Here is a 103,531-nt window from a genome sequence, read left to right on the forward strand (position 1 = left end):
TTGTCCGCGCTGCTGTACCACATGGTAGCCGGTATTCGCCATCTGATTATGGATATGGGCATTGGTGAAACGCTGGAAGGCGGCAAGCTGGGCTCCAAAATCGTCATCGCCATCTCCGCGGTGCTGATCGTTCTTGCGGGGGTGTGGGTATGGTAACCAACGTCACTAACTTCTCTCGGTCGGGTCTGTACGACTGGATGGCCCAGCGGGTTTCCGCTGTGGTTCTCGCGGCTTACTTCATCTTCCTGCTGGGCTACCTGGTAGCCAATCCGGGTCTGGGCTTTGCCGACTGGCATGGTCTGTTCTCCCAAAACTGGATGCGCATCTTCAGCCTGCTGGCCATCGTTGCCCTGAGTGCACACGCGTGGGTCGGTATGTGGACCATCTCCACTGACTACCTGACGCCGATGGCGCTGGGCAAGTCGGCCACCGCTGTGCGTTTCCTTTTCCAGGCAGTCTGCGGCATCGCCATGTTCGCGTTCTTTGTCTGGGGTGTGCAGATTCTTTGGGGTATCTGATCCATGGCTAACATTCCTACTCTTTCCTTCGACGCCATCATCATCGGTGGTGGCGGCGCCGGCATGCGCGCCGCACTGCAGCTGTCCCAGTCGGGACACAAGACTGCCGTGGTGACCAAGGTCTTCCCGACCCGTTCGCACACCGTATCTGCTCAGGGTGGCATCACCTGCGCCATCGCTTCGGCCGACCCGAACGACGACTGGCGCTGGCACATGTACGACACCGTCAAGGGCTCCGACTACATCGGTGACCAGGACGCGATCGAATACATGTGCTCCGTAGGCCCGGAAGCCGTGTTCGAGCTCGAGCACATGGGTCTGCCGTTCTCCCGTACCGAACAGGGTCGCATCTACCAGCGTCCATTCGGCGGTCAGTCCAAGGGGCCGGATAACCCAACTCAGGCCGCGCGTACCTGTGCTGCAGCCGACCGTACTGGTCACGCCCTGCTGCACACCCTGTACCAGGCCAACCTGAAGAACGGCACCACCTTCCTCAACGAGTGGTTCGCGGTCGATCTGGTGAAGAACCAGGACGGCGCCATCGTCGGCATCATCGCCATCTGCATCGAAACCGGCGAGACGGCCTACATCCGTTCCAAGGCCACCGTGCTGGCCACCGGCGGCGCCGGTCGCATCTACGCGTCCACCACCAACGCCCTGATCAACACCGGTGACGGCGTGGGCATGGCTCTGCGTGCCGGCGTGCCGGTGCAGGACATCGAGATGTGGCAGTTCCACCCGACCGGCATCGCCGGTGCCGGCGTGCTGGTGACCGAAGGTTGCCGTGGCGAGGGTGGCTACCTGATCAACAAGCACGGCGAGCGTTTCATGGAGCGTTATGCGCCGAACGCCAAGGACCTGGCCGGTCGCGACGTGGTCGCCCGTTCCATGGTCAAGGAAATCATCGCCGGCAACGGCTGTGGTCCGGATGGCGATCACGTGCTGCTGAAGCTCGACCACCTGGGTGAGGAAGTGCTGCACAGCCGCCTGCCGGGTATCTGCGAACTGTCCAAGACCTTCGCGCACGTCGATCCGGTGACTGCTCCGGTTCCGGTAGTGCCGACCTGCCACTACATGATGGGCGGCGTGGCCACCAACATCCATGGTCAGGCCATCACCCAGGATGCCAACGGCAACGACAAGATCATCGACGGCCTGTTCGCGGTCGGCGAAGTGGCTTGCGTATCCGTACACGGCGCCAACCGTCTGGGCGGCAACTCGCTGCTCGACCTGGTGGTGTTCGGTCGTGCTGCTGGCCTGCACCTGGAAAAAGCCCTCAAGGAAGGCATCGAGCACCGCGGTGCCACCGAGTCCGACCTCGAGGCTTCGCTCAAGCGTCTGGCGGGTGTCAACCAGCGTACCACTGGCGAAGACGTGGCTCCGCTGCGTAAAGAGCTGCAGAACTGCATGCAGAACTACTTCGGTGTATTCCGTACCGGCGAATACATGCAGAAGGGTATTGCCCAACTGGCCGACCTGCGGGAACGCATCGCGAACGTCAAGATCGCGGACAAGAGCCAGGCTTTCAACACTGCGCGTACCGAAGCGCTGGAACTGCAAAACCTCCTCGAAGTGGCCGAAGCCACTGCGATCGCTGCCGAGGCTCGCAAAGAGTCCCGCGGCGCGCATGCCCGCGAAGACTTCGAGGATCGCGACGACGAGAACTGGCTGTGCCACTCCCTGTACTTCCCGGGTGAGAAGCGCGTGACCAAGCGTGGTGTCAATTTCTCGCCGAAGACCGTTCCGGCCTTTGAACCCAAGGTTCGTACTTATTAAGGGTGATCGCCATGTTGCAAGTGAGTGTTTATCGCTATAACCCGGAGAAAGACGCTGCTCCGTTCATGCAGGACTTCCAGGTCAATACCGATGGCAAGGACCTGATGGTGCTGGACGTGCTGGCGCTGATCAAGGAGCAGGACGTGACCTTCTCCTACCGTCGTTCCTGCCGCGAAGGCGTGTGCGGTTCCGACGGCATGAACATCAGCGGCAAGAACGGCCTGGCCTGCATCACCCCGCTGTCCGCGGTGGTGAAGAACGGTAAGCTGGTGGTTCGCCCGCTGCCCGGCCTGCCGGTCATTCGTGACCTGGTGGTCGATATGAGCATCTTCTACAAGCAGTACGAGAAGGTGCAGCCGTTCCTGCAGAACGATACTCCGGCCCCGGCCATCGAGCGTCTGCAATCCCCGGAACAGCGCGAGAAGCTGGACGGTCTGTACGAGTGCATCCTGTGCGCCTGCTGCTCGACCTCCTGCCCGTCGTTCTGGTGGAACCCCGACAAGTTCCTCGGTCCGGCTGCCCTGCTGCAGGCCTATCGCTTCCTGGCCGACAGCCGTGACACCAAGACCGAAGAGCGTTTGGCCTCGCTGGACGATCCGTTCAGTGTGTTCCGTTGCCGCGGGATCATGAACTGCGTGAACGTTTGCCCGAAGGGTCTCAACCCGACCAAGGCAATCGGCCACGTACGTAACATGCTGCTGCAAAGCGCTACCTGATGATCCGCCACTGGCGGTGATTCAACGAAGTCAGCACGGGGTGGCGGATGACCGCTGCTCCGTGCTGCTGCAGAACCAACCGTGGCTCACAAAGCTGCGGTTTTTTGATCAAAAAACGACCAGCAGGGGCAACCGGGCTGGAACCCGGACCATCTGCGGGATCCGTAGTGGCTTTACCGAAGTCGCTGCTTTGGACTTTCGAGCCATCCTGCGGTCTCCGCGCCAGGTGGTGTCCCCTTACCGAGGGTGACCTAGCATGCATGAAAGCGTAATGCAGCGGATGTGGAACAGTGCCCACCTGTCCGGTGGAAACGCTGCCTACGTCGAAGAACTCTACGAGCTCTTCCTGCACGATCCCAACGCTGTGCCCGAAGAGTGGCGCACCTACTTCCAGAAGTTGCCGGCCGACGGCAGCCAGTCTCCCGACGTTTCCCATGCCACGGTCCGCGATCACTTCGTGCTGCTGGCCAAGAACCAGCGCCGCGCCCAGCCGGTATCCGCCGCTGCGGTGAGCAGCGAGCATGAGAAGAAGCAGGTCGAAGTGCTGCGTCTGATTCAGGCCTTCCGCATGCGTGGCCATCAGGCATCCCAGCTGGACCCGCTGGGTCTGTGGGAGCGCAAGGCGCCGGCCGATCTGTCGATCCATCACTACGGACTGACCGACGCCGATCTGGATACCGTCTACCATACCGGCGAGCTGTTCATCGGCAAGCAGGAAGCGACCCTGCGCGAAATCCGCGATGCCCTGCAGAGCACCTACTGCGGTACCATCGGTGCGGAGTTCACCCACATCGTCGATTCCGAGCAGCGCAAGTGGTTCCAGCAGCGTCTGGAAAGCGTGCGCGGCCGTCCGCAGTTCTCCGCCGAAGCCAAGAGCCACCTGCTCGAGCGCCTGACGGCTGCCGAAGGGCTGGAGAAGTACCTGGGCACCAAGTTCCCGGGCACCAAGCGCTTCGGTCTGGAGGGTGGCGAGAGCATGATCCCGATGGTCGACGAGATCATCCAGCGCTCCGGCTCCTACGGCGCCAAGGAAGTCGTCATCGGCATGGCCCACCGCGGCCGTCTCAACCTGCTGGTCAACGCCTTGGGCAAGAACCCGCGCGACCTCTTCGACGAGTTCGAAGGCAAGAAGGTCGACGGCCTCAGCTCCGGTGACGTGAAGTACCACCAGGGCTTCTCCTCCAACGTCATGACCCCGGGTGGCGAAGTGCACCTGGCGATGTCGTTCAACCCGTCGCACCTGGAGATCGTCTCCCCGGTGGTCGAGGGCTCCGTGCGTGCCCGTCAGGACCGTCGCGGCGATGTCACGGGTGAGAAGGTGGTGCCGGTTTCGATCCACGGTGACGCGGCGTTCGCCGGTCAGGGCGTGGTGATGGAAACCTTCCAGATGTCGCAGATCCGCGGCTTCAAGACCGGTGGCACGATCCACATCGTGATCAACAACCAGGTCGGTTTCACCATCAGCAACACCGAAGACTCGCGCTCCACCGAGTACTGCACCGATCCGGCGAAGATGATTCAGGCGCCGATCCTGCACGTCAACGGCGATGATCCGGAAGCGGTGCTGTTCGTCACCCAGCTGGCCGTCGACTATCGCATGCAGTTCAAGCGTGACGTGGTCATCGACCTGGTCTGCTACCGCCGTCGCGGTCACAACGAGGCCGACGAGCCGAGCGGCACCCAGCCGCTGATGTACCAGAAGATCGCCAAGCAGCGCACCACCCGCGAGCTGTATGCCGATGCGCTGGTGCAGTCCGGCACCCTGAGCGCCGAACAGGTCCAGGCCCGTGTCGACGATTACCGCACCGCGCTGGACAACGGCCTGCACGTGGTCAAGAGCCTGGTCAAGGAGCCGAACCCGGAACTGTTCGTCGACTGGCGTCCGTATCTGGGCCATGCCTGGACCGCGCGTCACGACACCAGCTTCGACCTGAAGACCCTGCAGGAGCTGAACCAGAAGCTGCTGCAGATTCCGGAAGGTTTCGTGGTCCAGCGTCAGGTCGCCAAGATCCTCGAGGATCGCGGCCGCATGGGTGCCGGCGCCATGCCGATCAACTGGGGCTTCGCCGAGACCCTGGCCTACGCCACTCTGCTGGTCGAAGGCCATCCGGTGCGCATCACCGGCCAGGACGTCGGTCGCGGTACCTTCTCGCACCGTCATGCCGCGCTGCACAGCCAGAAGGATGCCAGCCGCTACATCGCGCTGCAGCACCTGTATGAAGGTCAGCCCAAGTTCGACCTATACGACTCCTTCCTCTCCGAGGAAGCGGTACTGGCCTTCGAATACGGCTACGCCACTACCACGCCGAACGCGCTGGTGATCTGGGAAGCCCAGTTCGGCGACTTCGCCAACGGTGCCCAGGTGGTGATCGACCAGTTCATCACCAGCGGCGAGCACAAGTGGGGCCGCCTGTGCGGCCTGACCATGCTGTTGCCGCACGGCTACGAAGGCCAGGGTCCGGAGCACTCCTCCGCCCGCCTGGAGCGTTACCTGCAGCTGTGCGCCGAACAGAACATCCAGGTCTGCGTGCCGACCACCCCGGCTCAGGTCTACCACATGCTGCGCCGCCAGGTAATCCGTCCGCTGCGCAAGCCGCTGGTGGCCCTGACTCCGAAGTCGCTGCTGCGCCACAAGCTGGCCATCTCGACCCTGGAAGATCTGGCCCAAGGCTCGTTCCACCCGGTCCTGCCGGAAGTCGACAGTCTGGACCCGAAGAAGGTCGAGCGTCTGGTCCTGTGCAGCGGCAAGGTCTACTACGACCTGCTGGACAAGCGTCGCGCCGAGGGTCGCGAGGACACCGCCATCGTCCGTATCGAACAGCTCTATCCGTTCCCGGAAGAGGAGCTGGCCGAGGTCATGGCGCCCTACAAGAACCTCAAGCACGTGGTCTGGTGCCAGGAAGAGCCGATGAACCAGGGCGCCTGGTACTGCAGCCAGCATCACATGCGTCGCGTCATCAGCGCCCACAAGAAGACTCTCGGCCTGGCCTACGCCGGTCGCGATGCTTCCGCAGCGCCGGCTTGTGGCTACGCCTCGATGCATGCCGAACAGCAGGAAAAACTGCTGCAGGACGCTTTCACCGTTTAATGCCTTCACCAGTGCGCTGCCGGACCCCGGGTCCGGCAGTTGCACGTTTGAAGAACCCGAATCAATAGGAACCGCAGATAATGGCTATCGAGATCAAAGCCCCGACTTTCCCGGAATCCGTCGCTGACGGTACCGTCGCCACCTGGCACAAGCAGCCGGGCGACGCCGTCAAGCGTGACGAGCTGATTGTCGACATCGAAACCGACAAAGTGGTCATGGAAGTTCTGGCCGAAGCCGATGGCGTTCTCGCCGAAATCGTCAAGAACGAGGGTGACACCGTGCTCAGCGGCGAGCTGCTCGGCAAGCTGACCGAGGGGGGCGCCGCTGCTGCCGCTCCGGCTCCGGCCGCTGCTGCCCCGGCTGCCGCTGCCGCCGCTCCGGCTGCCGCCGGTGCCGAGCCGATCCTGTCCCCGGCCGCGCGCAAGATCGCTGCCGAGAATGACCTGGACCGCAACACCATTCCGGGCACCGGCAAGGGTGGTCGCGTGACCAAGGAAGACGCCGTCGCTGCCGTCGACGCCAAGAAGGCCGCTCCGGCCGCTCCGGCTGTCAAGCCGGCCGCTCCGGCCGCCGACGCGCCGATCTTCGCCGCTGGCGATCGCGTCGAGAAGCGCGTGCCGATGACCCGCCTGCGCGCCAAGATCGCCGAGCGTCTGGTCGAGGCCCAGTCTTCCATGGCCATGCTGACGACCTACAACGAAGTCAACATGAAGCCGGTCATGGACCTGCGCGCCAAGTACAAGGACCTGTTCGAGAAGAAGCACAATGGCGTGCGTCTGGGCTTCATGTCCTTCTTCGTCAAGGCCGCCACCGAGGCGCTGAAGCGCTTCCCGGGCGTCAACGCCTCGATCGACGGCGGCGACATCGTCTACCACGGCTACTCGGACGTCGGCGTGGCCGTGTCCAGCGACCGCGGCCTGGTGGTTCCGGTCCTGCGCAACGCCGAGCTGATGAGCCTGGCCGAGATCGAAGGCACCATCGCCAACTACGGCCGCAAGGCCAAGGACGGCAAGCTGACCATCGAAGAGATGACCGGCGGCACCTTCACCATCTCCAACGGCGGCGTGTTCGGCTCCCTGCTGTCCAGCCCGATCGTCAACCCGCCGCAGACCGCCATCCTCGGCATGCACAAGATCCAGGACCGCCCGATGGCCGTCAACGGTCAGGTGGTGATCCTGCCGATGATGTACCTGGCGCTGTCCTACGACCACCGTCTGATCGACGGCAAGGAAGCAGTGAGCTTCCTGGTGGCCATCAAGGATCTGCTGGAAGATCCGGCTCGCCTGCTGCTGGACGTCTGATCCCGCACATCTCCCACGGCGTCCCCTGACAGAGGGGGCGCCCGGTTTATCCCAAAAGGATCGAGAGTTATGACTCAGAAATTCGACGTAGTGGTGATTGGCGGCGGCCCGGGTGGCTACGTGGCAGCCATTCGCGCGGCCCAGCTCGGCCTGAAGACTGCCTGCATCGAGAAGTACAAGGGCAAGGATGGCAAGGTCGCCCTCGGCGGTACCTGCCTGAACGTCGGCTGCATCCCGTCCAAGGCGCTGCTGGACAGCTCCTGGAAGTACCACGAAGCCAAGGAGAGCTTCGGCATCCATGGCATCGCGGTCAAGGGCGTGAGCATGGACGTGCCGGCGATGATCGACCGCAAGGCGACCATCGTGAAGAACCTGACCGGCGGCATCGCCGGCCTGTTCAAGGCTAACGGCGTGACCCTGGTCGAAGGCCACGGCAAGCTGCTGGCCGGCAAGCAGGTGGAAGTCACCGCCGAGGACGGTTCGGTCCAGGTGCTGGAAGCCACCCACGTGATCATCGCGTCCGGCTCCAAGCCGATCGACATTCCGCCGGCTCCGGCTGACCACGACATCATCGTCGACTCCACCGGCGCCCTGGAATTCCAGAGCGTACCGAAGAAGCTGGGCGTGATCGGCGCTGGCGTCATCGGTCTGGAGCTGGGCTCGGTATGGGCCCGTCTGGGTGCCGAAGTGACCGTGCTCGAAGCCCAGGACAAGTTCCTCTCCGCCGTCGACGAGCAGATCGCCAAGGAAGCCCTCAAGCTACTGAGCAAGCAGGGTCTGGACATCCGTCTGAATGCCCGCGTGACCGGTTCGGAAGTGAAGAAAAAGCAGGTGACCGTGCACTTCACCGACGCTGCCGGCGAGCAGCAGCTGACCTTCGACAAGCTGATCGTCGCGGTCGGTCGTCGCCCGGTCACCCAGGACGTGCTGGCTGCCGACAGCGGCGTGACCCTGGACGAACGCGGCTTCATCTATGTCGACGACCAGTGCGCCACCAGCGTGCCGGGCGTGTATGCCATCGGTGACGTGGTGCGCGGCCCAATGCTGGCCCACAAGGCCTCGGAAGAGGGCGTGATGGTTGCCGAGCGCATCGCCGGCCACAAGGCGCAGATGAACTACGACCTGATCCCGTCGGTCATCTACACCCATCCGGAAATCGCCTCGGTCGGCAAGACCGAGCAGCAGCTGAAGGCCGAAGGCGTTGCCATCAACGTCGGCACCTTCCCGTTCGCCGCCAGCGGCCGTGCCATGGCTGCCAACGATACCCACGGTCTGGTCAAGGTCATCGCCGATGCCAACACCGACCGCGTGCTGGGCGTGCACGTGATCGGCCCGGCCGCGGCCGAGCTGGTCCAGCAGGGCGCCATCGGCATGGAATTCGGCACCAGCGCCGAAGACCTGGGCATGATGGTGTTCTCGCACCCGACCCTGTCGGAGACGCTGCACGAAGCTGCCCTGGCAGTGAATGGCCACGCCATCCACATCGCCAACCGCAAGAAGCGCTAACCCGCGCCTGTTGCATGGATGAGGCCTGGCTTCATCCGTGCAGCCCCCAGCGGCCCTGGTCGAGGGAGTCTTGGACTTCCCGCGACCGGGGCCGTTGTTGTTTCAGTCATTGGCTGTGCTGAATACCAGTCGCAACGATATGCCGATCGCGACTTGACTGGCTGCCCAAACAGGCTACCACTGCAGGCTTTTCCCGATTAAGATCCGTGGTGCCAATACTTACAACTAAAGTGGTATGGAAACATGAATCTTCACGAATATCAGGGTAAGCAGTTGTTTGCCGAGTATGGGTTGCCGGTCTCCTTGGGTTACGCGGTCGATACTCCGAAAGAAGCAGCCGAGGCCTGCGACAAGATTGGCGGCAGTGCCTGGGTGGTCAAGGCCCAGGTGCATGCTGGCGGTCGTGGCAAGGCGGGCGGCGTCAAGCTGGTTCGTAGCAAGGAAGAAGCCAAGGCCTTTGCCCAACAGTGGCTCGATCAGCGTCTGGTGACCTACCAGACCGACGCCAATGGGCAACCGGTCAGCAAGATTCTGGTCGAGTCCTGCACCGATATTGCCAAGGAGCTGTATCTGGGTGCGGTGGTCGACCGTTCCACCCGGCGCATCGTGTTCATGGCCTCCACCGAGGGCGGCGTGGACATCGAGAAGGTCGCCCACGAAACTCCCGAGAAGATCCTCAAGACCACCATCGACCCGCTGGTCGGTGCCCAGCCGTTCCAAGGTCGTGAGCTGGCCTTCAAGCTCGGCCTCAAGGGCGACCAGATCAAGCAGTTCGCACAGATCTTCGTCGGCCTGGCCAAGCTGTTCCAGGACTACGACCTGGCCCTGCTCGAGGTCAACCCGCTGGTGATCAAGGCCGATGGCAACCTGCACTGCCTGGATGCCAAGCTCAACATCGACGGCAACGCCCTGTACCGCCAGCCGAAGCTGCGCGAGATGCAGGACCCGTCGCAAGACGACCCGCGCGAGGCCCATGCGGCCAAGTGGGAACTCAACTACGTGGCGCTGGATGGCAACATCGGTTGCATGGTCAACGGCGCGGGCCTGGCCATGGGCACCATGGACATCGTCAACCTGCACGGTGGCAAGCCGGCCAACTTCCTCGACGTCGGCGGTGGCGCGACCAAGGAGCGGGTGGTCGAGGCGTTCAAGATCATCCTCTCCGACAGCAACGTGAAGGCGGTGCTGATCAACATCTTCGGCGGCATCGTGCGCTGCGACATGATCGCCGAAGGCGTCATCGGTGCCGTTCGTGAGGTGGGCGTGCAGGTGCCGGTGGTCGTGCGCCTGGAAGGCAACAACGCCGAGCTGGGTGCCGAAGTGCTGGCGGCCAGCGGTCTGAACATCATCGCGGCAACCAGTCTGACCGACGCCGCGCAGCAGGTCGTCAAGGCCGCGGAGGGCAAGTAATGAGCATCCTGATCGACAAGGACACCAAGGTCATCTGCCAGGGCTTCACCGGCAGTCAGGGTACCTTCCATTCGGAGCAGGCCCTGGAATATGGCGCCCAGATGGTCGGCGGCGTGACTCCCGGCAAGGGCGGTACCACCCATCTCGGTCTGCCGGTGTTCGACACCGTAAAGGATGCCGTGGCCGCCACCGGCGCCACCGCGTCGGTGATCTATGTGCCGGCGCCGTTCTGCAAGGATTCGATCCTCGAGGCGGCCTTCAGTGGTATCCAGCTGATCATCTGCATCACCGAGGGCATCCCGACCCTGGACATGCTCGAGGTGAAGGTCAAGTGCGACGAGCTGGGCGTGCGCCTGATCGGGCCGAATTGCCCGGGCGTGATTACCCCGGGGCAGTGCAAGATCGGTATCATGCCCGGCCACATTCACCTGCCCGGCAAGGTCGGCATCGTGTCGCGTTCCGGCACCCTGACCTATGAGGCAGTGAAGCAGACCACCGACGCCGGCTTCGGCCAGTCCACCTGCGTGGGCATTGGTGGTGACCCGATCCCGGGTTCGAGCTTCATTGATATCCTGAAACTGTTCGAACAGGACCCGCAGACCGAAGCCATCGTGATGATCGGCGAGATCGGCGGCAGTGCCGAGGAAGAGGCGGCGGCCTTCATCAAGGCCAACGTGACCAAGCCGGTGGTGTCCTACATCGCCGGCGTGACCGCGCCGCCCGGCAAGCGCATGGGCCACGCCGGCGCGATCATTTCCGGTGGCAAGGGCACTGCGGACGAGAAGTTCGCCGCGCTGCAGGATGCCGGGGTTAAGACCGTGCGCTCGCTGGCCGATATCGGCAAGGCTCTGGCCGAGGCGACTGGCTGGTCCATGAAATAAGCTCCGGTGGAGCAGGCTTGACGGAAGGAGCCACCTGCGGGTGGCTCTTTTCGTTTCGACTGTCGCCGGATTTCGACTCCACTGTCTGGTTGTATGCATGAATCATTTGAGAACCGTCGATGTCCTCGGTCTGGGCTTCATGACCTTCGCGCTGTTTCTCGGTGCGGGTAACATCATCTTCCCACCGAGCGTCGGCCTGGCGGCCGGTGAGGCGGTGTGGAGCGCAGCGTTGGGCTTCCTGCTCACCGGCGTCGGTCTGCCCCTGCTCACCGTGGTGGCCCTGGCTCGGGTAGGCGGCGGCATGGCGCAGCTGACTGCGCCGTTGGGGCGGCGCGCCGGCCTGCTGTTTGCCGTGACGGTCTACCTGGCCATCGGTCCGCTGTTCGCCACGCCGCGTACGGCGGTGGTGTCGTTCGAGATGGGCATCGCACCGCTGCTCGGCAATACCGGCCCGCTGCTGGCCCTGTACACCCTGGCGTACTTCGCCCTCGTGCTGTTTCTCGCTCTCAACCCCGGACGCCTGCTCGAGCGCGTTGGCAAGCTGATCACTCCGGTGCTGATCGTCGGCCTGCTGGTGCTGGGGGGCGCCGCGATTTTTGCTCCGGCCGGTGAGCTTGGCGCCACCGCGGCGGACTATCAGGCCGCGCCGCTGATGCAGGGTTTCCTGCAGGGTTACCTGACCATGGATACCCTGGGCGCACTGGTGTTCGGTATCGTCATCGCCACGGCCATCCGTGACCATGGCGTGAACATGGCGCATCGAGTCACCCGCTACTCGATCCTCGCCGCGCTGATCGCCGCGATCGGTCTGGCGCTGGTCTACCTGGCGCTGTTCCGCCTCGGCGCCACCAGCCATGGCATCGCCGGCGAGGCGCAGAACGGGGTGCAGATTCTCACCGCCTATGTGCAGCACACCTTTGGCACCCCGGGCAGCCTGCTGCTGGCGCTGGTGATCACCCTGGCCTGCCTGACCACGGCGGTGGGTCTGGTCACCGCCTGTGGCGAATTCTTCAGCAGCCAGTTCCCGGTGTCCTATCGCATGGTAGTGATTCTGGTCAGCCTGTTCAGCCTGCTGGTGGCCAACCTCGGCCTGACCCAGTTGATCGGCTTCTCGGTGCCGGTGCTGGTCGGCCTGTATCCGCTGGCCATCGTGCTGGTGCTGCTGAGCCTGGCCGATCACCTGTGGCTGCACGCACCGCGGGTGTTCCGCCCGGTGCTGGCGGTGACCCTGGTGTTCGGCGTGTTCGCCGGGCTGGCCACGGCCGGGCTGACTGCTCTGGTGCCGGCCTGGCTCGAGCATCTGCCGCTGGCCGAGCACAGCCTCGGCTGGCTGCTGCCGGTGGTCGTGACCCTGCTGATGGCGGTGGTCTACGATCGTCTGCGCGGCCGTCCGCAGGTCTTCGCGTAATCTGCTTGGCAGCCCCGGCGCGGCGTCGGGGCTGCGTATGAAAGTCGTCGGGATCCTACAAGGAGTTGTCATGCCATTCGACGAGCAGTACCTGCCCCATGTGCTCGCGCTCAGCTGGTTCGTCCTCTGCTGGCTGGGCTACACCCGCTACGCGATCTGGAAGGGCAAGGACACCCCCTGCCTGGCCAGCGTGCTGCACCTGTACCGCGAGGACTGGATGCGCCGCCTGCTGATGCGCGACAACCGCATCGCCGATGCCAACGTGATCGGCAATCTGGAGCGCAACGCCTCGTTCTTCGCCTCCAGCACCCTGATCATCCTCGCCGGTATCCTCACCGTGCTGGGCTCCACCGAGCGCGCGGTGTCGGTACTGGCCGGACTGCCCTTCGTGCAGGAGGTCAGTCGCGAGATGTCCGAGATCAAGGTAATCAGCGTGGCGCTGGTGTTCATCTACTCCTTCTTCACCTTCAGCTGGTGCATGCGCCAGTACAACTTTTCCGCGATGCTGGTCGGTGCTGCGCCGATGATTTCCGAGCGCAATGTCACCGAGCAGGAGCGCAAGGCCTATGCCGAGCGCACGGCGCGGGTGATCTCGATGGCTGCCAACCAGTTCAACCTGGGGCTGCGCTCCTACTATTTCGGCCTGGCGACCCTGGCTTGGTTCATCAATCCCTGGTTCTACATGCTGGCCACCGCCGGGGTGGTGGTGGTGCTGTATCGCCGTGAGTTCCATTCGGATGTTCTTGAGGTGATGGTCTACAGTCCCACCCCGCTGGGCGAGCCGTCGAAGGAGAAAGGGGAGTAAGTGGGGGGAGGGCATGCGGACCACTGCCCGCTGGCGGGTAAAAAAACCGCCCTGCCCAGCAGCGCAGGTTGCGTGCCGGGCAGGGCGGGTTCGGTTGCTGGTGAACCTACTGTTTCTGCTCTTCCATGGTCTCTCCCGCGGCCTTGCCGGCGTCCTGGGGTTGCTCGGCCGCTTTCTCTTCCATGGCTTCACCGGCCGGCTTGGTGGTGTCGCTCATAGGTTGCGTAGCGGGGGCGGCGGGGGCTGGGGGGGCTTTTTCTTCAGGCTTGTCACCGCAGGCCGCCAGGCCGAGAGTGGCCGCGAGCAGCAGGGCGTAAGTCAGCGGTTTTTGCATGTTGGCGCTCCTTGGGAATATCCATCCGGAGATGGGTTCAATAACCGAGTATAGGTAATGCAATCGTAGGGCCTCGTCGGTGGCCGTATTTTTTCCGGCCGTTTACCGAGACCGCTGCACAGGCCGATTCGCATCGGCCCAATCTTCCAAGTTGGAAGGGGAAAGTGCTGGAAAGTTCCGTGGACTCCGCGTTTTGGGAGTGTGCAACTTGGGCTGCCGGCAGGCTGCAGGTATCATCGGTCGCCTGCAAGGATGACTCGGCAACGGTGCTCCCATGTGGAAATGAGACCGAGCCTGCCCGGTCTTGCGCCGGTGCGATCCCCTTGGTCGTATTTACTCCCTCACAACCTGCGGAATTCTGTCGGATGGATGCTCTGCTGATCGTCGGTGGCCTGCTGCTGATCCTGTTCGGTCTGCTCTGGCTGGTGGCCCGGGCCTTCGCCACCAGCCTGTTGTGGGGCTGTGCCAGCCTGTTGCCGCCGCTGACCCTGCTGTTCATCGTGAGCCAGTGGCGACGCGCCCGCAGCGCGGTGATGCTGATGGGGCTGGGCAGCATTCCCCTGGTGGTCGGCCTGACCATGCTCGCCAGCCATGATGCCGACCGTCTCGCCGCCATCATCAGCCTGCGCTGGCTGGAGGAGGAGCCCCGGGTCGCCAGCGGGCTGGATATCCGTCTGCGTGCCGAGTTCAACGGCACAGACTTTGCTCCCCAGTCGGGCGAGTTGATCGACGGCACGTTGGTGTTGCGCGAGGGTGACGACTTCTTTGCCCGCCGCGAGCTGAGCATCCGTCTGCCGGCATACACCGGTGGCGATCTGCGCCTCGACGTGCTGCCGGAAGACCGCGGTGACCTGCCGGAGATCGAACTCAGCTGGCTGCTCCCCGATCAGGAGCTGCCCGAGGCGCGGCGGATCGCCAGTGGCTACACCCTGCACCTCGATCTCAAGGCCGTGCCGCCGAACCGCTTGCGCGGCGACTTCCATCTGGTCCTGCCGCCCAGCTACCGGACTTCGCTGAGCGGCGATGTGGAGCTGTACAGCAGTCGCCTGCGCTATCGGGATGGGCGGGTCGATACCCGCTACAACTCCCAGGAAACCGTCGCCTGGGTGATTGCCGATTATCTGCAGCGCAGCAGCCGTCGCCACGATGTCCGGTTGCAGCCGTTGCCGCTGCTCGACCTGAGCGCCGAGCGGCTCGATCTCGAGGTCGAGGCGCGTGTTGACGGCGTACCGCGGCGGACCCGTCTCAGCCTGAGCCGCAGCGAGATGCACGGCTGGCGGGTCGATGGTGACCGGGCGGCCCCCCTGCCTCCGCTTAGCGAAGAAGAGCTGCGGCGTACCGCGCCGGTGCCGACCACCATCGTCCGCGGCGATGCGCGGCCGCTGGATCGGCGCATTGGCTTCTCCCTGGAGCGTCTGCTGGACGCGCCGAGCCGTTTTCTGGGCGCGCGCGTGCAGGTGCTCACCGAGCGCGGCCGCAGCGCCGAGGGGCGCTTTGCCGGCCTCAACGAGGAGGGGCGCCTGGTGATCCAGCACTCGCTGGGCGGGCAGGGCGAGGCCAGCTTCCTCCTGCGTCCGAGCGAGGTGGCGCAGATCGAGTTGTTGGAGCCCTGATCACCCGCTGCGCCGGATCTTCTGCCAAACCCTTGAAATTCCGGCTGAAGTCTCCATATCCATGACGTTCGCCGCCAAGCGGCTTTGTCATTGTGGAGTTCGCATTCATGAGCGTGGAGACTCGCAAAGAGACCCTGGGTTTTCAGACTGAAGTGAAGCAACTGCTTCAGCTGATGATCCATTCCCTGTATTCGAACAAGGAGATCTTCCTGCGCGAGCTGATCTCTAACGCCTCGGACGCTGCCGACAAGCTGCGCTTCGAGGCGCTGGCCCGTCCCGAGCTGCTCGAGGGCGGCGACCCGCTGAAGATCCGCGTCAGCTTCGACCAGGACGCGCGCACCGTTACTCTCGAAGACAACGGCATCGGCATGAGCCGCGACGAGGTCATCAGCCATCTCGGCACCATCGCCAAGTCCGGCACCGCCGACTTCCTGCAGAACCTCTCCGGTGATCAGAAGAAGGATTCCCAGCTGATCGGCCAGTTCGGCGTCGGCTTCTACTCCGCGTTCATCGTCGCCGACCAGGTCGACGTCTACACTCGTCGCGCCGGCGCCTCGGCCAGCGAGGGCGTGCACTGGAGTTCGAAGGGCGAGGGCGAGTTCGACATCGCCGATATCGACAAGCCCGAGCGCGGTACCCGCATCGTCCTGCATCTCAAGGCCGAAGAGGCGGAGTTCGCCGACGGCTGGCGCCTGCGCAATATCGTCAAGAAATACTCCGACCACATTGGCCTGCCGATCGAACTGCCCAAGCAGCAGTTCGGTGAACAAGAGCAGGCTGCCGAGGTAGAGTGGGAGGTCGTCAACCGCGCCAGCGCGCTGTGGACCTGTCCGCGCAGCGAGATCAAGGACGAGGAATACCAGGAGTTCTACAAGCACGTCGCCCACGACTTCGAGAATCCCTTGGCCTGGAGCCACAACAAGGTCGAGGGCAAGCTTGAGTACACCTCGCTGCTCTACGTGCCGGGGCGTGCACCTTTCGATCTGTACCACCGCGAGGCGCCCAAGGGCCTCAAGCTCTACGTGCAGCGCGTGTTCATCATGGATCAGGCCGACCAGTTCCTGCCGCTGTACCTGCGCTTCATCAAGGGCGTGGTCGATTCCAACGATCTGTCGCTGAACGTATCCCGCGAAATCCTGCAGTCGGGGCCGGTGATCGACTCGATGAAGTCGGCGCTGACCAAGCGCGTGCTGGACATGCTGGAAAAGCTGGCCAAGAACGAGCCTGAACAGTACAAGGCGTTCTGGAAGGCGTTTGGCCAGGTGCTCAAGGAAGGTCCGGCGGAAGACTTCGCCAACAAGGAGAAGATCGCTGGGCTGTTGCGCTTTGCCTCCACCGGCGACGCCAGCGGCGAGCAGAGCGTGGCCCTGGCCGACTATGTCGGTCGCATGCAGGAAGGCCAGGACAAGGTCTACTTCCTCACCGGCGAGAGCTACGCCCAGGTGAAGAACAGCCCGCACCTGGAGATGTTCCGCAAGAAGGGCATCGAAGTGCTGCTGCTCACCGACCGCATCGACGAGTGGCTGATGAGCCACCTCACCGAGTTCGACGGCAAGCAACTGGTCGATATTGCCCGCGGCGACCTGGATCTGGGCAAGCTGGACTCGGAGGAGGATCGCAAGGCTCAGGAGGAGGTGGCCAAGAGCAAGCAAGGGCTGCTCGAGCGCCTCAAGGGTGCGCTGGGCGAGCAGGTCGCCGAGGTGCGCGTGTCCCATCGTCTGACCGAGTCGCCGGCCATTCTGGCCATCGGCGAGCAGGATCTGGGCCTGCAGATGCGCCAGATCCTCGAGGCCAGCGGGCAGAAGGTGCCGGAAGCCAAGCCGATCTTCGAGATCAACCCGCAGCACCCGCTGATCGAGAAGCTGGATGCCGAGGCCGACGAGGAGCGCTTCGCCGATCTGTCGCACATCCTCTTCGACCAGGCCGCGCTGGCCGCTGGCGACAGCCTCAAGGATCCGGCTGCCTACGTGCAGCGCCTGAACAAGCTGCTGGTGGAACTGTCCGCCTGATCGACTGACAGTCGCTTCGCCGAGAATGCCGTTCCCCCCGCGAGGGGGAGCGGCATTGTTGTTTCTGACGCCGGCGTTGGCTCGGGGCTGGTGGGCGGTGCCGGCAGTCCTGCGAGTGTCATTGGTTCGTCATGGAAAAGTCATAGGCTCGCGCCATCTCAACGAGGAGCGCGATATATGCAGTTGTTCAGGATGGCGGGTGTGCTGGCGGCACTGGGGCTGGCTTCCGGTCTGGCCGTGGCCGAGGTGCGGGTCGAGGGGCCGGTCGAGTACGGCGTTTTCGCGACCCCGCTGCGCGACGTGCAGCCGGGCGAGCGGGTGCTGCTGCGCAGCAACCAGCAGGTGCACACGACCACCACGATTCCCGCCCGGCTCGGTACCAAGTTCGGCCTGCGCCTGACCCTGAGCGACAAGCGGGTCGACGATACCCCGCTGACCCTGTTGTACCTCACGCCGGGGGTGGTCACGCCGGACGGCCAGCGTCACGATCGCTTCGAGGTGGTGCAGAAACTGGCCCCCGGTGCGCTGCAGGACGTGATGGCTTTCGAGTTCACCGAGCACCACGAGGTGGTGCCTGGCGAGTGGCACTTCCTGGTGTTCCAGGGTGACCGCAAGCTGGCCGAGCAGCGCTTCGACGTGCGCTGATCGATGCCCGAAACGACAAGGCCCGAAGCGCTGTGCTGCGGGCCTTGTCGTTTCTGCTGCCGGGGTCAGGCCAGCGAGCTTTCCAGACGGGTGCCGTTGACCAGGTTGTCGGCCAGCGGACAGCGCCGCTCGATTTCCGCCAGCACCGCCTGCTTCTCCTCGCGACTAAGGTCGGCGTCGATCTCTACCTTCACCCGCAGCGCCTGGAAACCTGGGCGCACGTCATCGCGGCGACCGAGCAGGCCGTCCGGGTCGTAGTCGGCCTCGATCTCGAACTGCATACCGCGCAGCTCGAACTTGCGCTGGTGGGCGATGAAGCGGCCGATGGTGCCGAAACAGCCGGCCACCGCGGCGAGGATGATTTCCAGCGGGGTCGGGCCGAGATCCTGTCCTGCGGCGTTCTTCGGCTGGTCCATGCGGATCACGTGGTTGCCGGACTCCACGGTTATGGCGAAGGCATGGTCGAGGCTGCCGCTGGCGCGAATGGTCTTCAGAGTCATGTCACTGGTCCTTGCTGGGGATGGTGGCGGATGCCGGTTGGCGTCTGGGCGCCAGTACGTATCCGCCACCACTCTATACCCGGTGGGGTATCTGGGGCGAGAAGGCATGATATGTTCTGACGGGCAGAAACGACAACGGCACCCGAAGGTGCCGTTGTGCGTGGAGCGGGAGCGACTTACTTGCCGGTCCAGCGCTTGAGAACCAGCGTGGCGTTGGTGCCGCCGAAGCCGAAGCTGTTGCTCATCACCGTGTTCAGGGTGACATTCTCACGGGTCTGGGTGACGATCGGCAGATCGGCCACTTCCGGGTCCACTTCCTCGATGTTGGCCGAGCCGGCGATGAAGTTGCCTTCCATCATCAGCAGGGTGTAGATCGCTTCCTGCACGCCGGCGGCGCCCAGCGAGTGGCCGGACAGGCTCTTGGTCGAGCTGATGGCCGGAGCCTTGTCGCCGAACACGGTGCGCACGGCACGGGCTTCCGCCACGTCGCCGACCGGGGTCGAGGTGCCGTGGGTGTTGAGGTAGTCGATCGGGGTGTCGACGGTGGCCAGCGCCTGCTGCATGCAGCGTATCGCGCCTTCGCCGCTCGGGGCGACCATGTCGTAGCCGTCGGAGGTGGCGCCGTAGCCGACGATTTCGGCGTAGATCTTGGCGCCGCGCTTGAGTGCGTGCTCCAGTTCTTCGACCACCACCATGCCGCCGCCGCCGGCGATGACGAAGCCGTCACGCTTGGCGTCATAGGCGCGCGAGGCCTTTTCCGGGGTGTCGTTGTACTGGGTGGACAGGGCGCCCATGGCATCGAACAGGAAGCTCTGACTCCAGTGCTCCTCTTCACCGCCGCCGGCGAAGACCACATCCTGCTTGCCCATCTGGATCTGCTCCATGGCGTTGCCGATGCAATGGGCACTGGTGGCGCAGGCGGAGGAGATTGAGTAGTTGACGCCCTTGATCTTGAACGGGGTGGCCAGGCAGGCGGACACGGTGCTGCCCATGGTACGCGGCACGCGGTACGGGCCGACGCGCTTGACACCCTTCTCGCGCAGGATGTCCATGGCTTCCATCTGGTTGAAGGTGGAAGCGCCACCGGAGCCGGCGATCAGGCCGACGCGGGGGTTGGAGATCTCTTCCTCGCTCAGGCCGGCATCCTTGATCGCCTGCTGCATGGACAGGTAGGCGAAGGCGGCGGCATCACCCATGAAGCGGTAGACCTTGCGGTCGATCAGCGCTTCGAGGTCGAGGTCGACGGAGCCGGAAACCTGGCTGCGCAGCCCCATGTCGGCATAGGACTGATTGAAGCGGATACCTGGGCGGCTGGCGCGCAGGCTGGCGGAAACGGTCTCTTTGTCATTGCCCAGGCAGGACACGATGCCCATCCCGGTGATCACGACGCGGCGCATGCGGGTAACCCTTAGAAGCTGTCAGTGGAAGTGAACAGGCCGACGCGCAGGCCTTCGGCACTGTAGATCTCGCGGCCATCCACGCTCACGGTGCCGTCGGCAATGGCCAGGATCAGCGAGCGGGTGATGGTGCGCTTGATATGGATGTTGTAGGTGACTTTCTTGGCAGTCGGCAAGACCTGACCGAAGAATTTCACTTCGCCCGAGCCCAGGGCGCGGCCGCGGCCGGGGTTGCCCTGCCAGCCGAGGTAGAAGCCGACCAGCTGCCACATGGCATCCAGGCCCAGGCAGCCGGGCATCACCGGGTCGCCCTCGAAGTGGCAGGCGAAGAACCACAGGTCCGGGTTGATGTCGAGCTCGGCAACGATTTCGCCCTTGCCATACTTGCCGCCGGTCTCGCTGATGTGCGCGATGCGATCGATCATCAGCATGTTGGGGGCGGGCAGTTGCGCATTACCCGGGCCGAACAGTTCACCGCGACTGCAGCGCAGCAGTTCTTCCCGAGTGAAGGCGTTTTGTTTTGTCATGCGAGCTCCTCGACGATCCCTGTACCACAGGGGGCAGATCTTTCTGGCCGCGCTCCTCCGGTGGAGGCGTGGCTATGGTCTGGCTATAGACTATGGCCAGTTGATGAAAGTCACAGCCGGAGTCTGGTCATTCTGCGACGAATGGTGCTGTCCAATACTGTGCGGGGTGCAAGCGTGCCGTATTTCAGTGTTTTTCGCCACCCGTCTATGGTCGGTTCTGCACCCAGCGCTGCAGGATGGCGCGCAGATCGGAGCGCTTGAACGGCTTGGCCAGATAGTCGTTCATGCCGGCGGCGAGACAGGTCTCGCGGTCGCCCTGCAGGGCGTTGGCGGTCAGGGCGATGATTGGCGTGTGCCGGTTGGGCCCCTCATGGCTGCGGATCTGCTGGGTGACACTGTAGCCGTCGAGATCGGGCAGGCGACAGTCCATGAGAATCGCCGCGTAGGGCTGCATGTCCGCGGCCTGCGTGGCCTTCCGGCCGGTGCTGACCAGGTCGACGTTGAAGCCCAGGCTGCGCAGGATGGCCTCGATCACCGTCTGGTTGACCGGGTTGTCCTCGACCAGCAGCACCGACTGGCCGCCGCCTTGTTCCAGCTCGCCATCCAACAGGGCCTGCTCGCCCGACAGGCGGTGGCGCCAGGGCAGGGGCAGCTCGAGGGTGAAGGTCGAGCCGTGGCCAAGGGTGCTTTCGGCGTGCAGTCCGCCGCCCATGCGCTCGGCCAGGGTGCGGGCAATCGACAGGCCCAGGCCGGTGCCGCCGTAGCGTCGCGATGTGGAGGTATCGGCCTGTTCGAAGGCATCGAACATGTGCTGCAGGCGCTCGGTGGCAATGCCGATGCCGGTGTCCTTCACGGCGATGGTCAGCCAGAGCATCTGCTGCTGGTCGAGCATCTGCCAGCGCGTGGTGACGGTGATGCGGCCTTCCTCGGTGAACTTCAGCGCGTTGCCGATCAGGTTGACCAGCACCTGGCGCAGGCGCGTGGGGTCGCCGCGCACCTCTATGTTGTCCAGGCCCGGCTGCAGGTCCATGAGCAGCTGCAGTCCACGCTGCTGGGCGCTGGGGCGGAATACCTGGACCGAGCTGGCGATCAGCTCGGGCAGCCTGAACGGGATGTTTTCCAGCTCCAGCGAGCCGCGTTCGATGCGCGAGAAATCGAGGATGTCGTTGATCACCTTGAGCAGGTGTTCGGTCGATTCGGTGGCCAGGGCGGTGTATTCGCTCTGTTCGCTGTTCTGCTCGGTGGTTTCCAGCAGCTGCAGCATGCCCAGTACGCCGTTCATCGGCGTGCGCAGTTCGTGGCTCATCATCGCCAGGAAGTCCGACTTGGCCCGGTTGGCCTTCTCGGCCTCTTCGCGGGCACCGACCAGTTGGGCGATGCTGCGCTGCTGTTCGGTCTGCGCCTGCTCCAGGGCGGCGGCCAGATGGTTGATGTGGCGTGCCAGGTCGCCGATTTCGCCGCCGTCGGTTTCCGGCAGTTTGGTGTGGTAGTCACCGCCCTGGATCGCCTCCACCGCGCGGCCCATGGCGTCGATTGGCTGGATCAGACTGCGCGCCAGTCGATAGGCGAGCAACAGGGTGAGCGTCAGCGCCAGCAATGCCAGCACACTGGCACGCAGCAGGATCTGCTGCTGGCGCTGGCGGAAGGCTTCGTCGGTCATGCCGACCACCACCCGGCCCAGCTGGTCTGCGTTGCTGTCGCCTTGCGGCAGGGGGGGGCTGAGCAGGAAGGGGTCGTCGAGCCTGATCTGCTGGCGGACAATCGCCGCCTGATACACCTCGATGCGGGTATCGCGGCGCCCCAGGGCCTGCTCGACATAGGCGAGCACCTGGTCCTCGCGGTCGCGCACCTCGATGAAGCGCACGTGCGGGGTGTGCAGGCTGGCCTGCAGCAGGCTGTCGAGGATCGGTGCATTGCCGGAGATCACCCCGTACTCGGCGGCCGGGGCCAGCTGGTCGGCAATCAGCTGGCCGGTCTGGGTCAGCTCGGCGTGCAGGTCCTGCAGGCGGGTGTAGGTGAAGTACCCGGTGAGCAGCAGGGTCAGCAGCAGCGCCGGGCCGAGGCTGATGGCCAGGGTCCGGGTGCGGATGTTGCTGTGTCGCCAGCGCAGCATCATTGGTCGCTCTCCCAATCCTGCAGGCGCTGGGCCTGGTCATGGTCGTCGCTCAGCTCGATCCCCAGTGAGCGGGCGACCTGCGCATTGCTGAGGACCTTGAAGTTGTCCGGGTAGGCCTCGCGAGGCCACTGCCCGGGGGGCAGCGCAAGCAGCCGGTCGAGGTCGTCCAGCCAGTCCTGCTGATCGCTGTAGCTGCTGCTCAGGCTGCCGGCGCGGATGAAGGCGGCCGTCGGGCCGATCAGCGCCAGCTTGCGGCTGTAGCTGGCGAGCAGCACGCCCTTGATGCTGCGTGGGTTGTACAGTGCTGGATCGTCAACACCGAGCAGCACGTCGCTCTCGTCGAGCAGACGATTGAGCGGGCGGCTGTCGCCGTTGTCCGGCCAGTACCAGGCACTGATGGCCAGTCCCTGGGCAGCAGCCTGGTGGCGCAGTTCGTTGACCAGGAAGCGGCTGTCGTCGCTGTAGAGCAGGCCGACCCGACGTGCCTGCGGCAGCAGTTGGCGCACCAGGCGCAGCTGCCGCGCGGGCGCGGGGTCGCTCCACAGCAGAGTCAGCAGGGCGGGGCGCTGGTCACCCAGGCGCTTGTGAGCCTGCACCCGGCTGATCTGCATGACCAGGGTTGGCGGTCCGCCGGGGTCGCTCAGACGCCAGTCGAGGGCGGTGGCACCGAGCAGGATCAGCCGGCTGTCGCTGGGCATGGCCGAGGGCGTGCTCAGCTGGCTCGGGTGCATGAACTGCACATGATCATCCGGACGGCGCGCGGCGAGATCGCTCACGAAGCGCTGCAGGGCAGGCGTGTCATGGCTGCTCGCGATGATGATCTCGGCTGCCGGCGCCAGTGGCGCGGTGGCCAGCAGGCAGAGCAGCGCGAGCGTTTTGAAGAGTCTCATCCTTGAGATGCTCGGCATGATTCAGAGTTCGAGTCCGGCGGAGATCCAGAACACGCGGCGCTCGTCGTAGTTGTTGTTCGGCCAGCCGAGGGGTTCGTCGTCGAGGCGCTGCTGCAGCACACCGGCCAGCTCCAGCTGGCCGCTGCCGAGGCGCAGGCGCTTGGCCAGGCGCAGGTCGACGCGTTCGAAACGGTATTGGTTGAGACTGTCGGCGCCATAGTAGAACAGTGAGCTGGACCAGTCATGTCCCCAGTCGCGCAGCCAGCCGGCCGAACCACTGTGGCGCGGCGTGAGACGACGATCGATGCGGTGGGTGGCGTCGAACTCGATATAGGCATAGCCCAGACGCAGCCGATCCTGCAGGCCGAGCCGCCAGTCCAGTTCACCCTCGGCGCCCTTCAGGTGCAGGCGGTTGTCGTTGCTGGGCATGAAGTCGTACACCTTGAGCGGCTCGCTGATCAGATTGTCGATCTCATCGTAGAACAGCTTGAGGTCGAGGCTCAGGCCGAGGTCGGCAAAGCGGCCGTTGTAGCCCAGTTCGCGCGAGCGCATGCGTTCCTGCTCGAGATTGCCGGGGCCATGGGCGCTGGCGAAATAGCGCGCCTGGCTCTGGCCCAGGGCGGCCGGATGGAGGTCGCGGACCGGGTACTGCCAGTCGGCATGGTTCTCGAACATGTCTGGCGAGCGCACCGCCTCGGAGTACACGACGCGCAGGCCGTGGGCCGGGGTGATCAGGTAGTTGAGGGCGAGGCGTGGCGACAGCGACGGGCTGGTCGCGTTGTCGTCCTCGAGCATGGCCCCGCCCTGCAGCAGCCAGTGCGAGTCGATATGCCATTCGAACTGGCTGAACAGGCTCCAGGTATCCCGGCTGCGCCGGCCGTCGAGGTAGACATCCGAGTCGGCGCGGTCATGCTGGTAGCGCAGGCCGCTGACCAGGCGCAGGTTGTCGGACAGGCTGAGGGTGTCCTGGATTTCGAGGTCGAAGCGGCTCTCGCGCACGTCCTCGTTGATCAGGCCGCAGCTGTGGGCCAGCGTGCCCTGGCTTGGGTTGAGGGTGGCGAAGGCCTGTTGCAGGACCCGGGTGGCCAGGGCGACCTGTTCGCTCGTGCCGGCAGGTGGCATGAAGTTGCCCGTTTGCAGGTTCTGGCCCAGTTGCTCGACGTACTGTGGCGACAGCGCCCACAACTGCCCCAGCTCCGGGCTGAAGGCCAGTTGACCTTCGCAGGCCCGCCACTGGCGCAGGCGCTCCCACTGCTGCAGGTTGCCCTGCACGTACAGGCTGTGGCTCGGGTCGAGATCGAGGTTCCAGCGCAGGCTGCCGGCATAGTCGCGGGCGCGCACATCCGAGTCACCATCCTGCTCCCACGGCTGGGCGGCGATCGGGAAGACCGGCTGGTAGTGGTTGTCGATCTGGTTGCTGCCTTCCTTGAGGGCCAGCTGCCAGTCCAGCGACTGGCTGGCATCCAGCTCCTGGCTGACGCGCAGGTTGAGGCGGCTGAGCCGCTGGCCGTCGCGAAAATCGCTGCCGTCCGCCTTGTGGTCGAAGCCGTCGTCCTGCTGCCCCGACAGCGACAGGCGCAGGTCGCCGCCTTGCCAGCCATGGCCATGGCTGGCGTACCAGTCGCTGATCCCGCGCTCGCCCTGGGTCGCCTTCAGGCGCGTGCCATGGCTGTCGCGCGGGGCGCGAGTGAGGATGTTGATCACCGCCATCAGCGCATTGGCGCCATAGCTGACCGTATTGGGGCCGCGGAATACCTCGATGCGCTCGATGTCCTCGATGGCCACCGGAATGTCGTTCCAGTCGACTTGGGCGAAGCCGGCACGGTACACCGAGCGGCCATCGACCAGCACCTGCAGGCGGCGGGCCTGGTTGGCGCTGCTGCCGTGGTAGTTGACGGTTGTGCTGTTGCCATTCTGCGGCACCACCAGCATGCCGGGCACCAGACGCAGCAGTTCGGGCAGGCTGCGCGCACCGCTCGCGCGGATCAGCGCGCTGTCGAGCACGCTGACGCTGCCCGGGACTGCCGCCGGGGCCTGCTGCAGGCGGGTAGCGGTGAGGACCTCGGGCAGCGTCGAGGGGGCCAGGAACAGATCCTCGGCGAGGGCTGCTCCGGTGGTCAGGGCGCCCAGCAAGGGCGCCAGCGATATGCGCAGGGGGACAGCCACTGCCGCACTCCCGATTCGGTTGGGGGCGGCATGTTAACCGAGGCGAGGCCGTTTGCCAGCGTGCAGGTGTCACACCGCACTGGTCGACCGGCGGTCGCTCCGTATAATGCAGCGATTGCCGCCTGGCGGCCCGACATGGATTGATCATGACTGAGCAGCAACCCATAGCCGTGCTCGGCGGCGGCAGCTTCGGTACCGCGCTGGCCAACCTGCTGGCGGAAAACGGCCAGCGCGTCCTCCTGTGGATGCGCGATCCGGCGCAGGCTGCGGCGATTCGCGAGAAGCGTGAGAACCCGCGCTATCTCAAGGGCATCAAGGTGCATGCGGCGGTCGAGCCGGTCACCGAGCTGGCCGCCACCCTGCAGGCCTGCGCGCTGGTGTTTGTCGTGCTGCCGTCCTCGGCGCTGCGCAGCGCGCTGCAGCCGGTGGCCGATCTGCTGGTGGGCAAGCTGCTGGTCAGCACCACCAAGGGCATCGAGGCCGACACCTTCAAGCTGATGAGCCAGATCCTCGAGGAGATCGCCCCGCAGGCGCGCATCGGCGTGCTCTCCGGGCCGAACCTGGCCCGCGAAATCGCCGAGCACGCGCTGACCGCCACGGTGGTCGCCAGCGAGGACGAGGAACTCTGCCAGCGCGTGCAGCAGGCCCTGCACGGGCGCACCTTCCGCGTCTACGCCAGTCGCGACCGTTTCGGCGTCGAGCTGGGCGGCGCGCTGAAGAATGTCTACGCGATCATGTCCGGCATGGCGGCGGCGCTGGGCATGGGCGAGAACACCAAGAGCATGCTGATCACCCGCGCGCTGGCCGAGATGACCCGTTTTGCGGTGACCCTGGGCGCCAACCCGATGACCTTCCTCGGCCTCGCCGGGGTCGGCGACCTGATCGTCACCTGTTCCTCGCCCAAGAGCCGCAACTATCAGGTCGGCTACGCTCTGGGGCAGGGGCTGAGCCTGGAGGCGGCGGTCGAACGCCTTGGCGAGGTAGCCGAGGGGGTCAATACCATCCGCGTGCTCAAGGCGCGTGCCGAGCAGCTCGGCGTGTACATGCCGCTGGTCGCCGGCCTCCACGCCATATTGTTCGAGGGTCGCAGTCTGCAGCAGGTCATCGGCCAGCTGATGTCCGGCGAGCCGAAGACCGACGTCGATTTCATTTCCGCCAACGGTTTCTGAAGGAGAGCGCTACATGTCCGATGTCAAACAGAGTCGCGAAGGTCTGATCCTGCGGGTGCTGTGGATGATCCTGTTCGCACTGGTCTGGCAGGTGGCCGAGCTGGTGCTGCTGGCGCTGGTGCTGGTGCAGCTGGTCTACCGCCTGACCAGTGGTCGACCCCATGTGGGGGCGATGAACTTCGGCGACAGCCTGAGCCAGTACGTGGCGCAGATCGGTCGCTTCGGCTGCTTCCACAGCGACGAGAAGCCCTGGCCGTTCGCCGACTGGCCGACGCCGCGCGAGCCGCAGGGCGAGGGTGCCGAAGCCGTGCGGGCCGCCGCCTGGAGCGCGGCAGCTGCCCCGGCGGCGGCTGCCGCGCCAAGCGCCGCCCCGGTGCAGGACGCCGCTGCTGCCGAGCCAGCCCCGGCCGCGGTCAGCGCGCCCGTGGCGAGCGAAACGACGGTCGAGCCCGCCGCGCAAGACGATTCCGCGGAGAAAGGCAAAGACGAGACTGGTCCGGACGCCACGGCGGAGCCCAAGGCATGAGGCTGTGGCTACTGCGTCACGGCCAGGCCGGCCCCTATGTGCCGACCGGCGATCACCTGCGCGAGCTGACCGAGCGGGGGCGGCGCGAGGCGTTGCATGCCGCCGGGCATCTGCTCGGCGAGCCGCTGGACGCCATCCTGGTCAGCCCCTATGTGCGTGCGCAGCAGACCGCCGAGCTGGTGCACGAAGCGCTGGCGCGGGTGCCGGCGCTGTTCACCAGCGACGGCATCACCCCCGACGATGATCCGCGCGAGGCCCTGCGGCTGCTGGCCGAGCGCCGTGAGCAGAATCTGCTGCTGGTCACGCACCAGCCGCTGGTTGGCGCGCTGGCCGGGCTGCTGGTCTATGGCCACCTGCAACAGCCGCTGCCGTTCAATACCGCGAGTCTGGCGCTGCTCGAGGGCGAGATGCCGCTGGCCGGGCTGATGAATCTGCTCGCCGTGCATCACCCGCCGAGCCACTGCTGAGTAGCCAATGAGCGTCCATATCGAAGAAATCCGCCTGAATCTGCCGCACATCGAGCTGGCGGCGCACCTCTACGGCCCCGAGGACGGCCAGCCGGTGCTGGCCCTGCACGGCTGGCTGGACAACGCCATGAGCTTTGCCCGTCTCGCGCCGCAGCTCGACGGCCTGCGCATCGTCGCCCTCGACCTGGCCGGACACGGCCATTCGGGACACCGTCCCCCCGGCGCCAACTACCCGCTGTGGGACTATGCGCTGGATGCGCTGCTGGTGGCCGAGCAGCTCGGCTGGCAGCGCTTTTCCCTGCTCGGCCATTCCCTGGGCGCGAGTGTCGCGATGCTGCTGGCAGCGGCACTGCCCGAGCGCGTCGAGCGTCTGGCGCTGATCGACGGCCTGTTGCCGTTGACCCACGAGCCGGAGCAGGCGCCGCAGCAGCTGGGCGAGGCGCTCAAGGCCCAGCTGGCCCTGCCCGGCAAGCGCAAGCCGGTGTATGCCAGCGTCGAGCGTGCCGTGGAGGCCCGCCTGCACGGTGGCTATCCGCTCAGCCGCGAGGCGGCCGAACTGCTCGCCAGTCGTGGCCTGATGCCGCAGGCCGGCGGCTACACCTGGCGCAGCGATCCGCGGCTGACCCTGCCATCGCCGCTGCGCATGAGCCGCGCCCACGTCGAGGCCTGTGTCCGTGCTCTGCGCTGCCCGGTCAGTCTGGTGCTGGCCGAGGAGGGCATCCCGGTGCGCCACCCGCAGTCGATGGCACTGATCGAAGACCTGCCGATCACCCTGCATCGCCTGCCTGGTGGCCACCATTTGCACCTGGATGACGAAGCCGGCGCGAGTGCCGTAGCAGACTGTTTCAAACCCCTGTTCGCTGCGCCTTGACTTGCACCGGGCAAGTGCCGAGGCTGGATGCCATTGCACGGGAGAATGCGCATGATCGAGCTGTACAGCACTGCGACCGCCGCGGGTCGGCAGATTTCCAGACTACTCGGTATGGCTGGCCAGGACGGCGCGCGGTGCGCCGGGCGCCCGCAGCAGGCGATCCCGACCCGATGAGGACCAGCATGCGAGGAGCGCTGGGAGCGCTCGCCCTGATGGCCGCGCCGGCCTGGGCCGATGTGCCGGGCAGCAGCGATTTGGAGATCCTGCCGCGGTTTGCCCGCGCCGAGATCGTCGACTATCGGCTGGAGGAAAGCGTCGAGCGACTCTACCCGCAGAGTGCGCTGCGCCGTATCAGCGGCCGTCTGCGCGTGGATGGCGAGATCGATGTGGTCGGGCGTCTGAGCGCGCTGACCTACGAACTGCCGCGCGGGCACGGCAGTAGCGAGGCCTTCGCCCAGGCCCGCGCGGCACTGCTGGCGCAGGGTGCGCGGCCGCTGCACTGGTGCGAGGGGCGCGAATGCGGGGCCAGCAGCCTGTGGGCCAACAATGTGTTCGGCAATGCGCGCCTGTACGGGCCTGACGAGCAGCAGGCCTACCTGCTCCTGCAACTGGCCGCCCCGCGCCAGGACAGCCTGCTGGCGCTCTACGCGATCACCCGCGGCACGCGGCGGGCCTACCTGCACGTCGAGTTGCTGGAGGCCGGCACGCCCCAGGGCGAGCACCTGCCCAATGCCGAGACCCTGCTGCGCCAGCTCAAGGAGGCGGGCGCGCTGGATCTGGCACAGTTGCCGGCCGAGCCGGCCGATCCCTGGCTGGCGCTGCTGGCGCGGGCACTGCGTCTGGATACCGGCGTACGCCTGCTGCTCAGCGGCGAGGCGGCACCGACGTGGCGCGAGGCGCTGATCGAGCGTGGCACCCGCGCCACCCGCCTGGAAAGTACCGCGAGCGAGAGGCCCGGGTTGCGGGTGGAGTGGCTGCATTGATGCGAGGCAGGCTGCTGATGGCTGTTTCGACCCCGCCGGCTGTGCTCGGCGTTCTCAAGCAAGGGATGGCCCGATGATCGAGCATGACCGCCTGCTGGTGCAGATCCTCATGCTGGCGCTGCTCGCCGCCTGCCTGTGGGTGCTGGCGCCGTTCTGGTCGGCGTTGTTCTGGGCGGCGGTGCTGGCCTTTGCCAGCTGGCCGCTGATGCGTGGTCTGACCCACCTGTTGCGCGGGCGCACGAATGTTTCCGCCGGCATCCTGACCCTGGGCTGGATGCTGCTGGTGGCGGTGCCGCTGATCTGGCTGGGCTTCAACCTGGCCGACCATATCCGCTCCGCCATGGCCCTGCTCAAGGACCTGCAGGTGGAGGGCCTGCCTGAGCCGCCAACCTGGCTGGCTGGGGTGCCGCTGTTCGGTGGGCAGCTGGCGGATCTGTGGAATGCCCTCGATGTGCGGGGAGCCGCGCTATTCGCCGGGCTGAAGCCCTACATGGGCGAGGTCGGCAACTGGTTGCTGGCGCGCACTGCGCAGATTGGCGGCGGCGTGCTGGAGCTGGTGCTGAGTCTGGTGCTGGTGTTCTTCTTCTATCGCGATGGCCCGCAGATGGCCGAATATGCGCGCAGCCTGCTGGAGCGTCTGCTGGGAGGGCGCGCCGACCACTATCTGGAGCTGGTCGCCGGGACCGTGCAGCGGGTGGTCAACGGAGTGATCGGTACGGCAGCGGCGCAGGCGGTGCTGGCGCTGATCGGTCTGTTGATCGCCGGCGTGCCGGGCGCGCTGGTGCTGGGCATTCTTACCTTTGCCCTCAGCCTAATCCCCATGGGGCCGCCACTGGTCTGGGGGCCGGCCGCCGCCTGGCTGTTCTGGCAGGGCGACTATGGCATGGGCGTGTTTCTCACCCTCTGGGGGCTGGTGGTCATCAGTGGGGTGGACAACGTGCTCAAGCCCTACCTGATCAGTCGCGGCGGCAACCTGCCGTTGGTGGTGGTGCTGCTTGGCGTGTTCGGCGGCATCCTGGCCTTCGGCTTCATGGGTCTGTTTCTCGGTCCGACCCTGCTGGCGCTCGCCTACAGCCTGATCGGCGACTGGATCGCCGGCCAGCCGCACACCCGACATCAGCCGCCCGCCGCCTGATCAGCGCCCCTGAGGGTGCTCGCGTTCATAGCGCTCCAGCGAGTCGCTGGCGATCAGCCGGCCCAGGGCGATCAGCTCGGGGGCCTTGTAGAACTCGAAGAAACGGCAGACCCGCTTGGGCACGTTGACCAGGATATCCGGTGGATAGCCGGCCATCTTGTACTGCCCCAGCGAGTTCTGCATCACGTCGATGCTCTGGTTGATCAGCTCCAGCAGGCTGTCCGGGGCCCCGTTTTCCACGACATGGATATGGCTGGCCTTGGCCGCGGCGACGCCGTGGGTGGAGCCACCCTCCGTCAGCCCCTCCGTGCCGAGCAGCAGGGCGGGCAGGTCCGCCTCGCCGCGACGGAAAAACGGCAGTCGGGCGCCCAGTGCGCCAATCGAGCCCATCATCTGGTCGAGGCGGTTTTTCAGCGCGGCGGGGCGTTCGATCACCGGCAGTTCGTACTGCACCTGGTTGGTGGCGTTGACGTTGACCGCGACGATCAGGTCGCAGCGGCTGGAGACCACCGGCACGATCGGGATCGGGTTGAGCAGGCCGCCATCGACCAGCACCCGCGAGCCCTGTACCACCGGGGTGAACAGGCTGGGAATGGCCGCCGAGGCGCGCATGGCCTGATGCAGGCAGCCTTCCTGGAACCAGACCTCCTGCTGGTTGGTCAGGTCGGTAGCCACGGCCGTGTAGGGGATCGGCAGGTCCTCGATGTTGATTTCGCCGAGAAAGGCGCGAATCCGCCCGAAGATCCGTTCGCCGCGAATCGCCCCCAGCGAGAAGCTGACGTCGAGCAGACGCAGCACGTCCAGATAGTCCAGGGTTTCCACCCAGCGCCGGTACACCGGCAGCTTGCCGGCGGCATAGATGCCACCGATAACTGCGCCCATCGAGCTGCCGGCGATGCAGGCGATCTCGTAGCCGCGCGCCTCCAGTTCCTCGATCACGCCGATATGTGCATAGCCCCGTGCTCCGCCGGAGCCGAGCACCAGTGCGACACGCTTGCCCATGATGATTCCCCCATCTTCTGCAGGACCGGTGCAGCCACGGTGCCACTCGACACCGCGCAGCTCATTGCCGGTCTCTTGTTTTTCAGTATGGCCCCGATCTCGATGGCAGGTCTTGCTCTGTGGTGTTTGGTAGAATCGCCGCCATCGCGAATGACCCCCGGAGTGTCTGCATGACCGTCCCCTCGAGCGAACCGATCCGCCTCACCCAGTACAGCCACGGCGCCGGCTGTGGCTGCAAGATTTCCCCCAAGGTACTGGAGGTGATCCTCGCCGGCAGTGGCGCACAGAACCTCGACCCCAAGCTGTGGGTCGGCAATGCCTCGCGCGACGACGCGGCAGTCTATGCCATCGACGAGGAGCGCGGCGTGGTTTCCACCACCGACTTCTTCATGCCGATCGTCGACGATCCCTTCGATTTCGGCCGCATCGCCGCCACCAACGCCATCAGCGACATCTACGCCATGGGCGGCGACCCGCTGATGGCCATCGCCATCCTCGGCTGGCCGGTCAACGTGCTGGCGCCGGAAGTCGCCCGCGAAGTGATCCGCGGCGGTCGCTCGGTGTGCGACGAGGCGGGCATCCCGCTGGCCGGTGGGCATTCCATCGACGCTCCCGAGCCGATCTTCGGCCTGGCGGTGACCGGCATCGTCGACAAGCGCTTCATGAAACGCAACGACACCGCCACGCAAGGCTGCAAGCTGTACCTGTCCAAGCCGCTGGGCATCGGCATCCTCACCACCGCCGAGAAGAAGGGCAAGCTGCGCGCCGAGGACGTGGGTGTGGCCCGCGACTGGATGTGCACGCTCAACAAGCCGGGAGCCCGCTTCGGCAAGCTGGCCGCGGTCAAGGCGATGACCGACGTCACCGGCTTCGGCCTGCTCGGCCACCTGGTGGAGATGGCCGACGGCAGCGGCCTGACCGCGCGCATCGACTACTCTGCGGTGCCGCGCATCGCCGGCGTCGACTACTACCTCGACCAAGGCTGCGTGCCCGGCGGCACCCTGCGCAATTTCGACAGCTATGGCGACAGCATCGCGCCGCTGCCGGAAGCGCAGAAGCTGCTGCTCTGCGATCCGCAGACCAGCGGTGGCCTGCTGGTCGCGGTGGAGCCGGCTGGCGAGGCCGAGTTCCTCGCCCTGGCCGCCGAGCTGGGTCTTGCGCTGGCGCCGATCGGCGAACTGGTGGCCCGACAGAACCACGCGGTAGAGGTGCTCTGATGCGTGCCAACAGTGCCCACTACCGCGACATCTTTCTCGACGACCTGCCGCTGATGGACGTGCGCGCCCCGGTGGAATACACCAAGGGTGCCTTCCCGCACACGGTCAACCTGCCGCTGATGAACGACAGCGAGCGGCAGAAGGTCGGTACCTGCTACAAGCAGCACGGCCAGGACGCCGCCATCGAGCTGGGTCACCAGCTGGTGACCGGCCCGCTCAAGGCCGAGCGCATCGAAGCCTGGGCGACCTTCGCTCGCGCCAACCCCAACGGCTACCTGTACTGCTTCCGCGGCGGCCTGCGCTCGCAGATCACCCAGCAGTGGCTGAAGGAAGAGGCCGGCATCGAGTATCCGCGGGTGATCGGCGGCTACAAGGCGCTGCGCAACTTCCTCATCGACACCACAGAGGCGGCGGTCACTGAGTGCGACTTCGTCATCGTTGGCGGCCTCACCGGCACCGGCAAGACCGAGGTGCTGGCGCAACTGGACAATCCCCTCGATCTGGAAGGCCTCGCCAACCATCGCGGCTCCAGCTTCGGCAAGCACGCCACGCCGCAGCCGGGACAGATCGACTTCGAGAACCTGCTGGCCATTGACCTGCTGAAGAAGCGCGCCGCCGGCATCCAGCAGTTCGTCCTCGAGGACGAGAGCCGCCTGATCGGCAGCTGCTCGCTGCCGCTGCCGTTGCACCAGGGCATGCAGCAGTACCCGCTGGTATGGCTGGAAGACAGTCTGGAAGGCCGCATCGAGCGCATCCTCGGCGACTACGTGATCGACCTCTCCGCCGAGTTCATCGCCCTCCACGGCGCGGACCGGGGCTTGGCCGCCTTCGCCGAGCGCCTGCAGCAGAGCCTCAGGAACATCATCAAGCGCCTGGGCGGCGAGCGCTACCAGCGTCTGGCCGCGATCATGGACGAGGCGCTGGCCGAGCAGCAGCGCAGTGGCGCGGTCGACCTGCACCGCGGCTGGATCGAGGGCCTGCTCGGCGAGTACTACGATCCGATGTACGCCTACCAGCGCGAGAGCAAGGCGGCGCGCATCGAGTTCAGCGGCGACCAGCGGGCGGTGGTGGAGTATCTGCGCCAGCGGGCGGCCAATCGTCGCTGAGGTGCGTGCCCGGCCCTGCGCCTGGCTTCCGGGCCGTCGACTAGACTTGCTGGAATTCCCGCATAAGGAGCATCAACGATGAAGACCTGGATCGTGCTGCCGGTGCTGGCGCTGGGCCTGACCCTGGCCGGCTGCGCCGGCAAGACGCAGAACCGCGACGGCTGCGCCTATCAGCTGGATGCGGCGTGGCAGGAGTTGGATCTCGCCAAGGCCGAAGGCTTTGCCGGTACGGTCAGCTACTCCAAGGCCCTGTCGCTGATCACTGCAGCCAAGACCCAGCAGCAGTTCGAGGCCTACGATGGCTGCGTGAAAAAGGCCGAGCGGGCGCGCTACTACATCCGCGAGTCGCGCGCCGGGCGCTGAGGCCGCAGCGGGCTCAGCAGTTGGTGGCCGGGGTGCAGCGGTCGGACCCGGCCGCCGCCAAGTCGCTCTTCAGCTGCTCGTAGCCGCCGGCGTCGACGACTTGGGTGTAGCCCAGCTCGAGCAGCGTCTGCCGGGCGATCTCCGAGCGGCGGCCACTGCGGCAGTAGAGCACGATGGGCGTGTCCTTGGCGGGAGCGACGCTGGCGATGACGTCGCCAATGCGGTAGTGGGGGATCAGCTGGGCGCCTTGCAGGTGGCCGGCGGCGAACTCATCGCTGCTGCGCACGTCGATCAGGACATGCGAGCCGCTCTGGATCGCCGCGAGGATTTGCGGAGGGGTTTCCGCCTGACAGGCAGTCAGCGGCAGGATCAGGCCCAGGGCAAGTAGCAGACGGCGCATCCCAACACTCCTCAAGACATCTTTTCATACCCTAACAGAGCCGGCTATGGCCGTCGCTGCGGCGCAGTGGCGCGTGCCTGCCGTCAGTCGGCGAGCACCTTGCGCCCGGCCATATGGCGCAGGTAAGCCAGCAGGTGGTCCAGCTGCGCCTCGCTCAATGCGGACTCGCTGAAGCCCGGCATGCGCGCCTGCGGCCAGTGGCGCAGGGCCTGCGGATCGCGGATGTAGCGGCGCAGCAGGTCGGCGCGCAAATACTCGGTGGGGTTGTAGGGCAGGTTGAGATCCGGGCCGAAGGCCGCATCGCCCTGCTTGTTCAGGCGGTGGCAGGCCAGGCAGTGCTTCTGGAACTGGGCGAAGCCGAGGTTGACCGGATCGTCCGCCGCCAGCGCCGGGTCCGGGCGCAGGGCGGGAAAGCGCTCGGCCACCGACGCCAGCACGCGCAGGCGCACCATGCGAAACGGCCACTGCTCGGGGCCGATCTGCTCCGCTTCGGGATGGGTCCACACCAGATAGAAGGGGCCGGCGCTCCTGCCGGCCTTGCTCAGCGGCGGCCAGGGCGCCGCCGGGTCTTCCACCGCCAGCCAGGCGCGGGAGCCCGGCGCGTCGAGCAGGGTGGCGGCCGGCAGCTCGGCGGCAAAACCATCGTCGGCCACCGCCTGCAGGTGATCGTCCGGCTTCACTCCCGGCAGCAGTTCGGCCAGCGGCAGGGCGCGGTAGCGCATGGCGCGCTTGTAGGACACGTCGGCGGGAATCTCCAGCGCGCGGCTGGCCGGATGGGCGAGCAGTTCGGCGCTGCTGTAGCGACGGCTGCCGTCGGCCAGTTCCACCAGCAGTTCGGCGGCGCCGGCCAGCGGCGAGAGCAGGGCGAGCAGAAGCGGCAGGGCGCGCATGGGCAGGTGTTCCGGGTGGAGGCTGGGCGCGAAACCTTAGCAAAGTTGGCAGGGCGCGTCCCGGCCGCGTAGCATCGCCATCTTTGTCGCAAGGAAAGGTCATGCTGGCCGAGTTGTTCGCCGTGATGGCGCCGGTGCTGATTGTCGCCGGTATCGGATACGCCTGGGCACGCTCAGGGCAGCCCTATCCCACCGATTTCGTCGCCCGCCTGGTCCTGAATGTCGGTACCCCCTGCCTGGTGCTGTCCACGCTCAGCCGTACCGAGGTCGATGCCCAAGCCTTCGGCCAGATGGCGCTGGCCTGTGTACTGGTGTCGGCGCTGATGGGCCTGATCGGCGTCGTCCTGAGTCGGGCCATGGATCAGGACTGGAAGGTGCTGGTGCCGGCCTACCTGTTCCCCAACACCGGCAACATGGGCCTGCCGATCAGCCTGTACGCCTTCGGCGAAGCCGGGCTGGCGCTGGCGGTGGCCTTCTTCCTGATGCTCTCGGTCGGCCATTTCACCCTCGGCATGATCCTCTCCGGCGCCGAGCGCTCCTGGCGCAAGCTGCTGGTCAACCCGATCATTCTCAGCCTGTGTGCGGCGCTGGCGGTGATGCTGCTGGATCTGGAGCTGCCGCGCTGGCTGGCCAATACCGTCAACCTGCTGGGCGGGGTGAGCATTCCGCTGATGCTGATCACCCTCGGCGTGTCGCTGGCGAGCATCCGTGTGCGGCACATCGGCCAGGGCGTGCTGCTCGGCGCGTTGCGGATCTTCTGCGGGGCGGGGGTGGGCTGGCTGATCGGGCTGGCGCTGGATCTGCAGCCGCTAGCGCATGGGGTGCTGGTGATGCAGTCTGCGATGCCGGTAGCTGTGTTCAACTACCTGTTCGCCGTGCGCGCCAATCGCTCGCCGGAGGCGGTGGCGAGTCTGGTGCTGTGTTCGACGTTGCTGTCCTTCGTCTTTCTGCCGCTGCTGCTGGTTTGGTGGCTGCCAGCCTGACGCGGGGTGGCCGGGGAGGCTTCAGCCGACCAGGCGAGTCAGGTTGGGCAACAGCAGGAGCAGGGTTACGGCAACGACGGCCAGCGTGGCCTGCCGCCATTTGGAGGTGAACTTGATCATTGTCCGGGCCTTTTATTGTTGTTGGCCTGTTTAAGGGGCTGTCTGGCAGCAAACTACCTGCAATTCGCGCAAGTGCAGAGTGGATTCAATATTGAACACTCTACAATTCGTATCGTTACAAAGTTAGATGTTTTCGCCGCAAAAAGTTTCCTGAGCACGAAGCTCCGCTCTAGCCCAGTGGCGGCAATCCCCAGCCAAGGCTCATTGCAGAGCCTTGGCATGCGGCTCGAGCGACGCACGATGCGCCTTGACCATTCGTCGGATGCTTGCCTGCAGGGCTTGAGCAGGTGGCAGCCAGCATGCCCATGACCTCGGAGGACCGTTGCTTCCGGGTGGCGCTGCTGACGCATCTGCGAGCATTAAGGATAGCACAGGCGGCACCGTCAGTTTTTTGACCGGTGCGCAAACCTGTGCAGGGGGTGTCTGTGAGGGGGCTGACAGCGGCGGGGCTCGATCGTGGCTCGGCAAGCGTTTATGGCTAGCGCAGGCCCGCCGCGGCCAGCAGCGCCGGGATCACCTGTTCGTTCGCGCCGACCCCCGTATTCGCCAGCCGTGCCGCGGCCACCGCGCCGATCACCAGGATCGCCGGGCTTTTCAGCGCGAAGGCGGCGGCATCCTGCTGCATGGCGGCGAGGCTGCTGCGGCACTCGCGTTGCTGGGGCAGGGAGGCGTTCTCGATCATCGCCACCGGCGTGTCGCTGCGCATGCCGCCGGCCAGCAGGCCGTCGCGGATGTCGGCCAGCTTGGCGACGCCCATGTAGACCACCAGGGTGGTGCCGCTCTGCGCCAGCGCCGGCCAGTTCAGGCTGCTGTCGTCCTGGGTGTGGGCGGTGACCAGGGTCACGCCGCGGGCCACGCCGCGCAGGGTCAGCGGGATGCCACACTGGGTGGCGCCGGCCAGCCCGGCGGTGATGCCGTTGACGATCTCGGTGGCGACGCCGCGCTCGGCCAGCCAGTCGGCTTCCTCGCTGCCGCGGCCGAAGATGCACGGATCGCCGCCCTTCAGGCGCGCCACGCACTTGCCCTGGCGGGCGTAGCGCAGCATCAGGCGGTGGATGAACTCCTGCGGCGTGGAGCGGCAGCCGCCGCGCTTGCCGACGCCGATCACCCGCGCCTGCGGGCAGTGTTCGAGCACCGCCGGGTTGACCAGGTCGTCGATCATCACCACCTCGGCCTCGCCCAGGGCACGCACGGCCTTGAGGGTCAGCAGTTCCGGATCGCCCGGGCCAGCACCGATCAGCCAGACTTTTGCGCTCATGTTCACCACCTCTTGTAGGGGCGAATTCATTCGCCCGATGCTGCGTTGATCAAGGCGAATGAATTCGCCCCTACAGGTTTATGCGCTGACCAGCAGCCGCTTGATTTCCGGCACGCAGGAGCCGCAACTGGTGCCGCACTTGAGTTCCTGCTTGAGGCCGTCGAGGTCGAGGCCGCGCTCGATGCCGGCGCGGATCGCGGTATCGCTGACGTTCATGCAGCTGCACACCGTCTTGCTCTTGCAGCCACCGGCGTTGCCCGGCGGCGTGCTCAGCGGGGCGAGCAGCCAGCGGCGCAGCTCGACGTCGGCCTTGCCCTCGCTCCACAGCGCCTTGAGCCAGTCGCGGGCGGCGGTTTCGCCGGCCAGGCGGATGGCGACGATGCGCCCGTCCTCGATGCGTACGCGCTTGCCGACCGTGCGCCGCGGGTCGTCGTAGGCCAGTACCGGACCTTGGTCGAGTCGCAGCAAGGCGTCGATCCGGCCGAACAGCTCGGCTTCCGGCGCCACGGCGCAGGCGGCCTTGATCAGCAGCGCCGGGCGCTCGCGGCCGGTGAGGGTCAGGCTGGCGTAGGCGAACGACTCGAACAGCGGGCGCAGGGCCTCGAAGCGCTCCTGCACCTCGCCCTCGACCAGGGCGAACAGCTGCCAGGGCAGCTCGACCTTGTCCACCTCGACGCCGGCGTGCTTGAGTTCCGGCTGCTTGGACAGCGGATCGAACGCCGGCAGGGTCAGCACGTTGGTGCCCAGGCCCTTGAGGAAGCGGTCGCCCCAGTGCATCGGCAGGAAAGCCTGGCCGGGACGGATGCTGTCGTCGGCCTGCACCGGCAGGATCAGGCTGCCGCGGCGGCTGCGCAGCTTGACCAGATCACCACTGGCCAGGCGCCGGCGCTGCAGTTCGTCCGGGTGCAGGCTGAGCGTGGCCTCCTCGACGTGGCCGAACAGCTGCGCAGCGGTGCCGGTGCGGCTCATACCGTGCCACTGGTCGCGCAGGCGACCGGTGTTGAGGGTCAGCGAATAGCGCGCCTCGCGCTTTTCCTGGGCGGCGCGGTACGGATCGGCGACGAACTGTGCGCGGCCGCTGGCGGTGGGGAACACGCCATCGCCGTACAGGCGCGGCGTGCCGCTGACGGCACCGGCGGGGAACGGCCATTGCTGCGGGCCGAGGTCGTCGAGCAGGGCGTGGCTGATCCCGGACAGGTCCAGGTCGCGGCCGGCGGTGAGCTGCTTGTACTCCTCGAACAGCGCGGCCGGGTCGCTGAAGTCGAACAGGCTGGGCAGGCCGGGGCGCAGGTGGGGTTCCAGGCGGCGGGCGAAGTCGCAGACGATCGCCCAGTCCGGCCGCGCCTCTGCGGGCGCTGGCACGGCGCGGCGCACATGGCTGATGCGCCGCTCGGAGTTGGTCACCGAACCCTCCTTCTCGCCCCAGCTGGCAGCGGGCAGCAGCAGGTCGGCGTAGCGGCAGGTCTCGGTGGTGAAGAAGGCTTCCTGCACCACCACGAACGGGCAGGCAGCCAGGGCCTCGTGAATGCGGGTCTGGTCGGGCATCGACTGCGCCGGGTTGGTACAGGCGATCCACAGCGCCTTGATCTTGCCGACCCTTACGGCCTCGAACAGTTCGACGGCCGACAGGCCGGGCTGCTCGGGCAGGCGGTCGACGCCCCAGTAGCCGGCGACCTCGGCGCGATGCGCGGCATTGCCGGCCTCGCGGTGGCCGGGCAGCAGGTTGCTCAGGCTGCCGGTCTCGCGTCCGCCCATGGCATTGGGCTGGCCGGTGAGGGAGAAGGGACCGGCGCCGACGCGGCCGATCTGTCCGGTGGCCAGGTGCAGGTTGATCAGTGCGCTGTTCTTGGCGCTGCCGGCGCTGGACTGGTTGAGACCCATGCACCAGAGGGACAGGAAAGAGGGCGCCTTGCCGATCAGCTCGGCGCACCGCAGCAGGTCGTCGACGCTGATACCGCAGATGTCGGCAACCGCTGCCGGGGTGTAGTCGCGCACCAGCTTCTTCAGCGCGTCGAAGCCCTCGGTGTGGGCGTCGATGAAGGCGCGGTCGATCCAGCCTTCCCAGAGCAGGATGTGCAGGAGACCGTGGAACAGTGCCACGTCGGTGCCCGGCAGGATCGCCAGGTGCAGGTCGGCCAGCTCGCAGGTGTCGGTGCGCCGCGGGTCGACCACGATCACCTTCATCTCCGGGCGCTGGGCCTTGGCCGCTTCCAGGCGACGGAACAGCACTGGGTGGGCGTAGGCCATGTTGCTACCGGCGATCAGCAGGCAGTCGCTCTGCTCGATGTCCTCGTAGGAGCAGGGCGGGGAGTCGGCGCCCAGGCTGCGCTTGTAGCCGACCACCGCCGAGGACATGCACAGCCGCGAGTTGCTGTCGATGTTGTTGGTGCCGACCAGCGCGCGCGCCAGCTTGTTGAAGGCGTAGTAGTCCTCAGTCAGCAGCTGGCCGGAGATGTAGAAGGCCACGCTGTCCGGGCCGTGCTCGCGGATGGTTTCGGCGAACACGTTGGCGGCGTGGTCCAGCGCGCTGTCCCAGTCGGCGCGCGCGCGGGCCAGACCCTTGCCCAGGCGCAGCTCCGGGTACAGCGCGCGGGCCGCCAGGTCGCCGGTCAGGTGCAGGGTCGAGCCCTTGCTGCACAGGCGGCCGAAGTTGGCCGGATGCGCCGGGTCGCCCTGCACGCCGGTGATGTGCTCGCCGTCGTGCTCGATCAGCACGCCGCAGCCGACGCCGCAGTAGCAGCAGGTGGAGGCGGTGGTCTGGGTGGGCCGAGTCATGGCAGTCGCTCCGTGTGATGCAGGTTGCGGGAGCCGGCAGGTGGCTCCCGCAGGGTCAGGCGCATTCGCCGATGGTCGTCAGGGCCAGCAGCACCCGGCCGTTCTCGACCTTGACCGGGTACTTGTGCGTGCAGCCGACGTCCGGCTCCAGCGCCTCACCGCTCTCCAGGTCGATCTGCCAGTTGTGCAGCGGGCAGGCCACGCGCTTGCCGTAGATCAGCCCCTGGGACAGCGGGCCGCCCTTGTGCGGGCAGCGGTCGTCGAGGGCGAACACTTCATCGACGGAGGTCCTGAACAGGGCGATGTCGCCCTTGGGGCCGGCGACGACGCGCGCGCCGAGCACGTTGATCTCTTCCAGAGCGCAGATATCCAGCCAGTTCATCGGGTGGTCTCCTCAAGGACGACGGGGATGCGCTCGAATTCCTTGCGCAGCGCCGGGGTGGCGCTCTGCTGCTGCCATGGGTCCTGCTCGAAGGACAGCGAGAACAGCAGCCGCGCATGCAGCGCCTGGCGCCTGCCGGCGTCCTCCAGCACCGCCTTCTTGATGTGCTCCAGGCCGACGCGGTGCAGGTAGTGCACGGTGCGCTCCAGGTAGAACGCCTCTTCGCGGTACAGCTGCAGGAAGGACAGGCTGTACTCCATGACCTCCTCGGCGGTCTTGAGCTTGACGAAGAACTCGCCGGCCTCGGTCTTGATCCCGCCGTTGCCGCCGATGTACAGCTCCCAGCCCGAATCCACGCCGATGATGCCGACGTCCTTGATCCCCGACTCGGCGCAGTTGCGCGGGCAACCGGAGACCGCCAGCTTGACCTTGTGCGGCGACCACATGTTGAACAGCGCGTGCTCCAGGTCGATGCCCATCTGCGTCGAGTTCTGCGTGCCGAAGCGGCAGAACTCGCTGCCGACGCAGGTCTTCACGGTACGGATGGACTTGCCGTAGGCGTGGCCGCAGGGCATGTCCAGATCCTGCCAGACGCCCGGCAGGTCTTCCTTCTTGATGCCCAGCAGGTCGATGCGCTGGCCGCCGGTGACCTTGACCATCGGCACGTTGTACTTGTCGGCCACGTCGGCGATGCGCCGCAGCTCGGCGGCGTTGGTCACCCCGCCCCACATGCGCGGTACTACCGAGTAGGTGCCGTCCTTCTGGATGTTGGCGTGGGCGCGCTCGTTGATCAGGCGCGACTGCACGTCGTCTTTGGCCTCGCCCGGCCAGGTGGAAATCAGGTAGTAGTTCAGCGCCGGGCGGCAGGTGGCGCAGCCGTTGGGGGTGCGCCATTCCATGAAGGCCATGGCCTCGGCCATCGAGGTCAGGTGCTGCTCGCGGATCGCCTTGCGCACCTGGCCGTGGTTGTAGTCGCTGCAGCCGCAGATGGCTTTCTCGCTCTTCGGCTTGACGTCAGCCGCGCCGCCGACGGTGCTGATCAGGATCTGCTCGACCAGCCCGGTGCAGGAGCCGCAGGAACTGGCGGCCTTGGTGTGCTTCTTCACCTCGTCGACGCTGAACAGGCCGTTCTCCTGGATGGCCTTGACGATGGTGCCCTTGCACACGCCGTTGCAGCCGCACACTTCCATGTCGTCGGGCATGTTCGCGGTGCTGTGCTGGCCCTGGTGGCCGACGTCGCCGATGGTGTTCTCGCCGAACATCAGGTGGTCGCGGATCTCGCTGATGTTGGCGCGCTCGCGAACCTGGCGGAAATACCAGCCGCCGTCGGCGGTGTCGCCGTACAGGCAGGCGCCGACGAGGATGTCGTCCTTGACCACCAGCTTCTTGTACACGCCACCGATCGGGTCGGAGAGGGTGATGGTCTCGGTGCCTTCCTCGCCCATGAAGTCGCCGGCGGAGAACAGGTCGATGCCGGTCACCTTGAGCTTGGTCGAGGTCACCGAGCCCTTGTACATGCCGATGCCGAACTGGGCCAGATGGTTGGCGCACACCTTGGCCTGCTCGAACAGCGGGGCGACCAGACCGTAGGCGATGCCGCGGTGGCTGGCGCACTCGCCGACGGCGTAGATGCGCGGATCGAAGGTCTGCAGGGTGTCGCTGACCAGGATGCCGCGGTTGCAGGCCAGGCCCGCGCGCTCGGCCAGTTCGGTGTTGGGACGGATGCCGGCGGCCATCACCACCAGGTCGGCGGGGATCACGTCGCCATCCTTGAACTGCGCGGCACAGACCCGGCCTTCGCCGTTGTCGAGCAGCGCGGCGGTGTGGGTGTTGAGGCGGAACTGGATGCCGCGCGTTTCCAGGGCGCTCTGCAGCAGCTGGCCGGCGGTCTGGTCCAGCTGGCGGTCGAGCAGCCAGGAGCCGATGTGCACCACGGTGACGTCCATGCCGCGCAGCTTGAGGCCGTTGGCCGCCTCCAGGCCGAGCAGGCCGCCACCGATCACCAGCGCGTGGCGGTGGGTCTTGGCGGTTTCCATCATCATCTCGGTGTCGGCGATGTCGCGATAGCCGATCACCCCGGCGAGGTCGTTGCCGGGGACCGGCAGGATGAACGGGTTGGAGCCGGTGGCGAGGAGCAGGCGGTCATAGGCGACCTCGCTGCCGTCGGCGGCGATCACCTTGCGGTTGCGGCGGTCGATGTCGACCACCTTGCAGCCGATGCGCAGGTCGATGCCGTTGGCCTTGTACCAGTCGAGGTCGTTGAGCACGATCTCCTCGAAGGTCTGTTCGCCGGCCAGCACCGGGGAGAGCAGGATGCGGTTGTAGTTGGGATGCGGCTCGGCGCCGAACACGGTGATGTCGTACATGTCCGGCGCGAGCTTGAGCAGCTCCTCCAGGGTGCGTACCCCGGCCATGCCATTGCCGACCATCACCAGTTTGAGCTTGTTCATGGTTTATCTCCCGTCGCGCAAACCGCCCCGCGAAAAATAAAAAAGGCGCCCTGCCGTTGCCAGCAGGACGCCTTTGTCCGATCCCGAATCGCTCGGGAAGCGCCTCCCTCGCCGTTGAGGGTTGCGCTCGATGAATTGTGCGAAGTTCTAATGCAGGTGCTGTGCCAACTTGCTGGAGGTGGCGGTTTGGCCGGGTTTTCGGGAGTTGCCGAGCGCTCCCGTCAGGCTTTTCGGCACCGCTTCGAGGCGGATTGCCTCGTTATGGTGCGCGCGCTGGCGCCGCTCGAGAGAGTCGTGCGCCAGGCGTGGCTGGTGGCGGTAGCTTCAGCACGCTTCGCGCTGCGCTTCCCGCAAGCCATGGAAGCTGGCGAACGTCTCGACAGGCTGGCGCTCGCTCTGCAGCCAGTTCTCCGGCGCCTCGTTGTCGCCATGGCCGAGGGCGATGCCGCACACGAGGATCTCATCGTCGCCCAGCGGCAGATGGCGGCGCACCACGTCGTGGAAGGGGGCAAACGCGGCCTGGGCGCAGGTATGCAGCTGCTGGCCGCGCGCGGCGATCAGGATGTTCTGGATGAACATGCCGACATCCAGGTAGCTGCCGGTGTTGAGGCGTCGGTCGAGGGTCACCAGCAGGCCGACCGGCGCATCGAAGAACTGGTAGTTGCGCAGCATCTGCTGCTCGCGCCGCTGATGGTCGTCGCGCTCGATGCCGAGCTGCTCGTAGAGGGCGAAGCCGTTGCGGCGGCGGCGTTCCCGGTAGGGCTCGACCCATTGGGTGGGGTAGTAGGTGTATTCGGCCTGGTGGCGCTCCGGCTCTTCGCGCGCCGCTTGCAGGATGTCGCGGCACAGCGCCTCGCGGATCTCGCCGCCGACCACGTAGACACGCCAGGGCTGGATGTTGTTGCCGCTGGGCGCCCGGGAGGCGACCTTGAGGATGTGGCGGACCACCTCCGGGGATACTCCCGTGGGCAGGAAGCGGCGTACCGACTTGCGGGACTGGATGGCGTGATCGACGTGCATGCGGATGTTCCTCGTTATGGATGACTTGGCCCGGCTGCGCTCATGCGGGTGAGAGGAGACGGCCTGGCCGGTGGGCCAGGCCGCGGCGGATCACCAGATCTTCAGGGTGTAGTTGACGATCACGCGGTTCTCGTCGAGGTCGGTAGTGTGGCTGCCGCGATAGGCGACGTTGCGCAGGCGCAGGCCGACGTTCTTCAGCGGTCCGCTCTGGATCACATAGCCGAGGTCGATGTCGCGTTCCCACTCCTTCGCTTCGTTGCCGCGGATCTCGAAGTTGTCGCCGCTGACGTAGCGGGTCATCAGGGTCAGGCCTGGGACGCCGAGGGCGGCGAAGTCGTAGTCGTAGCGGACCTGCCAGGAGTCTTCCTTGGCGCGCAGGAAGTGGTGGAAGGTCACGGTGTTCAGCGCCCAGGGGTCGGTGCCGCCGCCGATGAACGGCATGCCGGTGTCGCCGCTCTGGTCCTGGTAGGCGACGCCCAGGGCATGGCCCTTGAGGGCGAGGGTAAACATGCCGCCGAGGTTGCGGTTGTCGACCGTGGTGTTGCCTTCCTCGCTGCTGTCGAAGTAGCGGATGTCGGACTTGAAGGTCAGGCCCTCGGCCAGCGGCTGGCTGTACAGCAGGTTGCCGTAGTGCTGGTTGTAGTTGTCCTCCAGCTCGGCATAGAAGTAGGTGGCGGTCAGGTTGGCCAGCGGCGCGAAGCCGGCGCCGGCGTAGTTGAAACGATCGCTCTTCACGCCGCCGCGGGAGCCGTCGGCGAACATGGTCATGTCCTGGTAGTCGGTCGAGTCGCGCAGGCGGGTGCTGCGGAACTGGCCGGCGGTCAGGGTCAGCTTGTCGATGTCCTTGGAGACCAGTTGCGCGCCCTCGAAGGTCTGCGGCAGCAAGCGGGTGTCGTTGCGATAGGCCACCGGCAGCAGCGGCTCGTGGGTGCCGACGGTGAGCACGCTCTGGGCGAGCCTGGCCTTGGCGGTCAGGCCGAGAAAGCTGAACTCGTCGGCCACTTCGCCGTCGCGCTGCACCAGCAGGGCGCCGGTACGGCTGGTGCCGCCGCCGGAGTCCAGCTTGATGCCGAGCAGGCCGAGGGCGTCGACGCCGACGCCCACCGTGCCCTCGGTGAAGCCCGAGTTGTAGCGCAGCATGAAGCCCTGGCCCCATTCCTCGGCCTTGTTCTGGGTCACGCCCTTGTCGTCCTCGCGAAAGTCGCGGTTCATGTAGAAGTTGCGTGCGCTGAGGCTCAGCTGGCTGTCTTCGACGAAGGCGGCCTGAGCGGCGACGGGCAGCAGACAGCCGCACAGCGACAGCAGGGGGAGGGTATGGAAGCCCGGAAGTGGCTTTTTGGACATGCTGATTACCTTTCCTTGTTGTTGTTTGGGATTTTCAACGCAGGTTGCGACGGACGAACTTCTGCACGTAGCCGACCAGGCCGTCGCGGAACAGCAGGACGCAGAGCACGAAGATCGTGCCGAGGATCGTCCCCATCCAGCTGCCGAGGACGCTGCCGCCGAGCACGTGGTGCAGCCAGACCACCAGGCTGGAGCCGACCACCGGGCCGAGCAGGGTGCCGACGCCGCCGAGCAGGGTCATGAGGATCACCTCGCCGGACATGTGCCAGTGCGCATCGGTCAGCGAGGCGAACTGGAACACCACGGTCTTGGTCGCGCCGGCCAGGCCGGCGATGCCGGCGGAGATGACGAAGGCCAGCAGCTTGTAGGCGGCGACGTTGTAGCCGAGCGAGATGGCGCGCGGTTCGTTCTCGCGGATGGCGTAGAGCACCTGACCGAACGGCGAGTTGACCGTGCGGCGGATCAGCAGGTAGCCGGACAGGCAGATCGCCAGCACGAAGTAGTACATCGCCAGGTCGTTCTTCAGATCGATCAGGCCCAGCAGCTTGCCGCGAGGCACCCCGTGCATGCCGTTCTCGCCGCCGGTGAAGGGCGCCTGCAGGTAGATGAAGAAGGTCATCTGCGCCAGCGCCAGGGTGATCATCGCGAAGTAGATTCCCTGGCGGCGGATCGCCAGCAGGCCGAACAGCAGGCCGAGCAGGGTGGCGGCCGCGGTGCCACCGAGGATGCCCAGTTCCGGCGTCAGGCCGCTGTAGCGGGTCAGCAGGAAGCCGGTGATGTAGCCGCCGGTGCCGAGGAACGCGGCGTGGCCGAAGGACAGCAGGCCGACGTAGCCGAGCAGCAGGTTGAAGGCGCAGGCGAACAGGGCGAAGCAGAGGATCTTCATCAGGAAGATCGGGTAGGCGACGAAGGGCGCCACCAGGGCGATGGCCAGCAGGGCCAGGCCCAGCTGCAGCTGCCGGCGCTGCCGGGAAGCCTGCAGGGTATCCGGATAGAGGGTCGAGGTCGTCATGGTCAGGCTCCCTTGCCGAACAGGCCGTTGGGTTTGAGCAGCAGCACCATCACCATCACCGCGAAGATCACGGTGGTGGCGGCCTGCGGATAGATCACCTTGGTCAGCCCCTCGATCAGGCCCATGGCCAGCCCGGTGACCACCGCGCCGACGATCGAGCCCATGCCGCCGATCACCACCACGGCGAACACCACGATCAGCAGGTTGGCGCCCATGGTGGGTGACACGCTGTACAGCGGCGCGGCCAGCACGCCGGCGAAGGCGGCCAGCGCCGCGCCGAAGCCGTAGGTCAGGGTGATCAGGAAGGGGATGTTGATGCCGAAGCCCTGCATCAGTTGCGGGTTCTCGGTGCCGGCGCGCAGGTAGGCGCCCAGGCGGGTCTTCTCGATGACGAACCAGGCGGCGAGGCAGACCGCCAGGGCCGCGACTATCACCCAGGCGCGGTACAGCGGCAGGTGCATGAAGCCGAGGTTGACCGCGCCGCGGAACACTTCCGGGGTCGGGTAGGCGTTGCCCGAGCTGCCATAGAGGTTGGTGAACAGGTTCTGCATGATCAGCGCCAGGCCGAAGGTCAGCAGCAGGCTGTACAGGTGATTCTGGTTGGCGATCGGGCGCAGCAGAAAGCGCTCCAGCAAGCAGCCGGACAGGCCGACCAGCACCGGTACCAGGATCAGCGCGGCCCAGTAGTCGATGCCGAAGTGGCGCGACAGCAGCAGGGCGACGAAGGCGCCGAGCATGTACTGCGCGCCATGGGCGAAGTTGATCACCTTGAGCAGCCCGAAGATGATCGCCAGGCCCAGGCTCAGCAGCGCGTAGAAGGCGCCGTTGATCAGGCCCAGCATCAGCTGGCCGAGCAGCGCCGCGGTGGGTATGTCGAATAGCGTCATAGCGTGTTCTCCGTCCTGCAGGGAGGCGCGGATGACGGCGCGCGGGCCGTCATCCGGGTGAGGTCACGTGGAGGTCAGGACTTGCCGGCCAGCTTGGTGTCGACCAGCTTGCACTTGCTTTCCGAGAGCGGACGGAAGGCCTCGTCGCCGGGGATGCTGCGCACGATCTTGTACAGATCCCATTCGCCGGTGGACTCGGCCGGGGTCTTCACCTGCACCAGCGACATGTCGTAGACCATGCGGCCGTCCTCGCGGATGCGGCCGTTGTTGGTGAACATGTCGTTCACCGGGGTCGCCAGCATCTGCTTGCGCACGACCTGCGCCTCGTCGCTGCCGGTGTCCTTGATCGCCTGCAGGTAGTGGCGGGTGCTGGAGTAGATGCCCGCCTGGACCATGGTCGGCATGCGCTTGGTGCGCTCGAAGAAGCGCTTGGCCCAGGCGCGGCTCTCCTCGTCCTGGTCCCAGTACCAGCCGGTGGTCAGCTGCATGCCCTGGGTGGCCTCGAGGCCGAGGGCGTGCACGTCGCTGATGAACACCATCAGGCCGGCCAGGCGCTGACCCGAGTCGGTCAGGCCGAACTGCTTGGCGGTGGTGATGGCGTTGACCGTGTCGGAGGCGGCGTTGGCCAGGCCGATGACCTTGGCGCCCGAGCTCTGCGCCTGCAGGATGTAGGACGAGAAGTCGCTGGAGGCCAGCGGGTGACGGGCCTTGCTCACCACCTTGCCGCCGGCGGCGAGCACGGTGCGTTCGACGTCGGCCTCCATGGCGTGACCGAAGGCATAGTCGGCGGCGAGGATCGACCAGCTGTCGCCACCTTCCTTGACGATGGCCTTGGCGGTGCCGTTGGCCATGGCGTAGGTGTCGTACACCCAGTGGACGTGGTTGGGCGTGCAGTATTCGTTGGTGATCGCCGAGGACGCCGAGATCGACACCAGGCCGAAGCGGTTGGTGTCTTCGAGGATGCGCGTCACGGCGATGGTCACCGCCGAGGAGACCAGGCCGGCGACCACGTCGACCTTGCCCTGGTCGATCCACTCGCGGGTGGTGTTGGCGCCGACATCCGGGCTGTTGCGGTCGTCGGCGCTGCGCACCACGATCTTCGCGCCGTTGACCTGCCCACCGAAGTCCTCGACGGCCATGTTCAGCGCCTCCAGGCCGCCCGGGCCGCCGAGGTCGCGGTAGGCGCCGGACATGTCGGCCAGATAGCCGATGCGAATTTCCTTGTCGCTGATCTCGGCGTGGGCGCCTGCGGCGGTGATCATGGCCAGTGCGGCAACCAGGGGTTTTATTGTTGTTTTCACCAGCAATTCCTCGTTTTGGTGGTTTTTCAGGCGCAGAAAGCCTCTGGCCTGAGGTTTCAGGCCGATTGCTACGGACGGTTATCGCGGTTGTGGCAACCGGGCCGGAATCTTGGCTGTGCGCTAGACGCCCAGTTGCCGATGCAGCAGATCCATCTTGCCGGGCAGCTCTGCCGCGCTGATCTCCTCGGCGATGCGGCCGTGCTCGATCAGGTAGTGGCGGTCGGCCAGCGGCGCGGCGAAGCGGAAGTTCTGCTCCACCAGGATGATGGTCAGCCCCCGCTCCTTGAGCTTGACCAGCACCTCGGCCAGCTTCTGCACGATCACCGGGGCCAGGCCCTCGGTGATCTCGTCGAGCAGCAGCAGGTTGGCGCCGGTGCGCAGGATGCGGCCCATCGCCAGCATCTGCTGTTCGCCGCCGGACAACCGGGTGCCCTGGCTACGGCGGCGCTCGTAGAGGTTGGGGAACATCGCGTAGATCTCGTCGAGGCTCATGCCGCCGCTGCGCACCGTGGGCGGCAGCAGCAGGTTCTCCTCGACGTCGAGGCTGGCGAAGATGCCGCGCTCCTCCGGGCAGTAGCCGGCGCCCAGGCGCGGGATGCGGAAGGCGGGCAGGCGGGTGGTTTCCCGGCCGTTGACCATGATCGAGCCGGTGCGCCGGCCGACCATGCCCATGATCGACTTGAGGATGGTGCTGCGCCCGGCGCCGTTGCGGCCGAGCAGGGTGACCAGTTCGCCGCGGTTCACCTTCATGTCGATGCCATGGAGGATGTGCGATTCGCCGTAGAAGGCGTGCACGTTGTCCAGACGCAGCTGTTCGATCGGCGTGGCGTGCAACTCAGACATGCGCGGCCTCCTTGCCCATGTAGGCTTCGCGGACCTGCGGATTGGCGGACACCGCCGGGTAGTCGCCCTCGGCCAGCACCTTGCCGCGGGCCAGCACGGTGATGCGGTCGCACAGGCTGCTGACCACCTGCAGGTTGTGCTCGACCATCAGCACGGTGCGGCCGACCGCCGCCTTGCGGATCAGCTCGACCACCCGCTCGACGTCTTCGTGGCCCATGCCCTGGGTCGGCTCGTCGAGCAGCATCACCTGCGGGTCCAGGGCCAGGGTGGTGGCTAGCTCCAGGGCGCGCTTGCGGCCGTAGGGCAGTTCGACGGTCTTGCGCGTGGCGAAGCCCTGCAGGTCGACTTCTTCCAACAACTGCATGGCGCGCTGGTTGAGCCGGTCGAGGCTGCTGGCCGGCTTCCAGAAGTGGAACGAGGTGCCCAGCGGACGCTGCAGCGCCACGCGCACGTTCTCCAGCACGCTCATGTGGCCGAACACGGCCGAGATCTGGAACGAGCGCACCAGTCCCTGGCAGGCGATCTGGTTGGGCGCCAGCGTGCCGATGGCCTTGCCCCGGTAGAGCACTTCGCCGCGGGTGGCCGGCAAAAAGCGGGTCAGCAGATTGAAGAAGGTGGACTTGCCGGCGCCATTGGGGCCGATCAGGGCATGGATATGCCCCTGCTGCACCTGGAGATCGACCGAGTCCACGGCGGTGAAGCCATTGAACTCCTTGGTCAAACCCCGGGTTTCGAGGACGACATTGCTCATCGGATACCTTTCCTGCCAGGTGTTGATTGTTGTTGTTCATCCGGCACCGCGCCTGAGGCGCGGGTAACGCTGCGGCCGGGGCCGCGTACGCAGGTGAGGATCCGTGGTGCGTCCTGCGTACCGAGCTATTGCAACTGCTGTTCCTGTTCCTGTTCGTGGCCCTCCAGCGGCTCCAGTTGCACCTTGGCCAGGTCGGCCTGCAGCTTGTTGAGAAAGTGCAGCAGGCTCACGCTGTCGTCGAAACCCATGCCGCTCAGGGCCTGCTGGTAGAACGCGTAGATCCGCGGCTGCAGGGTTTCCCAGTAGGCCTGGCCCTGTTCAGTCAACTGCACCAGACGGGCGCGGCCGTCGTCCGGGTGTGGCACGCGGAGCACGTGGTTGTCGCGCTCCATGCGCTTGAGCACGCCATCCAGACTCTGCCGGCTGACCACCAGGTACTCGGTCAACTGGTTGAACGAGATGCCCTGCTCGTAGCCCGGGCGGGACAGGGCGCCGAGCACCGCCCACTGCACGGTGCTGATGCCCATCTCGTTCTGCACCTGGCGCTGCAGGATGTTCCCCGTCTGGAACAGGCGGAAGAACAGTCTGTTCGCCACACCCTTGGATGCGTTGTCGGTCATTTCGATTCCTTTTGTCCCGGTAAGCCTGGTTTGGCCGCGGTGGCTCCAGACATGCCGGGGCAGTCGGGAGTCACTTGGGTACGTATTCGCGGGCGATGATATTTTTCATGATCTGCGCGGTGCCGTCACCGATCTGCAGGCCGAGCACGTCGCGCAGGCGCTGGGCGAACGGCAGGTCCTCGCCGTAGCCGGTGTGGCCATGGGCCAGCAGGCACTGGTTGATGGTGTCATAGGCCAGCTTCGGCCCCCACCACTTGTTCATGGCGGCTTCGGGGTTGTGCGGCATGCCGTTGTCCTTCAGCCACAGCGCGTAGTAGCACTGCAGGCGCGCCGCCTGGACGAAGGTCTGGAACTCGGCCAGCGGGTGGGTCAGGCCCTGGAAGGCGGCCAGCGGCTGGCCGAAGGCCTGGCGCTCGGTGAGCCACTGCCAGGTTTCGTCCAGCGACTGCTGGGCCAGAGCCAGGCACTGCAGGCCGATCAGCGCGCGGCTGTAGTCGAAGCCCTGCATGACCTGCTTGAAGCCCTTGCCCTCATCGCCGAGGCGATGGCTGGCCGGCACCTCGACGTTGTCGAAGAAGATCGAGCCACGGCCGATGGCGCGCTGGCCGGCGTCCTCGAAACGGGTGGTGCTGATGCCTTTGCTGTTCATCGGTACGAGGAAGGCGCTGATGCCGTTGGCGCGCGACTCCTGGGTGCCGGTACGGGCGAACACCACCGCCACGTCGGCCTGGTCGGCCATGGAGATCGAGGTCTTCTCGCCGTTGAGCACGTAGACGTCACCGCGGCGCTCGGCCTTCAGGCGCAGGCTAGCGGCGTCGGAACCGCCGCTCGGCTCGGTGAGGGCGATGCACACCACCTTGCGCCCGGCGGTGATTTCGGCGAGCCACTCTCGGGCCAGCTCAGGCTGGGCGTGCTGGGCGATGATCTGCCCGTTGAGCGAAGTCAGCAGCGGGATGTAGCCGACGTTGAAGTCGCCCCTGGAAATCTCTTCGATGATGATGCCGGCGGTGACGCAGTCCAGACCGCTGCCGCCGAATTCTTCCGGCAGTTCGCCGCCGAGCAGGCCCATCTCACCCATCTGCTGGATGACGGCGCGCTCGATGTTGCCTTCGCGGTCGCGCTGGCGATAGCCGGGGGCGAGCACGTCGGCGCTGAAGCGGGCAACGCTTTCCCGGATGGCGTTTTGTTGTTCGTTGAATCCGAAATTCATGATTCTCTCCGAGCCTGGTCTGGGGTCTGCGCCGGCAGCGCGAGGGCTGCCGGCGCCAGGGCGTTAGCGGTAGAACTTGCGGAAGTCCGGCTTGCGCTTTTCCTTGAACGCGGCGGTGCCTTCCTTGGCCTCGTCGGTGTCGTAGTACAGGCTCAGGGCCTGCATGCCGAGACCGCCGATGCCGGCGATGTTCTCGCTGTCGGCATTGAACGAGCGCTTGGCGATCGACAGGGCGGTCGGGCTCTTCTCGAGAATCTCGTCACACCACTTCTGCACTTCGGCATCCAGCTCCTCGTGCGGCACCACGGCGTTGACCAGGCCCCAGTCCAGCGCTTGCTGGGCGCTGTACTTGCGGCACATGTACCAGACCTCGCGGGCGCGTTTCTCGCCGATCACGCGGGCCAGGTAGGCGGTGCCGAAGCCCGGGTCGACCGAACCGACCTTCGGGCCGACCTGGCCGAAGATGGCTTTGTCGGAGGCGATGGACAGGTCGCAGACAACGTGCAGCACGTGACCGCCGCCGATGGCGAAACCGTTGACGCGGGCGATCACCGGCTTGGGTACGGCGCGGATCAGGCTCTGCAGTTCCTCGACCGGCAGGCCGATCAGGCCGCGGCCGTCGTACTGGCCGGCGTGTGCGCCCTGGTCGCCACCGGTGCAGAACGCCTTGTCGCCGGCGCCGGTGAATACGATGACGCCGATGGCCTTGTTCCAGCCGGCGCGGTTGAAGGCGTCGATCAGCTCCAGGCAGGTCTGGCCGCGAAAGGCGTTGTAGCGCTCCGGGCGGTTGATGGTGATGGTGGCGACGCCATCGACTTCGGTGTACAGAATGTCTTCGTAGTTCATGGGTGAATTCTCCTGGTTAGCCGGCCATGGTCAGGCCGCCGGACACGCTGATGACCTGTCCGGTGATGAAGTTGGCGTCGTCGCTGGCGAGCAGGGCGATGATCCCCGGGTAGTCTTCCGGCTGGCCGAGGCGGCGCATCGGCACGGCGTTCTTGAAGGCTTCCAGCAGTTTTTCCGGGTTGTTCGAGGTGTCCGCCACCGCCTTGAGCAACGCGGTGTCGGTCGGACCCGGGCAGACCACGTTGAAGTTGACGTTCTTGGTCGCCAGCTCGCGCGCCAGGGTCTTGGAGAGGCCGACCAGGCCGGCCTTGCAGGCGGCGTACACGGCTTCGCCGGAGGAGCCGACGCGGGCGGCGTCGGAGGCGACGTTGATCACCTTGCCACCACCGGCGGCGAGCATCTTCGGCAGGACCACGTGGTGCATGTTCAGTGCGCCGGTCAGGTTGATGGCGATCAGCTGTTCCCACATGGCCGGCTCGGTCTTGAGGAACGGCATGAAGCGGTCGAAGCCGGCGTTGTTGACCAGCACGGTGGGCACGCCCAGCTCTGCCTCGATGGCCGCCACGGTGCTGACGATGGCCGCGTAGTCGGTGATGTCCGCCGCATAGGCGCGGGCCTTGCCACCGGCCTCGACGATCAGGTCGACGGTGGTTTGCGCGGCGCCGGCGTCGCGGTCGAGCACCGCCACCAGGCTGCCTTCCTCGGCAAAGCGCTGGCAGACCGCGCGGCCGATGCCGCCGCCGCCGCCGGTGACAATTACGGTTTTTCCATTCAGACCTTTCATCGCTTGTCTCTCTTTTGTCGGATGATTGCGCACGCTGGGGCGGGGCTCAGGCATGGCTCGCCTGACCCTGGAAGATGTCCCTGGCCATGTCCCGCAGCTTGAATTTCTGGATCTTGCCGGACGGGGTGCGCGGCAGCGCCGCCAGCACCTCGAGGTATTCGGGCAGGTACTGGCGGGTGAATTTCTGCTCCACCAGGTAGTCGGTCACGTCCTTCAGGGTCAGCGTGGCGCTGCTGTCGTGCAGGGTGACGTAGGCGCACAGGCGTTCGCCGAGGCGCTCATCGGGCGCGCCGACCAGGGCGACGGCCTGGATCGCCGGGTGCTTGTAGAGGGTGTTCTCGATGTCGGCGATCGGCAGGTTCTCGCCGCCGCGGATCACTACGTCCTTGCTGCGCCCGGTGATGCGGATGTAGCCGGTCGCGTCCTTGCGGGCGATGTCGCCGGTGGCGAACCAGCCCTCGTTATCCAGCTGGTACATGTCCGGCTGGCGGAAGTAGCCGACGCACTGGCTGGCGCCGCGCACCAGCAGGTCGCCTTCCTCGCCGGCGGGCTGTTCGTGGCCCTCGCCGTCGACGATCTTCACCTGCATGTAGGGCAGGGCCACGCCGTCGGAGTGCACCGCGGTGGTCTGCGGGTCCTCGGGGCGGGTGGTGGTCACCGCGCCGTTCTCGGTCATGCCCCAGGCCGAGATGACCTTGGTGCCTTGCATCACGCTGGCGGCCTTTTCCACCAGGGCGCCGGGAATCGGCGCGCCGGCGGAGATGAAGGTCTTCAGCGAGGCCTGCTGCTCGCGTTCATCGCGGGCGATGTCCACCAGGTCGGCGAGGAAGGGCGTCGAGCCCAGGGTCAGGGTGCAGCCTTCCTCGGCGACTACCCTTGCGGCGAACGCCGGCTCCCAGACGTCCTGCAGGATGGCGGTGGCGCCCAGGTAGACCGGCAGCATCAGGCCATAGAGGAAGCCGAGCTGGTGGGCCAGCGGTGAGGGCATCAGGATGATGTCGGTTGCGGACAGGCCCTGGCGCTCGCTGAACGGCCGGATGTTGCTCAGCAGGGTGTTGGAGGTGTGCATCACCCCCTTGGGCTTGCCGGTGGTGCCGGAGGTGTACAGCAGTTGCACAACCTCGTCGGCGCTCGGCCGGCGTTCGGCGAACAGCCTGGCGGTGTCGACTTCCTCTTCCCAGGCGCGCTGCAGCAGCACCTGCTCGAAGGACTGCTCGTCGTCGCTGTCGATCACCAGCACGTGCTTGAGGTCCGGCAGCTCGCTGCGCAGGCCCTGCAGCATGGCTTGGTGGTCGAAGTGGCGGAAGATTTTGGGGACCACCACTACCTTGCTCTGGGCGTGGGCGAGCATGTACTGCATCTCGTGCTCGCGGAAGATCGGCATCAGTGGGTTGCACACCGCGCCGATGCGCACGCAGGCCAGGAACAGCGCGCTCATCTGCCACCAGTTGGGCAGCTGGCAGGACACCACGTCGCCTTTCTCGACCCCCAGCGCCGCCAGGCCGGCGGCCATGCGGGTGATGCGCCGGTCCAGCTCGCTGTAGCTCATGGCGCTACGGTCGCCGGCATGCACCCGGTAACCCACCAGGGCAGTCTTCTGCGGTGTTTTTGTGACCGCCATCTCCAAGTAATCCGTAATGATCATGTCATTCCAGGCGCCGCATGCGTACATCTCGGTACGCCGCCCTTCGTGCATGTTTGTTGTTATTTTCATGCATATCCTCACTTTAAAGAGGTTTTCGGTTTTGTTACGGCTTGCCACTGCGTTCCAGCTGGTTTCCAAGATAGGCCAGGCAATTTTGATATGTCAACATGTTGTCTTTATTTTTCGGTGGGACTATTCTCGGGTCACGGCTCGGAAATGACGGCGAGCCGAGAGTCAAGCGCGAAACCTTGCCGGTCGGTGTGATCAGGCACGACAAGAACAAGAAGCTGACCCGGACCTGATGGGCTCGGGAGCTGCAGAGGAGCAGGTCATGGAGTTCGATAACATCCAGATAGAGGTCCAGGGGGCGGTCGGTCTGATCCGCCTGCATCGGCCAGAGGTCTACAACGCGCTGAACGGCGCGCTGATGCGCGAGCTGGGTGCCGCCTTGCGTCTTTTCGAGCGTGAAACGGACATTCGCTGCATGGTCATCACCGGCAGCGACAAGGCCTTCGCCGCGGGTGCGGACATCTCCGAGCTGCAGTTCAAGACCTTCTCCGACGTCTATCTGGAGAACTTCGTGACCGCCAGCTGGGAGGAGGTGACCCGCTGCCGCAAGCCGGTGATCGCTGCGGTGGCTGGGTTGGCGCTGGGCGGTGGCTGCGAGCTGGCGATGATGTGCGACTTCATCATCGCCGCCGACAACGCCCGCTTCGGCCAGCCGGAGGTCAAGGTCGGCACCATGCCGGGCGCCGGTGGCACCCAGCGGCTGACCCGCGCCATCGGCAAGGCCAAGGCCATGGACATGTGCCTGACCGGACGCACCCTGGATGCCCAGGAAGCGTTGAGCTACGGCCTGGTCAGCCGGGTGGTGCCGTTGGACCGGCTGCTGGACGAGGCACTGACCGCCGCCGCGCAGATCGCCAGCTACTCCGGCATGGCGGTGCGCCTGAACAAGGAGGCGGTCGACCGCGCCTTCGAGACCACCCTCGCCGAGGGCGTGGAGTTCGAGCGTCGCCTGATGCACGCCAGCTTCGGTTCCGAGGACCAGAAGGAAGGCATGCAGGCCTTCGTGCAGAAGCGCAAGCCGCTGTGGCGGCACCGCTGAGCCGCACGCTGCACCGACTCCGCCGCACAACAACAAGAACGCAGGCCCACGAGCCTGCAGGAGCTGAACAATGCCATCCCCAGTGCAGTTCTCCCGCCAGGGCGCCATCGCCCTGATCACGGTCGACAATCCCCCGGTCAACGCCCTCGGCCACGCCCTGCGCGCCGCCCTGCTGGAGGCCTTCCGCGCGGCCGAAACCGACGACGCGGTGCAGGCTGTGGTGCTCTGCTGCGCCGGCCGCACCTTCATCGCCGGGGCGGACATCCGCGAGTTCGGCCAGACCCCGCAGGCGCCACTGCTACCGGAGCTGGTCGAGGCCATCGAGGCGTGCAGCAAGCCCAGCGTCGCCGCGATCCACGGCTCGGCCCTCGGCGGCGGGCTGGAAGTGGCCATGGCCTGCCACTACCGCATCGCCCGCGACGACGCGGCCATCGGTCTGCCGGAAGTCCGGCTCGGACTGATCCCCGGCGCCGGCGGCACCCAGCGCCTGCCGCGCCTGGTCGGCGTGGCCCGCGCCCTGCGCATGATCACCAGCGGCGCGGCCATCGGCACCGCCGAGGCGCTGGCCTGCGGGCTGGTCGACGACTGGTTCGAAGGTGAGGCGCAGGCCGCCGGGCTGGCCTTCGCCGCGCGCCTGCTGGCCGAGCAGCGCGGACCGCGGCGCAGCGGCGAGCGCCGCGACCAGCTGCAGGCCGACGACGTTGCGGGGCTGTTCGCCGCCAAGCGCGCCGAGGTGGAGCAGCAGATGCCCGGATCGTTCGCGGCGCAGCGCGCCATCGCCGCCATCAAGGCCGCCACCCGGCTGCCGCTGGCCGAGGGCCTCAAGCGCGAGCGCGCGCTGTTCGAGGAGTGCCTGCAGTCGCCGCAGCGCGCCGCGCTGGTGGAAGCCTTCTTTGCCGAGCGCGCCGCGCGCAAGGCTCAATCGGCCGCCTGATCCCAGTCACCGCGGGCGGCCCCGCCGCCATCAATCGAGGAGTCTCCATGGACATCAACTACAGCGCGGAAGAACTCGCCTTCCGCGACCAGGTGCGCGAGTTCCTGCGCGCCGAACTGCCCGCGGACATCGCCGAGCGGGTGCGCCTCGGCAAGCACCTGAGCAAGAACGACCACCAGCGCTGGCAGCGCATCCTCAATACCCGCGGCTGGTATGCCGCCAACTGGCCGGTGGAGTTCGGTGGCACCGGCTGGAGCGTGGTGCACAAGCACATCTTCGAGGAGGAGTGCGCCGCCTTCGGTGCGCCGCGGCTGATCTCCTTCGGCGTCAACATGGTCGCCCCGGTGATCATCAAGTTCGGCAGCGCCGAGCAAAAGGCCTACTACCTGCCGCGCATCCTCGACGGCAGCGACTGGTGGTGCCAGGGCTACTCCGAGCCGGGCGCCGGTTCCGACCTGTCCTCACTGAAGACCCGCGGGGTGCGCGAGGGCGACCACTACGTGGTCAACGGCCAGAAGACCTGGACAACCCTCGGCCAGCACGCCAACAAGATCTTCTGCCTGGTGCGCACCGACCCGCAGGCCCAGCAGCAGCGCGGCATTTCCTTCCTGCTGATCGACATGGCCACGCCCGGCATCAGCGTGCGGCCGATCATCACCCTCGATGGCGAGCACGAGGTCAACGAGGTGTTCTTCGACAACGTGCGGGTGCCGGTGGCCAACCTGGTCGGCGAGGCGAACCAGGGCTGGACCTGCGCCAAGTACCTGCTCAGCCACGAACGCACCGGCCAGGCCGGCATCGGCATCTCCAAGGCCGCGCTGGCCCACCTCAAGCAGGTCGCCGCCCGCGAGGGGCGCCTCGACGACCCGCTGCTGCGCGCGCAGATCGCCGAGGTGGAGATGCAGCTGATGGCCATCGAGGTCAGCACCCTACGCATCCTCGCCGCTGCCCAGGCCGGCGGTGTGCCGGGCGCGGAAAGCTCGATCCTCAAGATCAAGGGCTCGGAAATCCGCCAGGCGATCAGCCACCTGCTGCGCAAGGTCATCGGCCCCTGCGCGCTGCCGTTCCTCGAGGACGAGCTGGATCCGGCGTTTGCCGGTGCGCCGCTGCACGCCGACTACGCCGCCGGCCCGGCCAGCCAGTACTTAAACCTGCGCAAGCTGTCGATCTACGGCGGCTCCAACGAAATCCAGAAGAACATCATCGCCAAGATGATCCTCGATCTGTAGGAGAGCACCCCATGGACTTCAAATTGACCGAAGAGCAGCAGATGCTGCAGGACACCGTGGCCCGTCTGGTGCGCGACAGCTACGGCTTCGAGCAGCGCGAGCATTTCTACCGCAGCGAGCCCGGATTCAGCCGCGAGTTCTGGCAGCAGTTGGGCGAGCTGGGCCTCTGCGGCATGCCCTTCAGCGAGGCCCACGGCGGCTTCGGCGGCAGCGGCGTGGACAACATGCTGATCATGACCGAGCTGGGCCGCGGCCTGTGCCTGGAGCCCTACCTGCAGTCGCAGATCCACGCCGGCGGCCTGCTCCAGCAGCTGGGCAGCGTCGAGCAGCTCGAACGGCTGCTGCCGGTGTTGATCAGCGGCGAGCTGCAGCTGGCGGTCGCCCTAGAGGAGCGGCAGAGCCACTACCAGCTACTCGACGTGCAGACCCGCGCCGAGCGGGTCGACGGTGGCTGGGAGCTGAGCGGGCGCAAGGTGGTGGTGATCGGCGGGCACAGCGCCGGGATGCTGCTGGTCTCGGCGCGTACGCGCGGCGAAGCGCGCGACGAGCAGGGCATCTCGCTGTTTCTGGTCGATCCCCAGGCCGAGGGACTGAGCCGCAAGGTCTACCCGACCATCGACGGCCCTAAGGCCTGTGACCTGTTCCTCGAGCGCGTGCTGGTACGCGATACCGATCTGCTCGGCGAGCCGGGCCAGGCGCTGGCGGCGCTGCGCTACCAGCAGGGCCGCGCCATCGCCGCCCAGTGCGCCGAGGCCATCGGCAGCATGCAGGAGGCCTGCCAGCTGACCCTCGACTACCTGAAGACCCGCCAGCAGTTCGGCAAGCCGATCGGCAAGTTCCAGGCCCTGCAGCACCGCATGGTCGACATGCGTACCGAACTGGAACTGGCCACTTCCATGGCCATCCTCGCCGCCTGCGTGGCAGACCAGGCCGACAGCCTGGAGCGCAGCCGGCGCCTGGCCGCCGCCAAGTTCATCGTCACCCGCGCCGCGCGCTTCATCGCCGAGCAGGCGATCCAGCTGCACGGCGGCATCGGCATGACCTGGGAATACAACCTGGCCCACCACGCCAAGCGCCTGGTAATGCTCAGCCACCAGCTGGGCGATGACGACCATCACCTGAGTGCCTACGCCGAGCTGCTGCACAGCGCCTGAATTCCACCCAAGACCCGAGGACAACAAGATGAAGATACTGGTCGCGGTAAAAAGAGTGGTCGACTACAACGTCAAGGTCCGCGTCAAGGCGGACGGCTCCGGCGTCGACCTCGCCAACGTCAAGATGGCGATGAACCCCTTCTGCGAGATCGCCGTGGAAGAAGCGGTGCGCCTCAAGGAGAAGGGCATCGCCAGCGAGGTGGTGGTGGTCAGCATCGGCAGCAGTGCTGCCCAGGAACAGCTGCGCACCGCGCTGGCCCTCGGCGCCGACCGCGCCGTGCTGGTGGAAAGCAATGACGAGCTGGGCCCGCTGGCCGTCGCCAAGTTGCTCAAGGCCGTGGTGGATAAAGAGCAGCCGCAGCTGGTGATCCTCGGTAAGCAGGCCATCGACAGCGACAACAACCAGACCGGGCAGATGCTCGCCGCGCTCTGCGGCTTCGCCCAGGGCACCTTCGCCTCCAGGGTGGAGGTCGCCGGCGATCAGCTCAACGTCACCCGCGAGATCGACGGCGGCCTGCAGACCGTCGCGCTCAAGCTGCCCGCCATCGTCACCACCGACCTGCGCCTCAACGAGCCGCGCTACGCATCCTTGCCCAACATCATGAAGGCCAAGAAGAAGCCGCTCGATGTGGTCACTCCCGATGCGCTGGGCGTGTCCACCGCCTCCACGGTGAAGGTGCTCAAGGTCGAGGCGCCGGCCGCACGCAGCGCCGGGATCAAGGTTGGCTCGGTCGCCGAGCTGGTGGAAAAACTCAAGAACGAAGCGAAGGTGATCTGATGGCCATCCTGGTACTCGCAGAGCACAACAACGCCGCCCTGGCCGCGGCGACCCTGAACACTGTGTCCGCTGCCCAGCAGATTGGTGGTGATATCCATGTGCTGGTCGCCGGTGCTGGTTGCGCCGCGGTGGCCACCGCCGCCGCCCAGGTCGCCGGCGTGGCCAAGGTACTGGTTGCCGACCACGCCGCCTATGCCAACCAGCTGCCGGAAAATCTCGCGCTGCTGATTGCCGAGCTGGGCAAGAATTACAGCCACGTGCTGGCCGCCGCCACCACCAACGGCAAGAACGTCCTGCCGCGCGTGGCCGCGCTGCTCGACGTCGATCAGATCTCCGAGATCGTCAAGGTTATCGACGCCGACACCTTCCAGCGGCCGATCTATGCCGGCAACGCCATCGCCACCGTGCAGTCCAGCGCGGCGGTCAAGGTGATCAGCGTGCGCGGCACCGGCTTCGACGCCGTGGCCGCCAGCGGTGGCTCGGCCAGCATCGAGGCCATCGCCAGCGTCACTGATGCCGGCATCTCCGCCTTCGTCGGCGAGGAAGTCGCCAAGTCCGAACGTCCCGAGCTGACTTCCGCCAAGGTCATCGTCTCCGGCGGCCGCGGCATGCAGAACGGTGACAACTTCCAGCTGCTCTACGGCGTTGCCGACAAGCTCGGCGCCGCCGTCGGTGCCTCGCGCGCGGCGGTGGATGCCGGTTTCGTGCCCAACGACATGCAGGTCGGCCAGACCGGCAAGATCGTCGCGCCGCAGCTGTACATCGCCGTGGGCATCTCCGGTGCCATCCAGCACCTGGCCGGCATGAAGGACTCCAAGGTGATCGTGGCGATCAACAAGGACGAGGAGGCGCCGATCTTCCAGGTGGCCGACTACGGTCTGGTTGGCGACCTGTTTGAGGCGGTGCCGGAGCTGGAAGCCCAGCTCTGAGCCGACACGATCTGACCGCCCGGCCGGGCGGTCATCCAGCCCAGATGAAGGAGGCAGGATGTTCAAACGAATAGGCGTGATCGGCAGTGGCGCGATGGGCCGCGGCATTGCCCAGCTGTTTGCCACGGCGGGCGTCGAGGTGCTGCTGCATGACAGCCGCAGCGAGGCCATCGACCAGGCTCTGGCCTACAACCGCGACACGCTGGAGCGTGCGGCGGCCAAGGGCAAGCTGAGCCCCGAGCAGCTCGACGCGACCCTGGCGCGCATGCGCCCGGCCGAGACGCTGGCGGCGCTGGCCGACTGCGACCTGCTGATCGAGGCCATCGTGGAAAACCTCGAGGCCAAGCAGGCATTGTTCCGGGCCCTGGAAGAGCTGGTCGCCGTCGATGCGGTGCTGGCCACCAATACCTCGTCGCTGTCGGTGACCCGCATCGCCAGCGGCTGCCGGCACCCCGAGCGGGTCGCCGGCTTCCACTTCTTCAACCCGGTGCCGCTGATGAAGATCGTCGAGGTGGTGCGCGGCGAGCGCACCGCCCCGGCGGTGATCCAGCGTCTGGCGGCACTGGCCGAGCAGGCCGGGCACTTCCCGGCGACCACCCCGGACACCCCCGGCTTCCTGGTCAACCACGCCGGGCGCGCCTACGGCACCGAGGCGCTGCGCATCCTCGCCGAGGGTGTGGCCTCGCCGGTGCAGATCGACCGCATCCTGCGCGACAGCCTGGGCTTTCGCATGGGGCCGTTCGAGCTGCTCGACCTGATCGGCCTGGACGTGACCCAGGCGGTGATGGAGTCGGTCTACCAGCAGTTCTACCAGGACCCACGCTACACGCCGTCCTATCTGGTGGCGCCGCGTCTGGCCGCCGGCCTGCTCGGGCGCAAGAGCGGCGAGGGCTTCTATCGCTACGTCGATGGGCAGGCCCAGCACGAGGCCGAACCGGCCCCGGCGCCGGTGGCCATCGAGCGGCCGTTCTGGCTGGACAGCCGCGATAGCGCGGTGCGCGAGCAGGTCGCCGCGGTACTGGCCGCCGCCGGCGCGGTGCTGGAGGAGGGCAGCCCGCCCTCGGCGCAAGCCATCTGCCTGGTCACCCCGCTGGGCGAGGATGCCAGCAGCTGCATCGCCCGCCAGCAGTTGCCGGTGGCGCGCAGCCTGGCGCTGGAAACCCTGGCCGGCTTCGCCAAACGCCGCGTGCTGATGCGCCAGCCAGGACTCGATGCCCAGGTGCTGGCCCAGGCCCGCCAGGCGCTGGGCGCCGATGGCGTACCGGTGGAGGTGATCAACGACTCGCCGGGCTTCGTCGCCCAGCGTGTGCTGGCCGGGATCGTCAACCTCGGCTGCGAGATCGCTCAGCGGCGCATCGCCAGTCCGGCGGTGCTCGACCGCGCAGTGCAGCTGGCGCTGGGCTATCCGCACGGTCCGCTGGGCTTTGGCGAGCTGTTCGGCGCGGTGCGCGTCGAGCAGATCCTCCACGAGCTGCACGAGCAGTACCAGGAGCCGCGCTACCGGGTCAGCCCGTGGCTGCGCCGCCGCGTGCAGCTTGGCCTGCCGCTCACCACCCCGGAAGATTAGGAGCACTCGGCATGACTGCCTATATCTACGACGGCCTGCGCTCGCCCTTCGGCCGCTACGCCGGCGCCCTGGCCTCGGTGCGACCGGACGACCTGCTGGCCGGCGTGGTCCGCGCCCTGGTGGCACGCAACCCGTTCGCCGCCGAGGTCTACGAGGACATCGTCGCCGGCTGCACCAACCAGGCCGGCGAGGACGCGCGCAACGTGGCGCGCCATGTGGGCCTGCTGACCGGCCTGCCATCGTCGGTGGGCGGGATCACCGTCAACCGCCTGTGCGGCTCGGGACTGGCCGCCGTGATGGATGCCGCGCGCGCCGTGCGCGCCGGCGAGGGCGAGCTGTTCGTCGCCGGCGGCGTGGAAAGCATGAGCCGCGCGCCGTTCGTGCTGGCCAAGAGCGAAAGCCCGTTTGCCCGCGAGCTGCGCGCCTTCGACAGCACCATCGGCGCACGTTTTTCCAATCCGCGGGTGGAGGCGCAGTTCGGCGCTGACTCCATGCCGGAAACCGCCGACAACGTGGCGCGAGCCCTGAACATCAGCCGCGAGCAGGCCGACCGTTACGCGGCGCGCAGCCAGCAGCTGTACGCCGCGGCCGCCGAGGCCGGCTTCTACGAGGGCGAGATCCTGCCCATCGAGGTGGCGCAGGGCCGCCGGCAGCCGCCGAAGGTGGTTGCGAGTGACGAGCATCCGCGCCCGGAAAGCACCTTCGAAGCCCTGTCGCGGCTCAGCCCGCTGTTCGCCGAGGGCGTGGTCACCGCCGGCAATGCCTCCGGGGTCAACGACGGCGCCGCGGCGCTGCTGATCGGCTCGCAGGCCATCGGCGAGCGCTTCGGCTGCAAGCCGCGCGCGCGCATCCTCGCCGGCGCCATCGCCGGAGTGGAGCCGCGCCTGATGGGCCTCGGCCCGGTGCCGGCGATCGGCAAGGTGCTTGCGCGCAGCGGCCTGAGCCTGGCCGACATGGACGTCATCGAGATCAACGAGGCCTTCGCCGCCCAGGTGCTGGGTTGCACCCATGAGCTGGGGCTGGCCTGGGACGACCCGCGCCTCAACCCCAACGGCGGCGCCATCGCCCTCGGCCACCCGCTGGGAGCCTCCGGCGCACGCCTGGCGCTGACCGCGCTGCGCCAGCTGGAGCGCACCGGCGGACGCCATGCGCTGGTCAGCCTGTGCATCGGCCTGGGCCAGGGGATTGCCTGCGTCATCGAGCGGCTCGATTGAATCCATACCCATAACAAGACCTATACCGAGGAATACCGACATGGCCAACAAGGCAAGCTTCAACTGGGAAGACCCGCTGCTGCTCGACCAGCAACTCAGCGAAGAAGAGCGCATGGTGCAGGACAGCGCCCGCAAGTTCGCCGCCGACCGCCTGGCGCCGCGGGTGCTGGAAGCCTTCCGTAACGAATACACCGACCCGGCGATCTTCCGCGAGATGGGCGAGACCGGCCTGCTCGGCGCGACTATCCCGGTCGAGTACGGTGGCAGCGGCCTCAACTACGTGTGCTATGGGCTGATCGCTCGCGAGGTCGAGCGCATCGACTCCGGTTACCGCTCGATGCTGAGCGTGCAGTCCTCGCTGGTAATGGTGCCGATCAACGAGTTCGGCAGCGAGGCGCAGAAGCAGAAGTACCTGCCCAGGCTGGCCAGCGGCGAGTGGATCGGCTGCTTCGGCCTGACCGAGCCCAACCACGGCTCCGACCCGGGCTCGATGATCACCCGCGCCAAGAAGGTCGACGGCGGCTACCGGTTGACCGGCAGCAAGATGTGGATCACCAACAGCCCGATCGCCGACGTGTTCGTGGTGTGGGCCAAGGACGACGCCGGCGACATCCGCGGCTTCGTGCTGGAGAAGGGCTGGGCCGGCCTGAGCGCCCCGGCGATCCACGGCAAGGTCGGCCTGCGCGCCTCGATCACCGGCGAGATCGTCATGGACAACGTGTTCGTCCCCGAGGAGAACATGTTCCCCGAGGTGCGCGGCCTCAAGGGTCCGTTCACCTGCCTGAACTCGGCGCGCTACGGCATCGCCTGGGGCGCGCTGGGCGCCGCCGAGGCCTGCTGGCACACCGCCCGTCAGTACACCCTGGACCGCCAGCAGTTCGGCCGCCCGCTGGCCGCCAACCAGCTGATCCAGAAGAAGCTGGCCGACATGCAGACCGAGATCACCCTGGCCCTGCAGGGCTGCCTGCGCCTGGGCCGGATGAAGGACGAGGGCATCGCGGCGGTGGAGATCACCTCGATCATGAAGCGCAACAGCTGTGGCAAGTCGCTGGACATCGCCCGCCTGGCCCGCGACATGCTCGGCGGCAACGGCATCAGCGACGAGTTCGGTGTGGCGCGCCATCTGGTCAACCTCGAGGTGGTCAACACCTACGAGGGCACCCACGACGTACATGCGCTGATCCTCGGTCGCGCACAGACCGGCATCCAAGCCTTCTACTGAGTGCCACAGGGCAGGGGGCCGGGTCACCCGCCGGCTCCCGCCTTTTTGCCCATGCACGGGGCTGGTCGGCGAGGGCCGAAGTACGGCACAGTCGCAGGCCGACAAGAACAATCAGGAGCGTTCCCCATGCATGCTGTCGAGTGGCTCGACCTGCCCCACGCCCGTCTCGAATACCTGCAGATCCCGGCCCGCGAGGCGCAGCGCTCGACGCTGGTGCTGCTGCACGAGGCCTTGGGCGGTGTTGCCCACTGGAAGGATTTTCCCCGCCAACTGGCCGAACATACCGGCTGCGCGGTACTGGCTTACAGCCGGCAGGGCCACGGCCGTTCCAGCCCGACGCCTCAGCCGCGGCCTCTCGACTACCTGAGCGCCGGCTGCCCCGACGAGCTGGGTGCGCTGCTCGAAGCCCTCGACCTGCACGACGTGGTGCTGGTCGGCCACAGCGACGGCGCCTCCATCGCCCTGGCCTACGCCGCGCGCAACGACCTGCGGGTGCGCGGCGTAGTCGCCATGGCGCCGCACGTGATCGTCGAGGACGAGACCCTGGCCGGCATCCGCGCAGCCGACGCCCATTTTCGCAGCAGCGACCTGCTCGAGCGCCTGCGCGCCTTCCATGGCGCCAACCTCGAGGGCGTCTTCCACGGCTGGGTGGACACCTGGCAGCATCCCGACTTCGCCGCCTGGAACCTCGACCGCGAGCTGGCACAGATCCGCGTGCCGGTGCTGGCCTTCCAGGGCGAGGGCGACCAGTACGCCACCGCCGAGCAGCTGGCGCGCATCGCCCGCCTGGTTCCGGCGCCGTGCCGCACGCTGCTGCTCGACGACTGCCGGCACATCCCGCACCGCGAGGCGGGCGAGGCGACCCTGCGGCTGATCGGGGAGTTTCTCGCCTGATCGAGACTCGACCATTCGCCGCCGCGTTCGACTGTCGGGGCAGGGCATTTTGGCTTGGCGCGCGCTGAAGCCGGCGGTCGAGTGCGGCGGTTGCGGCGTGGCGACTATCCGGCAAGAAGCCCCGGATCGCAGCACGATCCGGGGCTTCTTGCTTGCTCGGCGGCCGGACTGGCCCCATGCAGAGGACCGCCCGGCGACAGCTTACGGATCAAATCACTTGAGCGGGATTTCCATGCCGTCGTGGCCGACCACGATCTCGCCGTCGTAGGTCTTGGCTACGGCGCTGCGCCAGTGTTCGGCGGTCAGGGTCGGGTCGTCGGCGGGGACGAAGTGGCTGAGCACCACTTTCTTGACCTTGGCATCGGTGGCCATGCGTCCGACGTCTTCGGCGGTCACGTGGTGGGAGATGATCGCCTTGGCCAGCGTGGAGCCGGTACCGATGCGCTCGGCCAGACGCTGCACGCCTTCGACGTGGACCACTTCGCTGATGAACACGTCGGCGTCGGAGGCGAACTTGGCCAGGTCCGCCGAGTAGTTGGTGTCGCCGGAGAGCACGATGTTCTTGCCGCCGACCTCGAACTTGAAGGCGAAGGCCTGGCCCTTGTCGAACGGCGGGTGCGGCACGGAAATGGCGCTGACCTTCATGTTCTCGTCCTGGTAGACCAGGCCTTCCTTGATGGTCTGGGTGGTGACCAGAGGACGCGGGTCGGGCTTGCCTTCATCGGCGATGCGCAGGTCGATGTCCACCTCGAAGGTCTTCCAGGCGTGATCGGTCATTTCCTGAATGCCTTGCGGGCCGAACACCTTCACCGGGGTCTTCAGGCCGCTATTCCAGCCGTTCATCAGCACTGACGGGTAGTCGAGTACGTGGTCGCTGTGCAGGTGGGTAATGAAGATACCTTTGATGTTGCGCAGCGGGATGCCGGCATCCACCAGACGCAGGCTGGCGCCGTAACCGGCGTCAAGCAGGTAGGCGTCGTTGTTCACCATCAGCACGGTGGACTGCGGCAGGCTCTTGGTTTGCAGTAATGACGGGCCGCCCTTGGTGCCGAGCAGCAGCAGGCGCACGCTGGGCTGGTCGCCCTCGGCAGCCCAGGCGGCGTTGGTGCACAGGGAGAGGCCGATGGCAGCGGTGAGTAGGGATTTACGCAAGGTTTTGGTGAGCTTCATGGACTTGCCTTTTTATAGTTTTTGGTGAGTTTGTTGCGCTGGCCGCAAGGCCAGGGTTGCCCGGTCGTTACAGTGACGCTGGGCGATCCGGCAACCGTCGGGAAGCGATGATGACGGTCTGGCCGGTGGCAGCAAGGGTGCGAACTGGAAAGCTCTCTGGGGCCTTCCATGCTTGCTACGATCAATTTGATAACATATTAATCATCAGGTGCGCAATTTTTTACCGTGTTCCGCCTGGACTGTTTGCCGAGGCGGTCGTGCCCATTATTGAGCTGTTCAGCGCGATGACGGGCAGTGCTACCTAGTCGAGAGGAGGTTCAGCGAGACGATCGCGCACGCCTGTGGCATCGAGCGCGGGTCTGTTGCCGGCAGGCTGCTGGTCTATCACCTGGAAGAAGTCGCGCTGGTGGGTCAGCGGCATGCTGCCCCGGGCGTGGCGACCTTGCAGCAGATCGAGCAGTTGCTGGTCCAGCGCGAGTTAATCCCGTGCGTCTAGCGGGCGGTAGCTCATGCAGGCTGCTGATGTGTGCCAGCGGCTGGTGCTACCGGAATGCTGTCGGGAATGGACCGTGATCAAGGCACGAGCAGCACCAACAGCCCCAGGTTGACCAGCAGCGACACCAGTGCCAGCCCACGCCAGAACTTCAGCGGCTCGCGCTCCAGTAGCGGGCGGGCCGGCAGGTCCTGGGCGCGGCGTTCGCCCTGGTCGAGGGCCAGCAGCCATTCCTCGGTGGTCTCGAAGCGCTGCGCCGGGTTGTTGGCCAGCGCCTTCTGCAGGATCTCGTCGAGCCAGGCCGGCAGGTCCGGCCGATAGCGGCTGGCCGGCGTCGGCGCGCGGTTCGGCGGCTGCTGGAAGGCCTCGACCTCGCCGTAGGGGTAGTGGCCGGTCAGCAGGCGATAGAGGGTGACCCCGGCGCCGAACAGGTCCTGGCGCTCGTCCGGCGGCTGGCCGGCGAAGGCCTCCGGGGCGATGTAGCTGGGCGTGCCCGGCAGGCTGTGGGCCTCGTCCTCGGACAGGCCGGGGCAGTAGGCCAGGCCGAAATCGAGCAGGCGCAGCTCGCCGTCGGCGCCGACCAGCAGGTTCTCAGGCTTGATGTCGCGGTGCAGGATGTTGCGCCGGTGCAGCTGGCCCAGCGCGCGCAGCAGGCTGCGCGCCAGCGCCAGCCAGTCGGCCAGCGGCAGCGGACCCTGCTCCTCCAGGCGCGCCGCCAGGGTCTGGCCGGCGTATTCGCGCATGACGAAGTACAGGTGCTGGCGCTGCGCCAGGCCATGGACTTCGGGAAAGCTGCGCCCGGCCACGCGGCGCAGGAACCATTCCTCCAGCAGCAGGGCCTGCTGGGTGTGCGGGTCCTCGGCCAGCGCCGGGGTCAGGGTCTTCAGCAGCCAGGGACGGCCCTGGCCGTCACGCACCCGATAGAGCAGCGACTGGCGGCTTTCGCCGAGCAGGCGCTCGACCTGCCAGCCCTCGAAGGTCTGGCCGTCGCGCAGGCGCGGCGGCAGCGGCCACTGTTGCAGGCGGGCGAGGGCGTCGGCCAGGCTGCTTTCCGGCAGCGCGTCGATGCGCACCAGCAGGGCGCTGGCGTTGTCCTGGCTGCCGGCGCGGTGGGCGGCGCCGACCAGTGCGTCCGCCGCGGCCTGCGGCTCGGGCTCGGCTTCGAGGATGCTGCGGATGATCGAGTCGTTGAGCACCGCCCAGATGCCGTCGCTGATCAGCAGGAAGCTTTCGCCGACCTGCAGGTCGCCGTCCAGGTAGTCCATCACCAGATGCTGGTCGAGGCCGAGGGCGCGCTTGAGCACGTGCTGCATGCCTTCCTGTTCCCAGACGTGCTCGCTGGTCAGGCGCTGCAGCTTGCCGGCGTGCCAGCGATAGGCGCGGCAGTCGCCGACGTGGGCGATGGTGAAGCGTCGCCCGCGCAGCACCAGCGCGGTGAGGGTGGTGAGCAGCGGCTGGCCGCCGCCGGCTGCCTGCAGCCAGCGGTTGTGGGCCAGCAGCAGGCGGTCGAGCGATTGCGCCACCGGCCAGGTTTCCGGGGTGGCGTAGTAGTCCAGCGCCAGCGCCTGCAGGGTGGCACGGGCGGCCAGGCCGCCGTCGGCGCACTGGCTGACGCCGTCGGCCAGGGCCAGCAGGTGGCCCTTGCTGGCGGCCAGCGCCGGCGCCGGGGTCACCACGCGCAGGGCGTCCTGGTTCTCGCTGCGCGGGCCGGTGGCGCTGGCTTCGCCGGTGGTCAGTTGCAGAGGCATGGGCGGGTCCGTGGTGACTGGCGGGGTGTGCCGGGGAGGTATCGGGTATCGCCTTCGTCTCCAGCCAACCTACGCCATTGCGTAGGATGGGTGGAGCGCAGCGATAGCCATTGGGTGTCGATCAGACCCGCGCGGCAGTAACCGCAGCCGAGCCCCAGGTGGTTCTCCAGCGCAGCTTGACGCCATGCAGGCCGATCCAGGCGACTACGCCGAGGGCGGCGAACAGCCACAGGCCGAGCTGGTAGTCGCCGGTGGCCTGCTTGATCGCGCCGAGGCCTGCGGTCAGGGCGAAGCCGCCGATGCCGCCGGCCATGCCGATCAGCCCGGTCATCACGCCGATCGACTGGCGGAAGCGCTGCGGTACCAGCTGGAACACCGCGCCGTTGCCGGCGCCGAGGCTGAGCATGGCGATCACGAACAGGGCCAGGGCGGCCGCCGAGCTGGACAGGTTGAAGCCGACCACGGTGAGGCACATCGAGGCCACGGTGTACATCACCAGCAGGGTGCGGATGCCGCCGATGCGGTCGGCCAGCGCACCGCCCAGCGGGCGCAGCAGGCTGCCGGCGAACACGCAGGCGGCGGTGTAGTAGCCGGCCTTGACCGGGTCGAAGCCGTACTGGTCGTGGAAGTAGCCGGGCAGGGTGCTGGCCAGGCCGAGGAAGCCGCCGAAGGTCACGCTGTAGAACAGCATGAACCACCAGCTGTCGCGGTCGGCCAGTGCCTTCAGGTAGTCGCCTGCGGCCTTGGGCTTGGGACGCTCGGGCGCATTCTTCGCCACGCTGGCGAAGATGATCAGGGTCAGTACCAGCGGGATCAGCGCCAGGCCGAACACGTTGCTCCAGCCGAAGGTGCTGGCCAGTACCGGGGCGAACAGGGCGGCGAGCACGGTGCCGGAGTTGCCGGCGCCGGCGATGCCCATGGCCTTGCCCTGGTGCTGCGCCGGGTACCACTGCGAGGCCAGCGGAAGGGCCACGGCGAAGGAGGCGCCGGCGAAGCCGAGGAACAGGCCGAGCAGCAGCGCCTGCTCATAGCTGTGCACACCGTGCAGCCAGGCCACCGCCAGGGCGGCGATGACGATCACCTGGCCGACCAGGCCGGCACTCTTCGGCGAGGTACGGTCGGCCAGCATGCCCATCAGGAAACGCAGCACCGCACCGGCGAGGATCGGCGTGGCGACCATCATGGCGCGCTGTTGGGTGGTCAGGCCGAGGTCGGCGGCGATCTGCACGCCCAGCGGGCCGAGCACGTACCAGACCATGAAGCTCAGGTCGAAATAGAGAAAGGCGGCGAACAGGGTTGGCGTATGGCCGGCTTTCCAGAAACTCGTGTTCATCTGACACCTCGAATCCAAAGTCGCAAAAGGCCGGGTGGCTGGCGCGGAACCGAGCCTGGTCGGATGGTCCGCGCCTGCCCCCGGGTAACGCCGGGCTTGTGGCCAGGCGCTGGTGGCATGGCCACCCAAGGGGGAAGGGTTACTGGGCAGCGGTGCGGATCGCGCGCCCGCCGCCCGCCCCGGGCATTGGGGCGCAAAACGCAAAAGGCGTCGCAGCACGCCAGCCGGAGCTGAGTGATGCGACGCCTTTGTCTTGTTCGCCAACCGCCATTGGTTGTCGATGCGATGAACATTGCAAGTGACGGGCCAACTTCCTGAAATGTCGGCCTGGCGCGGCTTTGCCGGCGATGGCCCGGCCTGCACTGGAAGGTTGGCGAGCAAAAAGGGGGCGACTGGCGGTATTGCTGCGTTGTTCTGGTGCGTGGCGCGCCCCGTTGCCTCGCCAAGGCACAGGGCGCGCCGGATTCTCAGGCCGCTGGCCGGCGCTGGCGCTGATAAAGGAACTCCAGCACTGCGGCGCGGTACTCGTGGTAGCGCGGGTCGTGGGCCAGCGCCATGCGCTCGCGCGGGCGCGCCAGGTCGACCTTGAGGATGTCGCCGACGGTGGCCGAGGGGCCATTGCTCATCATCACGATGCGGTCGGAGAGCAGCACGGCCTCGTCGACGTCGTGGGTGATCATGATCACCGTGTTGCCGAGATCGGCGTGGATCTCCATCAGCGAGTCCTGCAGGTGGGCGCGGGTCAGCGCGTCGAGCGCACCGAACGGCTCGTCCATCAGCAGCACCTTGGGCTGCATGGCCAGCGCGCGGCCGATGCCGATGCGCTGCTTCATACCGCCGGAGATCTCGCTGGGGCGCTTGTCGCGGGCGTGGGTCATGTGCACCAGGTTGAGGTTGTGCTCGATCCACTCGCGCATCTCGGCCTTTCCCTTCCTGCCCTTGAACACCTGCTGCACGGCCAGCTCGATGTTCTGGTAGCAGGTCAGCCAGGGCAGCAGGCTGTGGTTCTGGAACACCACCGCGCGCTCGGGGCCGGGTGAGTTGACCTCCTTGCCGTCGAGGATCACCCCGCCGGTGCTGGCCTGGTAGAGGCCGGCGACGATGTTGAGCACGGTCGACTTGCCGCAGCCGGAGTGGCCGATCAGCGAGACGAACTCGCCCTTGTCGATCTTCAGGTTGACGTTCTGCAGGGCGCAGAACAGGCCCTTGTCGGTGGGGAAGCTGATGCCGACGCCGGTCAGTTCGAGGTGGGTGTGGTTCATGGCGATCTCCTGGGGCGGCGCTTAGCGCAGGTCGGCGTTCTTGTCCCAGCTGACGCGGCGTTGCAGCGCGAGCATGAGACGGTCGAGGACGAAGCCGATCAGGCCGATGACGATGACGGCGACCATGATGCGGCCGAGGGAGTTGGAGCTGCCGTTCTGGAACTCGTCCCAGATGAATTTGCCCAGGCCCGGGTTCTGCGCCAGCATCTCGGCGGCGATCAGCACCATCCAGCCGGTGGCCAGCGACAGGCGCAGGCCGGTGAAGATCATCGGGATGGCTGCCGGCAGGACGATGCGCCGCACGTGGCTGAGCGGCGACAGGCTGAGCACGCGGCTGACGTTGAGCAGGTCCTTGTCCATGTTGGCCACGCCCACGGTGGTGTTGATCACCGTCGGCCACAGGCAGCACAGCGCCACGGTGAGCGCCGAGGTGACGAAGGACTTGGCGAACAGCGGGTCGGCGCTGGTGTACACGGCGCTGACCACCATGGTCACCAGTGGCAGCCAGGCCAGCGGCGACACCGGCTTGAACACCTGGATCAGCGGGTTGATGGCGTTGTAGATCGGCCGGCTCAGGCCGCAGACGATGCCCAGCGGAATGGCGATCAGCGAGGCGATGGCGAAGCCGGTCATCACCGTGTACAGGCTGGTGAGGATCTGCTTGAAGAAGGTCGGCTTGCCGGTGTATGGGCGCACGGTCACCTTGGCGTCGGGGTCCTTGGCCAGGCGCTCGGCGTTGCGCGCCTCCTGGCGCTGGTAGAAGGCGTCGGCCTTGCGCTGCTCGGCGATGTGCTCGTCGACCAGGCTGGAGAACTGGCTGACCGCCTGGGCCGGGCCGGGGAACTTGCCGAGGCTGGTGTCGATGCTGCCGGCCGCGAGCTGCCAGAACAGCAGGAAGGCGAGCAGACCTACCACCGGCAGCAGCAGGGCGGGCAGCCAGCGCTTGGCCAGAGCTGCCTTGCGTGCGGTTTTCAGGGTGTCTTTGATCGGTTGGGCGACGGCGGGGTTGCTCATCGTCGTTTCCTCGGATTCATGGGGAGCCGGTTTTGCCGGCTCCCGCTGCATGGGCAATGTCACAGCTTGCTGTCGGCTTTCAGGCCGATGCTGAACTGCTCGATGTAGGCGTTCGGCTGGCGCCCGTCATAGGTAAGGCCGTCGATGAAGTCGCTGCTCGGTGCGCGGAAGCCTTCTTCGGTTGCTGCCGGGAAGTCGGCGGCCTTGGCCTTGCCCTCGGCGACCAGTTCGCTGGCGGCGGATTGGTAGATCTCCGGCAGGTAGACCTTCTTGGCGGTCTCGAAGTACCAGGAATCTGGCTTGGCCTCGCCGATCTGGCCCCAGCGGCGCATCTGGGTCAGGTACCAGATGGCGTCGGAGTAGTAGGGGTAGGTCGCGTTGTGGCGGAAGAACACGTTGAAGTCGGGGACTGCGCGCTTGTCGCCCTTCTCGTACTCGAAGGTGCCGGTCATCGAGTTGGCGATCACCTTGGCGTCGGCGCCGACGTACTCGGGACGGGCGAGGATCTCTACCGCCTCGGCGCGGTTGGCGTTGTCGTTCTCGTCCAGCCACATGGCGGCGCGGATCAGGGCCTTGACCAGGCGCTTGTGGGTTTCCGGATTGGCCTCGGCCCAGGCCTTGGACACGCCGAGGACCTTTTCCGGGTTGTTCTTCCAGATTTCGTAGTCGGTGACCACCGGTACGCCGATGCCCTTGAACACCGCGGCCTGGTTCCACGGCTCGCCCACGCTGTAGCCATGGATGGTGCCGGCTTCCATGGTGGCCGGCATCTGCGGCGGCGGCGTCACCGAGAGCAGCGCGTCGGCGCTCAGGGTGCCGGTGATGTCGCCCTTGGCCGGGGCGTAGTAGCCGGGGTTGATGCCGCCGGCGGCCAGCCAGTAGCGCAGCTCGTAGTTGTGGGTGGATACCGGGAACACCATGCCGAGGTTGAACGGCTTGCCCTTGGCCTTGTACTGGTCGATCACCGGCTTCAGGGCGTCGGCCTTGATCGGGTGCACCGGCTTGCCGTTTGCCATCGGCACGTGTTTCTTCATCTCCGCCCACACCGCGTTGGACACGGTGATGGCGTTGCCGTTGAGGTCCATGGAGAAGGCGGTGACCACGTCGGCCTTGGTGCCGAAGCCGATGGTGGCGCCCAGCGGCTGGCCGGCCAGCATGTGCGCGCCATCCAGCTCGCCGGTGATCACGCGGTCGAGCAGCACCTTCCAGTTGGCCTGGGCCTCGAGGCTGACGTACAGCCCCTCGTCCTCGAAGAAGCCCTTCTCGTAGGCGATGGCCAGCGGTGCCATGTCGGTGAGTTTGATGAAGCCGAGCTTGAGCTCTTCCTTCTCCGGATCGGCGGCCAGGGCGATGGAGCTGGCCAGCGGGGCGAGCAGCAGGGTGGCGGCGCAGGACAGGCTGGCCAGGGCATGCTTGAAGCGGCGACTGCGAATTTTCATGGCGAATTCTCGGGGTCAGAAACGAAAAAAGACGTCGCAAGCGCACCGATCCTGCGGGGATCAGCTGGCTTTTGACGTCTTTGTCAGTTCGTCTCGATCACCGCCGTTGGCGATCCGAAGACGGATGTACAGTCACTATTGCAAGGGGCTTGCCAGTTTTTCGGATCACCGGCACACAAGCGCGGAGGCGTGCTTGTGCTGCCCGGTTTATGCCAATAAGTGCTTTTGAATCAAGGGGTTGCTGTTTTCTGCGGGCCGGCGGGCGGTTTCCGGCGGGCGACTGACGCGCTTGCGCGGTGGGTCATGGCTGTGCATGGGGGCTGCGCGCTGGGCACTTTTGGTTCATGACGGCCGCTTGGGGCAGAATGGTTCATGGCTGACCGCAAGGCTGGAAAATTCCTTGGTCCGGTCGCCAGTCTGCCGACCGAACCGCCTGGAGCACGCGATGTCCCGCATTGTCACCCTGACCCTCAACCCGGCGATGGATCTCTCGACTGGAGTCGATCGGGTCGAACCGACCCGCAAGCTGCGCTGCAGCCTGCCGCACTACGATCCGGGCGGCGGCGGCATCAACGTGGCGCGGGTGGTCGCCACCCTCGGCGGCGATGCCGTGGCGGTCTACCCGGCCGGCGGTCCATTCGGCGACATGCTGCAGCGCATGCTGGACGAGCTAGGGGTGGAGCAGGTGCGGGTGCCGATAGCCGGCGACACCCGCGAGAGCTTCACCGTCGACGAGGGTGACACGGGGTTGCAGTACCGCTTCGTCCTGCCCGGCCCGGAACTGGCCGCGGCCGAGCAGCAGGCCTGCCTCGACGCCATCGCCGCGCTCGATCCGCTGCCCGGCTACGTGGTGCTCAGCGGCAGCTTCCCACCCGGCGTGGCGTTGGGCTTCTTCGACGAGGTGGCCGCGCTGGCGCGGCGCATCGGCGCGCGCCTGGTGCTCGACTGCTCGGGCGAGGCGCTGCAGTACGCGGCCGGCCAGGGCGGCATCCATCTGCTCAAGCCGAGCCTCAGCGAGCTGGCCACGCTGGCGGGTGGCAAGCTGGAGGGCGAAGCCGCCCAGGAAGCGGCGTTGCGCGGCCTGATCGCGCGAGGTGTGGCGGAGATCATCGTGCTGTCGCTGGGCGGCGAGGGCGCGGTACTGGCCAGCCAGGCGGGCGTTGAGCGCTTCGCGCCGCTGGACGTGCCGGTGTGCAGCGCGGTGGGCGCCGGCGACAGCATGGTCGGCGCCATGGTCCTGGCCCTGAGCCGTGGCTGGAGCCTGTGCGAGGCGGTGCGCTACGGCATCGCCGCCGGCTCGGCGACCATCATGCGCCCGGGCACCGAGCTGTGCCGGGTGGAGGATGTCGAGCGGCTGTTTGGTGCGGTTTGAAAGACGTCGCGGTGCCGCTCTTGTAGGAGGCGCGACCTCGCGGCGATGCGGGCGATAGCCCGCCATGCCAGCAAGAGCATCGCCCCGAGGTCGGGCCTCCTACATGGGGTCGCTTAGGTTCAGCTGGCGCTGTCGCCCTTCGCCGCCTTGGCCGGCAGCAGGCCGTCGGCGCGGAACATGGCCTTGATGCCACGGATCGCCTGGCGGGTGCGGTCGAGGTTCTCGATCAGGGCGAAGCGCACGTGGTCGTCACCGTAGTCGCCGAAGCCGATGCCGGGTGAGACGCAGACCTTGGCTTCCAGCAGCAGCTTCTTGGCGAACTCCAGCGAGCCGAGGTGGGCGTAGGCTTCGGGGATCTTCGCCCAGATGTACATCGCCGCCTTGGGCTTCTCGACCATCCAGCCGATCTCGTGCAGGCCCTTGACCAGCACGTTGCGGCGCTCGCAGTACTTGTCGGCGATGTCGCGCACGCACTGCTGGTCGCCTTCCAGCGCGGCGATGGCCGCCACCTGCAGCGGGGTGAAGGTGCCGTAGTCGTGGTAGCTCTTGATCCGCGCCAGGGCGCTGACCAGTTCCTGGTTGCCGACCATGAAGCCGATCCGCCAGCCGGCCATGTTGTAGCTCTTCGATAGGGTGAAGAACTCCACGGCGACGTCCTTGGCGCCCGGCACCTGCATGATCGACGGCGCCTTCCAGCCGTCGAAGACGATGTCGGCATAGGCCAGGTCGTGGACCACGAGGATGTCGTACTGCTTGGCCAGGGCCACCACGCGCTCGAAGAAGTCCAGCTCCACGCACTGCGCGGTGGGATTGGAGGGGAAGCCGATGATCATCATTTTCGGCTTGGGGATCGACTCGCGGATCGCCCGCTCCAGCTCGGCGAAGAAGTCGACGCCGGGCACCAGCGGCACCGAGCGCACCTGGGCGCCGGCGATCACCGCGCCGTAGATGTGGATCGGGTAGCTGGGGTTGGGTACCAGCACGGTGTCGCCATGGTCGAGGGTGGCCAGCATCAGGTGCGCCAGGCCTTCCTTGGAGCCGATGGTGACGATGGCTTCGCTGTCCGGGTCGATCTCCACCTGGTAGCGATCCTGGTACCAGCGCGAGATGGCGCGACGCAGGCGCGGGATGCCGCGGGAAGTGGAGTAGCCGTGGGTGTCGTCGCGCTGGGCGACCTGCACCAGTTTCTCGACGATATGCGGCGGGGTGGCGCCGTCGGGGTTGCCCATGCTGAAGTCGATGATGTCCTCGCCACGGCGGCGGGCGGCCATCTTCAGTTCGGCGGTGATGTTGAAGACGTAGGGGGGGAGGCGATCGATGCGCGCGAAGCGGCGCCCGGAACGGGAGTCGGTCATGAGTTTTCTCGAATACGTAAGCGCCCGGAACCGTCCGAGCGACGTTGGCCAGTGCGCTGGCCTGCGCGAAGCAAAATACGCCGGCGCGCGCGTGCTGTCGAGAGGGGCTTGTGCTGTTTGACCGTTGCCGCGCGGGCGCGCGGCAACGGTCAAACAGCGCGTTGGAATCGGCTCAATTGCCGAGCATCTCGTGCATCGAGATGATCTGCTCGGCCACCTGGATCAGCTTCTGCTGCTTGCTCATCGCCTGGCGGCGCATCAGGGTGTAGGCCTCTTCCTCGTTGCACTGGCGCATCTTCATCAGCAGGCCCTTGGCCAGCTCGATGCGCTTGCGCTCAGCCATCTGCTGGTCGCGGGCGTTGAGCTGGGCACGCAGGGCCTGGTCGCTCTCGAATCGTGCCATGGCCACGTCGAGGATTGGCTGCAGGCGCTGGGCATGGATACCCTCGACGATGTAGGCGCTGACCCCGGACTGGATGGCCTGGCGCATCACGCCGGGGTCGTGCTCGTCGGTGAACATGACGATCGGGTGCGGTTGGTCGCGGCTGAGCAGGCAGACCTGCTCCATGACGTCGCGTCCGGGCGATTCACTGTCGATCAGGATCACGTCCGGGCGTACTGCGGCTACCCGCGCCGGCAGGTCGACGGTCAGGCCGGACTCGTCGACCACCTCGAAGCCGGCTTCGGTCAGCGCGCTCTTCAGGCGGCCGACCTTCTTCGCGGTGTCGTTGATCAGGAGAATGCGCAACATGTACAGAACTCCTGCGGATCAGAGGGCCAGTGACTGGCGTTCGGCCAGCGCGTGCAGCTCGAAGCTGCAGGCGTAGCCGGCCGGGTCGCTGCCGTCCCACACCTTGCCATCCTGCAGGGTGGAACTGCGCATGGACTCCGGCACGGCGATGCCCAGCGCACCTGCCGCCTCGCGATACAGGGCGAGCTGATGTACCTCGCCAGCAAGCTCATGATACTGCGGATCGTCGCGCAGCAGACCCCAGCGGCGGAACTGGGTGAGGAACCAGATGCCGTCGGACAGGTAGGGCATGTTCACCGCGCCTTCGGCGAAGAAGCGCAGCGGGTGGGCGTCCAGCCAGGCGTGGCCGAGGCCGTCCTGGTAGTGGCCGAGAAAGCGCGGCTCCAGGGTGCTTGCCGGGGCATTGACGAACTCAGCGGCGCTCAACAGTTGGGCGGTACTGCGGCGATTCTCCGGGCTTTCGTCGATGAAACGGCTGGCCTCGAGCAGCGCCATGCTTAGGGCGCGGGCGCTGTTGGGGCACTGCTCGACGAACTCGCGGGTGACGCCGAGGACCTTTTCCGGGTGATCCGGCCAGATCGACTGGCTGGTGGCGATGGTGAAGCCCAGGCCCTCGTCCACCGCGTGGGCGCCCCAGGGATCGCCGGCGCAGAAGCCGTCGATACGCCCGGCGCGCAGGTGGGTGACCATCTGTGCGGGCGGCACCACCACGCTGTTGACGTCGGCGAGCGGATGGATGCCGTGGCCGGCCAGCCAGTAGTACAACCACAGGGCATGGGTGCCGGTGGGGAAGGTGTGGGCGAAGGTGAGTTTCGCACCGCTGTGGTGCGTATGCTCGCGCAGTGCCTCGGCAGAGGTCACGCCGGCCTCGCGCAGCGCCGTGCTCAGGTTGATCGACTGACCGTTCTGGTTCAGGCCCATGAGGATGGCCATGGGCGTGGCCGGGCTGCCGATGCCCAGGTGGGTGCCGTAGACCTGGCCATAGAGCATCTGCGCGGCATCCAGTTCGCCGCTGACCAGCTTGTCGCGCAGGCCGGCCCAGGAGGCCTGGCGGCGCAGGTTGAGGGTCAGTCCGTAGGGCTGGGCGAAGCCCTGGGTGGCGGCAACGATCAACGACGCCGAGTCGGCCAGGGCCATGAAGCCGAGGTCGAGGACGTTCTTTTCCGGGGCATCCGAGCCGGCGACCCAGGACAGGGCGTCGTGGCGGGGGGCGGGGGTATGGTCGGGCATGACAGGTTCCAGAGACGGGCAGGGCAGGTGGGCTGCATGCCTGCGATAAAGCAAGCCGTATGCCAGTGTGGCGGCTGATCGTGCAAACGAGGCTTTCGCCACGTCCCATGGTGTATGCCTGTGCACCAAATGAGGCCGCAGCCGGCCAGGGCGATGGCCTTGGGTGGTTGCTCCGGCGCGCGGGTCTCACTACAGTCCTTTCAAGGGCTTATCGAACAAGCCGAGGCAGGGGGCCGCCGTGATCCAGTTTCTGCTCAACCGCGAGCTGCGCTGCGAGACTGCGCTCGATCCGAATCTGACGGTGCTCGAATACCTGCGCCGCCATCTCGGCCGCAGCGGCACCAAGGAGGGCTGTGCGTCGGGCGACTGCGGTGCCTGCACCGTGGTGGTCGCCGAGCCGGACCCGGCCGCCAACGGCGCGCGGCTGCGCTATCGCAGCCTGAACTCCTGCCTGACCTTCATGTCCGCCCTGCACGGCAAGCAACTGATCACCGTCGAGGATCTCGGTCAGCCGGGGCATCTGCATGGCGTGCAGCAGGCGATGGCCGACTGCCACGGCAGCCAGTGCGGCTTCTGCACACCGGGTTTCGTCATGTCGCTGTTTGCCCTGCAGAAGGGCTGCGCCGCTTACGACCGCGCGCAGGCGGTCGATGCGCTGACCGGCAACCTGTGCCGCTGCACCGGCTACCGGCCGATCATCGCCGCCGCCGAACAGGCCTGCACACAGCGACAGGCCGACAGCTTCGAGCGCCATGAAGCCGAAACCCTGGCCGCGTTGCAGGTCATCGCCAGCCAGGGCGATGCCGGGCTGGAGCGTAGCGAGCGGCGCTGCCTGCTGCCGCAGACGCTGGACGAGTTGGCGGAAATCTATCGGGCCCAGCCGCAGGCCCGCCTGCTGGCCGGCGGCACCGACCTGGCGCTGGAGGTAACCCAGCAGCACCACGAGCTGCCGCTACTGATCGACCTCGGCCGGGTGGCCGAACTCAAGTGCATCGAATTCAGCGACACACATGTGGAAATTGGCGCCGGGGTGGCGTTGAGCGACTGCCAGGCCGTGCTGGCCGACGAATACCCGGACTTCGGCGCGCTGCTGGCGCGCTTCGCCTCGTGGCAGATCCGCAACCGCGCCACCCTGGGCGGCAATCTCGGCAACGCCTCGCCGATCGGCGACACGCCCCCGCTGCTGATCGCCCTCGGCGCCGAGCTGCTGCTGCGCTGTGGCGCGCAGCGGCGCACCCTGGCACTGGAGGAGTTTTTCCGCGACTACCGGGTCACCGCGCTGGCGCCCGGCGAGCTGATCGAGAGCATCCGCGTGCCGCGCCCCGTGGCGGGGCAGGCGTTGCGCGCCTACAAGGTCAGCAAGCGCCTGGACGACGACATTTCCGCCGTGTGCGCGGCGTTCAATCTGCACCTGCGCGACGGCGTGGTGAGCGAGGCGCGCATAGCCTTCGGCGGCATGGCGGAGATTCCCAAGCGTGCCCGCGCCTGCGAGCAGGCGCTGATCGGTACGCGCGGCGAGGAGACGGCCATCGAGCACGCCTGCCAGGCACTGGCCGGCGAATTCAGCCCGCTCGACGATCTGCGCGCCAGCGCGGCCTACCGCCTGTGGGTCGCGCAGAACCTGCTGCGCCGCTGCTTCATCGAGCTGCAACAGCCCTCCGTGGCCACTCGGGTGTATTCGGCATGAACAATCCTGAACTGTCCCAGGAAGAGCTAGCGCAACGGTTTCGCGCCGGCATCGCCAGCGGCGTTGGCCGCGGCCTCAAGCACGAAAGCGCCGACAAGCACGTCTCCGGCACGGCGCTGTACGTAGACGACCGCCCTGAGTTCGCCAACCAGCTGCACGTCTGCGCGCGTCTCTCCGAGCACGCCCATGCGCGCATCCTGCACATCGACACGTCGCCCTGTTATGCGTTTCCCGGCGTGGTCATCGCCATCACCAGCCACGACGTCCCCGGCGAGCTGGACATCGGCGCTGTCTGGCCGGGCGATCCGCTGCTGGCCGAGGGGGTCGTGCAGTACGTCGGGCAGATGGTGCTGGCGGTGGCCGCCGCCGACCCCGAGATCGCCCGTCAGGCCGCCGCTGCCGCGAAGATCGACTATGAGGTGCTGGAGCCGCTACTGGACGTGGAGGAGGCGCTGCGTCGTGGCGAGTTGGTGCGTGACAGCCACCGCCAGCAGCGCGGCGACGCTGATACGGCGCTGGCTGGCGCGCCGCATCGCCTGCAGGGACGCCTGCACGTCGGCGGCCAGGAGCACTTCTATCTGGAGACCCAGGTCTGCACGGTACTGCCCGTCGAGGACGGCGGCATGCTGGTCTATTCCTCGACGCAGAACCCCACCGAGATCCAGCATCTGGTAGCCCGCGTGCTCGGCGTGCCGATGCACCAGGTGGCGGTGGACATGCGCCGCATGGGTGGCGGCTTCGGCGGCAAGGAAACCCAGGCCGCCGGCCCGGCCTGCCTGTGCGCGGTGGTCGCCCGGCTGACTGGGCGGCCGGCGAAGATGCGCCTGGCGCGCACCGATGACATGCGCACCACCGGCAAGCGCCATCCGTTCCTGATCGACTACGACGTCGGTTTCGACGCCCAGGGCGTGCTGCAGGGCATCGACATCCAGCTGCTGGCCAACTGCGGCTTCTCGCCGGATCTGTCCGGGGCCATCGTCGACCGGGCGATGTTCCATGCCGACAACGCCTACTACCTGGGCGATGCCAGGGTCACTGGCCATCGTTGCCGCACCAACCTGGCGTCCAACACCGCCTTTCGCGGCTTCGGCGGGCCGCAGGGTATGCTCGGCATCGAGGAGGTCATGGAGCGTATCGCCCGCCATCTGGGCCTCGATCCCCTGGAGGTGCGCAAGCGCAACTACTACGGCGTGGCGCCGCGCAACGTCACCCACTATTACCAGACCGTGGAGCACAACCTGCTGGGCGAGCTGACCGCCGAGCTGGAGGCGAGCTGCGACTACCAGGCTCGTCGCGCGGCAATCCGCGCCTTCAATGCCGCCAGTCCGGTGCTCAAGAAGGGCCTGGCACTGACCCCGGTGAAGTTCGGCATCAGTTTCACTTCCAGCTTCCTCAACCAGGCCGGAGCGCTGATCCACATCTATACCGACGGCAGCATCCACCTCAACCACGGCGGCACCGAGATGGGCCAGGGCCTGCATACCAAGGTGGCGCAGGTTGTCGCCGAAACCCTGCAGGTCGATATCTCGCGCATCCATATCAGCGCCACCCATACCGAGAAGGTGCCCAACACCTCGCCGACCGCTGCCTCCTCGGGAAGCGATCTCAACGGCAAGGCGGCGCAGAACGCCGCGCTGATCCTGCGCCAGCGCCTGGTGGGCTTCGCCGCCATCCACTTCGAGGTCGACCCGGACGAGGTCGAGTTCGGCAATGGCCAGGTGCGGGTGGGCGAGCGCTACCTGAGCTTCGACGAACTGATCGCTCTGGCCTATGTCGGCCAGGTGTCGCTGTCCAGCACCGGCTTCTATGCCACGCCCGGCGTGCACTACGACCGCGAGCAGGCGCGCGGCCGGCCGTTCTACTACTACGCCTTCGGCGTGTCCTGCTCCGAGGTGCTGGTGGATACCCTGACCGGCGAGTACCGGGTGCTGCGCACCGACATCCTCCACGACGTCGGCGACTCGCTGAACCCGGCCATCGACATCGGCCAGATCGAAGGCGGTTTCATCCAGGGCATGGGCTGGCTGACCTGCGAGGAGCTGGCCTGGGACGCCAAGGGGCGGCTGCTGACCGATGGCCCGGCGACCTACAAGATTCCCACGGTGGGCGACCTGCCGGCGGACCTGCGCGTGCAACTGGTGGCCAACCGCGGCAACCCGCAGGACACCGTGTTCCACTCCAAGGCGGTCGGCGAGCCGCCGTTCATGCACGGCATTTCGGTGTGGTGCGCGATCAAGGATGCCTTGGCCAGCCTCGCCGACTACCGCGTGCATCCCGAGCTGGATGCCCCGGCAACCCCGGAGCGGGTGTTGTGGGCGGCGGAGCGTCTGCGCCATGCATGACTGGATCGAAACCCTGGGCGAACTGCAGCGCCGCGGCGAGCCCTGCGTGCTGGTGACCCTGGTCGAGGAACAGGGCTCCACCCCGCGCGATGCCGGCGCCAAGCTGCTGGTCACCACCGAATGCAGCTACCACAGCATCGGCGGCGGCCACCTGGAGCTGCGCGCCATCCAGATCGCCCGCGACCTGCTCGCCTCGGGCGCCCGCACGCCGCTGCTGGAGCGCTTCAGCCTGGGTGCCAGCCTGGGCCAGTGCTGCGGCGGCGTCACCCTGCTGCTGTTCGAGCCGCTGGGGCGGGCGCGGGCCGAGGTCGCGGTGTTCGGCGCGGGGCATGTCGGTCGCGCGCTGGTGCCGCTGCTCGCCGGCCTGCCGTGCCGGGTGCGCTGGATCGACTCGCGAGTGGCCGAATTTCCGGCGCAGTTGCCGCCGGGTGTCGAGCGGGTGGTCAGCGAGGAGCCGGTCGACGAGGTGGACAAGCTGCCCCCCGGCAGCTACTGCATCGTCATGACCCACAACCATCAGCTCGATCTCGAACTGGCCGAGCGCATCCTGCGCCGCGGCGACTTCGCCTATTTCGGCCTGATCGGCTCGCGGACCAAGCGCGCGCGCTTCGAGCATCGCCTGCGCGAGCGCGGCCTGGCGGCGGAGTCGATCGCGCGCATGCGCTGCCCGCTAGGCCTGCCCGAGGTGCGCGGCAAGCTGCCGCTGGAGATTGCCATCGCGGTGGCGGGGGAGGTGATCGCCACCTACGGCGCCGAGCGGGACCGGCAAGAGCCATAGGACGCAGGATCAGGTGATCCAGCCTCTACTCCAGCCCATCCGCTTTTCCGCCGGGCTGGCGCCGGCCCGGTATAATCGGTGCTTTTGCGAGCATTGCCGTGGCCAACAAGAGATACAGCTGTATCGGTCTGTTCAATCCCAAGTCGCCGGAAAATGTCGGATCGATCATGCGCGCGGCGGGCTGCTATGAAGTCAGCTCGGTGTTCTATACCGGCACCCGCTACGACCGGGCGCGGGACTTCGTCACCGATACCAAGAAGGTCCACCAGGACATTCCGCTGATCAACATCGACGACCTGCGCAAGATCCTGCCGTTCGGCTGCACGCCGGTGGCGGTGGAGCTGGTCGAAGGCGCGCGGTCCCTGCCCGAGTACACCCATCCGGATCGCGCGCTGTACATCTTCGGACCGGAAGACGGCTCGCTGGACAAGCAGATCCGCGACTGGTGCGAGGACGTGGTCTACATCCCCACCAACGGCTGCATGAACCTTGCCGCCACGGTCAACGTGGTGCTCTACGACCGGCTGGCCAAGGGCAACAACACGCGCTCCGGGCCGCTGTTCTAGAAATCGCTCGAATCACCGGATGCTGAAAAAAAGAAACCCCGCCGAAGCGGGGTTTCTTTCAGTGCCTGGGCACTACAGCCTGGTCATTGCAGGATCAAGCCTGGATGACCGGGATGTTGGCCTTGGCAGCCGCGTCACGGTATTCAGCCATCTGATCGAAGGACAGGTAGCGGTAAACGTCGGCAGCCATGCTGTCGATGTTCTTCGCGTAGCCCATGTACTCCTCGACGGTCGGCAGCTTGCCGATGATGGAGGCCACAGCCGCCAGCTCGGCCGAAGCCAGGAACACGTTGGTGGCGTCGCCCAGACGGTTCGGGAAGTTACGGGTCGAGGTGGACACCACGGTCGAACCGGTCTGTACGCGCGCCTGGTTACCCATGCACAGCGAGCAGCCCGGCATTTCCATGCGCGCGCCAGCCTTGCCGTAGATGCCGTAGTAGCCTTCTTCGGTCAGTTGGTGAGCGTCCATCTTGGTCGGCGGAGCCAGCCACAGACGGGTCGGGATGCCGCCCTTGACCTTGTCCAGCAGCTTGCCGGCAGCGCGGAAGTGACCGATGTTGGTCATGCACGAACCGATGAACACTTCGTCGATCTTCTGACCGGCAACGGTGGACAGCAGGCGGGCATCGTCCGGGTCGTTCGGCGCGCAGAGAACCGGCTCGGTCACTTCGGACAGGTCGATCTCGATCACGGCCGCGTATTCGGCGTCCTTGTCGGCTTCCAGCAGCTTCGGATCGGCCAGCCAGGCTTCCATCGCCTGGGCACGACGCTCCAGGGTGCGGGCATCGCCGTAGCCTTCGCCGATCATCCAGCGCAGCATGGTGATGTTCGACTTCAGGTACTCGGCGATGGCCTCTTCCGGCAGCTTGATGGCGCAACCGGCAGCGGAACGCTCGGCGGAGGCGTCGGACAGCTCGAAGGCCTGCTCGACGGTCAGACCGTCCAGACCTTCGATCTCGAGGATGCGGCCGGAGAAGATGTTCTTCTTGCCCTTCTTCTCGACGGTCAGCAGACCAGCCTGGATCGCGTAGTAGGGGATGGCATGCACCAGGTCACGCAGGGTGATACCGGGTTGCATCTTGCCCTTGAAGCGCACCAGCACGGATTCCGGCATGTCCAGCGGCATCACGCCGGTGGCGGCGGCGAAGGCGACCAGGCCGGAACCGGCCGGGAAGGAGATGCCGATCGGGAAACGGGTGTGCGAGTCGCCACCGGTACCGACGGTATCCGGCAGCAGCATGCGGTTCAGCCAGCTGTGGATGATGCCGTCGCCCGGACGCAGGGACACGCCGCTGCGGTTCATGATGAAGTCCGGCAGGGTGTGGTGGGTGACGACGTCGATCGGCTTCGGATAGGCGGCGGTGTGGCAGAAGGACTGCATGACCAGGTCGGCGGAGAAGCCCAGGCAAGCCAGGTCCTTCAGCTCGTCGCGGGTCATCGGGCCGGTGGTGTCCTGGGAGCCGACGGTGGTCATCTTCGGCTCGCAGTAGGTGCCCGGACGTACGCCCTGGCCTTCCGGCAGACCGCAGGCACGGCCAACCATCTTCTGGGCGAGGGAGAAGCCCTTGCCGCTGTCGGCCGGAGCAACCGGCTTCTTGAACAGGGTGGACGGCGCCAGGCCCAGTTCGGCACGCGCCTTCTCGGTCAGACCGCGACCGATGATCAGCGGAATACGGCCGCCGGCGCGGACTTCGTCCAGCAGCACTTCGGTCTTCAGTTCGAAGGTGGTGACCAGCTCGTCGCTGCCGTTGCGACGGACTTCGCCCTTGTACGGGTACACGTCGATGACGTCGCCCATGGCCAGGTTGGTGCAGTCGAATTCGATCGGCAGGGCGCCGGCGTCTTCCATGGTGTTGTAGAAGATCGGGGCGATCTTGGTGCCGAAGCAGAAGCCACCGGCGCGCTTGTTCGGCACGTTCGGGATGTCGTCACCGAAGAACCACAGCACGGAGTTGGTGGCGGACTTGCGCGAGGAACCGGTGCCGACCACGTCGCCGACGTAGGCAACCGGGAAGCCCTTGGCCTTCAGCTCTTCCATCTGCTTCAGCGGACCGACCGAGCCCGGGACGTCCGGGTTGATGCCGTCGCGGGCCATCTTCAGCATGGCCAAGGCGTGCAGCGGGATGTCGGGGCGCGACCAGGCGTCCGGAGCCGGCGACAGGTCGTCGGTGTTGGTTTCGCCCGGAACCTTGAACACGGCCAGGGTGATCTTTTCGGCCAGGGCCGGACGGTTGGTGAACCACTCGCCCTCGGCCCAGGAAGCCATCACGGCCTTGGCGGCGGCGTTGCCCTTCTTGGCGCGCTCGGAAACGTCGTGGAAGGCGTCGAACATCAGCAGGGTGTGCTTGAGCTGAGCGGCAGCGACGTCGGCCAGTTCGGCGTTGTCCAGCAGCTCGACCAGGGTGGCGATGTTGTAGCCGCCCTGCATGGTGCCCAGCAGCTCGACAGCGCGCTGCTTGCTGATCAGCGGAGAGGCGGTTTCGCCCTTGGCGACAGCGGACAGGAAACCGGCCTTGACGTAGGCGGCTTCGTCGACGCCCGCGGGAACGCGGTTGGTGATCAGGTCAACCAGGAATTCTTCTTCGCCGGCCGGCGGGTTCTTCAGCAGTTCAACCAGGCCTGCGGTCTGCTCGGCGTTCAGCGGCTGGGGCACGACGCCCTGGGCGGCACGCTCTTCTACGTGTTTGCGGTAGGCTTCAAGCACAGTATTACCCTCATCAGTGGTCCCATGCGGGAGTCCGGGACTCTCGTCCAGAAGCTGTTTTCAAAGTTTTACGCCGGACTGTGACGAAAGTGTGTTGGTGGGTGCGAGTCTACCGATACGCCGCCCACCAACCGCTTTCTGCCGGGTTTACTGTGCTCGTGACGCTTTGAAAACAGCTTCTTTCGGACATTGGCGCCTGTTACAAGGCACGCGGATTCTACTGGAAACACCGGCATAAGTTAAGCAACCCTCCCGGCCGACGGCGGATGACCAAGCTTAGACAAAGGGCTAACATGCCGCTCTGTTTTCGTTGCAGCTCCTCATTTGTCATGTCCAGTCAGCGCATCAAGACCCCCTGTGTCGGCCTCTGTTCCACGGTCTACGGCGACCTGGTGTGCCGCGGTTGCAAGCGCTTTCATCATGAAGTGGTGAACTGGAACCTGTACGGCGAAGAGGAAAAGCGCGCGGTGTTGCTGCGCCTGGAGAGCCTGCTGGTACAGGTGATGGCTGCCAAGCTCGAGGTGTTCGATCCAGCGCTGCTGCGTCAACAGCTCGAGCAGCGGCAGATCCGTTTCGCCCCGCAGCAGTCGCCGTATTGCTGGGCCTACCTGCTGATCGCCCGCGGCGCGCGGCAGATCCAGCAGCTGGATGCCTACGGCATCGTGCTGCTGCCGGAGTTTCGCGACCGCAGCCTTCCCGAACTGCGCGATGCCATCGATCGCGAGTACTTCCTGCTCTCCGAGGCGCACTACCAGCGCTACATCGCGCCGCGCTTCCTGGTGGAGGGCGTGGAGAGTCGGGTCTGATAGCGCCGCCGCTGATGGAGGCGCGAACTCATTCGCGACAGGGTCGCAGATGAATCTGCTTCAGGCCTGTTCCTCGATCAGCTTCTCCAGCTGGTCGCAGATATCGTCCGGCTTGAGCACCAGCACGTCGCTTTCCAGCACGTCCAGCACCACTTCGGCGGTGTTGCCGATCAGTGCGCCGGACAGACCGGTGCGCGCCACGCTGCCGATCACCGTGACCACCGCATCCAGTTGCAGCGCCATCTGCGGAATCAGCAGGTCGGCCGGCCCCTCGGCGATGTGCAGTTGATGGTTGCTCAGGCCGTACTCGTCCTGAAAGCGCTGGCAGGACTCGCGGTATCGCGCGGCGATGGTTTCGCGCAGCTGGAAGGTCGGGTCGGCGGCGGACAGCAGCGGCGCCGGGTGGGCGCTGAGTACGTGCAGTTCGCCCTTGGCCAGGTGGGCGACATCGTGGGCATGGCAGACGATGCTGGCATGCAGGGTGCGATGCTCGGGGTCGTCGTTGCCCACGTCCACCGCCGCCAGCACATTGCCGCCGGTCCACGGACGGTCGGTCTTGACCAGCAGCACCGGGCAGGGGCAGTAGCGCAGCAGTTTCCAGTCGTCCGGGGTGAGCAGGGCCTTCTTCAGCGGGTTGTCCGGGTAGTGCTGCTTGATTACCAGGCCGCAGCCTTCGGCCTGCTGGGCGGCGATGATGGTCTGGTGGGAGCTCTCCTGCCAGTCCTGGCGGGTCGAGACGCTGTAGCCTTCCTCGCGCAGGGTGTCGGCGAGCTCGCCGAGCCAGGTTCCGTGATCCTGCTGTCCGTCGCAAACCACCAGGTGGAGCTCGGATTGCGTGGCGCCGGCAATCAGCCGAGCCCGCTTGAGCGCCAGCCCGTCCGGCTGGTCGGGCTCCAGTACTACCAGGATGCTGCGGATCTCTTGCATGGTCGTCTCCCTGTATGGCATTCGACTTCACTCTAGACGCAGAACCGCCACGCGCCGCTTGATATGCGTCAAGCGGCAGACATGCTCGTCTCAGCCAGCGCCCGTATAATGGCCGGCTTTCCAAGACTAGCCGGATTGCCATGTCCCTGCTTCCCGAGATCGAGAGCTTCCTGCTCTGCCCGACCCCCCAGGCCTGGATCGACCAGGCGCTGCAGCATCCCGAGATCCTGCTGATCGATCATGCCAATTGCGAGAAGAAGGCTGCCAGTACGGCGCTGACTCTGCTGTATCGCTACGTCGAGAAGGAGGACCTGCAATACAAGCTGTCACGCCTGGCGCGCGAGGAGCTGCGTCATTTCGAGCAGGTCGCCGAACTGATGAAGAAGCGTGGCGTGGCCTACCGGCCGGTCAGCGCTTCGCAGTATGCCCAGCGCCTGCACGCGCACATCCGCAAGCACGAGCCGGGCAAGCTGGTGGACACCCTGATCGTCGGCGCCTACATCGAAGCGCGCTCCTGCGAGCGCTTCTACCGGCTGGCGCCCTATCTGGACGAGGAGCTGGGCAAGTTTTACATCTCGCTGCTCAAGTCCGAGGCGCGCCACTATCAGGACTACCTGAAGATGGCTCAGCAGTATGCCGGCGAACCCATCGACGAGCGGGTGGCGTTCTTCGCCGAGATCGAACGCGAGGCGATCCTCACGCCGGACAAGGAGTTCCGCTTCCACAGCGGCGCAGCGGCCTGAGTCCCGGCGCTGTTCAGTTGTTGAGGGCCAGCGCAGGGCCGAGATAGGTATTGGCCTGCAGGATGTCATCCTCGCCGAGCAGGCCCACGGCGGCGGCCAGCTGCAGGCGGGCCTGCAGGTAGCGCAGCTTGGCTTCGAGCAGGTCGCGGCGTGCGATGTACACTTGTTCCTCGGCATTGAGGATGTCGAGGTTGGTGCTGGAACCGGCGAGAAAGCTCTTGCGCGCCGAGTCCTGGGCCCGCTCGCTGGAAGCCACCGCCCGCTCCAGTGCGCGGATGCGCGTCTCGCCGCTCTTCACGCCGCGAAACTCGCGAGTGGTGACCGAGAGCACTTCCTCGCGGGTGGCGTTCAGCTCCTCGCCGGCCTGTTCGCGGCTGGCGACGGCCTGGCGCACGCGGGCGCTGACCCCGCCACCGGCGTACAGCGGCATGTTCAGCTCCACGCCGGCCGAGGCATAGCGGTTCTGCTGGTCTATGGTGGAGACCGAGTCGCTGTCGCTGTCGGTATAGCCCAGCACCAGATCCAGGGTCGGCCAGTGCCCGCCTTTGGCCCGGTTGACTTCCTCTGCCGCCAGCCCGTGATTGAACTGCTGGGCGCGCAGGCTCGGGTTGTTGGCTTTGGCCTGGCTCAGCCAGTCCTGCAGGCTGGCGGGCTGCAGGACTGGTGTCGGGAAGTCCTGGCGCAGGGTGGCGAGGTTTTCCGGCACCTGGCCGATGATCTCCTGCAGCCGGCGCAGGGCGACGACCTGGTGGTCCTGCGCCTCGATCAGCTCGGCCTGGGCCAGGTCGCGCCGTGCGGTCGCCTGGTCGACGTCGGTGATGGTGCCGTCGCCCAGGTCGAAGCGTCGCTGCGTCGCGGCGACCTGCTGCTCGAAGGCCTTGAGCTTGGCCGTTGCCAGGTCGATGGTCTCGCGGGTCAGCAGTACGTCGAAATAACGGCCGGTCAGGGTCACCGCCACCTGCTGCGTCGTGGCGTCGAACACCGCCTCGCTGTAGTCGGCGCGTTGCTTGCCCTGGCGGTACTCGGCGAACTTCTCCCGGTTGTACAGCGGCTGGCGCAGACGCACGATGTAGGCTTCCGCGTCGTAGTCGAGGTCGCTCTCGACATTGCGGCCGAAAAAATCCTTCTCTTCGCGCGTGCCGTCCACCCGACTGCGGCTGGCGCTGGCACTGAGTTGCGGCAGCAGGCCGGCCCGGCCGATGGCGCGGTTCTCCAGTCCGGCGTCACGCTCGTGCACCGCGGCGCGATAGGTGGGGCCCTGGGCTTGCAGGAGTTCCCAGGCTTGCTGCAGATCGAGGGCGCTGGCGGGCAGGCTGGCCAAGCCGGCCAGGCAGGCGAGGGCGAGACGAACGGCCATTCATTGCTCCTTGAAGGCACTGTCGATGCGAGCCAGCAGCGGTTTGAGCAGGTAGCTCAACAGGTTGCGCTCCCCCGTCTTGATGATCACCGTGGCTGGCATCCCGGCACGGATCTGGTTGTTGCCGAGCATCTCCATGCCTTCTTCGGTGACCTCGACCTGGGCCAGGTAGTAGGGCTCCTTGCTGGCTTCATCTATCAGCCGGTCGGCCGCGATGGTGAGCACACGGCCGGGAATATTCGGCGTCTGGGCATGGTTGAAGGCGGGGAAGGTGATATCCACCGGCAGGCCCGGCGCCATCTTGTCGATGGCCTGCACCGGGATCATGGCGTCCACCTGCAGTGGCTCGTCGCCGGGCACCACGCTCATGAGCTCCGCGCCCGGCTGGATCACGCCGCCGATAGTGGAAACGTTGAGACCGAGCACCACGCCGTCGATCGGCGAGCGGATTACCGTGTGCGCCACCTCGTAGTCCAGAGAACGCAGGCGGTCGGCCAGGGCGGTGACCTCCTTCTGCGCCTCGGTCAGCTGCGACTGCACCTCCTTCTGATAATCCTGCTCGAGCTGCAGGATGCGCAGCTTGAGCTCGGCGATCTGGTTGTGGGTGCGGCCGATATCGGCCACGCTCTGCGCCCGCTGGGCGTTCAGGTCGGCGGCACTGCGCTCTAGTTCGAGCATGCGGTTGCGCGCGACGTAGCCCTCGGCGGCGAGGTTGCGCACGCCGTCCAGTTCCTGGGCGAGGAAGCTGATCTGCGCGCTGCGTGCCGCCTGTACCTGGCGCAGGCCCTTGAGCTGCTCCTCGGCGCCGCGAATGTTCTCGCGCAGGATGCCGGCCTCGCCGGTCAGGGCCGCGCGGCGGGTGGTGAACAGGCGCTGCTGCAGGGTGGTCGCTTCCTGCAGGCGCGGGTCGCCGGCGAAGCGGGTGAGCAACTCGGGGTCGAAGGTCACCTTGTCCAGGTCGTCCCGCTCGGCCTGCAGGCGATTCTCCACGGTTCGCGCCACGATGTACTGGGCGCTGACCACGCCCTGCTCGGCGATGGCACGGGTCTGGTCGAGCTCGATCAGCGGCTGGTCGCGCTTCACCCGGTCGCCTTCGCGGACCAGGATGGTGCCGACGGTGCCGCCGCTCAGGTGCTGAATGGTCTTGCGGTTGTCGGTGACGTTGACCGTGGCATTGGCTACCACCCCGGCATCCAGTGGCGCCAGGCTGGCCCAGAGCAGGAAGCCGCCAAAGCCGACGACTACCAGCCACACTCCCCAGCGGCGTGGGCGGCCATCGTCGACGTCGATCACCCGCTCACTGCCCGGCAGCGCCAGGCTTTTGTGTTCTCCCCCCAGATCCGACATGACTCGTCACTCCTTGGTCTTGACCGACGTGAGGGGGGCCGCGCTGGCCTGGCGCAGGGCGGCAAACACCTCGTCGCGGTTGCCGAACATGTTCACCGTGCCTTCGCGCAGCAGCAGGATCTTGTCGACGATGTTCAGCACCGTCGGCCGGTGCGAGATCAGCACCAGGGTCTTGCCGCGCCGCTTCAGGTCGCTCAGGGCCTGGATCAAGGCAGCCTCGCCGACATCGTCGAGGCTCGAATTCGGCTCGTCGAGGACGATCAACGACGGATCGCCGTACAGTGCGCGGGCCAGGGCGACGCGCTGTTTCTGCCCGCCGGACAGCGCCCCGCCGTCGGCGCTCAGGCGGGTGTCGTAACCCTGCGGCAGGCGCAGGATCATCTCGTGCACGCCGGCCTGGCGGGCGGCCTGGATCACCGCGTCGCCGTCTACTTCACCGAAGCGGGCGATGTTCTCGGCGATGGTGCCCTCGAACAGCTCGACATCCTGCGGCAGGTAGCCCAGCCAGGGGCCGAGCTCCTCCTTGTTCCACTGGAACACGTCGGCGCCGTCCAGGCGTACCTTGCCGGCCTGGGCCGGCCAGATGCCGACCAGCAGGCGGGCAAGGGTCGACTTGCCTGAGGCGGACGGGCCGATCACGCCCAGCGCTTCGCCGGGCGACAGGTTGAAGCTGATGGCGCGCAGGATCGGCAGGTTGGTGCCCGGTGCATTGGCGAAGGCGCCTTCCACGCTGAGTATTCCGGTGGGCTTGGGCAGCGGCATCGACTCCTTGCGTGCCGGGAAGTCCTGCAGCAGGGCTGACAGCCGTGCCCACGCCGTGCGGCTGGACAGCAGCTGCTTCCAGGTCGCGATCGCCTGCTCGACCGGCGCCAGGGCGCGACCGCCAAGAATGGAGCAGGCGATCATCATTCCCGGGGTGATCTCGCCCTGGATCGCCAGTAGCGCGCCGGCACCGAGAATCAGCGACTGCAGGGTGATGCGCACGAAGCGCGTCAGGCCGGTGATCCAGGCGGCTCGGTCGGAGGCCAGACTCTGCAGTTCGAGGATCCGCAGGTGATTGCCGAACCAGCGCTGGCGGATGGCCGGCAGCATGCCCATGGCCTCGATGACCTCGGCGTTGCGCAGGTTGTTGTTGGCATAGGCGGCGGAGGTCATGGCTGCCTGGTTGGCCTCGGCCAGCGGTTTGCGCGTGCTGGTCTCGGTCAGCCAGGCGAGGCCGACCAGCAGCAGAGAGCCGATCAGGGTAATGACCCCGAGCAGGGGGTGAACCAGGGAGATCACCACCAGATAGATGGGCGTCCATGGCGCGTCGAAGAAGGCGAACAAGCCGTTGCCGGTGAGGAACTGGCGCACCTGGGACAGGTCCTGCAGGGCCTGAGAGGGGTTGCCGCCAGCGCGGCGCAAATTGCGCTCGAAGGCAGCGGTGAACACGCGCTGGTTAAGCATCATGTCGAGTCGGTTGCCGACGCGGATCAGCACGCTGGAGCGCACCATCTCCAGCATTCCCATCAAAATGTAAAGGCCGACCACCAGTAGGGTCAGCATCAGCAGGGTGGTGACATTACTGCTGACCAGGGCGCGGTCGTAGACCTGCAGCATGTACACCGCCGGCGTCAGCATCAGCAAATTGATCACCCCGCTGAAGGCGGCCAGGGCGTAAAAGGTCCGACGCAGGCGGAACAGTGTCTCAGCTAGCTCGGAGCGGGGGGATGACAACAGATCCATTGAGATCCTCCGGTACTGCAGGTGGCTGAGTGGCCGTGCAAAAGCACCCTGGATCTCGCGCAGGGGCAAATAAAGATTCCTCACAAGGTATAGATGGACTTCGAGGCTTCCGCTATGCAGAGGTTTGTCCCGGTGCAGGGCTGGAGTGGCCGAGGAGCATGGCCTGGCAGGCCTGTGGCAGCTCTGGCGAGGGTCTCAGCTCAGCGGGAAAGGCGCCAGGTGATAGCCCTGGGCGTCGACTTCCAGCGCCCAGCCCTGCTGGTCCCAGTCGCCGAGGACGATGCGTTGGCCATGCTGGCCGTCGACCAGCAGCTTGTGCACGGCGGGGCGGTGAGTGTGGCCGTGGATCAGGGTGCGCACGTCGCGCTCGGCCATGATCTGCGGCACCACCTCGGGGGTGACGTCGATGATCTCGGCGGACTTCTCGCGGGTGCGCAGGCGGCTGGCGTCGCGCAGCTTGCGCGCCAGCTTGTGGCGGGTAGCCAGCGGCAGGTTGCGCAGCAGCCACAGGGAGAAGGGGTTGCGCAGGCGTTTGCGCAGGCGCTGGTAGCTCTCGTCGCGGGTGCACAGGCTGTCGCCATGCAACAGCAGCACCGGCTCACCGTACAGCTCGACTACGCTGCCTTCCCTGAGCAGGGTGCAGCCGGCCGCGCGACAGAAGCCCTTGCCGATCAGGAAGTCGCGGTTGCCGTGCATCAGGTAGATGCGCGTGCCGCTATCGCTCAGGCGGAGCAGGGCGGCGGCAATGGCGCGCTGGAACTCGTCCATGCCGTCGTCGCCGACCCACACTTCGAAGAAGTCGCCGAGGATGTACAGCGCCTCGGCACCCGCGGCGCGGGTGTCGAGGAAATGCAGGAACGCCCGGACGATGTCCGGGCGTTCCGCTTCGAGATGCAGGTCCGAGATGAACAGGACGCTCATCGAATCACTCGGCGACGACTTCGGCCTTCTCGATGATCACGTCTTCCAGCGGCACGTCGCCGTGGCCGGAGCGGTTGCCGGTGGCCACTGCCTTGATCTTGTTGACCACGTCCATGCCTTCGACCACTTCGCCGAACACGGCGTAGCCCCAGCCCTGGGAGTTCTTGGCGGTGTGGTCGAGGAAGCTGTTGTCGGACACGTTGATGAAAAACTGCGCGCTGGCCGAGTGCGGGTCCATGGTGCGGGCCATGGCGACGGTGCCGACCTTGTTGGACAGGCCGTTGTCAGCCTCGTTCTTGATCGGTGCGCGGGTCGGCTTCTGCTTCATGCCCGGCTCGAAACCGCCGCCCTGGATCATGAAGTTGCCGATCACGCGGTGGAAGATGGTGTTGTCGTAGTGGCCTTCTTTCACGTACTGCTCGAAGTTGGCCGCGGTTTCCGGGGCCTTGTCGGCGAACAGTTGCAGGGTGATGACGCCGTGGTTGGTGTGCAGCTTGATCATGAAGAAATTCCGCTGAATGGTGAGGGGGCCCGGACGTCACCGATCGGCGTTGTTGCTGCCGGGTGTCTGTCAGGGGCTTGACGGGTTCGCTATCATAAGCGCTTTGCATTGGCCGGCCTACCCTGGCCGGCGCCGACATGTTCAAGGATCCCATGAGCAAGCCCGAGACTTCCGCCGCTGCCGCGAACTTCCTCCGCCCGATCGTCCAGGCCGACCTGGAAGCCGGCAAGCACGCCAAGATCATCACCCGCTTCCCGCCGGAGCCCAACGGCTACCTGCATATCGGCCATGCCAAGTCGATCTGCCTGAACTTCGGCTTGGCCAAGGAATTCGGCGGCGAGTGCAACCTGCGCTTCGACGACACCAACCCGGCCAAGGAAGACCAGGAATACATTGACGCGATCAAGGCGGACGTTGAGTGGCTGGGCTTCCAGTGGGCCGGCGAGGAGCGTTACGCCTCCAACTACTTCGACCAGCTGTACGACTGGGCCGTGCACCTGATCAAGGCCGGCAAGGCCTACGTCTGCGACTTGTCGCCGGACGAGGCACGTGCCTACCGCGGCAACCTGACCGAGGCGGGCAAGAACAGCCCGTTCCGCGAGCGCAATGTCGAGGAGAACCTCGACCTGTTCGCGCGCATGAAGGCCGGCGAATTCCCCGACGGCGCCCGCGCGCTGCGCGCCAAGATCGACATGGCGTCGCCGAACATGAACCTGCGCGACCCGATCCTCTATCGCATCCGTCACGCCCATCACCACCAGACCGGCGACAAGTGGTGCATCTACCCGAGCTACGACTTCACCCACGGCCAGTCGGACGCCATCGAGGGGGTCACCCACTCGATCTGCACCCTGGAGTTCGAGGATCACCGCCCGCTGTACGAGTGGTTCCTGGCCAACCTGCCGGTGCCGGCGCAGCCGCGCCAGTACGAATTCGCCCGTCTCAACCTGAACTACACCATCACCAGCAAGCGCAAGCTCAAGCAGCTGGTCGATGAAGGTCACGTCAATGGCTGGGACGATCCGCGCATGTCGACCCTGAGCGGCTACCGTCGCCGCGGCTACACCCCGGGCTCGATCCGCCACTTCTGCGACCTGATCGGCGTCAACCGCGCCGGCGGTCTGGTGGATATCGGCATGCTGGAATTCGCCATCCGCGAGGACCTCGACGCCAACGCCGCGCGCGCCATGTGCGTGCTCAAGCCGCTCAAGGTGGTGATCACCAACTACCCGGAAGGCCAGGTCGAGAACCTCGAGCTGCCGCGCCATCCCAAGCAGGACATGGGCGTGCGCGTGCTGCCGTTCTCCCGCGAGATCTTCATCGATGCCAGCGATTTCGAGGAAGTGCCGCCGGCGGGCTACAAGCGCCTGATCCCCGGCGGCGAAGTGCGCCTGCGCGGCAGCTACGTGATCCGCGCCGACGAGGCGATCAAGGATGCCGAAGGCAATATCGTCGAGCTGCGCTGCAGCTACGACGAGAACACCCTGGGCAAGAACCCGGAAGGCCGCAAGGTCAAGGGCGTGATCCACTGGGTGCCAGCCGCCGAGAGCGTGGAGTGCGAGGTGCGTCTGTACGATCGCCTGTTCCGCTCGGCCAGCCCGGAGAAGGCGGATGAGGAGGGCGGCAGCTTCCTCGACAACATCAATCCGGAGTCGCTGGTGGTGCTCAAGGGTTGCCGCGCCGAGCCGTCGCTGGCCAATGCACAGCCGGAAGAGCGCTTCCAGTTCGAGCGCGAAGGCTACTTCTGCGCCGACTCCAAGGACAGTCAGCCGGGCGCGCCGGTGTTCAATCGCACTGTTACCCTGCGCGACTCCTGGGGGGCTTGATTCATGGCGCTGTCGATCTACAACACTCTGAGCAAGACGAAGGAAGCCTTCACGCCACTGGTGGACAATCAGGTCCGCATGTACGTGTGCGGCATGACCGTGTACGACTTCTGCCACATCGGCCATGCACGGGTGATGGTGGCGTTCGACGTGGTCACCCGCTGGCTGCGCCATCGCGGCTACGACGTGACCTACGTGCGCAACATCACCGACATCGACGACAAGATCATCAAGCGCGCCAACGAGAGCGGCGAGTCGTTCCAGGATCTAGTCGGACGGATGATCGCCGCCATGCATGAGGACGAGGCGCGCCTCAACGTGCTGCGTCCGGACCTCGAGCCGCGCGCCACCGACTATATCGCCGGCATGCACGCGATGATCCAGACCCTGATCGACAAGGGCTTCGCCTATGCCCCAGGCAACGGCGACGTCTACTACCGGGTCGGCAAGTTCGAGGGCTACGGCAAGCTCTCAAGGCGCAAGATCGAGGACCTGAAGATCGGCGCGCGCATCGAGGTCGACGAGGCCAAGGAAGATCCGCTCGACTTCGTGTTGTGGAAGGGCGCCAAGCCGGGCGAGCCGAGCTGGGAGTCGCCTTGGGGCCCCGGGAGGCCGGGCTGGCACATCGAGTGCTCGGTGATGTCCACCTGCTGCCTGGGCGAGACCTTCGACATCCACGGCGGCGGCCCGGACCTGGTGTTCCCCCACCACGAGAACGAGATCGCGCAGAGCGAGGCGGCCACCGGCAAGCTGTACGCCAACGCCTGGATGCACGCCGGCGCGGTGCGCGTCGACGGCGAGAAGATGTCCAAGAGCCTCGGCAACTTCTTCACCATCCGCGAGGTGCTGGAGAAGTACCACCCCGAGGTGGTGCGCTACCTGCTGGTATCCAGCCACTACCGCAGCCCGATCAACTACTCCGAGGACAGCCTGCGCGAGGCCAAGGGCGCGCTTGAGCGCTTCTACAACGGCCTCAAGGGACTGCCGGACGCTAAGCCTGCCGGTGGCGAGGAGTTCGTCGCCCGTTTCGGCGCGGCGATGGACGACGACTTCAATTCGCCGGAAGCCTGCGCGGTGCTGTTCGAGATGATCCGCGAGGTCAACCGCCTGCGCGAGTCGGATCTCGCCGCTGCCGCCGCGCTGGCTGCGCGCCTCAAGGAGCTGGCCGGCGTGCTCGGCGTGCTGCAGCTCGACCCCGACGCCTTCCTGCAGGCCGGTGCCGAGGGCAAGGTCGACGCCGCCGAGGTGGAAGCGCTGATTGCCGCGCGGCTACAGGCGCGTGCCGAGAAGAACTGGGCCGAGTCCGACCGCATCCGCGACCAGCTCACCGCCATGGGTGTGGTGCTGGAAGACGGCAAGGGTGGCACCACCTGGCGTCTGGCTGAGTAAGTCGTTCCGATGTGCCGAAAGGGGCTGCCGCGAGGCGGCCCTTTTTGTTGGTGGAGCGGAAAGGGTGGGGATCAGCCCTGCGCTGCCGCGCTGTTCTCTTCGTGGATCTTGAGCATCTGCTCCAGCTCGCTGCGGATCAGCGCATCGTCGCAACCCGGCAGGTATTCCCGCAGCTTGCGGATCACCCACTGCTGGCCCTTGTCGACGAACAGCAGACGCTCCTCCAGTGACTCGATGGCCATGGCCTTGTCGTAGAAGTCGCCGGTTTCACGGTTGGGCTCCAGGCCCAGATGCCTGAGGCAGGTCAGCAGGTGCAGACAGCTGTCGCCTTCACCCTTGAGGACCTGCTGCAGCAGGTCGCGCTGTTTCGGGTCGCTGGCCTGGCGCAGACTTTCGCCGGCAACCTTGGCGCCTGCGCGTTCGGCGCTGAGCAGAGTCTGCAGCAGTGCGGCCTCGTCTTCGGTGCTGAGGGTGCGGTGGGCTGAGTCGTTCATGGCGGGGCTCCTGGGTTCTGGCGGGGTGCCGGGGTTGGCGGCGTGTCCTGCCGGACAGGGTAGCCGGTTTGCTGCGGTGGCGGGCTTTCCGTGTTCACGTTCGCTGCTGTTGCAGAAGAGGGGGCCGCCAGGGTTGCGGCTGGTCGATCGGGCTTGGGAGAGAAATTGCAGGCACAAAAAAGCCCCGCATTGCGGGGCTCTTTTTAAATACGCTTGACCTTAGTCTACGCGTACTTCTTCAGCCTGCATGCCTTTCTGGCCTTTGGCTGCAACGAAGCTTACCTTCTGGCCTTCGGACAGGCTCTTGAAGCCGTCGCTCTGAATGGCGCGGAAGTGAACGAACAGGTCAGCGCTGCCGTCAGCCGGGGTGATGAAGCCGAAGCCTTTTTCATCGTTGAACCACTTGACGGTACCGGTTTGGCGATTGGACATGGTGTATCTCCAGGGTGTAAGGGTAGGGTGACTCTGGTGGTCATAATGAATGACCAGAGTTACTACTGAGTTGCGATAGCAAGTGGAGCCGAGGAGATGAAACGATCGAAATCAGAACACCAAGTCGCGAATCACGGTGACAATTGCAGCACAGCGAGGCCACCTTACACTGTTTTCCCGGGGAGTACAGGTTTATTTTCGGTTTTCTTCCTGCAAGCAACACCGCGTGGCGCGGTAATAACACCCTTTCCTATGGGGTCCTGCGGGGCGTGATGCACGACGCAAGTAGGTCAGTGGCGACTGGTGCCTAGGCGATACTGAAGGGCGTGGGAGCTTGTGCGGCGGGGCTGAGCGACATCCATTACCGAGATTGAGGGCATACAGTCGTCGAATATCACCACTACAGGGAGCTAACCAGATGCCCACCGTCTACCGCCAGGCAGGCGCCAGAGAGAGAGCGGCCAGCGTCTGAGACGAGCAGTAGCATAGGCCCATCGAGATCGTTCGGCTGCCCGAAGCGACGGCTGGGAATGCGCGAGCGCAGTCTCTCGCCCGGCTCGCTGGCGAGGAACTCCTGGTTGAGATCGGTGGCGATGTAGCCTGGCAGCAGGGCATTGGCGCGGATGTTGTAGCGCGCCAGCTCCAGCGCCATGGCCTTGGTGGCTTGGATCACTCCGGCTTTGGAGATGGCATAGGGTGCGACGCCCCCGGCAACCCGCGCACCGAGGATGGAGGCGATATTGACGATGCAGCCCCCCTTGCCAGCGGCCACCAGCCGCCGTGCGCCCTCGGTTGCGACCAGCCAGCCGCCCTTGAGGTTGGTATCGAGCACGTTGTCCCAGTCGTCCTCACTCTGCTCGAGCATGGGCTTGCTGACACTGACGCCGGCATTGTTGACGATGATGTCGGGTACCCCCGCGACCTCGGCGGCCCGGTCGTAGCTGGCGACCACGCTGGCGCTGTCGGTCACGCTCAGTGACAGTGCATGGGCCTTGCCGCCGGTGCTCTCGATCTCGCCCACCAGTTCGCCGAGCCTGTCGGCGCGGCGTGCGGCGACCAGCACCTCGGCACCCATTGCCGCCAGCAGCCTGGCGAAGTGACGGCCGAGGCCGCTGGAGGCGCCGGTCACCAGGGCGATGCGCCCATCCAGGCGGAAGCGGTCGAGAACGGAATCTTTATCCATGGTCTTCTCCATCAAGAGCTGCTCGATGCGTCCCGGCATGCGGCGGGAAAAAGGATGGGAGTAACACCGGGAAAGCGAGGGCGACCAGCCTCTTTCCCGGTGCTGCCCCCATGAACTTGCTGCTTAGCGATGGCCCAGTAGCGGCACAGTGCGCGGTTTGACGCCGATGTACTCGGCGCTTGGGCGGATGATGCGGTTGTTGGCACGCTGCTCGAACACGTGGGCCGCCCAGCCGGTGACCCGCGAGCAGACGAAGATCGGGGTGAACAGCTTGGTCGGGATGTCCATGAAGTTGTAGGCGGACGCGTGGTAGAAGTCGGCGTTCGGGAACAGCTTCTTCTGCTCCCACATGACCTTGTCGATGGCCTCGGAGACCGGGAACAGCACGGTGTCGCCGACTTCCTCGGCGAGCAGTTTCGACCAGACCTTGATCACCTCGTTGCGCGGATCGGACACGCTGTAGATGGCGTGGCCGAAGCCCATGATCTTGTCCTTGCGCGCCAGCATGGCCAGCGTGCCGGCAGTGGCCTCTTCCGGCGAGGCGTACTTCTCAATCATTTCCATCGCCGCCTCGTTGGCGCCACCGTGCAGCGGACCACGCAGGGTGCCGATGGAGGCGGTAACGCACGAGTACAGGTCGGACAGGGTCGAGGCGCACACGCGACCGGCGAAGGTCGAGGCGTTGAACTCGTGCTCTGCATAGAGGATCAGCGACACGTTCATCACCTTGCGGTGCAGTTCGCTGGGCTTCTTGCCGTGCAGCAGGGCGAGGAAGTGGCCACCCAGGTCGGCCTCACCGGTGACGCAGTCGATGCGCACGCCCTGATGGCTGAAGCGGTACCAGTAGCACATGATCGCCGGGAAGGCGGCGAGCAGGCGGTCGGTGATGTCGCGTTGCTCGTCGAAGCTGTGCTCCGGCTCCAGGTTGCCAAGCATCGAGCAGCCGGTGCGTATCACATCCATCGGATGCGCGTCGGCCGGGATGCGCTCGAGCACTTCCTTCAGGGCCTGGGGCAGGTCACGCAGGCCCTGCAGGCGCTGCAGGTAGGCATCCAGCTGGGCGGCGTTGGGCAGCTCGCCGTAGAGCAGCAGGTAGGCGACTTCCTCGAACAGACAGTCCTTGGCCAGCTCGCGGACATCGTAACCGCGATAGGTCAGACCGGCGCCGTCCTTGCCTACGGTGGACAGGGCAGTCTGTCCGGCAATCTGGCCACGCAGGCCAGCGCCGCTCAATACTTTTGCTTCAGCCATGGTGATCACCTCTTGGATTTATTCTGAATAGGGCTGCTACGTTTCGGGGGGGATTTACTCCACCGCCTTGAGCATGTCCTCGATGACCTTCTTGGCGTCGCCGAACACCATCATCGACTTGTCCATGTAGAACAGCTCGTTGTCCAGACCGGCGTAGCCGCTGGCCATCGAGCGCTTGTTGACGATCACGGTGCGCGCCTTGTACGCCTCGAGGATCGGCATGCCGGCGATCGGCGAGTGCGGATCGGTCTTCGCCGCCGGGTTGACCACGTCGTTGGCGCCGAGCACCAGCACCACGTCGGTCTGGCCGAACTCGGCGTTGATGTCGTCCATCTCGAACACCTGCTCGTAGGGCACCTCGGCCTCGGCGAGCAGCACGTTCATGTGCC

87 protein-coding genes and 3 pseudogenes (1 of these 90 cut by a window edge) are annotated in these 103,531 nt (G+C 66.4%); 43 read left to right on the plus strand and 47 right to left on the minus strand.

Annotated features, from left to right (window positions below; genetic code table 11):
• The 11 genes from sdhC to BMZ19_RS05520 form a co-directional block, all read left to right on the plus strand.
• On the plus strand, nt 1-156 hold the 3' end of the coding sequence (gene sdhC, locus BMZ19_RS05470; protein ID WP_090308041.1) for a succinate dehydrogenase, cytochrome b556 subunit. Its footprint begins 219 nt before the window's first position; 156 of the gene's 375 nt are visible here — the last part of the coding sequence; its start codon lies beyond the left edge, outside the window; the stop codon is at nt 154-156.
• The gene (sdhD, locus tag BMZ19_RS05475; RefSeq protein ID WP_090308044.1) at nt 150-518 is read left to right on the plus strand and encodes a succinate dehydrogenase, hydrophobic membrane anchor protein; all 369 of its coding nucleotides are present in this window, start codon (nt 150-152) and stop codon (nt 516-518) included. Before sdhC ends, sdhD begins: the two co-directional genes overlap by 7 nt.
• Before the next feature lie 3 nt (nt 519-521).
• On the plus strand, nt 522-2,294 hold the full coding sequence (gene sdhA, locus BMZ19_RS05480) for a succinate dehydrogenase flavoprotein subunit (protein WP_090308046.1): 1,773 nt from the start codon (nt 522-524) through the stop codon (nt 2,292-2,294).
• Nucleotides 2,295-2,305: 11 nt separating this feature from the next.
• On the plus strand, nt 2,306-3,010 hold the full coding sequence (locus BMZ19_RS05485) for a succinate dehydrogenase iron-sulfur subunit (RefSeq protein ID WP_090308303.1): 705 nt from the start codon (nt 2,306-2,308) through the stop codon (nt 3,008-3,010).
• A gap of 256 nt (nt 3,011-3,266) precedes the next feature.
• The gene (locus BMZ19_RS05490) at nt 3,267-6,098 is read left to right on the plus strand and encodes a 2-oxoglutarate dehydrogenase E1 component (protein ID WP_090308049.1); all 2,832 of its coding nucleotides are present in this window, start codon (nt 3,267-3,269) and stop codon (nt 6,096-6,098) included.
• 80 nt (nt 6,099-6,178) lie between these two features.
• A complete protein-coding gene (gene odhB / locus BMZ19_RS05495; protein ID WP_090308052.1) occupies nt 6,179-7,399 on the plus strand; it encodes a 2-oxoglutarate dehydrogenase complex dihydrolipoyllysine-residue succinyltransferase in 1,221 nt (406 codons plus the stop codon).
• 69 nt (nt 7,400-7,468) lie between these two features.
• A complete protein-coding gene (gene lpdA / locus BMZ19_RS05500; protein ID WP_090308055.1) occupies nt 7,469-8,905 on the plus strand; it encodes a dihydrolipoyl dehydrogenase in 1,437 nt (478 codons plus the stop codon).
• Between the two features lie 243 nt (nt 8,906-9,148).
• Nucleotides 9,149-10,315, plus strand: a complete 1,167-nt coding sequence (sucC, locus tag BMZ19_RS05505) for an ADP-forming succinate--CoA ligase subunit beta (protein WP_090308058.1) — start codon at nt 9,149-9,151, stop codon at nt 10,313-10,315.
• Entirely contained in the window at nt 10,315-11,196 is an 882-nt protein-coding gene (gene sucD / locus BMZ19_RS05510; RefSeq protein ID WP_090308061.1) for a succinate--CoA ligase subunit alpha, read from the plus strand. Before sucC ends, sucD begins: the two co-directional genes overlap by 1 nt.
• A 97-nt stretch (nt 11,197-11,293) precedes the next feature.
• A complete protein-coding gene (gene brnQ / locus BMZ19_RS05515; protein ID WP_090308063.1) occupies nt 11,294-12,604 on the plus strand; it encodes a branched-chain amino acid transport system II carrier protein in 1,311 nt (436 codons plus the stop codon).
• Between the two features lie 70 nt (nt 12,605-12,674).
• Nucleotides 12,675-13,409: a DUF599 domain-containing protein gene (locus tag BMZ19_RS05520; protein ID WP_090308066.1), complete on the plus strand. Its 735-nt coding sequence runs from the start codon at nt 12,675-12,677 to the stop codon at nt 13,407-13,409.
• 106 nt (nt 13,410-13,515) lie between these two features.
• Here the strand turns inward: BMZ19_RS05520 and BMZ19_RS05525 are convergent, their stop codons facing one another.
• Entirely contained in the window at nt 13,516-13,743 is a 228-nt protein-coding gene (locus tag BMZ19_RS05525) for a hypothetical protein (protein WP_090308069.1), read from the minus strand.
• A 365-nt stretch (nt 13,744-14,108) separates the two neighbouring features.
• Between BMZ19_RS05525 and BMZ19_RS05530 the strand changes: the two genes are divergently transcribed.
• The 3 genes from BMZ19_RS05530 to BMZ19_RS05540 all read left to right on the plus strand — a co-directional run bounded on the left by BMZ19_RS05530 (nt 14,109) and on the right by BMZ19_RS05540 (nt 18,010).
• Nucleotides 14,109-15,356: an MFS transporter gene (locus BMZ19_RS05530; protein WP_090308072.1), complete on the plus strand. Its 1,248-nt coding sequence runs from the start codon at nt 14,109-14,111 to the stop codon at nt 15,354-15,356.
• Between the two features lie 107 nt (nt 15,357-15,463).
• The gene (gene htpG, locus BMZ19_RS05535) at nt 15,464-17,365 is read left to right on the plus strand and encodes a molecular chaperone HtpG (RefSeq protein ID WP_090308075.1); all 1,902 of its coding nucleotides are present in this window, start codon (nt 15,464-15,466) and stop codon (nt 17,363-17,365) included.
• A 177-nt stretch (nt 17,366-17,542) separates the two neighbouring features.
• A complete protein-coding gene (locus BMZ19_RS05540) occupies nt 17,543-18,010 on the plus strand; it encodes a DUF3859 domain-containing protein (RefSeq protein WP_090308078.1) in 468 nt (155 codons plus the stop codon).
• A gap of 65 nt (nt 18,011-18,075) precedes the next feature.
• Here BMZ19_RS05540 and BMZ19_RS05545 read toward each other — a convergent pair whose 3' ends face one another.
• The 6 genes from BMZ19_RS05545 to BMZ19_RS05570 all read right to left on the minus strand — a co-directional run bounded on the left by BMZ19_RS05545 (nt 18,076) and on the right by BMZ19_RS05570 (nt 25,606).
• Entirely contained in the window at nt 18,076-18,510 is a 435-nt protein-coding gene (locus BMZ19_RS05545; protein WP_090308080.1) for an OsmC family protein, read from the minus strand.
• 176 nt (nt 18,511-18,686) lie between these two features.
• The gene (fabB, locus tag BMZ19_RS05550) at nt 18,687-19,907 is read right to left on the minus strand and encodes a beta-ketoacyl-ACP synthase I (RefSeq protein WP_090308083.1); all 1,221 of its coding nucleotides are present in this window, start codon (nt 19,905-19,907) and stop codon (nt 18,687-18,689) included.
• An 11-nt stretch (nt 19,908-19,918) separates the two neighbouring features.
• A complete protein-coding gene (gene fabA, locus BMZ19_RS05555) occupies nt 19,919-20,434 on the minus strand; it encodes a 3-hydroxyacyl-[acyl-carrier-protein] dehydratase FabA (protein ID WP_090308085.1) in 516 nt (171 codons plus the stop codon).
• A 205-nt stretch (nt 20,435-20,639) separates the two neighbouring features.
• Nucleotides 20,640-22,544 (minus strand): ATP-binding protein, encoded by a 1,905-nt coding sequence (locus BMZ19_RS05560; protein WP_425287159.1) that lies wholly within the window; start codon nt 22,542-22,544, stop codon nt 20,640-20,642.
• Between the two features lie 2 nt (nt 22,545-22,546).
• A complete protein-coding gene (locus BMZ19_RS05565; protein WP_090308091.1) occupies nt 22,547-23,440 on the minus strand; it encodes an ABC transporter substrate-binding protein in 894 nt (297 codons plus the stop codon).
• Nucleotides 23,441-23,461: 21 nt separating this feature from the next.
• Nucleotides 23,462-25,606, minus strand: a complete 2,145-nt coding sequence (locus tag BMZ19_RS05570; RefSeq protein WP_090308094.1) for a TonB-dependent receptor plug domain-containing protein — start codon at nt 25,604-25,606, stop codon at nt 23,462-23,464.
• A 146-nt stretch (nt 25,607-25,752) separates the two neighbouring features.
• On the opposite strand from BMZ19_RS05570, the gene BMZ19_RS05575 reads away from it, so the two are divergent.
• The 6 genes and pseudogenes from BMZ19_RS05575 (at nt 25,753) to BMZ19_RS05600 (ending at nt 30,757) form a co-directional block, all read left to right on the plus strand.
• Complete coding sequence (locus BMZ19_RS05575) at nt 25,753-26,775, plus strand: NAD(P)H-dependent glycerol-3-phosphate dehydrogenase (protein WP_090308097.1); 1,023 nt, start codon at nt 25,753-25,755, stop codon at nt 26,773-26,775.
• A 13-nt stretch (nt 26,776-26,788) separates the two neighbouring features.
• Nucleotides 26,789-27,094, plus strand: a pseudogene (locus BMZ19_RS22605) (DUF4389 domain-containing protein); the annotation flags it as partial.
• A 203-nt stretch (nt 27,095-27,297) separates the two neighbouring features.
• Nucleotides 27,298-27,768: a phosphohistidine phosphatase SixA gene (gene sixA / locus BMZ19_RS05585; protein WP_090308100.1), complete on the plus strand. Its 471-nt coding sequence runs from the start codon at nt 27,298-27,300 to the stop codon at nt 27,766-27,768.
• Between the two features lie 7 nt (nt 27,769-27,775).
• Nucleotides 27,776-28,639: an alpha/beta hydrolase gene (locus tag BMZ19_RS05590; RefSeq protein WP_090308102.1), complete on the plus strand. Its 864-nt coding sequence runs from the start codon at nt 27,776-27,778 to the stop codon at nt 28,637-28,639.
• A gap of 182 nt (nt 28,640-28,821) precedes the next feature.
• Complete coding sequence (locus BMZ19_RS05595; protein ID WP_244517105.1) at nt 28,822-29,622, plus strand: DUF4892 domain-containing protein; 801 nt, start codon at nt 28,822-28,824, stop codon at nt 29,620-29,622.
• 73 nt (nt 29,623-29,695) lie between these two features.
• Nucleotides 29,696-30,757 (plus strand): AI-2E family transporter, encoded by a 1,062-nt coding sequence (locus tag BMZ19_RS05600; protein WP_090308109.1) that lies wholly within the window; start codon nt 29,696-29,698, stop codon nt 30,755-30,757.
• Here the strand turns inward: BMZ19_RS05600 and BMZ19_RS05605 are convergent, their stop codons facing one another.
• On the minus strand, nt 30,758-31,759 hold the full coding sequence (locus tag BMZ19_RS05605; RefSeq protein ID WP_090308112.1) for a patatin-like phospholipase family protein: 1,002 nt from the start codon (nt 31,757-31,759) through the stop codon (nt 30,758-30,760).
• Nucleotides 31,760-31,929: 170 nt separating this feature from the next.
• Between BMZ19_RS05605 and selD the strand changes: the two genes are divergently transcribed.
• The 3 genes from selD to BMZ19_RS05620 all read left to right on the plus strand — a co-directional run bounded on the left by selD (nt 31,930) and on the right by BMZ19_RS05620 (nt 34,445).
• Nucleotides 31,930-32,976 (plus strand): selenide, water dikinase SelD, encoded by a 1,047-nt coding sequence (selD, locus tag BMZ19_RS05610; RefSeq protein ID WP_090308114.1) that lies wholly within the window; start codon nt 31,930-31,932, stop codon nt 32,974-32,976.
• On the plus strand, nt 32,976-34,082 hold the full coding sequence (gene mnmH / locus BMZ19_RS05615; protein WP_090308116.1) for a tRNA 2-selenouridine(34) synthase MnmH: 1,107 nt from the start codon (nt 32,976-32,978) through the stop codon (nt 34,080-34,082). Before selD ends, mnmH begins: the two co-directional genes overlap by 1 nt.
• A 78-nt stretch (nt 34,083-34,160) precedes the next feature.
• A complete protein-coding gene (locus tag BMZ19_RS05620; protein ID WP_090308118.1) occupies nt 34,161-34,445 on the plus strand; it encodes a hypothetical protein in 285 nt (94 codons plus the stop codon).
• A gap of 13 nt (nt 34,446-34,458) precedes the next feature.
• On the opposite strand, the gene BMZ19_RS05625 is transcribed toward BMZ19_RS05620, so the two are convergent.
• Both BMZ19_RS05625 and BMZ19_RS05630 read right to left on the minus strand, forming a co-directional pair.
• The gene (locus tag BMZ19_RS05625) at nt 34,459-34,845 is read right to left on the minus strand and encodes a rhodanese-like domain-containing protein (RefSeq protein ID WP_090308121.1); all 387 of its coding nucleotides are present in this window, start codon (nt 34,843-34,845) and stop codon (nt 34,459-34,461) included.
• Between the two features lie 83 nt (nt 34,846-34,928).
• Complete coding sequence (locus BMZ19_RS05630; RefSeq protein ID WP_090308123.1) at nt 34,929-35,735, minus strand: cytochrome c; 807 nt, start codon at nt 35,733-35,735, stop codon at nt 34,929-34,931.
• Between the two features lie 101 nt (nt 35,736-35,836).
• Here BMZ19_RS05630 and BMZ19_RS05635 point away from each other — a divergent pair, with 101 nt between their 5' ends.
• Nucleotides 35,837-36,718 carry an AEC family transporter gene (locus BMZ19_RS05635; protein ID WP_090308125.1) on the plus strand — a complete coding sequence of 294 codons (882 nt, stop codon included), beginning with the start codon at nt 35,837-35,839 and terminating at the stop codon, nt 36,716-36,718.
• A gap of 598 nt (nt 36,719-37,316) precedes the next feature.
• Here the strand turns inward: BMZ19_RS05635 and cobA are convergent.
• The 16 genes and pseudogenes from cobA to BMZ19_RS05715 form a co-directional block, all read right to left on the minus strand.
• A complete protein-coding gene (gene cobA, locus BMZ19_RS05640; protein WP_090308128.1) occupies nt 37,317-38,096 on the minus strand; it encodes a uroporphyrinogen-III C-methyltransferase in 780 nt (259 codons plus the stop codon).
• Between the two features lie 26 nt (nt 38,097-38,122).
• Nucleotides 38,123-40,871: pseudogene (locus BMZ19_RS05645) on the minus strand (nitrate reductase).
• A gap of 55 nt (nt 40,872-40,926) precedes the next feature.
• Nucleotides 40,927-41,253 carry a nitrite reductase small subunit NirD gene (gene nirD / locus BMZ19_RS05650; RefSeq protein ID WP_090308133.1) on the minus strand — a complete coding sequence of 109 codons (327 nt, stop codon included), beginning with the start codon at nt 41,251-41,253 and terminating at the stop codon, nt 40,927-40,929.
• Complete coding sequence (gene nirB, locus BMZ19_RS05655; protein WP_090308136.1) at nt 41,250-43,703, minus strand: nitrite reductase large subunit NirB; 2,454 nt, start codon at nt 43,701-43,703, stop codon at nt 41,250-41,252. Before nirB ends, nirD begins: the two co-directional genes overlap by 4 nt.
• A gap of 324 nt (nt 43,704-44,027) precedes the next feature.
• Entirely contained in the window at nt 44,028-44,723 is a 696-nt protein-coding gene (locus BMZ19_RS05660) for a nitroreductase (protein WP_090308141.1), read from the minus strand.
• 90 nt (nt 44,724-44,813) lie between these two features.
• Nucleotides 44,814-46,067 carry an OprD family porin gene (locus tag BMZ19_RS05665; RefSeq protein ID WP_090308144.1) on the minus strand — a complete coding sequence of 418 codons (1,254 nt, stop codon included), beginning with the start codon at nt 46,065-46,067 and terminating at the stop codon, nt 44,814-44,816.
• 34 nt (nt 46,068-46,101) lie between these two features.
• Nucleotides 46,102-47,079 carry a branched-chain amino acid ABC transporter permease gene (locus tag BMZ19_RS05670; RefSeq protein ID WP_090308148.1) on the minus strand — a complete coding sequence of 326 codons (978 nt, stop codon included), beginning with the start codon at nt 47,077-47,079 and terminating at the stop codon, nt 46,102-46,104.
• 2 nt (nt 47,080-47,081) lie between these two features.
• Entirely contained in the window at nt 47,082-47,966 is an 885-nt protein-coding gene (locus tag BMZ19_RS05675; RefSeq protein ID WP_090308151.1) for a branched-chain amino acid ABC transporter permease, read from the minus strand.
• Between the two features lie 74 nt (nt 47,967-48,040).
• On the minus strand, nt 48,041-49,228 hold the full coding sequence (locus BMZ19_RS05680) for an ABC transporter substrate-binding protein (RefSeq protein ID WP_090308154.1): 1,188 nt from the start codon (nt 49,226-49,228) through the stop codon (nt 48,041-48,043).
• A 159-nt stretch (nt 49,229-49,387) separates the two neighbouring features.
• A complete protein-coding gene (locus BMZ19_RS05685) occupies nt 49,388-50,110 on the minus strand; it encodes an ABC transporter ATP-binding protein (protein ID WP_090308156.1) in 723 nt (240 codons plus the stop codon).
• On the minus strand, nt 50,103-50,861 hold the full coding sequence (locus BMZ19_RS05690) for an ABC transporter ATP-binding protein (RefSeq protein ID WP_090308158.1): 759 nt from the start codon (nt 50,859-50,861) through the stop codon (nt 50,103-50,105). Before BMZ19_RS05690 ends, BMZ19_RS05685 begins: the two co-directional genes overlap by 8 nt.
• Before the next feature lie 125 nt (nt 50,862-50,986).
• Nucleotides 50,987-51,481: a MarR family winged helix-turn-helix transcriptional regulator gene (locus BMZ19_RS05695; protein ID WP_090308161.1), complete on the minus strand. Its 495-nt coding sequence runs from the start codon at nt 51,479-51,481 to the stop codon at nt 50,987-50,989.
• Nucleotides 51,482-51,551: 70 nt separating this feature from the next.
• The gene (aliB, locus tag BMZ19_RS05700) at nt 51,552-52,691 is read right to left on the minus strand and encodes a cyclohexanecarboxyl-CoA dehydrogenase (protein WP_090308164.1); all 1,140 of its coding nucleotides are present in this window, start codon (nt 52,689-52,691) and stop codon (nt 51,552-51,554) included.
• Between the two features lie 63 nt (nt 52,692-52,754).
• A complete protein-coding gene (locus BMZ19_RS05705; RefSeq protein WP_090308167.1) occupies nt 52,755-53,537 on the minus strand; it encodes an enoyl-CoA hydratase-related protein in 783 nt (260 codons plus the stop codon).
• 16 nt (nt 53,538-53,553) lie between these two features.
• Nucleotides 53,554-54,321: an SDR family NAD(P)-dependent oxidoreductase gene (locus tag BMZ19_RS05710; protein ID WP_090308171.1), complete on the minus strand. Its 768-nt coding sequence runs from the start codon at nt 54,319-54,321 to the stop codon at nt 53,554-53,556.
• 46 nt (nt 54,322-54,367) lie between these two features.
• Complete coding sequence (locus BMZ19_RS05715; protein ID WP_244517106.1) at nt 54,368-55,942, minus strand: AMP-binding protein; 1,575 nt, start codon at nt 55,940-55,942, stop codon at nt 54,368-54,370.
• A gap of 355 nt (nt 55,943-56,297) precedes the next feature.
• On the opposite strand from BMZ19_RS05715, the gene BMZ19_RS05720 reads away from it, so the two are divergent.
• The 10 genes and pseudogenes from BMZ19_RS05720 to BMZ19_RS05765 all read left to right on the plus strand — a co-directional run bounded on the left by BMZ19_RS05720 (nt 56,298) and on the right by BMZ19_RS05765 (nt 66,995).
• Nucleotides 56,298-57,074, plus strand: coding sequence for an enoyl-CoA hydratase (locus tag BMZ19_RS05720; protein WP_090308176.1), 777 nt, complete (start codon nt 56,298-56,300; stop codon nt 57,072-57,074).
• Between the two features lie 70 nt (nt 57,075-57,144).
• Nucleotides 57,145-57,990: pseudogene (locus BMZ19_RS05725) on the plus strand (enoyl-CoA hydratase-related protein); the annotation flags it as partial.
• 65 nt (nt 57,991-58,055) lie between these two features.
• Entirely contained in the window at nt 58,056-59,237 is a 1,182-nt protein-coding gene (locus tag BMZ19_RS05730) for an acyl-CoA dehydrogenase family protein (protein ID WP_090308181.1), read from the plus strand.
• 11 nt (nt 59,238-59,248) lie between these two features.
• Entirely contained in the window at nt 59,249-60,391 is a 1,143-nt protein-coding gene (locus BMZ19_RS05735) for an acyl-CoA dehydrogenase family protein (RefSeq protein WP_090308184.1), read from the plus strand.
• Nucleotides 60,392-60,419: 28 nt separating this feature from the next.
• Complete coding sequence (locus BMZ19_RS05740) at nt 60,420-61,169, plus strand: electron transfer flavoprotein subunit beta/FixA family protein (protein WP_090308188.1); 750 nt, start codon at nt 60,420-60,422, stop codon at nt 61,167-61,169.
• Nucleotides 61,169-62,098, plus strand: coding sequence for an electron transfer flavoprotein subunit alpha/FixB family protein (locus BMZ19_RS05745; RefSeq protein WP_090308191.1), 930 nt, complete (start codon nt 61,169-61,171; stop codon nt 62,096-62,098). Before BMZ19_RS05740 ends, BMZ19_RS05745 begins: the two co-directional genes overlap by 1 nt.
• A gap of 58 nt (nt 62,099-62,156) precedes the next feature.
• A complete protein-coding gene (locus BMZ19_RS05750) occupies nt 62,157-63,665 on the plus strand; it encodes a 3-hydroxyacyl-CoA dehydrogenase (protein ID WP_090308194.1) in 1,509 nt (502 codons plus the stop codon).
• A gap of 11 nt (nt 63,666-63,676) precedes the next feature.
• Nucleotides 63,677-64,879, plus strand: coding sequence for a 3-oxoadipyl-CoA thiolase (locus tag BMZ19_RS05755; RefSeq protein WP_090308196.1), 1,203 nt, complete (start codon nt 63,677-63,679; stop codon nt 64,877-64,879).
• A gap of 40 nt (nt 64,880-64,919) precedes the next feature.
• Nucleotides 64,920-66,101 (plus strand): acyl-CoA dehydrogenase, encoded by a 1,182-nt coding sequence (locus BMZ19_RS05760; RefSeq protein WP_090308199.1) that lies wholly within the window; start codon nt 64,920-64,922, stop codon nt 66,099-66,101.
• Between the two features lie 126 nt (nt 66,102-66,227).
• Entirely contained in the window at nt 66,228-66,995 is a 768-nt protein-coding gene (locus BMZ19_RS05765) for an alpha/beta fold hydrolase (protein ID WP_090308202.1), read from the plus strand.
• 213 nt (nt 66,996-67,208) lie between these two features.
• Here BMZ19_RS05765 and BMZ19_RS05770 read toward each other — a convergent pair whose 3' ends face one another.
• The 6 genes from BMZ19_RS05770 to BMZ19_RS05795 form a co-directional block, all read right to left on the minus strand.
• Nucleotides 67,209-68,165, minus strand: a complete 957-nt coding sequence (locus tag BMZ19_RS05770) for an MBL fold metallo-hydrolase (protein WP_244517107.1) — start codon at nt 68,163-68,165, stop codon at nt 67,209-67,211.
• Between the two features lie 573 nt (nt 68,166-68,738).
• Nucleotides 68,739-70,406: a bifunctional protein-serine/threonine kinase/phosphatase gene (locus BMZ19_RS05775; RefSeq protein ID WP_090308205.1), complete on the minus strand. Its 1,668-nt coding sequence runs from the start codon at nt 70,404-70,406 to the stop codon at nt 68,739-68,741.
• A gap of 121 nt (nt 70,407-70,527) precedes the next feature.
• Nucleotides 70,528-71,739 carry a nitrate/nitrite transporter gene (locus BMZ19_RS05780; RefSeq protein WP_090308208.1) on the minus strand — a complete coding sequence of 404 codons (1,212 nt, stop codon included), beginning with the start codon at nt 71,737-71,739 and terminating at the stop codon, nt 70,528-70,530.
• A gap of 467 nt (nt 71,740-72,206) precedes the next feature.
• Nucleotides 72,207-73,001, minus strand: coding sequence for an ABC transporter ATP-binding protein (locus BMZ19_RS05785; RefSeq protein ID WP_090308210.1), 795 nt, complete (start codon nt 72,999-73,001; stop codon nt 72,207-72,209).
• Nucleotides 73,002-73,022: 21 nt separating this feature from the next.
• Entirely contained in the window at nt 73,023-74,015 is a 993-nt protein-coding gene (locus tag BMZ19_RS05790) for an ABC transporter permease (protein WP_090308213.1), read from the minus strand.
• Nucleotides 74,016-74,074: 59 nt separating this feature from the next.
• The gene (locus BMZ19_RS05795) at nt 74,075-75,454 is read right to left on the minus strand and encodes a CmpA/NrtA family ABC transporter substrate-binding protein (RefSeq protein ID WP_090308217.1); all 1,380 of its coding nucleotides are present in this window, start codon (nt 75,452-75,454) and stop codon (nt 74,075-74,077) included.
• A 445-nt stretch (nt 75,455-75,899) separates the two neighbouring features.
• On the opposite strand from BMZ19_RS05795, the gene BMZ19_RS05800 reads away from it, so the two are divergent.
• On the plus strand, nt 75,900-76,826 hold the full coding sequence (locus BMZ19_RS05800) for a 1-phosphofructokinase family hexose kinase (RefSeq protein ID WP_090308220.1): 927 nt from the start codon (nt 75,900-75,902) through the stop codon (nt 76,824-76,826).
• Between the two features lie 119 nt (nt 76,827-76,945).
• Here the strand turns inward: BMZ19_RS05800 and alaC are convergent, their stop codons facing one another.
• From alaC to BMZ19_RS05815, 3 genes are all read right to left on the minus strand, one after another.
• Nucleotides 76,946-78,181, minus strand: a complete 1,236-nt coding sequence (alaC, locus tag BMZ19_RS05805) for an alanine transaminase (protein WP_090308223.1) — start codon at nt 78,179-78,181, stop codon at nt 76,946-76,948.
• Nucleotides 78,182-78,353: 172 nt separating this feature from the next.
• Complete coding sequence (locus tag BMZ19_RS05810) at nt 78,354-78,932, minus strand: ANTAR domain-containing response regulator (RefSeq protein WP_090308226.1); 579 nt, start codon at nt 78,930-78,932, stop codon at nt 78,354-78,356.
• 18 nt (nt 78,933-78,950) lie between these two features.
• The gene (locus BMZ19_RS05815) at nt 78,951-80,162 is read right to left on the minus strand and encodes a CmpA/NrtA family ABC transporter substrate-binding protein (RefSeq protein WP_090308228.1); all 1,212 of its coding nucleotides are present in this window, start codon (nt 80,160-80,162) and stop codon (nt 78,951-78,953) included.
• Between the two features lie 238 nt (nt 80,163-80,400).
• Here BMZ19_RS05815 and xdhA point away from each other — a divergent pair, with 238 nt between their 5' ends.
• The 4 genes from xdhA to BMZ19_RS05835 all read left to right on the plus strand — a co-directional run bounded on the left by xdhA (nt 80,401) and on the right by BMZ19_RS05835 (nt 85,535).
• The gene (xdhA, locus tag BMZ19_RS05820; protein WP_090308232.1) at nt 80,401-81,849 is read left to right on the plus strand and encodes a xanthine dehydrogenase small subunit; all 1,449 of its coding nucleotides are present in this window, start codon (nt 80,401-80,403) and stop codon (nt 81,847-81,849) included.
• Nucleotides 81,846-84,191: a xanthine dehydrogenase molybdopterin binding subunit gene (xdhB, locus tag BMZ19_RS05825; protein ID WP_090308235.1), complete on the plus strand. Its 2,346-nt coding sequence runs from the start codon at nt 81,846-81,848 to the stop codon at nt 84,189-84,191. The genes xdhA and xdhB overlap by 4 nt, the downstream gene beginning before the upstream one ends.
• Nucleotides 84,184-84,969, plus strand: coding sequence for a xanthine dehydrogenase accessory protein XdhC (gene xdhC, locus BMZ19_RS05830; protein WP_090308238.1), 786 nt, complete (start codon nt 84,184-84,186; stop codon nt 84,967-84,969). The genes xdhB and xdhC overlap by 8 nt, the downstream gene beginning before the upstream one ends.
• A 98-nt stretch (nt 84,970-85,067) precedes the next feature.
• On the plus strand, nt 85,068-85,535 hold the full coding sequence (locus BMZ19_RS05835; RefSeq protein WP_090308241.1) for an RNA methyltransferase: 468 nt from the start codon (nt 85,068-85,070) through the stop codon (nt 85,533-85,535).
• Between the two features lie 94 nt (nt 85,536-85,629).
• On the opposite strand, the gene acnB is transcribed toward BMZ19_RS05835, so the two are convergent.
• A complete protein-coding gene (acnB, locus tag BMZ19_RS05840; RefSeq protein ID WP_090308246.1) occupies nt 85,630-88,239 on the minus strand; it encodes a bifunctional aconitate hydratase 2/2-methylisocitrate dehydratase in 2,610 nt (869 codons plus the stop codon).
• Nucleotides 88,240-88,568: 329 nt separating this feature from the next.
• Between acnB and BMZ19_RS05845 the strand changes: the two genes are divergently transcribed.
• Nucleotides 88,569-89,045, plus strand: a complete 477-nt coding sequence (locus tag BMZ19_RS05845; protein WP_090308249.1) for a DUF1289 domain-containing protein — start codon at nt 88,569-88,571, stop codon at nt 89,043-89,045.
• Between the two features lie 60 nt (nt 89,046-89,105).
• On the opposite strand, the gene BMZ19_RS05850 is transcribed toward BMZ19_RS05845, so the two are convergent.
• Entirely contained in the window at nt 89,106-89,972 is an 867-nt protein-coding gene (locus BMZ19_RS05850; RefSeq protein ID WP_090308251.1) for a universal stress protein, read from the minus strand.
• A gap of 140 nt (nt 89,973-90,112) precedes the next feature.
• Here BMZ19_RS05850 and BMZ19_RS05855 point away from each other — a divergent pair, with 140 nt between their 5' ends.
• Nucleotides 90,113-90,715 carry a MiaE family protein gene (locus tag BMZ19_RS05855; RefSeq protein WP_090308254.1) on the plus strand — a complete coding sequence of 201 codons (603 nt, stop codon included), beginning with the start codon at nt 90,113-90,115 and terminating at the stop codon, nt 90,713-90,715.
• 13 nt (nt 90,716-90,728) lie between these two features.
• Here the strand turns inward: BMZ19_RS05855 and BMZ19_RS05860 are convergent, their stop codons facing one another.
• The 5 genes from BMZ19_RS05860 to BMZ19_RS05880 form a co-directional block, all read right to left on the minus strand.
• Nucleotides 90,729-92,072: a TolC family outer membrane protein gene (locus BMZ19_RS05860; RefSeq protein ID WP_090308256.1), complete on the minus strand. Its 1,344-nt coding sequence runs from the start codon at nt 92,070-92,072 to the stop codon at nt 90,729-90,731.
• Entirely contained in the window at nt 92,073-93,419 is a 1,347-nt protein-coding gene (locus BMZ19_RS05865; RefSeq protein ID WP_090308259.1) for an HlyD family type I secretion periplasmic adaptor subunit, read from the minus strand.
• Nucleotides 93,420-93,425: 6 nt separating this feature from the next.
• Nucleotides 93,426-95,144, minus strand: coding sequence for a type I secretion system permease/ATPase (locus BMZ19_RS05870; protein WP_090308262.1), 1,719 nt, complete (start codon nt 95,142-95,144; stop codon nt 93,426-93,428).
• Between the two features lie 195 nt (nt 95,145-95,339).
• The gene (gene lpxH / locus BMZ19_RS05875) at nt 95,340-96,065 is read right to left on the minus strand and encodes a UDP-2,3-diacylglucosamine diphosphatase (RefSeq protein ID WP_090308265.1); all 726 of its coding nucleotides are present in this window, start codon (nt 96,063-96,065) and stop codon (nt 95,340-95,342) included.
• 4 nt (nt 96,066-96,069) lie between these two features.
• Nucleotides 96,070-96,567 carry a peptidylprolyl isomerase gene (locus BMZ19_RS05880; RefSeq protein ID WP_090308268.1) on the minus strand — a complete coding sequence of 166 codons (498 nt, stop codon included), beginning with the start codon at nt 96,565-96,567 and terminating at the stop codon, nt 96,070-96,072.
• 152 nt (nt 96,568-96,719) lie between these two features.
• Between BMZ19_RS05880 and BMZ19_RS05885 the strand changes: the two genes are divergently transcribed.
• Nucleotides 96,720-98,393, plus strand: coding sequence for a glutamine--tRNA ligase/YqeY domain fusion protein (locus BMZ19_RS05885; protein ID WP_090308309.1), 1,674 nt, complete (start codon nt 96,720-96,722; stop codon nt 98,391-98,393).
• A 3-nt stretch (nt 98,394-98,396) separates the two neighbouring features.
• A complete protein-coding gene (gene cysS, locus BMZ19_RS05890) occupies nt 98,397-99,782 on the plus strand; it encodes a cysteine--tRNA ligase (RefSeq protein WP_090308271.1) in 1,386 nt (461 codons plus the stop codon).
• Between the two features lie 71 nt (nt 99,783-99,853).
• Here the strand turns inward: cysS and BMZ19_RS05895 are convergent, their stop codons facing one another.
• From BMZ19_RS05895 to BMZ19_RS05915, 5 genes are all read right to left on the minus strand, one after another.
• Nucleotides 99,854-100,276 (minus strand): DUF6306 domain-containing protein, encoded by a 423-nt coding sequence (locus BMZ19_RS05895; protein ID WP_090308274.1) that lies wholly within the window; start codon nt 100,274-100,276, stop codon nt 99,854-99,856.
• Between the two features lie 219 nt (nt 100,277-100,495).
• A complete protein-coding gene (locus BMZ19_RS05900) occupies nt 100,496-100,708 on the minus strand; it encodes a cold-shock protein (RefSeq protein ID WP_090308277.1) in 213 nt (70 codons plus the stop codon).
• 400 nt (nt 100,709-101,108) lie between these two features.
• Complete coding sequence (locus BMZ19_RS05905; RefSeq protein WP_090308313.1) at nt 101,109-101,891, minus strand: SDR family NAD(P)-dependent oxidoreductase; 783 nt, start codon at nt 101,889-101,891, stop codon at nt 101,109-101,111.
• A 123-nt stretch (nt 101,892-102,014) separates the two neighbouring features.
• Nucleotides 102,015-103,142, minus strand: coding sequence for a bifunctional 2-methylcitrate synthase/citrate synthase (gene prpC, locus BMZ19_RS05910; RefSeq protein WP_090308280.1), 1,128 nt, complete (start codon nt 103,140-103,142; stop codon nt 102,015-102,017).
• 54 nt (nt 103,143-103,196) lie between these two features.
• Nucleotides 103,197-103,531, minus strand: a 335-nt coding sequence (locus BMZ19_RS05915) for an NAD(P)(+) transhydrogenase (Re/Si-specific) subunit beta (RefSeq protein WP_139214638.1), incomplete at its 5' end; no start/stop codon positions are given.

This window comes from Pseudomonas linyingensis (assembly GCF_900109175.1).
Lineage (GTDB): Bacteria > Pseudomonadota > Gammaproteobacteria > Pseudomonadales > Pseudomonadaceae > Geopseudomonas > Geopseudomonas linyingensis.

Coding starts and splice junctions, on each gene's coding strand:
- BMZ19_RS05675 (WP_090308151.1), bottom strand. CDS start 47,966: ATGACGCTATTCGACATACCCACCGCGGCGCTGCTCGGCCAGCTGATG.
- BMZ19_RS05850 (WP_090308251.1), bottom strand. CDS start 89,972: ATGCAAGAGATCCGCAGCATCCTGGTAGTACTGGAGCCCGACCAGCCG.
- BMZ19_RS05815 (WP_090308228.1), bottom strand. CDS start 80,162: ATGCCCGACCATACCCCCGCCCCCCGCCACGACGCCCTGTCCTGGGTC.
- nirB (WP_090308136.1), bottom strand. CDS start 43,703: ATGAACAAGCTCAAACTGGTGATGGTCGGCAATGGCATGGCCGGGGTA.
- BMZ19_RS05795 (WP_090308217.1), bottom strand. CDS start 75,454: ATGAAAATTCGCAGTCGCCGCTTCAAGCATGCCCTGGCCAGCCTGTCC.
- BMZ19_RS05905 (WP_090308313.1), bottom strand. CDS start 101,891: ATGGATAAAGATTCCGTTCTCGACCGCTTCCGCCTGGATGGGCGCATC.
- nirD (WP_090308133.1), bottom strand. CDS start 41,253: ATGAACTGGCTGGATATCTGCGCTCTGGAAGAGATCAACGTGCTCGGC.
- sucD (WP_090308061.1), top strand. CDS start 10,315: ATGAGCATCCTGATCGACAAGGACACCAAGGTCATCTGCCAGGGCTTC.
- BMZ19_RS05885 (WP_090308309.1), top strand. CDS start 96,720: ATGAGCAAGCCCGAGACTTCCGCCGCTGCCGCGAACTTCCTCCGCCCG.
- BMZ19_RS05670 (WP_090308148.1), bottom strand. CDS start 47,079: ATGACGACCTCGACCCTCTATCCGGATACCCTGCAGGCTTCCCGGCAG.
- BMZ19_RS05870 (WP_090308262.1), bottom strand. CDS start 95,144: ATGGATCTGTTGTCATCCCCCCGCTCCGAGCTAGCTGAGACACTGTTC.
- sucC (WP_090308058.1), top strand. CDS start 9,149: ATGAATCTTCACGAATATCAGGGTAAGCAGTTGTTTGCCGAGTATGGG.
- cobA (WP_090308128.1), bottom strand. CDS start 38,096: ATGAGCGCAAAAGTCTGGCTGATCGGTGCTGGCCCGGGCGATCCGGAA.
- BMZ19_RS05490 (WP_090308049.1), top strand. CDS start 3,267: ATGCATGAAAGCGTAATGCAGCGGATGTGGAACAGTGCCCACCTGTCC.
- BMZ19_RS05565 (WP_090308091.1), bottom strand. CDS start 23,440: ATGAGACTCTTCAAAACGCTCGCGCTGCTCTGCCTGCTGGCCACCGCG.
- odhB (WP_090308052.1), top strand. CDS start 6,179: ATGGCTATCGAGATCAAAGCCCCGACTTTCCCGGAATCCGTCGCTGAC.
- selD (WP_090308114.1), top strand. CDS start 31,930: ATGACCGTCCCCTCGAGCGAACCGATCCGCCTCACCCAGTACAGCCAC.
- BMZ19_RS05525 (WP_090308069.1), bottom strand. CDS start 13,743: ATGCAAAAACCGCTGACTTACGCCCTGCTGCTCGCGGCCACTCTCGGC.
- BMZ19_RS05800 (WP_090308220.1), top strand. CDS start 75,900: ATGTCCCGCATTGTCACCCTGACCCTCAACCCGGCGATGGATCTCTCG.
- BMZ19_RS05715 (WP_244517106.1), bottom strand. CDS start 55,942: ATGGCGGTCACAAAAACACCGCAGAAGACTGCCCTGGTGGGTTACCGG.
- BMZ19_RS05785 (WP_090308210.1), bottom strand. CDS start 73,001: ATGAACCACACCCACCTCGAACTGACCGGCGTCGGCATCAGCTTCCCC.
- BMZ19_RS05705 (WP_090308167.1), bottom strand. CDS start 53,537: ATGAACTACGAAGACATTCTGTACACCGAAGTCGATGGCGTCGCCACC.
- BMZ19_RS05780 (WP_090308208.1), bottom strand. CDS start 71,739: ATGAACACGAGTTTCTGGAAAGCCGGCCATACGCCAACCCTGTTCGCC.
- BMZ19_RS05720 (WP_090308176.1), top strand. CDS start 56,298: ATGGAGTTCGATAACATCCAGATAGAGGTCCAGGGGGCGGTCGGTCTG.
- mnmH (WP_090308116.1), top strand. CDS start 32,976: ATGCGTGCCAACAGTGCCCACTACCGCGACATCTTTCTCGACGACCTG.
- BMZ19_RS05710 (WP_090308171.1), bottom strand. CDS start 54,321: ATGAAAGGTCTGAATGGAAAAACCGTAATTGTCACCGGCGGCGGCGGC.
- BMZ19_RS05660 (WP_090308141.1), bottom strand. CDS start 44,723: ATGCACGTCGATCACGCCATCCAGTCCCGCAAGTCGGTACGCCGCTTC.
- lpxH (WP_090308265.1), bottom strand. CDS start 96,065: ATGAGCGTCCTGTTCATCTCGGACCTGCATCTCGAAGCGGAACGCCCG.
- BMZ19_RS05545 (WP_090308080.1), bottom strand. CDS start 18,510: ATGACTCTGAAGACCATTCGCGCCAGCGGCAGCCTCGACCATGCCTTC.
- htpG (WP_090308075.1), top strand. CDS start 15,464: ATGAGCGTGGAGACTCGCAAAGAGACCCTGGGTTTTCAGACTGAAGTG.
- BMZ19_RS05485 (WP_090308303.1), top strand. CDS start 2,306: ATGTTGCAAGTGAGTGTTTATCGCTATAACCCGGAGAAAGACGCTGCT.
- BMZ19_RS05635 (WP_090308125.1), top strand. CDS start 35,837: ATGCTGGCCGAGTTGTTCGCCGTGATGGCGCCGGTGCTGATTGTCGCC.
- BMZ19_RS05605 (WP_090308112.1), bottom strand. CDS start 31,759: ATGGGCAAGCGTGTCGCACTGGTGCTCGGCTCCGGCGGAGCACGGGGC.
- BMZ19_RS05625 (WP_090308121.1), bottom strand. CDS start 34,845: ATGCGCCGTCTGCTACTTGCCCTGGGCCTGATCCTGCCGCTGACTGCC.
- BMZ19_RS05530 (WP_090308072.1), top strand. CDS start 14,109: ATGGATGCTCTGCTGATCGTCGGTGGCCTGCTGCTGATCCTGTTCGGT.
- BMZ19_RS05765 (WP_090308202.1), top strand. CDS start 66,228: ATGCATGCTGTCGAGTGGCTCGACCTGCCCCACGCCCGTCTCGAATAC.
- aliB (WP_090308164.1), bottom strand. CDS start 52,691: ATGAATTTCGGATTCAACGAACAACAAAACGCCATCCGGGAAAGCGTT.
- BMZ19_RS05895 (WP_090308274.1), bottom strand. CDS start 100,276: ATGAACGACTCAGCCCACCGCACCCTCAGCACCGAAGACGAGGCCGCA.
- BMZ19_RS05665 (WP_090308144.1), bottom strand. CDS start 46,067: ATGTCCAAAAAGCCACTTCCGGGCTTCCATACCCTCCCCCTGCTGTCG.
- BMZ19_RS05790 (WP_090308213.1), bottom strand. CDS start 74,015: ATGAGCAACCCCGCCGTCGCCCAACCGATCAAAGACACCCTGAAAACC.
- BMZ19_RS05590 (WP_090308102.1), top strand. CDS start 27,776: ATGAGCGTCCATATCGAAGAAATCCGCCTGAATCTGCCGCACATCGAG.
- BMZ19_RS05620 (WP_090308118.1), top strand. CDS start 34,161: ATGAAGACCTGGATCGTGCTGCCGGTGCTGGCGCTGGGCCTGACCCTG.
- sixA (WP_090308100.1), top strand. CDS start 27,298: ATGAGGCTGTGGCTACTGCGTCACGGCCAGGCCGGCCCCTATGTGCCG.
- BMZ19_RS05775 (WP_090308205.1), bottom strand. CDS start 70,406: ATGCCTCTGCAACTGACCACCGGCGAAGCCAGCGCCACCGGCCCGCGC.
- prpC (WP_090308280.1), bottom strand. CDS start 103,142: ATGGCTGAAGCAAAAGTATTGAGCGGCGCTGGCCTGCGTGGCCAGATT.
- BMZ19_RS05600 (WP_090308109.1), top strand. CDS start 29,696: ATGATCGAGCATGACCGCCTGCTGGTGCAGATCCTCATGCTGGCGCTG.
- BMZ19_RS05860 (WP_090308256.1), bottom strand. CDS start 92,072: ATGGCCGTTCGTCTCGCCCTCGCCTGCCTGGCCGGCTTGGCCAGCCTG.
- BMZ19_RS05730 (WP_090308181.1), top strand. CDS start 58,056: ATGGACATCAACTACAGCGCGGAAGAACTCGCCTTCCGCGACCAGGTG.
- BMZ19_RS05520 (WP_090308066.1), top strand. CDS start 12,675: ATGCCATTCGACGAGCAGTACCTGCCCCATGTGCTCGCGCTCAGCTGG.
- BMZ19_RS05630 (WP_090308123.1), bottom strand. CDS start 35,735: ATGCGCGCCCTGCCGCTTCTGCTCGCCCTGCTCTCGCCGCTGGCCGGC.
- BMZ19_RS05685 (WP_090308156.1), bottom strand. CDS start 50,110: ATGTCTGAGTTGCACGCCACGCCGATCGAACAGCTGCGTCTGGACAAC.
- BMZ19_RS05880 (WP_090308268.1), bottom strand. CDS start 96,567: ATGATCAAGCTGCACACCAACCACGGCGTCATCACCCTGCAACTGTTC.
- BMZ19_RS05690 (WP_090308158.1), bottom strand. CDS start 50,861: ATGAGCAATGTCGTCCTCGAAACCCGGGGTTTGACCAAGGAGTTCAAT.
- xdhB (WP_090308235.1), top strand. CDS start 81,846: ATGAACAATCCTGAACTGTCCCAGGAAGAGCTAGCGCAACGGTTTCGC.
- xdhC (WP_090308238.1), top strand. CDS start 84,184: ATGCATGACTGGATCGAAACCCTGGGCGAACTGCAGCGCCGCGGCGAG.
- BMZ19_RS05750 (WP_090308194.1), top strand. CDS start 62,157: ATGTTCAAACGAATAGGCGTGATCGGCAGTGGCGCGATGGGCCGCGGC.
- brnQ (WP_090308063.1), top strand. CDS start 11,294: ATGAATCATTTGAGAACCGTCGATGTCCTCGGTCTGGGCTTCATGACC.
- BMZ19_RS05595 (WP_244517105.1), top strand. CDS start 28,822: ATGCGAGGAGCGCTGGGAGCGCTCGCCCTGATGGCCGCGCCGGCCTGG.
- BMZ19_RS05900 (WP_090308277.1), bottom strand. CDS start 100,708: ATGTCCAATCGCCAAACCGGTACCGTCAAGTGGTTCAACGATGAAAAA.
- fabB (WP_090308083.1), bottom strand. CDS start 19,907: ATGCGCCGCGTCGTGATCACCGGGATGGGCATCGTGTCCTGCCTGGGC.
- BMZ19_RS05735 (WP_090308184.1), top strand. CDS start 59,249: ATGGACTTCAAATTGACCGAAGAGCAGCAGATGCTGCAGGACACCGTG.
- sdhA (WP_090308046.1), top strand. CDS start 522: ATGGCTAACATTCCTACTCTTTCCTTCGACGCCATCATCATCGGTGGT.
- BMZ19_RS05810 (WP_090308226.1), bottom strand. CDS start 78,932: ATGTTGCGCATTCTCCTGATCAACGACACCGCGAAGAAGGTCGGCCGC.
- BMZ19_RS05680 (WP_090308154.1), bottom strand. CDS start 49,228: ATGATCACCGCCGCAGGCGCCCACGCCGAGATCAGCGACAAGGAAATT.
- BMZ19_RS05865 (WP_090308259.1), bottom strand. CDS start 93,419: ATGTCGGATCTGGGGGGAGAACACAAAAGCCTGGCGCTGCCGGGCAGT.
- BMZ19_RS05575 (WP_090308097.1), top strand. CDS start 25,753: ATGACTGAGCAGCAACCCATAGCCGTGCTCGGCGGCGGCAGCTTCGGT.
- BMZ19_RS05770 (WP_244517107.1), bottom strand. CDS start 68,165: ATGAAGCTCACCAAAACCTTGCGTAAATCCCTACTCACCGCTGCCATC.
- alaC (WP_090308223.1), bottom strand. CDS start 78,181: ATGACCGACTCCCGTTCCGGGCGCCGCTTCGCGCGCATCGATCGCCTC.
- BMZ19_RS05740 (WP_090308188.1), top strand. CDS start 60,420: ATGAAGATACTGGTCGCGGTAAAAAGAGTGGTCGACTACAACGTCAAG.
- BMZ19_RS05845 (WP_090308249.1), top strand. CDS start 88,569: ATGTCCAGTCAGCGCATCAAGACCCCCTGTGTCGGCCTCTGTTCCACG.
- BMZ19_RS05760 (WP_090308199.1), top strand. CDS start 64,920: ATGGCCAACAAGGCAAGCTTCAACTGGGAAGACCCGCTGCTGCTCGAC.
- BMZ19_RS05855 (WP_090308254.1), top strand. CDS start 90,113: ATGTCCCTGCTTCCCGAGATCGAGAGCTTCCTGCTCTGCCCGACCCCC.
- sdhD (WP_090308044.1), top strand. CDS start 150: ATGGTAACCAACGTCACTAACTTCTCTCGGTCGGGTCTGTACGACTGG.
- BMZ19_RS05540 (WP_090308078.1), top strand. CDS start 17,543: ATGCAGTTGTTCAGGATGGCGGGTGTGCTGGCGGCACTGGGGCTGGCT.
- cysS (WP_090308271.1), top strand. CDS start 98,397: ATGGCGCTGTCGATCTACAACACTCTGAGCAAGACGAAGGAAGCCTTC.
- BMZ19_RS05755 (WP_090308196.1), top strand. CDS start 63,677: ATGACTGCCTATATCTACGACGGCCTGCGCTCGCCCTTCGGCCGCTAC.
- BMZ19_RS05745 (WP_090308191.1), top strand. CDS start 61,169: ATGGCCATCCTGGTACTCGCAGAGCACAACAACGCCGCCCTGGCCGCG.
- lpdA (WP_090308055.1), top strand. CDS start 7,469: ATGACTCAGAAATTCGACGTAGTGGTGATTGGCGGCGGCCCGGGTGGC.
- BMZ19_RS05695 (WP_090308161.1), bottom strand. CDS start 51,481: ATGACCGACAACGCATCCAAGGGTGTGGCGAACAGACTGTTCTTCCGC.
- fabA (WP_090308085.1), bottom strand. CDS start 20,434: ATGACAAAACAAAACGCCTTCACTCGGGAAGAACTGCTGCGCTGCAGT.